Annotated in this window: 102 protein-coding genes (1 of these 102 running past the window's edge); 54 read left to right on the top strand and 48 right to left on the bottom strand. The window is 37.2% G+C overall.

All coding sequences use genetic code 11. The features are described 5' to 3' along the window. The 3 genes from bamG to ELS83_RS07115 form a co-directional block, all read left to right on the top strand. Positions 1-234: the end of a BamG family beta-barrel-assembly machinery protein gene (gene bamG, locus ELS83_RS07125; protein ID WP_171594846.1), read on the top strand. It extends 1,026 nt beyond the left edge of the window; only the last 234 of its 1,260 coding nucleotides appear in the window; its start codon lies off the left edge, out of view; its stop codon occupies positions 232-234. A gap of 231 nt (positions 235-465) precedes the next feature. Beyond that, positions 466-1,899 (top strand): [FeFe] hydrogenase H-cluster radical SAM maturase HydG, encoded by a 1,434-nt coding sequence (hydG, locus tag ELS83_RS07120; protein WP_171594845.1) that lies wholly within the window; start codon positions 466-468, stop codon positions 1,897-1,899. Between the two features lie 87 nt (positions 1,900-1,986). Further along, complete coding sequence (locus ELS83_RS07115; protein WP_171594844.1) at positions 1,987-2,250, top strand: hypothetical protein; 264 nt, start codon at positions 1,987-1,989, stop codon at positions 2,248-2,250. A gap of 35 nt (positions 2,251-2,285) precedes the next feature. On the opposite strand, the gene ELS83_RS07110 is transcribed toward ELS83_RS07115, so the two are convergent. Together ELS83_RS07110 and hydE are read right to left on the bottom strand one after the other, a co-directional pair. After that, entirely contained in the window at positions 2,286-6,083 is a 3,798-nt protein-coding gene (locus tag ELS83_RS07110) for a sensor histidine kinase (RefSeq protein ID WP_171594843.1), read from the bottom strand. A gap of 129 nt (positions 6,084-6,212) precedes the next feature. Further along, complete coding sequence (gene hydE / locus ELS83_RS07105; protein WP_171594842.1) at positions 6,213-7,301, bottom strand: [FeFe] hydrogenase H-cluster radical SAM maturase HydE; 1,089 nt, start codon at positions 7,299-7,301, stop codon at positions 6,213-6,215. A 272-nt stretch (positions 7,302-7,573) separates the two neighbouring features. On the opposite strand from hydE, the gene ELS83_RS07100 reads away from it, so the two are divergent. From ELS83_RS07100 to ELS83_RS07050, 11 genes are all read left to right on the top strand, one after another. After that, positions 7,574-9,634, top strand: a complete 2,061-nt coding sequence (locus tag ELS83_RS07100; protein ID WP_171594841.1) for an acetate--CoA ligase family protein — start codon at positions 7,574-7,576, stop codon at positions 9,632-9,634. 70 nt (positions 9,635-9,704) lie between these two features. Beyond that, the gene (locus ELS83_RS07095; protein ID WP_171594840.1) at positions 9,705-9,854 is read left to right on the top strand and encodes a hypothetical protein; all 150 of its coding nucleotides are present in this window, start codon (positions 9,705-9,707) and stop codon (positions 9,852-9,854) included. A gap of 63 nt (positions 9,855-9,917) precedes the next feature. Next, entirely contained in the window at positions 9,918-10,610 is a 693-nt protein-coding gene (locus ELS83_RS07090) for a hypothetical protein (protein ID WP_171594839.1), read from the top strand. A 53-nt stretch (positions 10,611-10,663) separates the two neighbouring features. Next, positions 10,664-11,185, top strand: a complete 522-nt coding sequence (locus tag ELS83_RS07085; RefSeq protein ID WP_171594838.1) for a flavodoxin — start codon at positions 10,664-10,666, stop codon at positions 11,183-11,185. Positions 11,186-11,476: 291 nt separating this feature from the next. After that, positions 11,477-12,808, top strand: a complete 1,332-nt coding sequence (locus ELS83_RS07080) for an aminotransferase class I/II-fold pyridoxal phosphate-dependent enzyme (protein WP_171594837.1) — start codon at positions 11,477-11,479, stop codon at positions 12,806-12,808. 191 nt (positions 12,809-12,999) lie between these two features. Beyond that, entirely contained in the window at positions 13,000-13,227 is a 228-nt protein-coding gene (locus tag ELS83_RS07075) for a 4Fe-4S dicluster domain-containing protein (RefSeq protein WP_054716272.1), read from the top strand. A gap of 51 nt (positions 13,228-13,278) precedes the next feature. Beyond that, positions 13,279-14,364, top strand: coding sequence for a 3-methyl-2-oxobutanoate dehydrogenase subunit VorB (locus ELS83_RS07070; RefSeq protein ID WP_171594836.1), 1,086 nt, complete (start codon positions 13,279-13,281; stop codon positions 14,362-14,364). 3 nt (positions 14,365-14,367) lie between these two features. After that, positions 14,368-15,141, top strand: a complete 774-nt coding sequence (locus ELS83_RS07065; protein ID WP_171594835.1) for a thiamine pyrophosphate-dependent enzyme — start codon at positions 14,368-14,370, stop codon at positions 15,139-15,141. Between the two features lie 34 nt (positions 15,142-15,175). Further along, complete coding sequence (locus ELS83_RS07060; RefSeq protein WP_171594834.1) at positions 15,176-15,727, top strand: 2-oxoacid:ferredoxin oxidoreductase subunit gamma family protein; 552 nt, start codon at positions 15,176-15,178, stop codon at positions 15,725-15,727. Positions 15,728-15,978: 251 nt separating this feature from the next. After that, complete coding sequence (locus ELS83_RS07055) at positions 15,979-17,298, top strand: M16 family metallopeptidase (RefSeq protein WP_171594833.1); 1,320 nt, start codon at positions 15,979-15,981, stop codon at positions 17,296-17,298. A 46-nt stretch (positions 17,299-17,344) separates the two neighbouring features. Beyond that, entirely contained in the window at positions 17,345-19,408 is a 2,064-nt protein-coding gene (locus ELS83_RS07050; protein WP_171594832.1) for an insulinase family protein, read from the top strand. Between the two features lie 312 nt (positions 19,409-19,720). Here the strand turns inward: ELS83_RS07050 and nadD are convergent, their stop codons facing one another. The 5 genes from nadD to ELS83_RS07025 form a co-directional block, all read right to left on the bottom strand. After that, the gene (gene nadD, locus ELS83_RS07045; protein WP_171594831.1) at positions 19,721-20,302 is read right to left on the bottom strand and encodes a nicotinate (nicotinamide) nucleotide adenylyltransferase; all 582 of its coding nucleotides are present in this window, start codon (positions 20,300-20,302) and stop codon (positions 19,721-19,723) included. 1 nt (position 20,303) lies between these two features. Next, positions 20,304-20,870 (bottom strand): guanylate kinase, encoded by a 567-nt coding sequence (gene gmk, locus ELS83_RS07040; protein ID WP_171594830.1) that lies wholly within the window; start codon positions 20,868-20,870, stop codon positions 20,304-20,306. A gap of 83 nt (positions 20,871-20,953) precedes the next feature. Then, complete coding sequence (locus ELS83_RS07035; RefSeq protein ID WP_171594829.1) at positions 20,954-21,832, bottom strand: YicC/YloC family endoribonuclease; 879 nt, start codon at positions 21,830-21,832, stop codon at positions 20,954-20,956. 69 nt (positions 21,833-21,901) lie between these two features. Then, the gene (locus ELS83_RS07030) at positions 21,902-23,242 is read right to left on the bottom strand and encodes an MATE family efflux transporter (protein ID WP_171594828.1); all 1,341 of its coding nucleotides are present in this window, start codon (positions 23,240-23,242) and stop codon (positions 21,902-21,904) included. 82 nt (positions 23,243-23,324) lie between these two features. After that, a complete protein-coding gene (locus ELS83_RS07025; protein WP_171594827.1) occupies positions 23,325-25,190 on the bottom strand; it encodes an ABC-F family ATP-binding cassette domain-containing protein in 1,866 nt (621 codons plus the stop codon). Positions 25,191-25,375: 185 nt separating this feature from the next. On the opposite strand from ELS83_RS07025, the gene ELS83_RS07020 reads away from it, so the two are divergent. Next, positions 25,376-25,750, top strand: a complete 375-nt coding sequence (locus ELS83_RS07020; RefSeq protein ID WP_171594826.1) for a GxxExxY protein — start codon at positions 25,376-25,378, stop codon at positions 25,748-25,750. Between the two features lie 211 nt (positions 25,751-25,961). Further along, positions 25,962-26,618, top strand: a complete 657-nt coding sequence (gene nth / locus ELS83_RS07015) for an endonuclease III (RefSeq protein WP_171594825.1) — start codon at positions 25,962-25,964, stop codon at positions 26,616-26,618. Positions 26,619-26,664: 46 nt separating this feature from the next. Here the strand turns inward: nth and zupT are convergent, their stop codons facing one another. Beyond that, positions 26,665-27,489: a zinc transporter ZupT gene (gene zupT, locus ELS83_RS07010; protein ID WP_171594824.1), complete on the bottom strand. Its 825-nt coding sequence runs from the start codon at positions 27,487-27,489 to the stop codon at positions 26,665-26,667. 174 nt (positions 27,490-27,663) lie between these two features. Between zupT and ELS83_RS07005 the strand changes: the two genes are divergently transcribed. From ELS83_RS07005 to ELS83_RS06995, 3 genes are all read left to right on the top strand, one after another. Continuing rightward, positions 27,664-27,834, top strand: coding sequence for a DUF362 domain-containing protein (locus ELS83_RS07005; protein ID WP_152734316.1), 171 nt, complete (start codon positions 27,664-27,666; stop codon positions 27,832-27,834). Positions 27,835-28,444: 610 nt separating this feature from the next. Beyond that, positions 28,445-31,459 carry a SusC/RagA family TonB-linked outer membrane protein gene (locus ELS83_RS07000; protein WP_171594823.1) on the top strand — a complete coding sequence of 1,005 codons (3,015 nt, stop codon included), beginning with the start codon at positions 28,445-28,447 and terminating at the stop codon, positions 31,457-31,459. Positions 31,460-31,494: 35 nt separating this feature from the next. Further along, entirely contained in the window at positions 31,495-32,955 is a 1,461-nt protein-coding gene (locus tag ELS83_RS06995; RefSeq protein ID WP_171594822.1) for a RagB/SusD family nutrient uptake outer membrane protein, read from the top strand. Between the two features lie 152 nt (positions 32,956-33,107). On the opposite strand, the gene ELS83_RS06990 is transcribed toward ELS83_RS06995, so the two are convergent. After that, the gene (locus ELS83_RS06990; protein ID WP_171594821.1) at positions 33,108-33,431 is read right to left on the bottom strand and encodes a hypothetical protein; all 324 of its coding nucleotides are present in this window, start codon (positions 33,429-33,431) and stop codon (positions 33,108-33,110) included. Between the two features lie 178 nt (positions 33,432-33,609). On the opposite strand from ELS83_RS06990, the gene ELS83_RS06985 reads away from it, so the two are divergent. Both ELS83_RS06985 and ELS83_RS06980 read left to right on the top strand, forming a co-directional pair. After that, positions 33,610-36,594, top strand: a complete 2,985-nt coding sequence (locus ELS83_RS06985) for a SusC/RagA family TonB-linked outer membrane protein (RefSeq protein WP_171594820.1) — start codon at positions 33,610-33,612, stop codon at positions 36,592-36,594. Positions 36,595-36,618: 24 nt separating this feature from the next. Further along, the gene (locus ELS83_RS06980) at positions 36,619-38,022 is read left to right on the top strand and encodes a RagB/SusD family nutrient uptake outer membrane protein (protein ID WP_171594819.1); all 1,404 of its coding nucleotides are present in this window, start codon (positions 36,619-36,621) and stop codon (positions 38,020-38,022) included. Between the two features lie 41 nt (positions 38,023-38,063). Here the strand turns inward: ELS83_RS06980 and ELS83_RS06975 are convergent, their stop codons facing one another. Then, on the bottom strand, positions 38,064-39,659 hold the full coding sequence (locus ELS83_RS06975; RefSeq protein ID WP_171594818.1) for a YfcC family protein: 1,596 nt from the start codon (positions 39,657-39,659) through the stop codon (positions 38,064-38,066). A gap of 319 nt (positions 39,660-39,978) precedes the next feature. Here ELS83_RS06975 and hutI point away from each other — a divergent pair, with 319 nt between their 5' ends. Together hutI and ELS83_RS06965 are read left to right on the top strand one after the other, a co-directional pair. Further along, on the top strand, positions 39,979-41,232 hold the full coding sequence (gene hutI / locus ELS83_RS06970) for an imidazolonepropionase (RefSeq protein WP_171594817.1): 1,254 nt from the start codon (positions 39,979-39,981) through the stop codon (positions 41,230-41,232). A 187-nt stretch (positions 41,233-41,419) separates the two neighbouring features. Then, positions 41,420-42,370: a M23 family metallopeptidase gene (locus ELS83_RS06965; protein ID WP_171594816.1), complete on the top strand. Its 951-nt coding sequence runs from the start codon at positions 41,420-41,422 to the stop codon at positions 42,368-42,370. 37 nt (positions 42,371-42,407) lie between these two features. Here the strand turns inward: ELS83_RS06965 and odhB are convergent, their stop codons facing one another. Both odhB and ELS83_RS06955 read right to left on the bottom strand, forming a co-directional pair. Continuing rightward, positions 42,408-43,649 carry a 2-oxoglutarate dehydrogenase complex dihydrolipoyllysine-residue succinyltransferase gene (gene odhB / locus ELS83_RS06960; protein WP_171594815.1) on the bottom strand — a complete coding sequence of 414 codons (1,242 nt, stop codon included), beginning with the start codon at positions 43,647-43,649 and terminating at the stop codon, positions 42,408-42,410. Positions 43,650-43,710: 61 nt separating this feature from the next. Then, positions 43,711-46,563 (bottom strand): 2-oxoglutarate dehydrogenase E1 component, encoded by a 2,853-nt coding sequence (locus ELS83_RS06955; RefSeq protein WP_171594814.1) that lies wholly within the window; start codon positions 46,561-46,563, stop codon positions 43,711-43,713. Between the two features lie 250 nt (positions 46,564-46,813). On the opposite strand from ELS83_RS06955, the gene ELS83_RS06950 reads away from it, so the two are divergent. The 4 genes from ELS83_RS06950 to ELS83_RS06935 are packed head-to-tail and all read left to right on the top strand — an operon-like array spanning position 46,814 to position 53,506. After that, positions 46,814-47,473, top strand: a complete 660-nt coding sequence (locus ELS83_RS06950; RefSeq protein WP_171594813.1) for a YiiX/YebB-like N1pC/P60 family cysteine hydrolase — start codon at positions 46,814-46,816, stop codon at positions 47,471-47,473. A 25-nt stretch (positions 47,474-47,498) separates the two neighbouring features. After that, positions 47,499-50,363 (top strand): PD-(D/E)XK nuclease family protein, encoded by a 2,865-nt coding sequence (locus ELS83_RS06945; RefSeq protein ID WP_171594812.1) that lies wholly within the window; start codon positions 47,499-47,501, stop codon positions 50,361-50,363. Positions 50,364-50,385: 22 nt separating this feature from the next. Next, positions 50,386-52,338 carry an OmpA family protein gene (locus ELS83_RS06940; protein ID WP_171594811.1) on the top strand — a complete coding sequence of 651 codons (1,953 nt, stop codon included), beginning with the start codon at positions 50,386-50,388 and terminating at the stop codon, positions 52,336-52,338. A gap of 28 nt (positions 52,339-52,366) precedes the next feature. Beyond that, entirely contained in the window at positions 52,367-53,506 is a 1,140-nt protein-coding gene (locus tag ELS83_RS06935) for a cysteine desulfurase family protein (protein WP_216616416.1), read from the top strand. Positions 53,507-53,512: 6 nt separating this feature from the next. Here the strand turns inward: ELS83_RS06935 and ELS83_RS06930 are convergent, their stop codons facing one another. Beyond that, entirely contained in the window at positions 53,513-54,046 is a 534-nt protein-coding gene (locus tag ELS83_RS06930; RefSeq protein WP_171594810.1) for a hypothetical protein, read from the bottom strand. A gap of 579 nt (positions 54,047-54,625) precedes the next feature. Between ELS83_RS06930 and ELS83_RS06925 the strand changes: the two genes are divergently transcribed. Next, positions 54,626-57,736, top strand: coding sequence for a serine hydrolase domain-containing protein (locus tag ELS83_RS06925; RefSeq protein ID WP_171594809.1), 3,111 nt, complete (start codon positions 54,626-54,628; stop codon positions 57,734-57,736). On the opposite strand, the gene ELS83_RS06920 is transcribed toward ELS83_RS06925, so the two are convergent. The 3 genes from ELS83_RS06920 to ELS83_RS06910 are packed head-to-tail and all read right to left on the bottom strand — an operon-like array spanning position 57,707 to position 59,932. Further along, complete coding sequence (locus tag ELS83_RS06920; protein ID WP_171594808.1) at positions 57,707-58,165, bottom strand: CYTH domain-containing protein; 459 nt, start codon at positions 58,163-58,165, stop codon at positions 57,707-57,709. The genes ELS83_RS06925 and ELS83_RS06920 overlap by 30 nt on opposite strands. Positions 58,166-58,179: 14 nt before the next feature. After that, entirely contained in the window at positions 58,180-58,947 is a 768-nt protein-coding gene (locus ELS83_RS06915) for a type III pantothenate kinase (protein WP_171594807.1), read from the bottom strand. 43 nt (positions 58,948-58,990) lie between these two features. Beyond that, the gene (locus ELS83_RS06910; RefSeq protein WP_171594806.1) at positions 58,991-59,932 is read right to left on the bottom strand and encodes an NAD(P)-dependent oxidoreductase; all 942 of its coding nucleotides are present in this window, start codon (positions 59,930-59,932) and stop codon (positions 58,991-58,993) included. A gap of 165 nt (positions 59,933-60,097) precedes the next feature. On the opposite strand from ELS83_RS06910, the gene ELS83_RS06905 reads away from it, so the two are divergent. From ELS83_RS06905 to ELS83_RS06885, 5 genes are all read left to right on the top strand, one after another. Then, positions 60,098-61,255 carry an ATP-grasp domain-containing protein gene (locus tag ELS83_RS06905; RefSeq protein ID WP_171594805.1) on the top strand — a complete coding sequence of 386 codons (1,158 nt, stop codon included), beginning with the start codon at positions 60,098-60,100 and terminating at the stop codon, positions 61,253-61,255. A 6-nt stretch (positions 61,256-61,261) separates the two neighbouring features. Beyond that, positions 61,262-61,786, top strand: a complete 525-nt coding sequence (locus tag ELS83_RS06900; RefSeq protein WP_171594804.1) for a GNAT family N-acetyltransferase — start codon at positions 61,262-61,264, stop codon at positions 61,784-61,786. A gap of 262 nt (positions 61,787-62,048) precedes the next feature. Then, the gene (locus ELS83_RS06895) at positions 62,049-62,822 is read left to right on the top strand and encodes a class I SAM-dependent methyltransferase (RefSeq protein ID WP_171594803.1); all 774 of its coding nucleotides are present in this window, start codon (positions 62,049-62,051) and stop codon (positions 62,820-62,822) included. Between the two features lie 146 nt (positions 62,823-62,968). Beyond that, positions 62,969-63,583 (top strand): class I SAM-dependent methyltransferase, encoded by a 615-nt coding sequence (locus ELS83_RS06890; RefSeq protein WP_171594802.1) that lies wholly within the window; start codon positions 62,969-62,971, stop codon positions 63,581-63,583. A gap of 22 nt (positions 63,584-63,605) precedes the next feature. After that, positions 63,606-64,475 (top strand): AraC family transcriptional regulator, encoded by an 870-nt coding sequence (locus ELS83_RS06885; protein WP_171594801.1) that lies wholly within the window; start codon positions 63,606-63,608, stop codon positions 64,473-64,475. A 36-nt stretch (positions 64,476-64,511) separates the two neighbouring features. On the opposite strand, the gene ELS83_RS06880 is transcribed toward ELS83_RS06885, so the two are convergent. The 4 genes from ELS83_RS06880 to ELS83_RS06865 all read right to left on the bottom strand — a co-directional run bounded on the left by ELS83_RS06880 (position 64,512) and on the right by ELS83_RS06865 (position 68,713). Next, positions 64,512-65,732: a multidrug effflux MFS transporter gene (locus ELS83_RS06880; RefSeq protein ID WP_171594800.1), complete on the bottom strand. Its 1,221-nt coding sequence runs from the start codon at positions 65,730-65,732 to the stop codon at positions 64,512-64,514. A 201-nt stretch (positions 65,733-65,933) separates the two neighbouring features. Next, a complete protein-coding gene (locus ELS83_RS06875; protein WP_171594799.1) occupies positions 65,934-66,938 on the bottom strand; it encodes a GH12 family glycosyl hydrolase domain-containing protein in 1,005 nt (334 codons plus the stop codon). A gap of 281 nt (positions 66,939-67,219) precedes the next feature. Next, positions 67,220-67,672: a DUF5362 family protein gene (locus ELS83_RS06870; protein ID WP_171594798.1), complete on the bottom strand. Its 453-nt coding sequence runs from the start codon at positions 67,670-67,672 to the stop codon at positions 67,220-67,222. A gap of 24 nt (positions 67,673-67,696) precedes the next feature. After that, the gene (locus ELS83_RS06865; RefSeq protein WP_171594797.1) at positions 67,697-68,713 is read right to left on the bottom strand and encodes a porin family protein; all 1,017 of its coding nucleotides are present in this window, start codon (positions 68,711-68,713) and stop codon (positions 67,697-67,699) included. 552 nt (positions 68,714-69,265) lie between these two features. Between ELS83_RS06865 and ELS83_RS06860 the strand changes: the two genes are divergently transcribed. Continuing rightward, positions 69,266-69,721 carry a cold-shock protein gene (locus ELS83_RS06860; RefSeq protein WP_171594796.1) on the top strand — a complete coding sequence of 152 codons (456 nt, stop codon included), beginning with the start codon at positions 69,266-69,268 and terminating at the stop codon, positions 69,719-69,721. Between the two features lie 73 nt (positions 69,722-69,794). Here the strand turns inward: ELS83_RS06860 and ELS83_RS06855 are convergent, their stop codons facing one another. The 3 genes from ELS83_RS06855 to ELS83_RS06845 all read right to left on the bottom strand — a co-directional run bounded on the left by ELS83_RS06855 (position 69,795) and on the right by ELS83_RS06845 (position 71,535). Further along, positions 69,795-69,986, bottom strand: a complete 192-nt coding sequence (locus ELS83_RS06855) for a cold-shock protein (RefSeq protein ID WP_110360282.1) — start codon at positions 69,984-69,986, stop codon at positions 69,795-69,797. A 239-nt stretch (positions 69,987-70,225) separates the two neighbouring features. Beyond that, a complete protein-coding gene (locus ELS83_RS06850; protein WP_171594795.1) occupies positions 70,226-70,777 on the bottom strand; it encodes a GNAT family N-acetyltransferase in 552 nt (183 codons plus the stop codon). Between the two features lie 2 nt (positions 70,778-70,779). After that, positions 70,780-71,535 (bottom strand): DUF4197 domain-containing protein, encoded by a 756-nt coding sequence (locus ELS83_RS06845; protein ID WP_171594794.1) that lies wholly within the window; start codon positions 71,533-71,535, stop codon positions 70,780-70,782. A 166-nt stretch (positions 71,536-71,701) separates the two neighbouring features. On the opposite strand from ELS83_RS06845, the gene trhA reads away from it, so the two are divergent. Then, positions 71,702-72,385 carry a PAQR family membrane homeostasis protein TrhA gene (gene trhA, locus ELS83_RS06840; protein ID WP_171594793.1) on the top strand — a complete coding sequence of 228 codons (684 nt, stop codon included), beginning with the start codon at positions 71,702-71,704 and terminating at the stop codon, positions 72,383-72,385. A gap of 73 nt (positions 72,386-72,458) precedes the next feature. On the opposite strand, the gene ELS83_RS06835 is transcribed toward trhA, so the two are convergent. Further along, on the bottom strand, positions 72,459-72,785 hold the full coding sequence (locus ELS83_RS06835) for a hypothetical protein (RefSeq protein ID WP_171594792.1): 327 nt from the start codon (positions 72,783-72,785) through the stop codon (positions 72,459-72,461). 212 nt (positions 72,786-72,997) lie between these two features. Next, entirely contained in the window at positions 72,998-74,377 is a 1,380-nt protein-coding gene (gene tnaA, locus ELS83_RS06830; protein ID WP_171594791.1) for a tryptophanase TnaA, read from the bottom strand. A gap of 590 nt (positions 74,378-74,967) precedes the next feature. Here tnaA and ELS83_RS06825 point away from each other — a divergent pair. From ELS83_RS06825 to ELS83_RS06815, 3 genes are all read left to right on the top strand, one after another. Continuing rightward, positions 74,968-76,599 (top strand): DUF3078 domain-containing protein, encoded by a 1,632-nt coding sequence (locus ELS83_RS06825; RefSeq protein ID WP_171594790.1) that lies wholly within the window; start codon positions 74,968-74,970, stop codon positions 76,597-76,599. 123 nt (positions 76,600-76,722) lie between these two features. Further along, positions 76,723-77,190, top strand: coding sequence for a hypothetical protein (locus ELS83_RS06820; RefSeq protein WP_171594789.1), 468 nt, complete (start codon positions 76,723-76,725; stop codon positions 77,188-77,190). Between the two features lie 113 nt (positions 77,191-77,303). Continuing rightward, positions 77,304-77,738, top strand: a complete 435-nt coding sequence (locus ELS83_RS06815; protein ID WP_171594788.1) for a rhodanese-like domain-containing protein — start codon at positions 77,304-77,306, stop codon at positions 77,736-77,738. Here the strand turns inward: ELS83_RS06815 and ELS83_RS06810 are convergent. Next, the gene (locus tag ELS83_RS06810) at positions 77,731-78,231 is read right to left on the bottom strand and encodes an O-acetyl-ADP-ribose deacetylase (RefSeq protein WP_171594787.1); all 501 of its coding nucleotides are present in this window, start codon (positions 78,229-78,231) and stop codon (positions 77,731-77,733) included. The genes ELS83_RS06815 and ELS83_RS06810 overlap by 8 nt on opposite strands. A gap of 295 nt (positions 78,232-78,526) precedes the next feature. On the opposite strand from ELS83_RS06810, the gene ELS83_RS06805 reads away from it, so the two are divergent. Next, a complete protein-coding gene (locus ELS83_RS06805; RefSeq protein ID WP_171594786.1) occupies positions 78,527-79,621 on the top strand; it encodes a 6-phosphofructokinase in 1,095 nt (364 codons plus the stop codon). Between the two features lie 142 nt (positions 79,622-79,763). Here ELS83_RS06805 and ELS83_RS06800 read toward each other — a convergent pair whose 3' ends face one another. The 8 genes from ELS83_RS06800 to ELS83_RS06765 all read right to left on the bottom strand — a co-directional run bounded on the left by ELS83_RS06800 (position 79,764) and on the right by ELS83_RS06765 (position 84,293). Continuing rightward, complete coding sequence (locus ELS83_RS06800; protein ID WP_171594785.1) at positions 79,764-80,189, bottom strand: thiol-disulfide oxidoreductase DCC family protein; 426 nt, start codon at positions 80,187-80,189, stop codon at positions 79,764-79,766. Between the two features lie 32 nt (positions 80,190-80,221). Then, entirely contained in the window at positions 80,222-81,259 is a 1,038-nt protein-coding gene (locus ELS83_RS06795; protein WP_171594784.1) for a permease, read from the bottom strand. Between the two features lie 25 nt (positions 81,260-81,284). After that, complete coding sequence (locus ELS83_RS06790) at positions 81,285-81,989, bottom strand: aromatic aminobenezylarsenical efflux permease ArsG family transporter (RefSeq protein ID WP_171594783.1); 705 nt, start codon at positions 81,987-81,989, stop codon at positions 81,285-81,287. Positions 81,990-81,996: 7 nt separating this feature from the next. Next, a complete protein-coding gene (locus ELS83_RS06785) occupies positions 81,997-82,464 on the bottom strand; it encodes a nitrophenyl compound nitroreductase subunit ArsF family protein (RefSeq protein WP_171594782.1) in 468 nt (155 codons plus the stop codon). Positions 82,465-82,496: 32 nt separating this feature from the next. Next, positions 82,497-82,733 (bottom strand): thioredoxin family protein, encoded by a 237-nt coding sequence (locus ELS83_RS06780; RefSeq protein ID WP_171594781.1) that lies wholly within the window; start codon positions 82,731-82,733, stop codon positions 82,497-82,499. Between the two features lie 88 nt (positions 82,734-82,821). Continuing rightward, positions 82,822-83,121, bottom strand: coding sequence for an ArsR/SmtB family transcription factor (locus ELS83_RS06775; RefSeq protein WP_171594780.1), 300 nt, complete (start codon positions 83,119-83,121; stop codon positions 82,822-82,824). Positions 83,122-83,359: 238 nt separating this feature from the next. Then, on the bottom strand, positions 83,360-83,746 hold the full coding sequence (locus tag ELS83_RS06770) for a hypothetical protein (protein ID WP_171594779.1): 387 nt from the start codon (positions 83,744-83,746) through the stop codon (positions 83,360-83,362). Between the two features lie 166 nt (positions 83,747-83,912). Beyond that, on the bottom strand, positions 83,913-84,293 hold the full coding sequence (locus tag ELS83_RS06765; protein WP_171594778.1) for a hypothetical protein: 381 nt from the start codon (positions 84,291-84,293) through the stop codon (positions 83,913-83,915). A gap of 320 nt (positions 84,294-84,613) precedes the next feature. On the opposite strand from ELS83_RS06765, the gene ELS83_RS06760 reads away from it, so the two are divergent. Both ELS83_RS06760 and ELS83_RS06755 read left to right on the top strand, forming a co-directional pair. After that, on the top strand, positions 84,614-85,378 hold the full coding sequence (locus ELS83_RS06760; RefSeq protein ID WP_171594777.1) for an energy transducer TonB: 765 nt from the start codon (positions 84,614-84,616) through the stop codon (positions 85,376-85,378). 583 nt (positions 85,379-85,961) lie between these two features. Further along, positions 85,962-86,828: a YihY/virulence factor BrkB family protein gene (locus ELS83_RS06755; protein ID WP_171594776.1), complete on the top strand. Its 867-nt coding sequence runs from the start codon at positions 85,962-85,964 to the stop codon at positions 86,826-86,828. Positions 86,829-86,859: 31 nt separating this feature from the next. Here ELS83_RS06755 and ELS83_RS06750 read toward each other — a convergent pair whose 3' ends face one another. Further along, positions 86,860-87,534 carry a PrsW family glutamic-type intramembrane protease gene (locus ELS83_RS06750; protein ID WP_171594775.1) on the bottom strand — a complete coding sequence of 225 codons (675 nt, stop codon included), beginning with the start codon at positions 87,532-87,534 and terminating at the stop codon, positions 86,860-86,862. Between the two features lie 96 nt (positions 87,535-87,630). On the opposite strand from ELS83_RS06750, the gene ELS83_RS06745 reads away from it, so the two are divergent. Next, positions 87,631-87,774 (top strand): hypothetical protein, encoded by a 144-nt coding sequence (locus ELS83_RS06745; protein ID WP_171594774.1) that lies wholly within the window; start codon positions 87,631-87,633, stop codon positions 87,772-87,774. 481 nt (positions 87,775-88,255) lie between these two features. Here ELS83_RS06745 and ELS83_RS06735 read toward each other — a convergent pair whose 3' ends face one another. From ELS83_RS06735 to pheT, 3 genes are all read right to left on the bottom strand, one after another. Continuing rightward, positions 88,256-89,671, bottom strand: coding sequence for a hypothetical protein (locus ELS83_RS06735; protein WP_171594773.1), 1,416 nt, complete (start codon positions 89,669-89,671; stop codon positions 88,256-88,258). Between the two features lie 61 nt (positions 89,672-89,732). Beyond that, positions 89,733-89,900 carry a hypothetical protein gene (locus ELS83_RS06730; RefSeq protein ID WP_171594772.1) on the bottom strand — a complete coding sequence of 56 codons (168 nt, stop codon included), beginning with the start codon at positions 89,898-89,900 and terminating at the stop codon, positions 89,733-89,735. Positions 89,901-90,126: 226 nt separating this feature from the next. Further along, positions 90,127-92,574 carry a phenylalanine--tRNA ligase subunit beta gene (pheT, locus tag ELS83_RS06725; protein WP_171594771.1) on the bottom strand — a complete coding sequence of 816 codons (2,448 nt, stop codon included), beginning with the start codon at positions 92,572-92,574 and terminating at the stop codon, positions 90,127-90,129. 219 nt (positions 92,575-92,793) lie between these two features. Here pheT and surE point away from each other — a divergent pair, with 219 nt between their 5' ends. Genes surE through lpxB form a run of 3 tightly spaced genes read left to right on the top strand, consistent with a single transcriptional unit; the run spans position 92,794 to position 95,029 of the window. Then, complete coding sequence (gene surE, locus ELS83_RS06720; protein ID WP_171594770.1) at positions 92,794-93,567, top strand: 5'/3'-nucleotidase SurE; 774 nt, start codon at positions 92,794-92,796, stop codon at positions 93,565-93,567. Then, positions 93,551-93,850, top strand: coding sequence for a hypothetical protein (locus tag ELS83_RS06715; protein ID WP_171594769.1), 300 nt, complete (start codon positions 93,551-93,553; stop codon positions 93,848-93,850). Before surE ends, ELS83_RS06715 begins: the two co-directional genes overlap by 17 nt. Positions 93,851-93,898: 48 nt before the next feature. After that, positions 93,899-95,029: a lipid-A-disaccharide synthase gene (lpxB, locus tag ELS83_RS06710; protein ID WP_171594768.1), complete on the top strand. Its 1,131-nt coding sequence runs from the start codon at positions 93,899-93,901 to the stop codon at positions 95,027-95,029. Between the two features lie 2 nt (positions 95,030-95,031). On the opposite strand, the gene ELS83_RS06705 is transcribed toward lpxB, so the two are convergent. The 4 genes from ELS83_RS06705 to ELS83_RS06690 all read right to left on the bottom strand — a co-directional run bounded on the left by ELS83_RS06705 (position 95,032) and on the right by ELS83_RS06690 (position 98,891). Further along, entirely contained in the window at positions 95,032-95,778 is a 747-nt protein-coding gene (locus ELS83_RS06705; RefSeq protein WP_171594767.1) for a head GIN domain-containing protein, read from the bottom strand. Continuing rightward, on the bottom strand, positions 95,775-96,875 hold the full coding sequence (locus ELS83_RS06700; RefSeq protein ID WP_171594766.1) for an acyloxyacyl hydrolase: 1,101 nt from the start codon (positions 96,873-96,875) through the stop codon (positions 95,775-95,777). The genes ELS83_RS06705 and ELS83_RS06700 overlap by 4 nt, the downstream gene beginning before the upstream one ends. 176 nt (positions 96,876-97,051) lie before the next feature. Further along, positions 97,052-97,795, bottom strand: a complete 744-nt coding sequence (locus ELS83_RS06695) for a head GIN domain-containing protein (protein ID WP_171594765.1) — start codon at positions 97,793-97,795, stop codon at positions 97,052-97,054. Beyond that, entirely contained in the window at positions 97,788-98,891 is a 1,104-nt protein-coding gene (locus ELS83_RS06690; protein WP_171594764.1) for an acyloxyacyl hydrolase, read from the bottom strand. The genes ELS83_RS06695 and ELS83_RS06690 overlap by 8 nt, the downstream gene beginning before the upstream one ends. 98 nt (positions 98,892-98,989) lie before the next feature. Here ELS83_RS06690 and gldF point away from each other — a divergent pair, with 98 nt between their 5' ends. The 6 genes from gldF (at position 98,990) to ELS83_RS06660 (ending at position 106,384) form a co-directional block, all read left to right on the top strand. Continuing rightward, entirely contained in the window at positions 98,990-99,721 is a 732-nt protein-coding gene (gene gldF / locus ELS83_RS06685; RefSeq protein ID WP_171594763.1) for a gliding motility-associated ABC transporter permease subunit GldF, read from the top strand. After that, on the top strand, positions 99,715-101,427 hold the full coding sequence (gene gldG / locus ELS83_RS06680) for a gliding motility-associated ABC transporter substrate-binding protein GldG (RefSeq protein WP_171594762.1): 1,713 nt from the start codon (positions 99,715-99,717) through the stop codon (positions 101,425-101,427). The genes gldF and gldG overlap by 7 nt, the downstream gene beginning before the upstream one ends. Before the next feature lie 247 nt (positions 101,428-101,674). Next, the gene (dnaN, locus tag ELS83_RS06675; protein ID WP_171594761.1) at positions 101,675-102,805 is read left to right on the top strand and encodes a DNA polymerase III subunit beta; all 1,131 of its coding nucleotides are present in this window, start codon (positions 101,675-101,677) and stop codon (positions 102,803-102,805) included. A gap of 108 nt (positions 102,806-102,913) precedes the next feature. After that, complete coding sequence (locus ELS83_RS06670) at positions 102,914-103,681, top strand: 3'-5' exonuclease (RefSeq protein WP_171594760.1); 768 nt, start codon at positions 102,914-102,916, stop codon at positions 103,679-103,681. 57 nt (positions 103,682-103,738) lie between these two features. Further along, complete coding sequence (locus tag ELS83_RS06665) at positions 103,739-104,350, top strand: fumarylacetoacetate hydrolase family protein (protein ID WP_171594759.1); 612 nt, start codon at positions 103,739-103,741, stop codon at positions 104,348-104,350. A 237-nt stretch (positions 104,351-104,587) separates the two neighbouring features. Continuing rightward, on the top strand, positions 104,588-106,384 hold the full coding sequence (locus ELS83_RS06660; RefSeq protein ID WP_171594758.1) for an AMP-dependent synthetase/ligase: 1,797 nt from the start codon (positions 104,588-104,590) through the stop codon (positions 106,382-106,384). Positions 106,385-106,458: 74 nt separating this feature from the next. On the opposite strand, the gene ELS83_RS06655 is transcribed toward ELS83_RS06660, so the two are convergent. The 5 genes from ELS83_RS06655 to ELS83_RS06635 form a co-directional block, all read right to left on the bottom strand. Continuing rightward, complete coding sequence (locus ELS83_RS06655; protein WP_171594757.1) at positions 106,459-107,328, bottom strand: class I SAM-dependent methyltransferase; 870 nt, start codon at positions 107,326-107,328, stop codon at positions 106,459-106,461. Positions 107,329-107,372: 44 nt separating this feature from the next. Then, a complete protein-coding gene (locus ELS83_RS06650; RefSeq protein ID WP_171594756.1) occupies positions 107,373-108,080 on the bottom strand; it encodes an MgtC/SapB family protein in 708 nt (235 codons plus the stop codon). An 8-nt stretch (positions 108,081-108,088) separates the two neighbouring features. Next, entirely contained in the window at positions 108,089-108,514 is a 426-nt protein-coding gene (locus ELS83_RS06645; RefSeq protein ID WP_171594755.1) for a GNAT family N-acetyltransferase, read from the bottom strand. Then, the gene (locus ELS83_RS06640; protein ID WP_171594754.1) at positions 108,507-109,934 is read right to left on the bottom strand and encodes an NfeD family protein; all 1,428 of its coding nucleotides are present in this window, start codon (positions 109,932-109,934) and stop codon (positions 108,507-108,509) included. Before ELS83_RS06640 ends, ELS83_RS06645 begins: the two co-directional genes overlap by 8 nt. 73 nt (positions 109,935-110,007) lie before the next feature. Continuing rightward, entirely contained in the window at positions 110,008-110,790 is a 783-nt protein-coding gene (locus ELS83_RS06635) for an EI24 domain-containing protein (RefSeq protein WP_171594753.1), read from the bottom strand. Between the two features lie 160 nt (positions 110,791-110,950). Here ELS83_RS06635 and purB point away from each other — a divergent pair, with 160 nt between their 5' ends. Both purB and ELS83_RS06625 read left to right on the top strand, forming a co-directional pair. Continuing rightward, on the top strand, positions 110,951-112,288 hold the full coding sequence (gene purB / locus ELS83_RS06630) for an adenylosuccinate lyase (RefSeq protein ID WP_171594752.1): 1,338 nt from the start codon (positions 110,951-110,953) through the stop codon (positions 112,286-112,288). A 123-nt stretch (positions 112,289-112,411) separates the two neighbouring features. Beyond that, the gene (locus tag ELS83_RS06625; RefSeq protein ID WP_171594751.1) at positions 112,412-114,241 is read left to right on the top strand and encodes an ABC transporter ATP-binding protein; all 1,830 of its coding nucleotides are present in this window, start codon (positions 112,412-112,414) and stop codon (positions 114,239-114,241) included. Positions 114,242-114,411: 170 nt separating this feature from the next. On the opposite strand, the gene ELS83_RS06620 is transcribed toward ELS83_RS06625, so the two are convergent. Beyond that, positions 114,412-114,714, bottom strand: a complete 303-nt coding sequence (locus ELS83_RS06620; RefSeq protein ID WP_171594750.1) for a GIY-YIG nuclease family protein — start codon at positions 114,712-114,714, stop codon at positions 114,412-114,414. 122 nt (positions 114,715-114,836) lie between these two features. Here ELS83_RS06620 and ELS83_RS06615 point away from each other — a divergent pair. Continuing rightward, positions 114,837-115,343: hypothetical protein (locus ELS83_RS06615; protein ID WP_171594749.1), on the top strand; the 507-nt coding region annotated here is incomplete at its 3' end.

The following is a 115,343-nucleotide window of genomic DNA, read 5'->3' as shown; positions in this document are numbered from 1 at the left end:
GGAGCTTTTTATGATACAGGTTATATAGAAGTTCGCAACGAGAGAATTAAAACAGCAGGATTAAGCTTTGGTATTGGTATGCCATTGGCTCGAGGAAACGGTATGATCAATTTGTCTTTTGAATTTGGTCAAATGGGATCGACTAAAAATAATCTTGTTCGAGAAGATTTTGGAAGAATTAACATTGAAATGAATCTTTTCGAAAACTGGTTCTTCAAGAGAAAATACCAATAAAAATATACGGTGTTATACTGAAGCCCTTAGTGATAAACTAAGGGTTTTTTTTGTGCCATTTTTATCCTTGGACTTTGAATTAAAATAGAATAAAGAAAAAATAGACCTTAAACTCCAATTGATGGTATTTACAAGCAAATAATGATTAATTTTGTACTGAAAACTAACAAAATACTATTAAGTTGTATTGTATAGCAAACACAATATAACTTGAGATATACAGCGTACAACATGAAAATGATTTACAAACCTCAAGAGTATCGGATTAAGGATGAGAGGATGAAACCTTTTATCGATGAAGATGAAATTTGGGAGATGCTGAACGAAGCAGATGCATCAAAGGAAAATGTTCGTCGAATTATTCAAAAGTCGTTAGATAAGAATAGACTGAGTTTACAGGAAACGGCTGTATTGTTGAAGACAGAAGATCCTGAACTGATTGAGGAAATTAAAGAAGGTGCTCGTACTCTAAAGGAGAAAGTGTATGGTGACAGAATTGTAATTTTTGCACCTCTATACATTGGAAACAAGTGTACCAATAATTGTACTTATTGTGGATTTAGAGCATCGAATAAGAAACAAATTCGTACCACCCTTACACATAAACAAATTATTAGTGATGTTAAGGCACTGGAAGATAATGGGCAGAAGAGATTGATTTTGGTGTATGGTGAACACCCAATGTACGATGCCGATTTTATTGCTGATTCTGTTCGAACCGTATATGAAGTGAAATCAGGCCATGGAGAAATTCGTCGCGTAAACATTAATGCCGCTCCACTGGATATCGAAGGATATAAAAAAGTAAAGGATGCCGGAATTGGTACCTATCAAATCTTTCAGGAAACCTACAATCGCGAAGCTTACGCCAAATATCACATTAGTGGTAAAAAATCGGATTTCGATTGGCGCTTAACCGGATTAGACAGGGCACAGGAAGCCTTAATCGATGATGTTGGAATTGGTGCCTTATTCGGATTGTATGACTGGAAATTTGATGTAATGGGTCTTGTGCGTCACGTAAACCATTTCGAAGCGTGTTATAATGTTGGACCGCATACCATTTCTTTCCCAAGAATTAAGGCTGCTTCCGATTCTACTATCGATCCTAAATATGAGGTGAACGATGAAGAATTTATCCGATTGGTTGCCATTTTAAGATTGGCAGTTCCGTATACCGGTATGATTTTAACCGCTCGCGAATCTCAGGAAATTAGAGAAGAGGTGATTCGCTTAGGTGTTTCCCAAATCGATGCAGGAACAAATATTCAATTGGGTGGATATACCGAAAAATCTCGCGAAGAACAGAAATTGGATCACGAGCAATTCGAAATTGGCGATACAAGAAGTCTTGGCGAAGTCATTGACGAGTTGTTGGACAAAGAATACTTACCATCGTTCTGTACGGCTTGTTACCGTAAGGGAAGAACTGGAGAGCATTTTATGGAATTTTCGGTTCCGGGCTTCATTAAAAGATATTGTACGCAGAATGCTATTTTAACACTGGCTGAATATCTTGAGGATTATGGTACGCCTGAAATGAAAGAGAAGGGCTATAAATTAATCGAGATTAAAAAGAAAGAATTAAAGGATGTTCAGAAAGTAGAACAGCTTGAAGAACGCCTTGAACTTGTAAAAAAAGGGGAGCGCGACCTATATTTCTAAAGAATTCGATGGGATTTTGAGTTCATAAAATAGTGCTTTTTTCGTAACTTATAAAAGCCCTATTCGCTAATTCAAAATTCTGTAACGATGATAAAATCAGCTATTCGAATTTTTGGGATTCTTATCCGTGACAAGGAGAAAGAAAATGGTTGTGTTCAAGAGATTCTGGCTCGATATGTAAACTCAATAAAAACCAGGTTAGGGATTTATGAGGTAGAGCATGCAGAAAGTCACCCTTATGGTCTGATGCTAATTCAGGTAATTGGCTCGGCAGAAGATATGGATCGGTTCGAAAAAGAGATCTATGCCATTGAAGGCGTTGAAATTCAACACATGTTTTTCGAACCATAGATGAAAAGAAAATGTCCGGTTTTGCCGGACATTTTTTAGATTGCTTTTTCCAGTTCAATGTAGAAGTTTGCCCCTTTTCCAGGTTCACTTTCGCACCAAACTTTTCCTTTCATTGCTTCCACATACTTTTTCACAATCGAGAGACCAAGGCCTGTCGATTTTTCGCCTCCGGTTGGTTTTGTGCTAAGTCTTTGGAATTTCCCAAACAATTTGCCCTGATCTTCTTTCGATATTCCTGGCCCTTCATCGCTCACCAGCGATCGTACTGTATTACCTTCCTCCCAAATCCTGATGTGAATGTTCTTATTTTTAGGCGAGAACTTAATGGCATTGGATACCAGATTTTCATATACCTGGGTCATGTAATTCGGATCAACAAGGGCATAAGTGTCGTTAGCATCAAGTTTTAATTGTAATTGCTTTTGTTCCAAATGATATTTAAAATGAATATTTACAATCTCGATTAACTTTTTTAGGTTGGTTTTTTCCAGGTGAAGATTAATCGATTTGGATTCGATGACACCAATATCCAGAATCTTTGAGATCATTTCATTCATTCTTTGCAAAGCTCGCAGCATAAATGATACATTCTCCAAATCTTCTTCTTTGTCTTCCTGCTTTAACTTGTCTTGTAAATATTCAGTAATCGATATGGTAGATGTTAAAGGATTTTTCAAATCATGAGCAATAATTCCTATCAAATGGTTCTTTTCGTGATTTAAATCGGTCAACTCAGTATTCTTGACTTGAATTTCTTCCTTTTGCTTTTTGATATCGCTATTGGCTTGTTGCAATCGCTTACTTTGCCGTTCTATTTGTCGGTACGATTGTGCATTTTCAACAGCAATACTTGCATATACGGCAATATTTTGCAATAAAGACAAATGGTAGTTTTGATACGCATTTTTCGCAAAACTTTGAACCGTAATTACACCGGTAACCTTATTTTTGATTTTTAATGGCAGGTAAATAACAGATTGAGGTGTGCCCGACTTTTCAACAGGAATAATTTTTGTGATGTACTTGTGGTATTCCTTCTGTAGGTCGGCAATAAATACATCTTTCTTCTCTTTAAAACAATAAACTGCCAACCTGCTATCATCTTCCAGGGCAAACTCAACTGCATCCAAATTGCTCCCATCTTCTTTTATTCTCGGAAAAACAAGGCTATTGCTTTCTCTCTGATGAATCCCAATTCCAAAAATAGAAGCATCCATCAATTCGTTTACCGATTCGTAAACTGCATCGATAATATTCTCGACAGATAAATTGGCAGTAATTACTTTCCCAATATCGTTCAAATGTATCAGGTTGATATAGGACTTTTGAAGATTTTGAGCCTGTTCTGTAATTTCATCTTTCTGACTTGCCAAAACTTTATTTTGAGCTTCAATTTCAAATTTTTGCTCACGAACCTCTTTTGTTTTCTCGTCTACCAGTTTTTCCAGTTCAATTCTTTTTTGCTGAATACTTCGAATTCGTGCTCGCATGATAAGATATATAACAAGAGCCAATATCAGTGCTGCCAAACTCATAGCCCACCATGTTTTAAACCATGGTGGTCTTATTTTAAAATGATATTCATAAGGATTGGGGGTCCAGAAGCCATCGCTGTTCGAAGCTTTTATTTTAAAAGTATATTCACCTGGAGGTATCCTGGAATAAATGGCTTCGCTTTTGTCGCTTACCGGCGACCAATCCTGATCCAGGCCTTCAAGTTTCCATTTGTATTTCACCTTCTCAGGAGCCTTGTAGCTTAAAGCCTCGAATTTAAAGGTGAGGTGGTGCATATCATGGGTCAGGTTCAAATCTTGTGGCAACGGAAACCATGGATTTACTCCACACATGCATTTGCTGTATTTTTCATCTCTCCAATTTACATTTTGGAAAAACAATTTGATATCAGTTAGCTGGATAATAGGAGGTTTTTCATTCACAATGTCCTTGGTTGGGCTAAACATCATTGCACCATTAATGGTGCCAAACCATAGGTTTCCCTTTTTGTCGATATAATTACATGATCCATTGTTTTCTACGCCAACAAATCCATCATATTTATTGTAATTTCTAATGGTTTCAATCTCACTTTTTTCGTTATAATTGATTCTATCCACACCATTTTGTGCTCCAACCCAAATTGTTCCATTTGCATCTGTCAGGATAGAATAGGCGATATCCGAACTTAGGCCTTCCATGGTGGTTAGATACCTCCATTCGTTGCCATCCCAAATGTTAATTCCACCACTGAAGGTTGCGGCCCAAATATTTCCGTTGGTGTCCTCGCTAACCTGCATTACCCATTTGTAATTCAGGCCATTGGTTTCATCGAAATTAATTACGCTATCTTTTTCGAACATGCTCAAACCCTGAAAGTGTGAAAACCATGCACGATTTTTTGAGTCGACATAAACATTTGTAATCAGGTTTGTCTTTAGCCCATGACTTTGGGTTGAAATTTGAGTTCGTTGGTTGTTTTTATCGTAATGAATCACGCCAAAACCTTGAGTGGTCATCCACAATTCACCATCTTTTTCCAAAATATCAATAACCCCTGTTCCTTGAGGTAAGCCATATCTTAAAGTAACATCTCGGAAAGTGTAGCCATTGAATTCAATCAAACCATTAAAGCCTGCCATAAGTATGTTTCCATTGGGCAGTTCGTAAAAATCTCGTATGTTTAGTAAGCCTGGGTGATCCTGAGGAGTGTATGCTTTTCTTTCATTTTTTTTGTATTGAACAATTCCTTTGCCCGATATGCTAAACCAATAATTGTTTTTTGAATCCTGCATAATGGCACGTACAATATTTCCGCCAACATCATTCGAGAAGTCAAGCGAAAGAAACTTATTGTTGCCATATTTTATCAATCCATTTCCACTGGTAGTCATCCAAATGTTACCTTCCCGATCTTCCAAAATATTGTTTATAAATGGATTGATTAAACCTTTGTTGGCATCAATTATTTTGGCATGTTTATCATCGATTAAATAAATTCCTGTACCAAAAATACTAATCCACAAACGTTTATCGGAATCAAGTGCCATAGAGCCAAAATTCTGTGGAGGTGTGTCAACAGGAAGATCAATTTTTACTGGTTGACCGTCTTGCATTTTGTAGAACACAAGGCCATAATTCATAATGAAATTCGAAAACCACATTTGATTTTGATCATCAACCAAAGCCGGAAAAATAATTTGCCCCTGGAATTCGGGTAGGTCGTTAAGGGGCGACCTGTATAAGCTGTCGTCTTTATATTCAAATAAGCCATCAAGGGTAGCGATATAGATCGTACCCAAATTGTCCATGAGAATATTTCTAACCTGGGTTCTGTTCAGGACATCTTTGTGTTCTTCGATAAAATCCTTGAATTGACCTTTTTCACGATATAGGATTTGCCTGTTGGCCTGGTCTACACCCATAGCCCATATTCTGCCTTTTTTATCTTCCAGGATATTAAAATATACTGCGTTCGGAACATTATCGGTATCATCGTAATTTTTAAAGGAAACGCCATTAAAACTGCTGATTCCAACACTTGTTCCTATCCAGAGATTTTCTTTAGAATCCTGGTGCAAAGCCCTGATGTTATTATCGGCTAAACCATGGCGCCTGTCATAAGAAATAAATTCTTTGCCATTAAAACGAGAAATACCACCACCATTGGTGCCAAGCCATAAATTTCCTTTTTTGTCTTGAATTAAACTAAAAACTTCCGATTGCGGTAAACCTTCTTCTAAAGAATAGTTTTGGAAGCTGTATTGTTGTGCTTTGGAATGATGATTGGGGAGTAAAATCAAACAAAGAACCATTAAAAACACCACAAAATATCTCATAATACTCCTTTAATTGTAACTGAATCTGCTAATGCATTTTAAGGTACAATTTTTTTGAAGGAATTGAAAGTCTTTGTGCTAGCTTTATAAGCTGTTTTTTGTTATCGACTTGTTAATATTATCAGGAACTTATTTTTTGGTTCTGTTGGCGTAATGTTTAGAATCTCCCCATTGTCCGTATCCAATTTCGCCATCAGCCATATTGATTCTTGCCTCCATGCAATTTGTGCAGTCATCCGCTCCTTCGTCGATACAAGGCTTGTTTTGATACAACAGGTAATTGGCACGCTCCTGTGTTGGAGTAATGTTTGGCATGATAATGTTGGCACCAATTCTTAAGGCCTTCTCTCTTCCTAATGGGTCAATTGCCTGTAAAGCTGTTGCCGAAGCAATATTGATATCTTTCATTAAAATTCGCAATACTGCAATCATTCTTAGAGTCAGCCTAAAGCGATCATTCAAACTCATTAATTTGTCGCGATGCTCATATAGCGGCGTTTCATCATGTTCAATAAAGGGGCCCATACCCACCATGTCGATATCGAATTCTTTCATAAACAACAGGTCGTTGGCCAAATCTTCATAGGTTTGAAATGGAATCCCAACCATAACACCAGTGCCGGTTTGGTAGCCTATATCCTGCAAGCTTTTTAGGCATGCAAGCCTTGTATCGTGAGCATGGTTTTCATTCTGTGGGTGAATTTTCTCATACAATTCACGATTGCTCGATTCAATGCGCAACAGGTAACGGTGAGCTCCAGCATCGTACCAACGCTGATAGGTTTCTTTTGTTTGCTCGCCCAGAGAAATGGTGATTCCCAATTCGTTATTGCTAAGCTTCTTAATTTCTTTTAAAAGATTCTCAATCCGATCAACAAATTGCTTATCAGATCTTTCTCCCGATTGAAGAACAACAGATCCATAATTGTTGTCGTAAGCAAATTTTGCCGCTTTTAGTATTTCTTCATCTGCAATGTCGTAACGGTCTACGTTTTTGTTGCCTGCCCTGATACCGCAGTATAAACAATCTTTTTTGCAGATGTTTGAGAATTCAACCAATCCACGGAAGTATACATTCTTTCCGATATATTTTAGCTTGATTTCCGATGATTTAGCAAATAAGGCCTTTTCATCGTCACCACTGGATTGTAAGAGTTGAATTATGTTTTCTTTTGTTAAAGAATCTTGCTCAAGAATTTGTTGAATACTTTTTGACATTGGATTTTATATCTGTTGTTTCACCGACAAAAATACTCATAAAATTCTAGCTTTTTGTACCATTCGATACATTTTGGAATAAAGCACTCTTTAATCTGAATATAATATTTTTCGAAATCGTTTGAGATAAAAGAAGATAGCTCAGTTTCTAAATAGCATTATTAATAAGTTAAAATTTAAATTTTACTTACGGATTGTTTGGTAAATCAGCATAATAGCAGCAGATTATTACTATATTTGTCGCAAAATCGCAAAATTATAAACAACGAAAAATGATAAACGAACAATTACTTAACCCCCAAAGTATAGTCGTAGTTGGAGGTTCCGATGATGTACAAAAGCCTGGCGGAAAGGTTTTAAAGAACCTGATTGATGGAGATTTTAAAGGCGAGCTTTTTGTGGCAAATCCAAAATTGGATGAAGTGCAAGGAATTAAGTCATTTAAAGATCCTAAAGATCTGCCTAATGTTGACCTGGCAATTTTGGCCATTGCAGCTAAATTTTGTCCATCAACTATTAAATTTTTAGCGGAAGAAAGAAATACTCGTGCCTTCATCATTTTGTCAGCTGGATTTAGTGAAGAAAACGAAGAAGGCGCAAAACTGGAGCAAGAAATTGTTGATACAGTAAACTCGGTAGGTGGATCATTAATTGGTCCTAACTGTGTTGGTGTATTGAATTCAAACTATAATGGTGTTTTCACGACTCCAATTCCAAGTCTTGATCCAAAAGGATGTGATTTCATTTCTGGATCTGGTGCTACAGCTGTATTTATTATGGAGTCGGGTGTACCTAAAGGATTATCGTTCTCTAGCGTATACTCTGTTGGGAATTCAGCACAAATGGGTGTTGAGGAAATTTTAAAATATTTAGATGAAAGTTTCGATCCTGAAACAAGCTCGAAGGTGAAACTTTTATATGTTGAAAATATCGATAAGCCTGAAATGCTATTGAAGCATGCATCATCTTTAATCCGTAAAGGATGTAAGATTGCAGCTGTAAAATCGGGTAGCTCGGAAGCTGGTAGCCGCGCGGCATCGTCGCACACAGGTGCTTTGGCCAGTTCAGATGTAGCTGTTGATGCTCTATTTAAAAAAGCTGGTATCGTTCGTTGTAGCGGTCGTGAAGAGTTGGCAACAGTTGCTTCCATTTTTATGCACCCTGAATTAGAAGGCAAAAACATTGCAGTAATCACTCATGCTGGTGGTCCGGCGGTAATGTTAACCGATGCTTTGTCAAACAATGGTTTGGATGTTCCTCATATCGAAGGCCCAAAAGCAGATGCATTGCTTGAGAAGCTTTACCCAGGTTCATCGGTATCGAATCCTATCGACTTTTTGGCAACAGGTACTGCTCAGCAACTGGGTGATATTATCGATGCTTGTGATAAAGATTTTGACAATATCGATGCCATGGCTGTAATTTTTGGTAGCCCTGGTCTGTTCCCGGTTTACGATGTTTACGATCTGCTTCACGAAAAAATGAAGGAGTGCAAGAAGCCAATTTACCCGATTCTTCCTTCGGTAATTAATGTGAAGGACGAGATTGAACACTTCCTTGCTAAGGGAAGAATCAATTTCCCAGATGAGGTTGTGTTTGGTAATGCATTGGCTAAAGTATTCAATACTCCAAAGCCACAGCCGGAAGAAATTGAAATGCCTGATGTTGATGTAGCTGGAATTCGCAAGATTGTTGATGAGGCTGAAAATGGATATTTAAGTCCGGAACAAATTCACGCTTTATTGGATGCAGCAGGAATTGCTCGTGCTAAAGAAGGAGTTGCTGATACCGAAGAAGAGGTTGTAGCTTTGGCTAAAGAAATTGGTTTCCCATTGGTAATGAAAGTTGTTGGACCAGTTCACAAATCGGATGTGGGAGGTGTAACCTTGAATGTGAAAGATGAGGAAACAGTTCGTTCTGAATTCAAAAGAATGATGCAGATCAAGGATACCTACGCAGTAATGCTGGCTCAGATGTTAAGCGGTACAGAGGTATTTATCGGATCGAAACGTGAAGAAAAATTCGGTCACATGGTATTGTGTGGTCTTGGAGGAATCTTTATCGAGGTACTAAAAGATGTGAAAGCTTCCCTGGCACCAATTTCTACCGAAGAGGCACACGAAATGATTCAAGGATTAAATTCTTACGGAATTATTAAAGGTGTAAGAGGTCAGGAACCAGTAAACGAAGATCGATTTGCCGAAGCAGTAACTCGTGTAGCTGCTTTAATGAAAATTGCTCCGGAAATCTTCGAAATGGATTTGAACCCATTGTTGGGTAACAAAGATGCTGTAACAGCTGTTGATGCGCGTATCAGAATCGAAAAAGAATAATTGATTGAATGTAAAAGCTGTTAGCAATAGGATTGCCAAATGCTGACAGCTGATTTTAAAAATATTTGCTATGAGAAAGTGGAAGGATCTGACGAAGAATGAAAAAATGATGATCAGTTTTGTGATCATTCTGTTAATTGGGATCGCCATAAAATGGAAAGATGTCAAAACAGGTTTCTTCAAAGGTCTCGAAAACTACACAGAGCAATCGGAAAAATAAAAACAATAGCATGGGATTAATTCTCATGCTATTTGTGTTCAAAACACATCTAACTATAAAACAATGAAAAAACAAGATGTCATTTTTTGGCTGGGATTCATCTTATTGTTCCTGCCATTTTTTGTGTCTCAAACTGTATTCGATTTTTATATCGATTTTAATAAAGAACATGGCATGATCACCAGCTTTATCAAGTTTGCCATACTGGCAACCATTGGTGAAGTAATCGGATTACGAATCAGAACAGGGAATTATTATCAGAAAGGTTTTGGAGTAATTCCTCGTGCAATTGTATGGGGATTTTTAGGGCTTACCATTAAGCTGGCCTTTGTTATTTTTGCAACCGGAACACCAATTTTCTTATCGTATTTGGGAGTTGAGGGAGCTGTAGAGGCAATGAAACAACCTTTTACGGGAACAAAACTATTGGTAGCTTTCTGCATTAGTGCATTTATGAACCTGATTTATGCCCCAGTAATGATGACCCTGCACAAGATCACCGATACACATATTGTGGATAATGGTGGAACAGTTGTGGGATTGCTACGTCCGATAAAATTTTCAAACATTTTTGTGAACCTGAACTGGGATGTTCAATGGAATTTTGTCTTCAAAAAAACAATTCCATTTTTCTGGATTCCTGCTCACACAATTACCTTCTTGCTTCCTCCTGATTTCCAGGTTTTATTTGCAGCCGTACTGGGTATTGTATTGGGCGTATTGCTTGCGATTGCTAGTTTGAAAAGTGCCAAATAGTTTTAACTTTGTAAGTAGAAACAAGAAACACACTAACATAAAAATATTGTCCTATGAGTAAGATTGGATTGTTTTACGGACCTGAAGGCGGAAATGTGGATAAGGTCGCTAAGATTGTAGCTGAAAAGATCACAACGAAAGAAGTTGAATTGCATTTGGTTAAGGAAACAGAAGCTGAAAAGTTAAATGAGTATTCAAATATCATTTTTGGAATTTCAACGCTTGGAAAGCATACCTGGTCATCAGATAATTCTGGAAATGATTGGGATAACTTTTTACCAAAGCTAAATACTTTAGATCTAAAAGGTAAAAAAGTTGCTCTTTTTGGCTTAGGTGATCATATCGCTTACGCTGATTTCTTTGTTGATTCGATGGGAGATTTGGCTGAAGCAATTCAACCAACCGGAGCCGAAATGATTGGCCAGGTTAGCGATGAAGGATATGAATTCAATGAATCAAGGGCTTTTGTAGATGGTAAATTTGTTGGTCTGCCATTGGATGAAGACTTTGAATCGGATCTTACCGAAGAAAGGGTAGAGAAATGGTTGGAAGCTATTCTTCCTGAGTTCGAATAATGAACTGTAAGAATTGAAAATATAAAAGGCTGACGGGGTACCGATCAGCCTTTTTCAATTTGTAAGTATTTCACTCGTTGTTGTAATGAATTGAAACATTTAAAACGATTACTTTGTTTAGATTGCAATCAAATAAGGGTTTGATGTTTTAATTTGTTATTAAATTTCGTAAAATTGCATAAAATTAGTAAGGTGAGTAATAGGAGATGCTTAAAATCTGAAAGGAGATCGGATATTTAATGGCAGAAAACTCACAAACTATTAACCTTAACCACAGAAAAATAAAGAGAAATGGAAAATACCCCTATAAATAAACAGATTGTTGATAAGCAATTAGAATATTGTGGAATCAAGAATATGGCGGATGCAACAATTCGCGACATCGTGCGTGTTGTAAATTTAATTCAGGAGGAAAGCGGAGAGAAGTTCATTAGAATGGAAATGGGCGTTCCTGGATTAAGACCTGCTAAAGTGGGTATTGAAGCAGAAAAGAAAGCTTTGGAAGAAGGAGCTGCTTCTGCTTATCCTATGTTGGAAGGTGTAAAGGCGCTTAAAGAAGAAGGATCTCGTTTCGTGAAGAATTTCATGAATATCGATATTAAACCTGAAGGCATTGTTCCAACCGTTGGTTCGATGCAAGGTGGGTATGCTGCTTTTATGGCAATCGGATCATGCGATCCTAAAAAAGATACAATTCTTTTTATAGATCCAGGTTTCCCGGTTCAGAAAACTCAGTTGGAAGTAATGGGACAGAAGTACGAATCGTTTGATGTGTACAATTACAGGGGAGAAAAACTGAGAGAAAAATTAGAAGAATTCTTAGCCAAAGGAAATATTGCGGGAATGATTTACTCAAATCCTAACAACCCGGCATGGATTTGTTTCAACGAAGAAGAATTGAGAATTATTGGTGAGTTAGCCAATAAATACGATACCATTGTAATGGAAGACCTTGCATACTTTGCAATGGATTTCCGTTCTGATCTTGGTAAGCCAGGAGTTGCTCCTTATCAGCCAAGTGTTGCCAATTATACCGACAACTATGTGTTGATGATTTCAAGCTCAAAAGCATTTAGTTATGCAGGACAAAGAATTGGTTTGCTTTGTATGTCGGACAAATTGTACAGCAGAAAATTCGATAATCTGGCCAAAAGATTTGGTGGTACAGGCGAGTTTGGATACACCATTATTTATAGAATCATTTACACACTTTCATCAGGAACAGCTCATTCGGCACAGTACGCACTTTGTGCAATGTTGAAAGCTGCCAACGAAGGAAGCTTCGATTTTATTAATGATGTGAAAGAATATGGGGAAAGAGCCCAAATCATGAAGAAGATGTTCCTTGAAAATGGTTTCGAACTGGTTTACGATACCGATGTAAATGTTCCTTTAGCAGATGGATTTTACTTTACAGTTTCATATCCAGGACTTACGGGAGCCGAATTAAATAAAGAATTGTTGTACTACGGCATTTCAGCAATTTGTTTGAATGAAACAGGTAGCTTAAAAGAAGGACTAAGAGCTTGTGTTTCTCAAATTTCTCGCGATCAATTCAAAGACCTTGAATTCAGATTGAAAGAGTTTGAAAAACACCATCAATTGGAAAGTAAATTAAGCTAAAAAAAGATATAATGTTTTAATCCTTAATGGATTATATTATTTAGATTGGATGTAAATTCCAGTGTTTAGGTGTAAGGAGTTGAAATTCAGTTAATTTAAGAGGATGATAAATTGAAAGCAGAATCGTTAAAATCGCTTTTAATTTGTTACCTTTAGAGAGTAAAAACATTTAATTTTTAATTATAAATGCTATGGCAAAATTTAAAGGTGCTATTGTAGTTGATACCGAAAAATGTAAAGGATGTGGCCTTTGTGTAGTGTCTTGTCCGACAGCGGTTATCGAACTGGCAAGAGGAGTAAATGGTAAAGGTTATCATTACGCTCATATGGCCAATCCAGATGCTTGTATTGGTTGTTCAAGCTGTGGCTTGGTTTGTCCTGATACTGTAATCACAGTTTACAGAGCCAAGGCTAGCTAGTACAATAAGTACTTATTACTCAAATCTGAAAAATTTATAAAAATATTCGTAATGGGAGACGTTCGTTTAATGAAAGGAAATGAGGTAATTGCAGAAGCAGCTATTCGCTGTGGTTGCGATGGATATTTCGGTTATCCAATTACTCCTCAATCCGAAATTATGGAGACCCTAATGATCCGCAGACCAGAAGAAGAAACTGGTATGGTGGTTCTGCAAGCTGAGAGTGAAGTTGCTGCTATTAACATGGTTTATGGTGGAGCTTCTTGCGGTAAAAAAGTAATGACTTCTTCATCAAGTCCTGGTATTAGTTTGAAAGCTGAAGGGATTACTTATTTGGCAGGTGCTGAGCTTCCTGCATTAATTGTAAATATTGTACGAGGAGGCCCAGGATTGGGTACAATCCAGCCAGCTCAGTCAGATTATTTTCAGGCAGTTAAAGGTGGTGGTCACGGCGATTACAAATTGATCGTTTTAGCACCAGCTTCTGTTCAGGAAATGAATGATTTTGTTGACCTAGGGTTCGAACTTTCATTTAAATACTTAAATCCAGCTATGATTCTATCTGATGGTGTAATTGGTCAGATGATGGAAAAAGTTGAATTGGCTGATTATAAGCCTCGTTGGACCGATGAAGAAATTGAAAAGATTTCTGGATCATGGGCAACCAATGGTAAAAAAGCTGGAAGCGAACGTAATATTTCTACTTCTCTTGATTTGGATTCTGCTAAACAAGAGGTGTTTAACCACAAACTTCAAGCGAAATATCGCGCTATGGAAGAGAACGATGTTCGTTACGAGAAGTTTGAGTGTGACGATGCTGAATATTTATTTGTTGCTTATGGTTCAAGTGCAAGAATTTGCCAGAAATCAGTAGAGCTTGCAAGAGAAAAAGGCATTAAAGTTGGATTGCTTCGTCCGATAACTCTATTCCCTTATCCAACAAAACAAATTCAGGAAATGTTGGGACAAGTTAAGGGTATCCTATCTGTAGAAATGAGTGCTGGTCAGATGGTAGAAGACGTAAGATTGGCAGTAAATGGTAAAGTTCCTGTAGAACACTTCGGACGCTATGGTGGAATCATTCCTACTCCAGAAGAAGTTGTGGAAGCATTGGAAGAAAAAATTTTAGGAAAATAAGTTATGACAGCAACAACTGAGATCAATAATATTATTAGCGAAGAGAACTTGGTTTACAAAAAAACCAGTGTTCTTTTAGATAACGAAATGCACTATTGCCCAGGTTGTACACATGGTGTAATTCACAAGGTAATTGCTGAAGTTATCGAAGAAATGGATATTCAGGATAAGACAATTGGTGTTTCGCCAGTAGGTTGTTCTGTATTAGCCTATAACTATTTGGATATTGACTGGCAACAAGCAGCTCACGGTCGTGCTCCTGCATTGGCTACTGCTACCGCTCGTTTAATGCCGGATAAATATGTATTTACTTACCAGGGTGATGGTGACTTGGCATCTATCGGATGTGCAGAAATTATTCACGCTTGTAACCGTGGTGAAAACATTGTTGTTGTTTTTGTGAACAACGCAATTTACGGTATGACTGGTGGTCAGATGGCTCCAACTACTTTGGATGGTCAGGTGACTGCAACATCTCCTTACGGACGTGACTGTGGTTCTACAGGTGCTCCAATGAAAATTAGCGAGATGGTAAGCTTGCTACCAGGTACACGTTTTGTAACTCGTCAGTCTGCAGAAACAGCAGGAGCAGTTAGAAAATTGAAAAAAGCAATCCGTAAAGGATTTGAAAATACAAGAGAGAAAAAAGGTCTTTCTTTCATCGAAATTGTAGGTACTTGTAGTTCTGGTTGGAAATTGTCTCCAACTCAATCTAACGAGTGGATGAAAGAAAATATGTTCCCTTACTATCCATTGGGTACATTAAAAGATGAATAGAACTCCATTTTAAATCAATAAAAACTGTAAAAAAATGACAGAAGAAATTATCATTGCAGGATTTGGTGGTCAAGGTGTACTTTCAATGGGTAAAATTTTAGCTTACTCAGGTATTATGCAAGATCAGGAAGTATCATGGATGCCATCATATGGTCCTGAGATGCGTGGAGGTACTGCTAACGTAACAGTAATCTTAAGTGATGACAGAATTAGTTCACCTGTTTTGAAGAAGTTTGATACAGCTATCATTCTAAATCAGCAGTCAATGGATAAATTCGAAAGCGATATTAAGCCAGGTGGAACATTGCTATATGATCCAAACGGTATCACTCGTCATCCGGAAAGAGATGACATTAACATTTATAAGATTCCTGGTGCTGCATTAGCTGCAGAAATGGGAAATCCTAAGACTTTTAACATGATTATTTTGGGTGGATTCTTAAATGTGAAGCCTATTGTTAAGATCGAAAATGTTAAGAAAGGTTTGGAAAAATCATTACCTGAACGTCACCACAAATTAATTCCATTAAATATTGAAGCAATTCAAAAAGGAATTGATAGTGTTGAGACAGTTGTAGCTCTGTAATCACAACAGACCTAACATATATTTCAATAGCGAAGAGGAGTTCTAAGGAGCTCCTCTTTTTTTTGTTTGTAATTAACAAATATTAACCCTTTTGTTTAGTAGAAATGATTTAACTGTAACAAAGCCACTTTTATCGAGTTAAATCAGGGTTCATCCAAAAAAATTGACATTCAATACAGAATCATCTAATATTGTTTACTGTTTTAAGATTAGAATAATCAATTTTTTAATGTAAATAATATCAAATGATGATGAAAAAGCTTCTACTGCTTTCATTGCTGGTAGTTACGGTACTGGCAAGTGGCTTTTCCCAAAGCGGAAAAATTGAGTTCGAAGAGTACGATTTGGACAATGGTCTGCATGTGATCTTGCAGCAGGACCACACCACTCCAAATATCGTAGTTTCGGTAATGTATCACGTAGGATCGAAAAATGAGAATCCAGAACTTACCGGATTTGCTCATTTTTTCGAGCACTTAATGTTCGAAGGAACCAAAAATATTCCTCGTCACCAGTACGACAAATATGTATCGAGAGCTGGTGGTGAATTGAATGCAAATACTTCGACGGACAGAACGTATTATTTTGAAATGTTACCATCCAACCAGTTGGCCTTAGGTTTATGGTTAGAGTCGGAAAGAATGCTTCATGCAAAAGTTGAAGAAATTGGTATCAAGACTCAAAAAGGCGTTGTAATTCAAGAGAAAAAACAACGTTACGACAATCCTCCTTATGGTACAATCCTTCCACAAACTATGGCACATGCTTACGAAAAGCACCCATACCGTTGGACTCCTATTGGAGATGAGAACCATATCCGTAATGCGAAAAACGAAGACTTTATCAACTTTTATAAAGAATTCTATGTACCAAACAATGCTGTTTTAACCATTTGTGGTGATTTTGATAAAGCAGAAGCTAAAAAATTGGTAAACGATTATTTTGCTGAAATTCCTAAAGGAACTAAGGAGATTTACAGACCAAATATTGTTGAGCCAAAGAAAACTGCTGAGGTAAGAGATACAGTATTCGATAATATCCAGCTTCCTGCTGTGATTCAGGCTTACCATATCCCAGCAGTTGGAACAAAAGATTTTTATGCAGTAGATATGCTATCGAAATTGATGACCGACGGTAAAAGTTCTCGTTTGTACAAAGAATTGGTTGACAAGCAGCAAAAAGCAATTCAGCTAATGGCTTTCCCAATGCCTTACGAAGATCCAGGTTTGACTTTGGCTTTTGGTATTCCAAACATGGGTGTAGATCCTAAAGCTTTAGAGGACGAAATGGATAAGCAATTTGCAGTGGTTAGGGACGAATTGATTTCTGATAGAGAATTTCAAAAGTTAAGAAACAAGATCGAGAATGAACTTGTTGGATCTAACGCAACCATTGCCGATAGAGCAGAGAACCTTGCTACAGCTTATACCTACTTTAAAGATACCGAGAGAGTAAATAAGGAATTGGACAAGTACTTCGCAGTAACAAAAGAAGATATCCGAAGTGTAGCGAAGAAATATTTTGTTCCAGAAAACAGGGTAGTTCTTTACTATTTGCCTAAGCAAAAATAATTTTGACTTGCTTTATTAATCGATTCAGAATTGAAAACAGATGAAAATGAAAAATTTATATAGATTATTTGCACTTGTAGTAGCGGTATGTTTTGTATTTACTGCCAGTGCACAAGTTGATCGTACCAAAGCTCCAGCAGCAGGTCCGGCTCCAAAAGTACAATTGGGAGACTATGATAGTTTTACCCTAAAAAATGGAATGAAAGTATTGGTTGTAGAAAATCATAAACTACCACAAGTAGGTTTTGCGATTTCTTTATTGAACGACCCAATTGCAGAAGGCGATAAAGCGGGCTATCTATCGATAATGGGACAATTGCTTGACCGCGGTACCACAAACAGAACTTCAAATGAAATTGCTGAGGAAATTGATTTTATTGGTGCAGAATTAGGAGCATCTTCTTCAGGAATTAATGCAGGTGGTTTGTCAAGATATAAGGAAAAGATTCTTGAACTTATGGCTGATGTTTTATTGAACCCAACTTTTCCACAGGAAGAGTTTGATAAAATTGTAAAGCAAACTTTATCAGGCCTGGAGGCGAACAAGACTGATCCTAAGTCTATGGCTGGTAATATGAGAAGCAGAGTTCTTTACCCAGCTGATCACCCATATGGTGATGTGCTAACAGAAGAGACAGTAAAGAGTATTACTGTTGCTGATTGTAAGAAGCATTATGAGACCTATTTTAAGCCAAATAAAGCCTTAATGGCAATCGTAGGTGATATCACTACAAAAGAGGCAAAAAAACTAGTTAAAAAGTATTTTGGAGAGTGGGAAGCTGCAGAGGTTCCATCTCACAAATATGAATTGCCTGCGAAAATGGAAGGTAAGCGTGTTGTTTTAGCAAACAAAGATGCTGCTCCTCAATCATTGGTTCGCATTTATAACTCATTCGAGTTGAAAAAAGGTAATCCTGATGAGATTCCTGCCAAGGTAATGAACTCGATGTTAGGCCGTGGTTTTTCTGGTTTGTTAATGAAAAACTTAAGAGAAGACAAAGCTTATACTTATGGAGCTGGTTCCAGAATTTACGCAGACAGACTTGTAGGTGGTTTCTACACAAGTTCGGAAGTAAAAGCTGAAGTAACTGATAGCGCCTTGATGGAAATGGTTGTTGAGTTGGATCGTATCAGAGATACAAAATTGACTCAGGATCACCTAAACATGACAAAAGCTACAATGGCTGGTGATTTTGCAAGATCACTTGAAGATCCAGGAACAATTGCACAATTTGCTATGTCGATTGAGCGTTACAATTTGCCTGCAGATTACTATGCAACTTATCTTGAAAAACTAGATAAGGTAACCTTGGAAGATGTACAGGCAATGGCGCAGAAATACATCGATCCTAACAATGCAGTATACCTTGTTGTGGGTGATAAGAAATACAAAACTCAATTGGCAAAGCTTGACTCTGATGGTGTTGTTGAAGAGTTCGACTACAAAGGTGATGTAGTTAAGGAAGATCCTAACGCAATTCCAGAAGGTTTAACTTGTGAATCGGTAATCGATAGCTACGTTGCTGCCATTGGTGGAAAAGAAAAGTGGGAAGCTGTAAAAGAAATTAGCATCAAAGGTCAGATGAAAATGGGCCCAATGAGTATCGATGTTGAAACAGCACAGAAGAACAATGAGAAGTTCTGTATGAAAATGACCATGAACGGACAAGTAATGCAAGCAATGTATTTCAACGGAACTACCGGTAGAGTTGAAGCTCAAGGTCAGCAAATGCCTGCCAATGAAACACAGTTAAAAGCCTTTAAAAAGCAAGCTATAGTGTGCCCTGAACTTACAATGGCAGAACAAGGATATGAGATGAAAATTGTTGGAGCAGAAAAAGTTGACGGAGAAAAAGCATACAAGCTTGAGGTTAAAGATGATGAAGGAAATACGAGATATGACTTCTTTAATGCAAATACAGGTTTAAAAGTAAAAACTGTAGCACAGCAGCAAGGAATGAGCATGATCATGTTATACAAAGACTACAAAGAGGTAGATGGAATCAAATATCCATTCCAAACCATTACTAAAATGGGACCTCAGGAAATGCCTTTAACCATTACCGAATTACAGGTAAACAAAGGTATCGATGATGCGATCTTTAACTAGAATGCATTAGCTCATAATCAGGAAAGGCTGCTTAGGCAGCCTTTTTTTATATGTGATGTGGTTGTTGTTGAGGGATTTAAAGATTTTCTTGCTTATTTAGAATCAAATATTCTTAAAATTACCCATTATTTCTTTGCGGATTAAAAATAATGTCTACCTTTGCACTCCGATTCGGGAGTGTAGTGGTTAGGCACGTTGAACGAATCGAAATTTCAATATGAATTGTATAAGGTTTTAGGGTTAAAAAAGTTTCGTATTGGAAATCATTTTGGGTTAGAAAAAGGCAGGTGGGGACCTGCCTTTTTGTTTTTATTACTTTTCGTAAAAATGCATCTCTTTTAGATAGTTATAGGCTGATTCAGGCATGAAAAATGGGATCTCCTTCTTCTCTTTTATTGCCTCACGAATAAAGCTTGATGATATCTCCATTAAAGGAGCTTTAATCAAATGAATTGTCCCATTTAAAGCCACTTCTTCATCCTTGAATCCTGGTCGGGGATACACATATAAATCGTGTTCTTTTAGAATCAATTCATAGTTTTTCCACTTTTCGAAGCTTTTTAGGTTGTCCGAACCCATAATCAAAGAAAAATCGTATTCCTGATGCTTTTCTTTTAAATAAGTTAAAGTGTCAATGGTGTAGGATGGTTTGGGTAATCCAAACTCAATATTCGAAGCTTTAAGTTTAGGGTATTTCTCGATTGAACGATTCACCAACTCCAAGCGGTGGTAATCGCTAAGCAAACTCCCTTTCTGCTTGAAAGGGTTCTGAGGACTTACCACAAACCAGATCTGATCTAAATCGGAGTATTCGGCCATATAGTTAGCAATGGCCAAATGTCCAATGTGAATGGGATTGAATGATCCGAAATATAATCCGATTTTTAACTTCATACTATTTGTTAATGAAATCACTTAAAGTATTCTCAGCCTCTTGTAAGGCATCCTCAAGCTTATCGTTTATAATTACCTTATCAAACTGATCGGCAAAGCTCAATTCAAATTTAAACTTTTTGATTCTTTCGGCAATTACCTCTTCTGTGTCTGTATTTCGTCCTCTTAATCGTTTCTCAAGTTCCTCTATCGAAGGTGGCTGAATAAATACTGCTAAAGCATCATCCTTATAATATTTCTTGATGTTTACACCACCAACAACATCAACATCAAACACAACATTATTGCCTTGATTTCTGATGCGGTCAATTTCACTTTTTAGCGTTCCATAATAGCATCCTTCATATACTTCTTCCCACTCCAGGAACTCATCATTTGCTATTTTTTGCTGAAACTCCTCGGTACTTAAAAAGTAGTAATCTTTGCCATGTACTTCCGATCCTCTGCTGGCACGACTTGTTGCCGAAACAGAAAACTCAAGATTAAAATCCTGTTCTAATAAATGGCGAACAATTGTGGTTTTACCAGAACCACTAGGGGCCGAAAAAATGAATAATTTACCCGACATATTTAGCTGTGTGTTGTTTTTTTAAATTTATAAAAAAGCGCAGAGTTTATTACCCTACGCTTCTGTTGATTTTCGTATATTTCTTATAAGACGTTCAGAAGTTGTTCTTTGATTTTTTCCAACTCGTCTTTCATTTGTATCACGATTTTCTGGATGTCAGAATCGTTGGCCTTTGAACCCAGAGTATTGATTTCCCGACCAATTTCCTGGGCGATAAAACCAAGTTTTTTACCGATAGAATTGCCGTTCTGAGCCGTTTCGATAAAGTATTTACAATGATTTGCCAAACGAACCTTTTCCTCGGTAATGTCTAATTTTTCAAGGTAATAGATAATTTCCTGTTCGAATCGATTCTTATCTACATTTTGCTTTTCAACAAAATCTTTTAAGTTGTCGTTGATTCTTGTCTTTACCGTCTCAATTCGATTTGTTTCGTATTGAGGCACCTCTTCCAATAGTTTTTCAATATTGGCAATTCGCTCAAAAATATCTTCCTGAAGCGCATCTCCTTCTTGTTTTCTGAATGAATTCAGATCGGCAACGGCAGATTTGAATCCTGCAAAAATCTGGTTCCATTCTTCTTCATCCAATTCCTGATGTTCAGTTTTTAGAGCATCAGGCAGTTTTACAATGGTTTGAAGAATAGGTTCCTTGTCCATTGGAATGCCAAGATCTGCAGAAAGTTCAGATAATTGCTGGTAGTAGGCTTCAACAATTGGCTTGTTGATTTTGGTTTCCTTATCGGTTCCAACACTTTCAATAAAAATAGAAAGCTCAACCTTACCACGTTCCAGTTGATTTTTGATTTCGTTCCTAAGAACCAAATCTTTTTCCTTGTAAAGGTTAGGGATTCTGGTATTTATATCCAGCTGCTTGCTGTTTAGAGACTTAATTTCGATGGAAACCTTTTTGTTTTCCAATTCTAGAGTGGCTTTACCAAAGCCGGTCATCGATATTAACATATTCGAAATATTTATTTCCGCAAAGGTAAAAGATTGCAGTGGATTTACAAACTAATTGGATAGTAGGAATCAAGCTTTGTTGGCAACAACCGATTTAGTTTTCCATTTTCCGGTTAAATAATACAAATAGGAGAGAAGTGCTCCCATAGACCAACCAATAGGAATAGACCACCAAATACCGGTTTCTCCTATTTCTGCAGAAAGAAAATAAGCTCCCGGAATTCTAATTATCCACAAAGAAAACAAAGTGATGAACATGGGAATTAAAGTATCGCCAGCACCTCGTAATACACCGTTGGTGGTAAATAGGGTAGAGAAAAGTAAATAAAATGAACTTACAATAATGAGGTATTTTTCACCAATGACTATTACATTCGGATCGGTGGTAAACATTTTCATGAGCTGACTACCAAATACCACAATAATAATGGTCATTAAAATGCAGAACAGGTTCGACATGAGAAATGTTGCCTTGAATCCTTTCCTTACCCGCTCGATTTTATTTGCACCCAAATTTTGTCCCACAAAAGCTGCAACGGCCTGCGAAAAATTCATGGCAGGCATCATGGCCAAAGAATCAATTCTTCCTGCAGCTGTATATGCAGCAATCACATCTGTTCCAAAAGTGTTCACAATTCCCAGCAAAGCCATCATTCCAAGGGCAACAAAGGTGTGTTGAACTCCCGATGGCAATCCAATTTTTAAGCTTTTGAGAAACAAATCTTTATCGAAACCCAGTTTAAACAATGAAAACTTCATGATTTTGTGGGTGCGATTCAAATAAATAATACCACTTACAAATGCTCCTCCCTGGGCGATAACCGTAGCCCAGGCTGCACCAGCAATTCCCCATTTAAATACCATTACAAAAAGAACGTCGAACAGGATATTAAACAAAGAAGCGATGATTAAAAAGTAGAGTGGTGTTTTTGAATCGCCAAGGCCTCGCAGTACAGAACTTGTTCCATTAAAACCAAAAAACAGAATCATACCTGCCATATAAACATTAAGGTAGGTAGTGGCTTGTGGAATCAGTTCTACTGGTAGCTGTAACAACATGAAAAGTTCTTCGCTATAGTAAATTCCAAAAATAGAAGCGAAGATTCCTGCTACAAAAAGGAAAATGTACATGGTGTCGATGGACCGCTTTACGCTCCCAATATCTTTTGCACCATAAAATTGTGAGATGACAATCGAAAATCCCGAGCCAATACCAATTAGCAAAGCAATTAAAGTAAAAATAATGGGAAAGGATGCGCCAACAGATGCCAGTGCCTCTTTGCCCAAAACTTTTCCAACAATAATGCTATCAACAACATTGTAAAGTTGTTGAAACACATTACCCAAAAGCATTGGCAAGGTAAAATTGAAAATAAGTTTGCTTACGTTTCCGCTTGTAAAATCTTTCATTCAGCTTTTTTGTAGAACTACAAAGCTCTCAATTTTATCTGCATTCTCAAAAAAAACGCGAATGTTTAACAGAAGTTTACCATTAAGCACGCTCGCTCAATTCAAGCCATCTTAATTCTTTTTCATCAATCAGATTGATAACCTCCTCAATGCGACTTGCTTTCTGCATCAAATCTTCGTTCGATAAAGATCCTGAACTCATGGCCGTTTCCAATTCTTCTTTCTCAGCGTTTAATGTTTCTAAATCTACCTCCAATTGCTCAAATTCTCTCTTTTCGTTAAAGGATAGTTTCTTGGCAGTATTGTTCGATTTTGGTTTTTCTTTTTTGACCTTGGCAGGCTTTTCAATTTTTTTCAGTTCCTTCTCTTCTTCGGCAATTGTATCCCTGTATATGGTATAGTTACCGGGGAAATTCCTGATTTTACCCATTCCTTCGAATGCAAACATTTGGTCTACAACCTTATCCATAAAGTAACGGTCGTGCGATACAATAATCAAACAACCTTTAAAATTCATCAGATACTCTTCCAGTACATTTAAGGTCATGATATCCAAATCGTTGGTAGGCTCATCTAAAATCAGGAAATTCGGATTTTTCATTAAAACCGTCATTAGATACAAACGACGCTTTTCGCCACCACTTAATTTGGATACATAGTTGTACTGCGTTTTAGGTGGAAACAGGAAGTATTCCAGGAATTGTGAGGCCGACATTACCTTACCATTGCCCAAATCAATAGATTCTGCAATATCTTTGATAACATCAATAATCCTTTCGTTTTCGTTAATGGTTATTCCATCTTGTTTGTAATACCCATAAACTACAGTTTCACCAATTTCTATGCTTCCGGCGTCTGGCTCCATGTTTCGGGTAATAATGTTTAGGAAGGTTGATTTTCCCGTACCATTCTTACCTACAATACCGATTTTTTCACCTCGCTGGAATTTGTAACTAAAATCTTCAAGAATTTTTAAGTCACCAAAGCTTTTGTACAAACCCTCCAGTTCTAAAATTTTCTTTCCCAGTCGAGCTGATTTAATATCCAGATCCATGCTATCTTCCTTAAAACCGGAAGCTGCCTTTTTCTTCAGTTCATAAAAAGCATCGATACGGTACTTTGCCTTCGTTCCTCTTGCCTGGGGCATTCTACGCATCCACTCCTGTTCAGTTTTTAGCAGTTTTTGTGCTTTACCAACTTCAGCATTCAGGTTTTCAATTCTCTCGGCTCTTTTATCCAGGTAGTACGAATAGTTTCCTTTATAGGTATAAATGGAATTGGCATCCATTTCAATAATTTCATTGCAAACACGATCGAGAAAGTAACGGTCGTGAGTCACCATCAGCAAAGTTCCCTTCGACTTGTTCAAATATTCTTCCAACCACTCAATCATTTCAAGGTCCAAATGGTTGGTAGGCTCATCAAGAATCAAAAAATCAGGATCAGTAATCAGGACCTTAGCCAACCCAACTCTCTTTTTCTGACCACCCGAAAGCTGACCAACAACCTGGTCGAAATTCGTAATTTTTAGCTTCGACAGAATTTGCTTTACCTTGTTTTCGTAATCCCAGGCTTTGTACTGATCCATTTTTTCAAGAATCTCTGTCATCTTTTCCTGATCGTCTTCGCTAATCGCCTTTTCGTATTCACGAATTACGGAAAGAATAGGATCATCCGAATTGAAAACTTCATTCAGTACAGTGTTGCTATTGTCCAGATCCGGGTTTTGTTGCAGGTAAGCCAATTTGATATCATTGCGAAAAATTACATCTCCGGTATCCTGCGAGTCGGTTCCGGCAATAATGTTTAGAAGGGAAGTTTTACCAGTACCATTTTTTGCAATTAGTGCAATTTTTTGCCCCTGTCCAACACCAAAGCCTATGCCTTCAAATAAAGTTAAATCTCCGTAACTTTTGCTAAGGTTCTCAACCTGTAAATATGATATCATTTTCTTCTTTGCTAAAATTGTGAATGCAAATTTAAGAATTCAGCTTAATAATTCATCTATTAAAAATAACACATGGAATTTTAACCACGAATTCACTAATGTTAGGTTTGCTTTCTTATTATATTTATGTTTATTTTAAGAGTGTTATTATATTCTCTAAATGAAAACATTATTCTCTTCTAAATATGTCATCAATATTCTTTAAAAATGAGAGCTATAAAATAATAGGAGCTTGTATGGAAGTTCACAATTATTTAGGATCTGGCTTCTTGGAAATAGTTTATAAGGATGCATTAGAGGTGGAGTTTGCGAAGCGGAAAATACCTTATGAACGCGAAAAAGAATACACTGTACAATATAAAGGCAAATTACTTCCTCGTAAATATATTGCAGATTTTGTAGTGTATGACAGAATAATACTTGAAATCAAAGCTGTATCCGCAATTCATGAGAATTACCTGGCTCAAGCTCTTAACTATCTTGCTGTATCTAAAGAAAGACTGGCTTTGGTAGTCAATTTTGGCGAATCACAGCTTAAATATCAACGAGTAATTAAATGAACACAAATTGTTTGCTTTGCAAACGATTCGTGAATTCGTGGTTAATTAATTTTTGGATTTTATCCTTATTGTGAATTGTTAGAAAAATTTATGTTTTAATTAATGTTCAATTATCATCCGATCTCAAAAACTTACTTTTCTCGATGTAAATAAGATTATTCATGATAGTTTATTAATTTCGTTGGTTCGCAATTGTAAAAACAGAAATAATATGCGCAAAAAAGAAAGGTTCGAAAAGGTGATTGCATGGTTTCAGGAAAATATGCCTATTGCCGAAACCGAATTGCATTATACAAATCCGTACGAGCTGTTGGTGGCTGTCATTTTATCAGCACAATGTACCGATAAAAGAGTCAATCAGATTACACCTCCATTGTTCGAGAAATATCCAACAGCCTTCGACTTGTCTCATGCAAGTCAGGATCAGATTTTCGACCTGATTCGATCCTGCTCTTATCCCAACAATAAGGCAAAACACCTATTGGGAATGGCAAAAATGTTGGTAGAAGATTTTAAAGAAGTGGTTCCCGATGATGTAAAGGAGCTACAAAAACTACCTGGTGTCGGAAGAAAAACAGCAAATGTAATTGCATCGGTTGTGTACGATAAGCCTGCTATGGCCGTAGATACTCATGTTTTTAGAGTATCGGAAAGACTGGGTTTAACTACCAAATCAAAATCTCCCTTAGAAACCGAAAAGGTTTTGGTAAGTTATTTTCCCGAAGAGTTAATTGCAACAGCTCATCATTGGTTAATTCTGCATGGCAGATATGTTTGCCTGGCCCGAAAACCCAAGTGCAAGCCATGCGGATTAAAAGATTACTGTCGATACTTCCAAAGAGAAGAAAAGAAGAAAGAAAAGAAATAAAAAAAAAGCCTCGTTTGAGGCTTTTTTTTTATAAATCTGAGTTCGATTATAAGAACATTAGAAGACTAACTGCCATTACTGCCATTCCAGCTATTAAACCGTAAATAGCATTGTGGTGTTCGCCATACTCCTCAGCCGTAGGCAAGAGTTCATCAAGCGATATAAATACCATAATACCGGCTACACCTCCAAACAAGACACCAAATATGGTGTTGTTTAGTCCAAGAACTGTATAAATCAGGATAAATCCAATTAAAGCACCAATTGGTTCGGCTAAGCCAGATAGAAATGAGTAAAAGAAGGCTTTCTTTTTACTACCAGTAGCATAATAAATTGGAACGGAGACTGCAATTCCTTCTGGTACATTGTGAATCGCAATGGCAACAGCAATTGGAATCGCAATGGTAGGATCTGATAGGGCAGCAGCAAAAGTTGCTAAACCTTCCGGAAAATTGTGTATGGCAATTGCTAAGGCGGAGAATACTCCCATTCGCATCAGCTTTTTGTTTTTGATTTTTGCCTCGTCCAGATCTTCAATCTTTTTTACCTCATGTGGGTTTTCAAAAGAAGGAATCAACTTATCGATGATGGCAATAAATAGTATCCCTCCAAAAAAAGAAATTACCGTGTACCAGGTTCCTGCTACTTCTCCATAATCGGTAATCAGGGCATCTTTGGCTTTTTGAAAAATCTCTACAAGAGATACATAAATCATTACACCAGCAGAAAAGCCTAACGATAAGGATAAAAATTTGGTGTTTGTGCGTTTCGCAAAGAATGCAATAGCACTACCAATACCTGTTGCCAGACCAGCAAATAAAGTCATTCCAAAGGCAATGGCAACAGTTGAAGTAGAATATTCAAATTCCATATAATTGATTTAAGTCTGTTTAATTGTTTTTTTGATTGAGTAAATATAATAATTAAATGGAATAATTCTAAATAAGAATTTAAGATGTTAACATCTTGATTTGATTGAAAGCAAATTGTAAATTTAATCTAGTTCATTATTAGTGTTTTATAAATTTTTAAAAAAAGGTTAATTATGGCTTATGTAATTTCAGACGATTGTACGGCTTGTGGCTCTTGTATCAATGAATGTCCGGTGGATGCAATCTCGGAAGGTGATATTTATGTTATCGATCCAGATACATGTATTGATTGTGCTGCTTGCGCCGAAGTATGCCCTGTTGAGGCAATCTCGGAAGGGGAGTAATTGATCTAATTGACTGAATATTTGAGAGGAATCTAAAAAGGTTTCTCTTTTTTTTTGCATTTTATGAAAAAAAAATGATAAATTTAGGTAGGGTAAATTAAAAGTTAATAATCTAATAATTATAAGGCACTATTTTTTAATGTTAAATCTAGCCAGAATCTGTAGGGGACATCTGGAGTGCCATAAACAATTCTACTAACCTATAAACTTTTATTATGCAGTTACTACACAATTCCGTTTAGCAAAAACTTACTATCGAAACATCGTGATTACATTTTTAATGTAGTCTTTGCCTCGTTATACCATTCATTTCCGGTCGACAGATGTGAATCATAACGATTGTTACCTAATCTCTTCAAGCTTTAAACCCAAAATCACCAAAAAAAAGTTCGAAAAATTTTAAACACGTACTTCTGATGTTGAATGCAAGAATGCATTAATATCAAGTACCCATTAAATCAGAAACTTACTATTTATATGTAGGAATGTTAGAACATACCTATAAGGATAGTTGTATGCCTTAAAATCAGGTATTAAAGCTTTATTATGTTGTCTTGAGAGGCAGAATCTCAAGAGTTTATAATGAAATACTAACTAAAAAAACAATTTCATGAAAAGACTGATATTCACTGTTTGTCTATTTATTATGTCGTTGCAACTGATAAATGCACAAACAAAACAAATTTCAGGTACTGTAAAAAGTTCAGACGATGGCATGGGAATGCCAGGAGTATCTGTAGTGATTAAAGGCACTACTTCAGGTACAAGTACCACTATAGATGGAGAGTACACAATTTCCGCAGAACCAACAGATTATATCGTATTTAGTTTTGTGGGAATGGTTACACAAGAGATTCTTGTTGGCGACCAAACTGTTATAGATGTAACATTAAACCCAGAAAGCATAGGGATGGACGAAGTCGTGGTTGTTGGATATGGTAAGCAAATTAAGTCAGAAATGACAGGTGCAGTTACAAAGGTAAGTGCAGAAAAAATGCAAGATGTACCAGTACCAAGTTTCGAATCTGCACTTCATGGTAAAACAGCAGGTGTTTTTATCGAGAAGGCCAGTGGTAAGCTTGGAGAAGCCATTAAAATGAGAGTTCGTGGGTCATCATCTATTTCAGCTGATAACCAACCATTATATGTACTTGACGGAATTCCAATTATCTCACAGGATCAGGGGATCGGAAATAACTCACCAACAAACCCATTGAATACGATCAACTTTAACGAGATTGAATCGATTCAAATCTTGAAGGATGCATCTGCAGCGGCAATTTATGGTTCCAGAGCGGCAAATGGGGTTGTAATCTTAACAAGTAAAAAAGGGAAAGAAGGAAAAACAAAAATTAACCTTAATTACTCAAAAGGTTTTAGCGAAGCAGCTAACAAAGTTGACTTTTTGAATGCAGCAGAATATCGCGAGTTATATGGTGAAGCAGCTGTAAATGCTGGTTATTTTGCTTCAATCGAAGATGCTTTTGCTGATGGATCATGGTTCCCAGGATGGTTACGTGACGGAGGCGAAGGTGTTGATGTTGACTGGCAAGATGAGGTTTTCAGAACAGGTAGTGTTGAAAATATTGATTTATCAGCTTCAGGTGGTAGCAAGAATACTCAGTTCTATGCTTCCTTCTCAAGAAACTACAACAAAGGGATTATTATCGAGAATGATTTTACCCGTACTGGTGGTAGATTGAATTTAGATCATACTGTAAATGAGAAATTGAAAATTGGTGTTAGCGGTAGTCTTGTTAAAACCGAGTTGGATCGTGTAGCAAATGATAACGCTTTCTCAACACCAATGCAGATGGTAGCTTTGGCTCCAGTGAACCCTACTCACGATCCTGAAACAGGAGAGTTGAACACACGTACCATTTATTACAATGGCTTGATTTCGGCAAGAGATAATTTTGTGAAACAAGAGGTTACAAGAACAATTGGAAACATGTATGCCCAGTATCAAATTCTACCTGAATTGAATTTCAGAACAGAATATGGTTTGGATAACTACAGTCAGTTAGAAACAAGTTTCCAGGGTAGAGAAACCAACGATGGTGCTCCTTCAGGAAATGCAAGTGTAAGAAATGTTAGATCTGTAAACCAGGTGTTCAATAACTATTTTACATTTAGTAAGGAGTTAAATCAAGATCATACCATTGAAACAACTTTAGGTATGACTTATGAAGAAACCAAAGATGACAACAGTACAGTTACGGCTATTGGTTTCCCTTCTGATGATTTCCAAACTTTAAATAGTGGAGCTGAGACTAGTTCATTTGGTGGTGTTAAGACAGAGTTTAGTTTCCTTTCATACTTTGTAAGAGCAAATTATAAATTCAAAGATAAGTACCTGGCTAATGGTAGTTTCCGTCGCGATGGTTCTTCTCGATTTGGTGAAGACAAGCGCTTTGGTAATTTCTATGCAGGTTCATTAGGTTGGATTATTTCCAGAGAAGAATTCCTTGCCAATCAAGATTGGTTAAGCTTCTTAAAACTAAGAGGTAGTTATGGTGTTGTTGGTAATGCAGGTATTTCAAACTTCGCTTCTCGTGGTTTGTATCAAGGTTCTTACTATACAACTTATACAGGTATCAGACCAACCCAGTTGCCAAATCCAGATTTGAAATGGGAAACCACTTCACAATTAGATATTGGATTGGATTTCGGTTTGTTTAATAATAGAATCAATGGTGAATTTGATGTTTATTACAAAAAAACCAAAGATTTATTATTGAATCAGCGATTGCCAGCAACTTCAGGTTTTACATCTATTACAAAGAATGTTGGAGAGCTTGAGAACAAAGGGATTGAATTCTCGATCAATACCAATAACCTAATTGGTGCATTCAAGTGGAATACTTCATTCAATATTTCTTTCAACAAGAATGAAATTACCAAATTACCTGGTGGTGATATCGTAGCTGGTGTAAACCGAGTAATGCAAGGTGAGTCAATTGGTGTTTTCTATACTCGTAAGTATGCAGGTGTAAACCCTGATAATGGTCGTGCACTGTATTACCTGGAAGAAGGAAGCAACGAAACAACTGATGACTATAATGCTGCAGCCAATATGGTGGTAGGTGATCCAAATCCTGACTTCGTTGGAGGTATTACAAATAGCTTCTCATACAAAGGTTTCGATTTAGATATCGTTATGGCATTTGTTTATGGCAATGATGTATACAATGGTGGTGGTCAATACCAGTCGAACCAGGCTTCTAGTTGGAAAGATAACCAAACCAGAGACCAGTTGAACAGATGGCAAAAACCAGGTGATATTACAGACGTACCACAAGCTTGGTTAGGTGGAAATCAGTATTCAGGTACCGACCCATCATCAAGATACTTGTCTGATGCTTCTTACCTACGTATTAAGAATGTAACTTTAGGATACAATTTCCCACAAAGCGTTCTAAATACTTTAAAACTTTCTAATCTTCGAGTTTATGTAACAGCTGTTAACCTTCATACATTTACTGATTACAAAGGTTGGGACCCTGAGGTGAACTTTGCTGGTGTTGGATTAGATCAAACCAACACGAACGTAATTCAAGGTAGAGATTTCTATACAGCACCACAGGCCAGAACAATCAGTTTTGGTGTAAATATAGGATTATAATTAGCTGAAGTTAAGTTTATATAAATAGAAAAATTATGAGAAAATATAAATTGATATATGTAATTGCATTTATGACTTTTCTAGGCTTATCCGCATGTGAGGATAAATTAGAATTAGATCCATATCAAAGCATAGATGCAGAAGAAACAAATACATCGGAGAAAGTACTGTTAACTGCAAATTCTGTTTATGAACGTATGCAGAATGCCGACCTTTTTGGTGCAAACATGAATTACTTCAGTGAGCTTTTAGGAAGATCATCAGACGTAAGTTGGGTAGGTACCTTTAATACCAAAAGAGAAATGGGGCGTAAGCTTCTTCTAATTAACAATGCTGATGTTCGTGATGTTTGGAGCGAAGCTTACTATACCATCAATATCTGTAATATTGTTTTAAGCAAATTAGATATCATCGAAGATGCAGACGATCGAAACAGGGTGGAAGCAGAAATGTTGGCAACTCGTGGATGGATCTATTTCGAATTGACCAGATTCTGGGGAAAACAATACGATACATCCGGAAGTAATTCACAATTAGCTGTGCCAATCCTGTTAGAGCCTGTAGAGGGTGAGGATGATGTTACCTATCCTGCCAGAAATACTGTTGGTGAAGTTTATACCAGGGTATTGTCTGACTTAACTGGTGCCGAAGCATTATTTGCTTCTTACCATACTGCTACTGGTGACAATCGCATGACTTTCTTAAATGTAAATGTTGTAAAAGCAGTATTGGCGAGAGTTTATCTTCAAATGGGCGACTATGCAAATGCTACCATCAAGGCGAACGATGTTATCGAAAGTGGTATGTATAACTTGGTTGATGCACCATTAAAAGCTTTCAATAATTCAAGTTATACTCCTGAAGACATTTTTGCATTGCAGCAAACTGCTTTGAGTAATGCAGGTGAATCAAATGCTGGTTTAACTACTCACTATGCTAGTTTATCTGGTAACGGTCGTGGTGATATGGAAATGACATCTGATTTTCTTGATTTATTTGAGATTGGTGACTTAAGAGGAGAGATAACAACTGACCTTGCTTCTTCAGCCTTAATTACTGATGTAAGTACCATGTATTATATTGGTGTTGGTCAATCTTCAAACAATGGTGGTATTAACACTGCCAAATATGGCGATGGTAAAAAGAATACTCCATTGATCCGTTTCGCAGAAATGTACCTAATTAGAGCAGAAGGTAACTTCGAAGAAGGAACTTCTCTGGGTGATACACCACTAAACGATATTAACAGAGTAAGAGCACGTTCCAATGCATCTGCTTATACCACTGTTAATCAAGATAATATTAGACAGGAAAGATATTTTGAATTGTGTTGGGAAGGATTCCGTTTACACGATTTAAGACGTTGGAATGTTAATATTTACAATCCAGATGATGATACTGAATCAATTGCTTACGATGCAGATCGTTTGGTTTTACCTGTACCAGAAAGAGAGTTAGAGGTTAACGACAACCTTGTGCAGAACTCTGGTTATTAATATACATCTATAAAATGAATTGGCTGTCTCATGATTGGGACAGCCTTTTTTTTTATTTTCTCAAAAAAGTTCATGAAAAAATGAAGTGTGATGAATTGAAGATCGAATTAAAGCGCTGAAATATAATAATATGAGCTTTCTAAAAGTGTAATTTATTTTTTATTTTGTCTAAATAATAAAAAAGCATTAAATTGAGTTTGGAAATCGATTTTTATAAGCTGATTTCCAATAGGGGCTTTACTTAAAAGAGAAAAGATTGAATCAAAAATTGACAAAGCGTTCAATTTTAAATTAGTGCTAACCATTACTAAAGTTCCTAAATCTTTAAAATCCACAAAACTATATTGGCCTTGGTAAATTGCCCTTAGGTAATTTAATTTCTGTGTTTTCGACATTACAGATTTTAAATTATTGTGCCCGGGTTCTATTCTCTTTAACGCCTTAGGCATTAATCCACCACCATTTTTAATATGCATCGATATTTTCATTGATATCGAGAACCATGTGCATAGATCAGATACAAGCATGTTGACGATAGTTTTTCTGCTATCCGATACCTTGCTTAGACCTGCTGTAATGGTTGGTGTTTAAGGATTACTTCTATTCAGGCAATGCCTGATTGTTACTAATGTAATTCTACAAAAAGTAAAATTTATGAAAAGACTGATATTTATTGTTTGTGCTGTTCTGATATCAATTCAATTGATAAATGCGCAAACAAAGCAGATTTCAGGTACTGTTACAAGTGCCGACGACGGCATGGGAATGCCAGGTGTATCGGTAGTAATAAAGGGAACAACTTCGGGAACCAGTACTGATATTGATGGAAAATATGCACTGGAAGCTCAGTCGACGGATGTATTGGTTTTTAGTTTTGTCGGTATGATTAGCCAGGAAATCCTGGTTGGTGAGCAAACTGTAATCAATGTATCCCTGGAAACAGAATCCATTGGCATGGATGAGGTAGTTGTTGTTGGTTACGGAACAGTAGATGAGAAACGACTGGTTCAGAATGTTGCGGTAATCGATGAGGAAACTCTGGAAAATTTAACAGCAACTTCTTCCCAGGAGTTACTGCAGGGTAGGGCCTCGGGAGTGCAAATGACGCAGTCTTCGGGAGTACTTGGAGCCTTTTCGGTGGTTCGTGTTCGTGGTGTGGGTTCCTTAACAGCCGGATCATCACCTCTGATTGTTGTAGATGGAGTTCCAATGAACGATGGAGCCGATTTTAACTACACCAATACACAAGGTGGTAACACTGGTTTGAATACCCTAATTGATATCAATCCGAATGATATTGAGTCGATGAATGTCTTAAAGGATGCATCTGCAACTGCAATTTACGGATCGAGAGGTGCCAATGGTGTAATTATCATTAAAACCAAAAGTGGATCGTACAACAAAGATGCTACCGTTACCGTAGATTTTTATACACAATGGACCGAATCGACCGACGAAATTAGCATGGCCAATGCCGATGAATATAGACAATATTTGGTTGATATTGGAGATGCAGCTAGCGTAGATGAACTACCACAGGGATCTTTCGATTGGCCTTCGGCAGTTACACAAACAGGTTTTTCTTATAATGCTGATGTTTCGGTTCGAGGTGGATCCGAACGCATTAAATATTATTTGGGTGTAACCTATTCCGATCAGGAAGGATTTGTGGTTGGCAATGAAATGCAACGAATCGGTGGACGTTTAAATTTTGAAGTGAAAGCCAAGGAGTATTTAAATGTTGGGGCGAATTTGAATATAAGTCAGAATAAAATCGACCGTGTAGGGCTTGAAAATTCAACCTTTGCACCAATGACATCGGCCTATCTTCAATATCCTTGGGTTGAGCCATACGATGAAAATGGTAATTATGTGAATACAGGATTTATTGCAAATGTAATTGCCATTGAAGATTTGGACCTCGATGATGTAACCTCGAAAAGAAGCTATGGTAACTTCTATGCAGAGTTGGATGTGATTGATGGTCTAAAATTGAAGACCGATTTTGGATTTGATCAGCTCTCGGTTGAGGAAACAGAACGTTCCTATGACATTAACTCATCAGGTGGTTACGGGTCGAACCGAATAGTGGAAGATTCAAAATGGTTGACAACTACAACAGCCAGTTTTGATAAACTGTTCGATGGTACACATCGAATTACAGCTTTGGGTGGGATTTCTTATGAAGAATCGACCCTGGGTAGAACATGGGTAGAAGGAACGAATTTTCCTTCTGATGACCTAAGAAATGTTGAGTCGGCTGCAGAGAAAACAACCACTTCTCATATTCGAAACAAGTGGTCGCTTTTCTCATTGTTCTCTAGAGTAGGATACAGTTATGCGGGTAAATATACATTCGAAGGTTCGTTAAGACGCGATGGTTCTTCACGTTTCGGACCTGACAACAAATATGGTACCTTTTGGTCGGTGGCCGGAGGATACACCATTACAGAGGAAGAGTTTATGCAAGACCTGGTACCGGGATTGGATTTCCTGAAACTGACCGCCAGTTATGGGGTATCTGGTAATGATAAAATTGGATACTATCCATCATTTTTCCTTTATACAGGTGGTAACGATGGAAATTATAATGGTACACCAGGATTGGTTCCCAGTCAGGCAGGTAATGCCGGCTTAAAATGGGAGGAAAACAAATCTTTGGATATCGGATTGCGTTCTCGATGGTTGAATGGTAAGATTCAATTTGATTTAACCTATTACCGAAAGGACATTTCAGATCTCTTAATCAATCAACCATTGACATACATTACCGGTTACGATGCCGTTGCTAAAAATGTAGGAGAGATGGAGAATAGTGGTATCGAGATCGATATCAATGCAACCATAATTAAAACTCCTGATTTGGAATGGAACGCCAATTTTAACATGACAACCGTTAATAATGAAATTACAGCTCTTCCGAATACGGGTACCGATGTGAACGATGATAATTTTATTGCCGGAACAAGCGCACAGCGTGCTGTAGTTGGAAGATCGGCCAACGAGTTTTACCTAATCAGGTATGCAGGCATCAACCCACAAACAGGTGATGCTGAATGGTTAACTGCCGATGGTCAGATTACAACCAATCCAACAAGTGACGACCGTGTATATGTTGGTAGTGCCCAACCAGATTTCTTTGGTGGATTTAGCACAACATTAAAATACAAAGGTTTTGATTTAAGTGGATTTTTCAATTACAGCTCGGGGAACAAGATTATGGTTGATGGATTTAGATTTACAGATCGCGCCACAGCTACATTTAATGTTCGAAAGAAAGTCTTGAACTATTGGCAGCAGCCTGGCGATAATGCATATGCTCCGTCTCCTTCTAGTTCTACAGCCGGAATATTTGCACAAAGATCGGATCTGTTCTTATTCAACGCATCCTATCTAAGAATGAAGAATTTGACATTAGGTTATACCATTCCTGAGTCTACTCTTAATTCTTTGGGAGGCTTTATTAAATCTGCCCGTTTCTATGTAACCATGAACAATGTGTTTACAATTAAGAGTGATGATCTGGAAGGTATCGATCCTGAAGTTACAGACGATACCAATCCTCTGGCACAAGGAGAAACATTCTTTACTCCTCCTCAATCGAAGTCCTATATTTTTGGATTAAGAGTAAGTTTTTAAATGTTGAACCTAATTCTTTGTAAAATGATGAAAAATGTAAAATATATATTACCAATACTCCTTGCAGTTATTTTTGTATTCCCTGCTTGCGACAATGAATTGGATTTGGTTCCGGAAGATGATGTTTCTCAGAATGTTATTTTCACCACAAGTCAGGGGGCTCAATTGGCTGTATTGGGATTGTACAGCAAATGTCAGGACGATGACGTTTTAAACGGCACACCGCAATCAATGGGAGAGTGGCATGCAGACAATGTAAGATTTGTAGGATCCTTTCCAACCTTCTTACAGGTTAGAGATTACACAATACTTGCTAACAATACTTCCATTCAGGAAGTGTGGCGAGACTGCTTTGAAGTTGTTATGGCAGCAAACTTTGTAATCGATGGTGTTCCCGCACTCGAAGAGGCAGGATTCGAAGAGGCTGATAAAAACTCTCTGATTGCTGAAGCTCGATTCATGCGGGCACTGATCTACTTTAATATGGCCAACTGGTTTTCGGCTCCAATTCAGCAAGATAACGGATCAAATGATTGTCTTCCAATTGTAGACTTCATTTTTACGGGAAGTACAACAGAATTCGAAATTCCAAGGTCTAGTTTGAGCGAGGTTCACGCCTTTATTGCAGCAGATTTGGATTTTGCGATCGCTAATTTGAGCGGAACCGATAGAACCATGGCTACCAGGGGGGCGGCCCAGGCTCTTAAAGCACGATTACACCTGTACAGGGGAGAGTGGTCTGATGCTGCTACACTGGCAAATACAGTAATTGGAGATTCTAATTTTGAATTGGCAGGAGACTATTCCTTCTTCCAAAACGAAGGCTCTAAGGAGCATATTTTTACTTTGGTAAATACTGCTGCCGATGGTCAAAATAGTGGAGAAGGTTTTTCTGGTTTGTTCAATCCTTCTCCTGAAGGACGTGGAGATGCACCATTTTCTGATTATCTGATCAATGCATTTGATACGGATAATGATTTGCGTTTTACGACACTTACCGAGCAAGGACCCGATGCACAGAATACCAATTCGTTCTTTACTACAAAGTATGTTGATGGAATTACAAATGCCGATAATGCTCCTGTGATTCGAATTACCGAAATGTACCTGACAAGAGCAGAGGCGAACTTTAGAGCTGGATCATCTACTGGAGCTGCTCCTCTGGATGATATCAATTTGCTACGGTCACGAGCTGGTTTGGCCGATTTGTCTGCCTTATCTCTCGATGACATACTCGATGAAAGAAGAAAAGAACTTTGTTTCGAAGGTCATCGAAGAATGGATTTATTAAGAAATGAGTTAGGATTAAGACCATCTGGTGATCCGAATTTTGCAGACGCAGCATTTGGAGCCAATAAAACCATATGGCCAATTCCTACCAGGGAAAGAGATTTAAATCCTCTTTTCACTCAAAATCCAGGATATTAATCAAAATAAAAAGGGACTCGTTAGAGTCCCTTTTTTATATTTTAGAATCCATTCAGTTCCATGGTTACTGTTGGAATTAGCAGTAATAATCCTAAAAGCAAGAGGATTACCATAAAACCACCAATCCATTTTACCCACTTATCGTAAGGGATTTTTGCAACACCTAACACTCCAATCAATACACCTGAAGTTGGGGTAATCATATTGGTAAAACCATCACCAAACTGGAAAGCCATAACCGTTGCCTGGCGCGATACTCCAATTAAATCGGAGAATTGCGACATCATTGGCATTGTTAATGCAGCTTTCGCTGATCCCGATGGGATAATCACATTGATGATATTTTGAATCAGATACATGATGGAAACAGATGCCATCTTACCAAAATCATTCATCGATTGTGAGATGTAGTAAAGGATGGAATCAATAATGTTTCCTTCTTCAAGAACAATTAAAATACCACCTGCCAAACCAACGATCATAGCAGCCGAAAGGATATCTCTCGATCCTTCAAGAAACAACTTGGTAATTTCATTGGCAGTATTGTTAAAGGCAATTCCCGAGAAAATACCCATTGCAAAGAATAAAGTAGCAATTTCCATGATGTACCAGCCATATCCCATAACACCAACAATCAGGTAAATTATGGTGAAAAGCAATAAATTCAGGATATAGAAGTGTACCGATTTCAGAAGAGAAAGCAAGCCTAGCAAAGCAAAGAGGATGGTCACAAATGGCAGAACGTAAGTTGTCATTTCAGAGTTACCCACCTTAAGAGTACTTTGTGGGTAATGGTAAGAGAATACCACCATTGTAATCAGCAGAATAAAATAAGTTACCCACGCCGACTTAGGTGTGTAAAACTCCAATTCTTCCATATCCGTATCGTTATGCTTTCTCCAGTATTCATCATCGGTATATACCAATGAAGCCTGTGGGTTTTTTCTGATTTTAGCGGCATATCTAAGAATAAATGCAAAACCTATTACATTAATAACTACCCAGCAAAATAGTCGGTATTCAATCCCCGAGAACAATGGCAGGTTCGATAATCCTTGTGCAATACCAATGGTGAACGGGTTTAGCAATGCTCCCGCAAACCCCAGGCCGGCAGCTACAAAACAGATGCACACACCAACGATAGAATCATATCCCATTTTAATGGACATCGGAACAAAGATGATAACAAAAGCGATGGTTTCTTCACTCATTCCAAATGTGGCACCAAAGGCACTAAACACCAGCATAATTAGCGTTAGAATGATATTGTTGACCCCAATTTTCCGAATGGTTTTATTCTTTTCCAGCTTTTGGGTAAATTTTAAGAAAGAGTAAATTCCAACATCAATGGATTTACTTGCGTTCATAATCCAGAATGCACCTCCAATTACCAGGATAAACATGATAATATCAGCTTTGTCAACAAATCCCTTAAAGAAAGATGAGAAAATTTCCCAACTTTGGCCCTGGCTTTCAATTTGTTGATAGGACCCCTGAACAATAACCTCACGGTCGGTTCCATTTACATTAACGGTTGTTCGCTCGAATTCACCTCCCGGAATAATCCAGGTTAATATTGCAGATAATACAACTATTGCAAAAACAATTACATAGGTGTGTGGTATCTTTTTAAACATATAGGTTGATTTAGTTTGTGTTTTGGTTTTTACCCCTTAAAATTGAATGCGTAAAAATAGGAAAATATGTACACAAATGGCGTTCTAAAATAATTTTAAAGAGCAGTCCGAAAAGGTTTGCAAATTGATCATTTTTACCTAATATTTGCATCGTAAAGTGAAAGAGTATGTGTGTGAATTAATGAATGAGTAAATGTGCTGATTTCAAGGAGGTAAACTAAAGTTTTAATCCTTTTTTTATCTGTATATTATAATCATTCTTAACTTTTTGCTACCTAATTGCTCATTATATCATTGCTAATTATTAATTGAAATACATATGAAGCTGTTAATAAGTAATATAAAAACTCTGGTTCAGGTTGAAGAAACGCCTAGGAAATGGGTTGCCGGAACCGATATGGCAAACTTGAATTGTATTGATGATGCCTATTTGCTGATTGAAGACGAGAAGATTTCTGATTTTGGTAAGATGGAAGATATGCCAAATTATGACGAAATGGATGGCTTCGATCATGTAGAAGAAATCGATGCTACAGGAAGAATGGTATTCCCATCTTTCTGCGATTCGCATACTCATTTGGTATATGCTGGAAGTCGCGAGATCGAATACACCGATAAGATTAAAGGCCTTTCGTATGAAGAGATTGCAAAACGTGGTGGTGGAATTCTAAATTCGGCCAAACGCATGCACGATGCTACTGAAGATGAATTGTACGAAGCAGCAATGGAACGTATCCATGAAATTATCAGCATGGGAACCGGAGCTGTTGAAATTAAAAGTGGCTATGGTTTGACAGTTGAAGATGAATTAAAAATGCTTCGCGTCATTAAGCGTATCAAAGAAACAACGCCTTTAACCATTAAGTCGAGCTTTTTGGGTGCTCACGCTGTTCCTGCCGAATACAGAGGTCGCCAGGGAGAATATGTTGATTTGGTGATTAATGAAATGATTCCACAGGTTGCAGCAGAAGATTTAGCAGATTATATCGATGTATTCTGTGATGAAGGATTCTTTACCGTTGAGGAAACCGATCGCATCCTAAATGCAGGAATGAAGCATGGTATGCGTCCTAAAATCCATGCCAATGAATTGGATTACTCCGGAGGAATTCAGGTAGGTGTAAAATACAATGCACTTTCGGTTGATCACCTTGAGTTTGTTGGAGAGGAAGAAATCAAGTGTTTGAAAGATTCTGAAACCATGCCAACAGTATTACCTGGTGCAGCTTTCTTCCTGAACATGGTTTGTTCGCCTGTTCGCGATATGATGAATGCAGGTTTACCAGTAGCTTTGGCATCGGATTTTAACCCGGGTTCATCTCCTTCAGGAAACATGAAGTTCATTATGTCATTGGCGTGTATCAACTACAAAATGTTGCCACAGGAAGCTGTTAATGCAACCACAATAAACTCTGCATATGCAATGGGTGTACAGGAAGAATTGGGAAGTATTGCTCGTGGTAAAATTGCCAATGTTTTCATCACCAAAGAAATTCCATCGGTAGAGTTTATGCCATATGCATATGGTAGCAATTTAATCGATGCTGTAATTTTGAGAGGTCAGAGATTGTAAAAACAACATAGAATATTTTATTGAAGACCTGATAGGATTTATTTCTGTCAGGTTTTTTATTTTGTACACAATTCAAAATGTGGGAGCAAAATTAGATTGATTTTATTTAACAAACTTGATAGATGTTCTAGGCGATAAATAATTATATTGTCAATCAGTTTAGAAACGATATATTAACTATTGTAAAATGAAAAAAATACAATTGGCTTGCCTGTTTGTTTTATTACTTCTTATTAGCCCTAAGGTTCTAAAATCGCAAATTTCCGATGTTGAAATTACCTACCAGGTTAACACCGATAATAGTGTGGATGTAAACTTTAAGAAACAATTGGTGGGAACTTATTTGATAAACATTGAGTTTGATCAATTATCGAATTGCGAAAATTATTCATCTGCGAAGTATACATATTCTGGTACCATCAGGGGCAGAGTGGGTAAGGTGTTAACCTTAAAACCCAAGGATCCAAATATGGGTATTGGTTTTTCTTTTTCGTACCAATACCACAGAGGTAAGCCATTTCCAAAAATAAAAGAGAATTTCGTGTATTTACTGCCCTTTTCGAAAGGAACAAAAGTAAAAGTAAATCACATGAATTATTTGGGGAAAAGATTCGGAAAGGGTGCTCCCGATAGCTGGAAAGCTTTCCAGTTTATCACAGAAAAATCGGAGCCTGTTGTAGCCATGAGAAAGGGAGTAGTTGTAGAGGTTAAAGACCAATTTGTTGCCGATACGACAAAGGATTTTCATTATAATGATAATGTGAATGAAGTTCTCATCGAGCATAGAGATGGAACCCTGGCACGTTATTCCTGTTTCAAATCAGGAAGTATTTGTGTAAAAGAAGGGCAGACAGTACATCCTAATACTAAATTAGGATTAACAGGCTGGTATAGCGCCTCCAAAAAACGTGAGTTGCACGTTTTTATCTATTATTTAAAAATAAGAATGCTCGAAAAGCTGGAAGATGAAGAAAACAAACAAAATGCTTATGCCTATATCGACCCCTTATTCTATCACAAGGGTGATAAAGTCAACCTCTTATCAGGTAATCTCTATGTGTCTGACAGCAATGATGAGTTAATTACCCAGGAGTTTACCCGAAGAGAAAAAAAGAAGTATTCGAGCAGCATCCAATAAAAAAAAAAGCGATGAAATTTCATCGCTTTTTTTATTTCTATAATCCCAGCAACATGCTATCCGGATCTTTTCCATCGAACAACATTTTATGTGGATTTTCAATCATCTCCTTAATTTTTACAAGGAAACCAACCGAATCCTTACCATCAATCACTCGGTGATCGTAAGATAGGGCAATGTACATCATTGGTCGGATTTCAACCTTTCCATTTACGGCAACAGGGCGTTCTACAATATTGTGCATTCCTAAAATTCCCGATTGTGGAGGGTTGATAATCGGCGTACTCAATAAAGAACCAAATACACCACCATTGGTAATTGTAAATGTACCTCCCGTCATTTCATCAAGGCTAATCTTACCCGATCGGGCTTTGTTAGCCAGCTCCATCAATTTCTTTTCAATTTCTGCTAAACCTAGCGATTCTGCATTTCTAATTACAGGAACCATTAATCCTTTAGGTGTTTGAACCGCAATGGCAACATCCGCAAAATCAGGAGTTACAATTTCTTCTCCATCAATCATAGAATTTACCATAGGGTGAGCTTTTAAAGCTTCGGTAACCGCTTTGGTAAAGAAAGACATAAAACCAAGTTTGATATCATGAGTATCAATGAATTTCTTCTGATATTTCTTTCTCAATTCCATTACTGCACTCATGTCAACCTCGTTAAAAGTTGTTAGCATGGCAGTTTCGTTTTTAACCGATACCAGGCGAGCGCTTAACTTCTTGCGCAGATTTGTCATTTTCGTGCGTTTCTCTTCACGAGAAATGGCCTTTGGCTCGGCAGATACGGCAGCTGGTTGGTTGTTCTGATTTTCCACAACGGCTTGAATATCCTTTTTGGATAACCTTTGTAAACCTGCTATTACATCATCAACCGAAAGCTGATTTTCTTCCATCAGCTTTTTAGCCACTGGAGAAATTTTTACCTCTTTGTAATTTTCCGATTCAACACTTTTGGCTGGAGTAGAACCGATGGATTCTTTGGCTTCCACAATTTCCTCTTTTGCCGGTTCTGCCTTAGGACTTGGGGCTTTGCCAGCAAAACTGGTGTCAATTTTACAAGCTACCGAACCAACCTCAACGGTATCGCCCTCTTGTGCAAGAATTTCAATTTTACCTCCTTCATCAGCAACCAGTGTTAGTGTTGCTTTGTCCGATTCAATTTCGGCAATGTCTTGATCTTTTTCCACAATATCGCCATCGGCAACAAACCAATTGGCAATTTCAACTTCCGATATGGATTCTCCAGGACTTGGTATTTTTATTTCAATCATTTGTGTTATATCGTTATGGATTTTGTTCTCGAATGTTTGAATTTCAAATCTTCAATCATCATTACATTAATAGCTTGCTTTTTTTCTCTTCAAAATATTCATGTGTCTGAAGAATTTCCTCATGCGAACTTCCCTCGACACACTGTAGACCACAATATTTCAATTTCCTGTCGCAGTCACATTTTCTAAACACTTTGTTGATAATTTCGTTCTGACCAAGCATATGGATTTTTGCCAATCCGGTTGCCGGGCTTCCACTGGCCTGACGCGCTACAGGAACCAATTTTACTTCTTTATTTTTGAAGTTGTAATTTACAAACTGCCATGCGCCCATATTTTCAGGTTCTTCCTGTACCCATAGGTGAAGAATCGCATTCGGATATCTTTCCAATACTTTATCAACCTGTGCATGTGGGAATGGATACAATTGCTCCAAACGAACCAGGGCAATATCCTGAGCATTTAGCTTTTCTTTCTGTGCCAGTAAATCGTAATACACCTTACCTGTACAGAAAACAACTCTTCTTACTTCTTCCGAAATTACGTTCTTGTCATCAATTACCTCCTGGAAATTGCCTTTAGCCATTTCATCCATACTTGAAACACAAGCTGGGTGACGAAGCAAACTCTTAGGAGAGAAACAAATTAAAGGAACCCTGATATCTCTCTTTACCTGTCGACGAAGCATGTGGAACAAGTTGGCTGGGGTGGTCGGATTTGTAATTTGCATATTATTGTGTGCACAAAGCGTCAGGAATCGTTCCATTCTTGCACTCGAATGTTCTGCACCTTGTCCTTCATATCCATGTGGCAAATACATTACCAAACCATTTTTAATTCCCCATTTGTCTTCGGCCGCACTAATGTATTGGTCAATAACCGCCTGTGCTACATTATGGAAATCTCCAAACTGCGCCTCCCAAATGGTTAAACCTGATGGATGAGCCAGAGCATATCCATACTCATAGCCAAGTACACCATATTCACTTAATGATGAGTTGTAAACATGGAATGGAGCCTGATCTTCAGACAGATTTTTAAGTGGGAAATATTTTTTATCAGTATCCTCGATAACAAGGGCAGCATGTCGGTGCGAGAAAGTTCCACGTTCCGAATCCTGGCCACTAATTCTAACCGAATTTCCTTCTGTCAACAAACTCGAATAGGCCAGCATTTCACCCATTGCCCAGTCAAGCTGATCATTTTCTACCATTTTCTTCCTATCGGTCATCAACTTGCCAATTTTCTTGAAAAATTTCAGGTCTTCAGGAAGCGATGTAAAGTTATCGGCCAAAGCAAGGAGTGTTTTTTTGTTCACTCCAGTTTCAGGTGAAGCTTCAAAATCCGATTCAACGGAATATCTAATTCCTTTATAATAATCATCGAGGAATGGTTGAATAATTACCTTATCAAATGATTTAGATAGCTCAAATTTATCATCCAGGAGTTTATTGTAATCAGAATTTATAGTTTTGATTTCGCTTGTAGAATAGACGCCTTTTTCAATCAAATAATCTGCATACAGATCTCTTGGATTTTTGTGCTTTGCAATCTCCTTATACAAAATTGGTTGGGTAAAACGAGGCTCATCACCTTCGTTATGTCCATACTTTCTGTACGATAAAATATCAATGAACACATCGGTGTTAAACTCCTGGCGGTATTCCATTGCCATTTTAATGGTAAAAATTAATGCCTCTACATCATCACCATTTACATGAAAAACAGGACAGCGTGTTACCTTTGCCACATCGGTACAATAGGTGCTCGATCTTGCATCCAGGTAATTGGTTGTAAATCCTACCTGGTTGTTAATTACCAAATGGATTGTACCCCCGGTTTTGTATCCTTTTAGTTGAGACATTTGAATGGTTTCATACACAATTCCCTGTCCGGCAATTGCAGCATCGCCATGTATTACAACAGGAACCAGTTTATCCTGATCGCCCGAATAGTCATTATCAATTTTAGATCGAGAAATTCCTTGTACAACGGCTCCTACGGTTTCAAGGTGAGATGGATTTGGTGCCAAATGTAATTTTACTTCGCTGCCATCATCTGTTTTAACCGAGTTGCCATAACCAAGGTGATATTTCACATCGCCTAAAGCGATATCTTCTTCATATTCTTCTCCAACAAATTCTTTGAAGATATTTTCGTAAGGTTTTTCAAGAATATTCGCAAGAACATTCAACCTGCCTCGATGGGCCATTCCAAAAATGAACTCTTCAACCCCAAGTTCAGCACCTCGTTCAATCATGGCATCCAAAGCTGGGATAAGGGTTTCTGCTCCTTCTAATGAGAATCTTTTCTGCCCAACAAATTTCTTGTGAATGTAGTTTTCGAAGCCAACTGCCATTCTTAAATGGTAGTAGATGTGCTTGCGCTGCTCATCGGAAAATTGTGGTGTGTTTTTCGAACTCTCCATTTTCTTTTGAAGCCATCTTAGCATCTGCGGGTGTCGAACAAAAACATATTCGGCACCAACCGATTTACAGTAAGTTTCCTGCAAATGAGCTACTATGTCTTTCAATTTAGCAACTCCAATGCCAATTTCTTTTCCGGCATGAAAAGGAGTTTCCAAATCCGACTCTGCCAAATCGAAATTTTCAATGTCCAGGGTTGGAAAATATTTTCTTCGTGTTCTTACCGGATTGGTTTTGGTAAACAAATGCCCTCTCTGACGATAAGCCTGAATCAAATTCATTACATTGAATTCTTTGCTCATCGATTCGCTGGCTGGCTCGTTATTGGAACTTTGTTGTTTTACTGGAAAATTAGCCGATGCAAAATCGAATCCCTGGAAAAAAGCTCTCCATTTTTCTTCGACCGAATCGGGATTTTGCTTATAGGATTGGTAAAGCTCATCAATATATTCGATTTCACTATTACCCAAAAAACTGAATTTATCCATAGAATTGTTTGTTGTACTTGTCTGATTTTTTGTTGTCGCTTAAACAAATGTATTAATTTTGAAACTTTACTGGTCATGATCAACCAGAATAAAAGACCAAAAGGTCATTTTTTTTACTAATGAGCTTATAGACATTTTCTATAAGCTGATATTGTTTAACATTTGCAGAAAAAATACCTGTCTATTTTTTCGATTGTAGCAATTTCCAATTAATTTAGATTTGCATTCAAAATCATCAATAATTCAAAGCATGATATTTCTTCGTACCATAATTATTGTGCTGGTAGCTTCGTACTTTTCAAGCTGTCATAATTTACAAAAAAAAACGCAGTTTGAATTCCGCAAAGGCGATATAATTTTTCAGGATTTGAATTCCGATTCCATCTCTGAGGCCATTGAATCGGTTACCGGGGGCGAACAGGAATTGAATTTTTCGCACGTAGGAATAGTCGATATTCATGCCAATGGGAAGATATTTATACTCGAAGCAGTATCGAAAGGTGTAATACAGACCAATTTGGAAGACTTTCTGGAGCGTAGCAATAAAATTGCTGTTGGAAGACTAAAGGAAAAATACACCCAAAGGATAGAGGCGGCCCTTGTTTATGGAAATAGCTTGCTTCACTTGCCATACGACCATATTTATCTAATGGGAGATTCGAGCTATTACTGTTCCGAACTGATTTATGAAATGTTTGTGAATAGTGGCGATTCTTCGGCGGTGTTTCAATTAGAACCAATGACATTTAAAGATTCGAAAACAGGTGAATATTTGCCTTTCTGGATAGAGTATTACAAGAATTTGGGAGTCGATATCCCGGAAGGAAAACCCGGATTGAACCCCAATGGCATGTTTCAGTCAGGGAATATTGAAATTGTACTTTCGTACGGGCACTTTGAGAGCAATTAAATTAGACTTATATCCTACATTATATATGAATTCATTCTTACAACAAATTACCAAAGAGTTATACTCAAAATATAAAAACGAATTATCGGACTGTATCCTTGTTTTTCCGAACCGAAGAGCAGGATTGTTCTTTTCGAAATACCTGAACGAATTGGTCACAAAACCAATTTGGGCACCAAGAGTGTTTACCATTAGCGAGTTTTTTAAATCTCTTTCCAAACTGCAAATCGAAGACAACCTGGGCTTGTTGTTTCGCCTTTATAAAATCTATGTGAAAAGAATGAAGGTGAGCGAAAGTTTCGATGAATTCTATCATTGGGGAGAGATGTTGCTTGGCGATTTTGATGATTTAGACAAGTACAGGGTACATGCGGAACATCTATTCAAAAACCTGGCCGACGAGAAGGAAATAGAGAACCTTTTTGATTATTTAACCGATGAGCAAGTGGAAGCCATACAGGCTTTTTGGAGTTCTTTTAAACCTGAAAAATATTCTGAGCATCAAAAAGAGTTCGTGAATTTATGGGAGAATTTATTCGCGATTTATGCAGATCTAAGAGAGGAACTGAAATCTGAAAATCTGGCTTATGAAGGAATGGCTTCCCGTGCCCTGCTGGATGGATTGGAATCGGGAGAGATTCAGCTTCAGGCAAAGAAGGTAATATTTGTAGGATTTAATGCCTTGAATCGATGTGAAATTGACCTGTTCGAATTCCTGAAGAGAAAGGATTTGGCTGAATTCTATTGGGATTACGATGAGTCTTACCTGCAGAATCCGTATCACGAGGCAGGTTTGTTTTTAAGGGATAACATCAAGCGATTCCCGACTCCTAAAACCGAAGTAAGTTTCTCTAATATAAAGCAGAATAATGCTAAGGTGGAGTTTGTGTCCTTGTCGTCGGAGGTAGGACAGGCAAAATATGCCCACTCTGTAGTACAGGAATTCTGTAAGGATAGCGAAGTGGCACCCGAAGAAACGGCCATTGTTTTGGCCGACGAGGAACTTCTGCTTCCAGTTTTACATTCCATTCCGGAAGTTATTGATAATGTAAATGTTACCATGGGATATCCGGCCAAGAACACTCCTGTGGCAAGTCTCTTGCGCCTGGTTATCGATTTGCAAAAAAGTGCTCGTAAGAATGGAAACGAGATTGAGTTTCATCACAAAGAAGTTCTGGCTTTGTTGAATCACCAGTATTTGAATTCGGTGAATCCTGATTTGGCCCATGAATTAACCCAGGATATTCTGACGACGAATAAGATAAAAGTTCCAAGATCATTATTGCTTGGTGATGAGGTGATTGAAAAACTATTTTCGCCCGTTAAAGATGTAAATCAGTTCGCACTGTATTTGTTAAATCTATTGCAAAATGTATATCAGCGTCTGGAGACAAAAGATGAAGACAAGTCGCTGGTAGATAAGATTGAGCAAGAATACATCTATCATTTGTTTTTGGCCATTAAGAGATTGAAATCTTTGCTCGATCAGCATCAAATTGAAGTAAAGCAAGACACCTTTTTCAAGATTTTGGAAAAGATGATTCAATCTTTGAGCATCCCATTTGAAGGGGAGCCGTTGGCCGGATTGCAGGTGATGGGGATTTTGGAAACCCGTTTGCTGGATTTTAAAAAGCTGGTGGTGTTATCGATGAACGAAGGAAAGCTGCCAAAAACCGGAACTGCAAATTCATTTATTCCATATCATTTGAGAAAAGGATTTGGAATGCCAACCATCGATCATCAGGATGCAATTTTTGCCTACTATTTTTATCGTCTCATTCAGCGTGCCGATGATATTAAACTTTTGTATAGCACACAAAGCGATGGGATAAGAACAGGAGAAATGAGTCGTTTCCTGTATCAATTAAAATATGAATCGGAATTTAGCATTACTGAATCTAGTCCGGGATATGATATCTCCTTGAAAGAGGCAAAGCCCATTAGCATTGAAAAAAATGATCGCATTTTAAATCGTTTGGCAGAATATTGCGGCGATCAGTTCAGAAGCTTTTCTCCATCGGCTCTGAACACCTACCTGACTTGTTCGCTTAGCTTTTACTTTAAGTACATTGCCGGCTTAAAAGAGCCCGATCAGGTATTGGAAGAAATTGACCCTCCAACTTTTGGAAATTTGTTCCACAACACGCTCGAAGATTTGTATAAGCCATATGTAGGCAAGGTTTTGGAGAAAGAAGATTTGGAACACATTCGAAAGAATAAACCCCTCATTGAAGAAAAGTTGACTACGGCTTTTCGTGAGACATATTTCCAGCTGCCAAAAGGTAAAGAGGTACAAATATCAGGAAGAAATCTGTTGATTTTTGATATCCTGAAAAAGTATATCGATCGAATTTTGGTTCTGGATCAGGAATATGCACCTTTTAAAATTCTATCACTTGAGGATAAATACAAAATTCAGGTTCCAATATCAGGAAATAGAATGGTAAATGTGAGTGGATTGATAGACCGTGTAGATCAGGTTAATGGAACAATTAGGATATTGGATTACAAGACAGGGAAAGCTGACTTGTTTTTTAAGGATATAGAATCTTTATTTGAGAAGGAGGGAAAAAGCCGAAATAAAGCAGCTTTTCAAACCTTTTTGTACTGTTTGTTTTACGAGGACAAATGGAAAACGGCCGAAGCAATTTCGCCTGGCGTATACAGCTTAAAGGAGTTTTTTAGTAAGAAGTTTGCTTGTATGCTGGCAAAAAAAGAAGGACGTTCGAAACCTGAGCCAGTAAACGATTACCGAGTATATAAGAAAGAGTTTTTAGACGCTTTAACCCTAATGTTTGAGGAAATTTTCAACCCGGAAATTCCATTCGAACAAGTCGAAAACGAGGATGCCTGCAGAACCTGCTTGTATGCTGAAATTTGTCATAGGTAATAAGCTAAGTTCGAAACAAAAAATGAGGAAATATACTGTCATATTAATCTTCCTGTTATCGGTAACATATAGTGCTGTTGCCCAGAAAAAATACAGTGTAAAATCACGTAAGGCAATTCATTATTACGAAATGGCTGCCCAGCATTATCGAAATCGTGATAATCAGCAAGCACTAGACAAGCTAACGAAGGCTTTAGAAGTTAAATCGAATTTTATTGAGGCATACCTGTTTCAGGCTGATGTGTATCATTCAATGAAAAATACCGAATTGGAAATTCATGCTTACCTAAAAGCAATAGAAATTGACAATGACTATTTTCCCAGGGTACATTTTAATTTGGGGAATGCCTATCTGAAGCTTGGGAAATATGAGATGGCCAAAGGCAAATTTGAAGAGTTTCTTTCCTTTTCTAAAATATCATCGCGCAATAAAGCAAAGGCGATGAAGCAAATTATGAATTGTGATGTTGCTTTGCGAATGATTGCAAATCCGGTAGAATTTAACCCGGTTAATATAGGAAAGGCCATCAATACCGAAAATGATGAATACTGGCCGAGTCTGACTGCAGATGAGGAAGTATTGATATTTACCCGCCTGAGTGCAAGAATGAATGATACAGAAGTGAAATTAGAACCCCAGGAGGATTTTTGGCTTGCCCTGAAGGATGAAGACAGCTGGCGACCAGCACAAAGTTTATCTGAAAGCATAAATACTGCCAGTAACGAAGGAGCTCAATCCATTACAGCTGATGGTCGTTACATGTATTTTACTGCCTGTGGAAGAAAAGATGGTTTAGGGAGATGTGACATTTACTATTCACTGCGTGAAGGTGATCAATGGTCGAAGCCAATGAATTTAGGACCAGTGATCAATTCGGCAGCATGGGAAGCTCAGCCAAGCATTTCGGCTGATGGTAGAATTCTCTACTTCGTGAGTAACAGGAAATCAGGCAAGGGAAAAATGGACATCTGGAAGTCGGAATTGCTGGAGATACTGCCAGGAGGAAAGCAAAGATGGTCCAAGCCAGTAAACCTGGATTTTAACACATCGAATAATGAAATGTCACCCTTTATACACGCCAGTAATCAGTATCTGGTAATCGCCTCTGATGGATTGCCAGGAATGGGGGGATACGACTTGTATAAACTTACTCGCAAGGATGATCAGAAATGGTCGGAACCAGTGAATTTGGGTTATCCGATTAATACTTTTGCTGATGAATTAGGACTTGTGATTAATGCAAGTGGCGATAAAGCATACTTTTCGTCGGATAGGTTGGAAGGAAAGGGAAAAGACATTTTTACCTTCGATTTACCCCTGGAACATCAACCTCCTATGGTTTCGTGGTTGAAGGGAAAGGTTTACGATGTGGAAACAAAGGATAACTTATATGCTTCTTTACAATTGATCGATTTGAATTCGAACGATACTGTTGCAAAGATCAATTCGGATAAGGTAAATGGAGAATACCTGATTTGTTTGCCGGCAGGAAAAGAATATATGTTTAGCGCCGAAAGTGAAGGATATTTGTATTATTCCGATCATTTTTCGCTTATGGAAAACAAGGAACAAAACAAGGCCCAGGAGTTGAATATTGGCCTGCAAAAAATGAAATTGGGAAGTGAAATTGTACTACGAAATGTATTTTTTGATACCGACTCCTGGGAAATTCTACCAAAGTCGGAATCTGAATTGTATGTATTGTATCAATTGTTGATTCAAAATCAGGGTTTCGTTGTGGAAATATCCGGACATACCGATCATACAGGATCGGAAGAGCACAATTTGAAATTGTCGGAAAATCGGGCGAAATCGGTATGTGATTACCTAATAGACAAAGGCATACACAAAGATAGATTGCTTTTTAAAGGATATGGTTCGTCTAAGGCAATTGCCGATAATCGAACCAAAGAAGGAAAAGCCTTAAACAGGCGCACAGAATTTAGAATCGTAAATATTAAAGAAGATCAGTAGCCTAGTGTTTAGATCTCCTACACGTAACATGATAATTACAAATATGATTTACCTGGACTATAACGCCACAACACCTGTTGCAAAAGAAGTGGCAGAAGCCATGCAACCCTATTTGTTTGAATATTTTGGCAATCCATCGAGTTCGCATTGGTATGGACAACAAACGAAAAATGCGATAGAAAAAGCTCGTAAAAGTTTGGCAGACATGCTAAATTGTGATACCAGTGAAATTGTTTTTACCAGTGGTGGCAGCGAATCGAACAATTATGCCTTGAAAGGATTTGCTTTTCAACATCAGGAAAAGGGAAAGCATATCATTACCAGTAAAATTGAACACCCGGCAATCATTGAAGTTTGTAAGTTTCTGGAACAGGAGGGCTTCGAAATCTCTTACTTGCCAGTTGATGAAAGTGGGCGCGTAAGGATTTCTGATCTGGAAAATGCCATTCGTCCCGATACAATTTTAATATCCATCATGTATGCCAATAATGAAGTTGGAAGCTTGCAACCTTTAAAAGAAATATCGGCTTTAGCCAGGAAACACAATATTGCTGTACATACCGATTGTGCACAGGCAATTGGAAAAGTGCCTGTTGATGTGGAAGATTTGGGTGTTGATTTGCTTACGGTAGCCGGACATAAATTTTATGGACCAAAAGGGATTGGAGCGCTGTACATTCGGAAAGGCATTCAGCTTCGGAAATTAATTCATGGGGCCGATCATGAATCGAACCGAAGAGCTGGTACTGAAAACATCCTGGAAATTGTTGGATTGGGCAAAGCCGCCGAACTGGCAATGTATGAACCAGAAAAAAGAATGCAGCGCGAACAAAAGTTGGTTGAAATGCTAAAATCGGGATTGCTACCGCTTGGCGAACTTCAGTTTAATGGAAACCAAGCCTATAAATTGCCCAATACTTTAAGTGTATCGTTTAAAAATCTTCGAGCAGTTGATATTCTTTCGCAAATGCCGAATATTGCTGCATCAGCAGGAGCCGCCTGTCATTCCGATGCAGTGAAGATATCGGCTACCCTTGATGCAATGAATGTGCCTTTTGAGTTTGCAATGGGCACCCTTCGTTTATCGGTAGGCAAATACACCACCGAAGAAGAAATAAAAACCGCGATTACTGAGATAAGCGCGGCCATAAAATTATTAAGAAAATAAGTTCATTTAGTTCAAATATACCAAGGCTGAATTCATCACCTCCTTCATTTTTGCGATTGTATTTTTCTTTACAATGGCATTAAGGTATCTTTCTTTGCCCGATTTCTTGTGAAGTTTTTCATTCGAAAACCAATCGGAAGGATACGAAATTACTGACGGAGTTCCTTGTTTACCGTATACAGGTAGCGACATGTAGTATACATCTTTAATTTCGATAAGAAGCTGATTGTTGACTTCTTTCAGGCGTAAGGTGTAGTGCATTTGAGTCTGGAAGCTTGATTGCTTTTCGCTCAGGTAAATCAAGTTACAACCTTTAATATTGGCCTCTCCGGTATTGCTATTTAGCATTTCAAGTTCGAGTGCTTCGCTCGATAAAACCCAGTTTCTAATCTCAGCAAAATGATGAGTTGATATTTGAATACTACTCGTCATTTTTATGGCTGTGTTATCGTCGATGCTAAGCTTTGTATCGGCCTGGTTTTGCCCAATTGCAATTATCACTATGGAGAGTACAATGAAGGTACAGAATATCTTTTTCATGGGACTTGGGTTTAGAGGTTAACATTTTGGTTGGCTATGTCTTAAAATAGCCATTTTAACAGACAATTCAAAATGATAGAGATCTTGAATGTTGTATTGTTGAGTGTTGTGACTGATTTATAGAAAGGTAGGTTTTTGAGAGAGAAAATAATATTATGCTCAATTTATTGAACTTGGCAAACTTGACACTTGTTTTTTAGGATAGAGTCAAATAAATTTACTTTTGAATTAGAGGAGGAAACTCCTTATCTGGTTTTGCATATTTCACTTGGTTCGATCCTGGAAACAAGTTTTTAATATGATTTTAGTTGTAAGTAATTGAGAGGGGCTATGCCCCTTTTCTTCTTTTTGGCTTCCTTTTTGTAAGTAAAAAATTTACAAATTCGTTTTTTTTAGTGATCAATCATTCTCTTTATTCATGGGGGTTTTATAATTTTGTTATATCCCCGAGGTGAATCTATTATTTCCATTATCATTGAATCCCGAAAACCATTTGGAGATCGAGAGATGATTGATTTTTAATTGAATTGGAGAATAACACCTTTACGATTTGAAGTTTCATAGCCTAAGTAGCATTTTATGCAATATATATTGACTCCTAAAAGGATTATTTTATTTGTAATCATCTGTTTGGTTAACACATTTGGTTTTTCTCAAAACTATGTGAACGACCAGTATTTGTTGGTCGACCAGCTAAATAAGTCGAACCAGTGGGTAGACTCTGTTTTTAACAGCATGAGTGAAGACGAGAGAATTAGCCAGCTATTTATGATTGCAGCCTACTCGAATAAGAACAAGAAGGAGAGCGAGCGAATCGCCAATTTAGTGACTCAGCATCAAGTAGGAGGAATTATATTCTTTCATGGTGAGCCTGGAAAGCAGGCAGAACTAAGCAATTGGTACCAGAGTTTGTCAAAAGTACCCATGTGGATTGGAATGGATGCTGAAAATGGCCTCGGAATGAGATTGAAACAAACCATTAGCTATCCACGACAATTGATGTTGGGTGCAGTTCAGGACAATGAACTGGTATATCGCCTGGGAAGGCAAATTGGAATTGAGTGCAGACGCTTGGGGGTTCATGTTAATTTTGCGCCTGTAATGGATGTGAATAACAATCCGAAAAACCCGGTGATTAATAGTCGTTCGTTTGGTGAGGATCGATTGAATGTTAGCAACAAATCCTATGCTTTTGTAAATGGAATGCAAAGTGCAGGCGTTATTGCAGTAGGAAAACATTTTCCTGGACATGGCGATACGGATATAGATTCTCATGTCGATCTGCCCATTGTTGATCATCCCAGATCCAGATTGGATTCGGTTGAGCTGTATCCTTTTAGAAAAGTAATTCAGCAAGGTCTGGGTGGTGTAATGGTTTCGCACTTAAATGTTCCTGCTCTTGATGAGGAAGAAAAAATTGCAACGCTATCCTCGAAAATTGTGACCGATTTGTTAAAGAATGAAATGGAATTTAAGGGTTTGGTGTTTACCGATGCTTTAAACATGCAAGGCATTCGGAAATATCACGCCAAGGGAGTTGTAGATGCAAAATCGCTACAAGCAGGAAACGATGTACTGCTGTTTACCGAAGATGTTGAAATCGCACGAGGAGAGATTCGTAAATCCATTGAAAATGGAGACTTGACCTGGGAAAATATCAACGAAAAATGTAAAAAAATACTTCGCGCCAAGTATTGGTTGGGTTTGCACGAATACCAAAAGGTTGATATGAACAGACTTTGGTCGGGTTTGAATACGCAGGAAGGCTTTATTTTAAGGCGCCAGCTGACCGAGCAAGCCATTACATTGGTGAAAAACGACAAAAACTTACTTCCTTTAAAAAGATTGGATACCTTAAAAGTAGCCTCTATTGCGATGGGAGCTTCGATTCGAAACAGGTTCCAGGAATATTTGGGAAGGTATACCGATATCGACTTTTACCAGATCGAAAAGGATGCTTCAAAAGAAAATATGGAGATCCTGAAGGAAAAATTGGACAAGTACAATTTGTTGATTGTGAGTATGCACAATACCGATCAGAGGGCGTCTAAAAATTTTGGAATCACAAAACCAACCATAGATTTACTTTCTGAAATTTCGAAGGAGAAAAAGGTAATTTTCGATTTGTTTGGCAATCCTTATGCCTTGGATATGTATCAGAACCTGGAGGATTTGGATGCAATATTAATTTCTTACCAGGATAGTAGGGAAGCGCAAATGGCTTCTGCCCAAATTGTATTTGGAGGCCTGGCTGCCAAAGGAAAACTTCCGGTGAGCATTAATGGGGAATTTCCGGTTGGAACCGGATTTGAAACCAATCACAATCGCCTGGGCTATTCATTACCAGAACAGGTGGGCCTAAGCACATTAAAATTAAATGTAATTGATTCGATTGCTGAAAATGCCATTCAGGAAAAAGCAACTCCCGGATGTCAGATTTTAGTTGCACGAGCGGGGAAAGTGGTGTTCAACAAATCTTATGGACATCATACTTATGGCAAGAAAAGACCAGTTAGAAATCCTGATATCTACGACTTGGCATCGCTTACCAAAGTAACAGCTACATTGCCTGCCATTATGCAAATGACCGATGAGGGTTGGATTGATATCGATTCTAAGCTTGGAGAATACCTGTCAAAAGCCAAGGATTCGAACAAAGACAGTTTGGTGCTGAGAAAGATTCTGGCCCACGAAGCTCGTTTGCTGAGTTGGAAACCCTTTCACTGGGAGGCGGTTGATTCTGCTAGCTTTCAGGATCAACTTTTTAGCAGAAGATACTCCAGGCGACATAGCATTAAGTTGGGAAAAAGGCTTTATATCGATAGAAATTACAAATTTAAAAAAGGGATTTTTTCGAAAGTGAAATCAGAAAATTATCCTGTGGAAATTGCCAGGAATCTATACATCAACAAGCACTATAAAGATACCATTTTGCAAGGAATACTCAATTCGGAATACAGAAAAGAGAATGGCTATAAGTATAGCGATTTGGGCTTTATTTTAATGGGAGAAATGATTGGTGAAAGATCAGGAGAATCGGTAGATCGATATATGGATCGCCATTTCTACCGAATGCTTGGAGCCGGAAGCCTTGGTTATCATCCTAAAAAGAGGTTTAGTTTAGAGAAAATTATACCTACACAGAACGATAAATTCTTCAGAAAGCAGTGGGTAAAAGGATATGTTCACGATCCAACATCGGCCATGCTTGGTGGTGTATCGGGCCATGCCGGACTGTTTGGGAATGCCAGCGATTTGGCAAAATTGGCCCAGATGTACCTGCAAAAAGGGGAGTATGGAAACGAAGTTTATATTGGCGCAGAAACCATCGAAAAATTTACTGCACGTGCATATCCCAATGGAGAAAACCGAAGGGGAATAGGTTTCGACAAACCCTTTTTAGATCCAAACGATGAGAACGGACCAACAAGTAATTTGGCTTCCTTATCGAGTTATGGGCATACGGGTTTTACTGGAACAATGGTATGGATCGATCCGGAATATGACCTGGTTTATATCTTTTTATCTAATAGAATTTGTCCTGACGAATCGAATGCAAAACTGATGGAGATGGATGTGCGCACCAAAATACAGGAGTGCATCTACAAAGCAGTAAGGCCAGAAGTTACGCCGGCCCGACATTTTACCGACCTATTGGTATCACCACTCGACGAAAGGATTTTTAATTAAGGATACATTCAAATACTTTGGATCTTTGCTTACCTCTTCAGCAATCCAATCTGGCAAAACCAACTTGTCATTGGCTGAGTTGAGTTCCACTTCGGCAACGATAAGACCATTGTTTAAATCATGAAAAACATCTACTTCCCAGGTGTGATCACCAAAAGGAATAAAATATCTGGTTTTTTCAATTTTAGCATCGCAAAGTGCCAACAATTCTCTGGCATCGGAAAGAGGGATTTCATATTCAAATTCGGCTCTTTCCAGGATGTCAACACCTGCCTTTATGGTTAGAAAGGCTTGCTCACCGCTAATCCTAATTCGCAGACTTTTTTCGGGATCGCTCCAAATGTAGGCTTGTATCAGTTTTTTTCCTTTTTCAGGAAGTACCAAGCGATCTTTGTGTACCAAAAATTTTCTTTCGATTTCTACTGCCATTTCTTAATTTCTAGCTATTGATAAAATTGGTTGCCAATAATTTTTAGACCATCAAGGGTTAAACTTGGTTCATGATGATCGAAACTTTCAATGATTGGAAGCATTAGTTTGGAAAGTCCACCTGTGGCAATCACGGTTGTTTTACCAACTAATTCCGATTTGATTTCTTTCAATAAATACTCCACCAATCCTTTATAACCCATTACAATACCGGCTTGCAAAGCATGAGTCGTGTTTTTACCAATACAGGATGGTGGAATGGCAATATCCACATTTGGTAGTTTTGCAGTTTTTTGCGATAAGGATGACATTGCAGTTTTTAAACCTGGAGCAATGCTCACGCCAAGCAGGTTTCCATCAGCTTTTATGGCTGTAAAAGTCAGGGCAGTACCAAAATCAACAACAATACAGTTGCCCTGGTACTTGTTGTGGGCAGCAACAGCATTTGCAACCAAATCGGTACCAATTTCATACGGATTTAAAATGCCAATATTTAACTTGTCGTAGATTTCTGGGCCAACCACCAAAGGCTCTTTTCCAAAAAGCTTTTTAATCATTTCGCGAATTGGCAAAATGAGAGAAGGCACCACGCTGCTCACCACAATTCGATCTACCTGGTCGAGATCGACATTTCTACTGGCAAACAAAGTTCTGTAAATCACCTCGTACTCATCCGAAGTTTTGTTGGCAACGGTATGAATTCTAAATTCTTCCGTCCAATGGTTGTTGTCCGATAAACCACAAACTACATTTGTGTTTCCAATGTCAATAGCGAGTAGCATAAATATCTAGGTAATTTCGATTTTTGGTATAAATGTATGTGATTCAATTCACACGATTTTTTTCTGTTTTGTTTTTTAGATAGGAAATGATGTTCTCACTTGCCTCTTTTCCCATTTCAATCCTGGTTTCGATGGTCGCTGTGCCAATATGCGGTACCACCACAACATTGTCGAGTTGTAACAAGTCGGGATGGATTTTAGGTTCGTGCTCAAATACATCTAAAGCTGCACCTGCAATTTTGCCCGATTTCAAAGCGTCAACAAGCTCCTCTTCATTTACCACTGGTCCTCTGGCGGTGTTAATCAACAAGGCCGAATTTTTCATCAGTTCCAGTTCCTGTGCACCAATTAAGTGATGTGTTTCATCGCTTAAAGGACAATTTAAGGAAAGAATATCGCTTTGCTTTAATAATTCTGAAAAATTGAGGTATTGGTAGGGCGAACCAGCAATCTCTTTGCGATTGTGATAGATTACTCTCAAGCCAAATGCTTCGGCTTTTTTAGCAATGGATTTTCCAATTTTACCCATTCCGATAATACCAAGAGTTTTGCCATGCAATCCAGTTCCCAGGTTTTTCATCACTCCCCATTCAAAATCTGGATCGGTTTTCAAACCGTAATGGCATAGGGCAATTCCTCTCGATAAGGAGAGTATTAAAGCCAAACAAAGTTCTGCGGTAGGTTCGCAAACCGCCTCGGGTGTGTTGCTCACCACAATTCCTTGTTTGGTGGCAGTTTCAATATCAATATTATTAAATCCAACACCGTAATTACTAATAATTTTTAACTTTTTACCTGCTTCAATAACCGATTTTGGAACTTCTTTATTAAAAATGGAAAGCAATGCTACACAATCAGGAATCCGTTCAATTAATTCTTCCGTAGAGAAAAATTCCTTTTCGGGATAGATCAAATCAAACTCTTTCTCAAGTTCCGAAAGTCCTTGGTGTGGAATAGAATAGGCAATTAGGATTTTATCTTTCACAATCTAAATTCTGTAATGATTTCAATTCTGAAATTTAATGAATCATTACATATAAACATTGTTGTGATTGAAAAAACTGCAATTTCTGATTTTCGCATGAATATTAAAGCTTTCTTCGTAGCTTTGCGATAAATAACACATCAGCGAACAAACACTACAGATTACATGATTTTATTGGATAAACCTTACGTTTCTAAGTTCTTAAAAGAGACCATTGTAAAGTACGATTTTCCTGCCTTAGATACTGGTAATATTACCGAACACGGCGAGTTAAGCCTGATTAGCACAGAAGAAATTATTGAAAACTTTAAAAATGATTCGAATAGCAGGCTTTATACCAATTCGGAAAATTCTATCAATTGGGTGGTGAAAAATCTGGGTTTTACAAAGTTACCTGAGTATATCAATGTTTTTAAAAACAAAGTGGAGTTCCGAAAATTGGTTCAAAGCATGTATCCAAGTTTCTTTTTTCGTGAAGTTGGTTTAAAAGAACTGGATGAAGTAAAATTGGAAGAATTACCAATGCCTTTTATTATTAAACCTGCAGTTGGTTTTTTAAGTTTAGGAGTACACAAGGTCTTGAATGCAAAAGATTGGGCTCATGTAAAAGAACTGATTAAAGAAGAGTTTACCGAAGCACAATCGTTATTTCCAATTGAGGTGGTAAATGCTTCCAGTTTTCTGATTGAAGAGATTATTGAAGGAGAAGAATTTGCTTTCGATGCTTTTTTCGATGAGGATGGAGAAGCAACGGTACTTGGTGTGTCGAAGCATTTGTTTTCTTCTGATACCGATGTGAGCGACAGGGTATATTTTACTTCGAAAGAAACCATAACAAATTACCTGGAACCATTCACCAATTTTGTACAGGAGTTGGGTAATAAAGCCAAACTGAAAAACTTTCCGGTACATGTAGAAGTTCGAGTTGATAAGAACGGGATAATGATTCCAATTGAGGTAAACCCAATGCGATTTGGAGGTTGGTGTACAACAGCAGACCTTACCTATTTTGCAACAGGACTAAATCCCTATTATTGTTTCCTTAAAAACATCAAGCCCAATTGGAATCAGGTTTTAGAGGAGATGGACGATGAGATATACTCATTGATTATTCTGGACAATTCAACCGGAATTCCATCGAAAGAAATTAGCAATTTCGATTACGATGCTTTGCTGAATAAGTTTATGCAGCCACTGGAATTGAGAAAGGTGGATTATAAAATGTATTCTATCTTTGGAATGTTATATACAAAAACTCCGAAAGAACAGTTTGCCGAAATCGAAGAGATCTTAGTTTCGGATTTGAAGGAGTTTGTTCAATAAAAATTGATGATTGACAATATTACAATACGTGAGGCCAAATTTGAAGATGCATGTAAAATTACCATGTTAAAGCTTCAGGTTTGGCTTCATACTTATGCTCCCGATGGTATTGAAGATGAGTATGCCGATTACCTGGATGCGGAAATCACAAGCGAGAAAACACGAATACTTCTTGAAAATCCTGAAAAGAAACTTTTTTTGGCCGAAAAAGAGGGGAGAATCATTGCTTGCTACCAATTGGATTTCGACACCCAATGCCCTGTTCAGGAAATTGATGCTCCTGAGCTATCAGTTTTATACCTCTCGCAACATTTTCATGGCAAAGGTGTTGGAAAGTCTTTACTTCTGCACGCCGAACAAGAAGTTGTAAACCTTGGGCACAAATCCATATGGCTTACTGCTTATTGTGAAAACCATCAGGCCATTCATTTTTACAAAAGACAAAACTACCAGTTAAAGGGCAAATGCTATTTTGAAATGGGCGATAGTAAATATGAGAATTTGGTGTTTTGGAAGGAACTAAACAATTAATGGATAGATAATACTTGTATTTCAGTATCAGGTATTTAAAAATATCTTACCTTTGAGGTGAACTAAAACCCGTTGATGTTTAAATTTAAGAAGGATCTGGTCATGTAAATAAGCCCTGATGTATAGTCAGGCTTATCCCGTAGTACAACTCAGACATATTCATGTCGGGGTTATTTTCATGTCTATACATTATTATTTTTCGATGATCTGGCAAAGTAGTAAATTGTTTTGCGCCTGATCATTACATTTAAATTTAAACATTATGAGTGAAGATATTAAATCAATTCACGAGTTTGATTTATCATTACTTGCCGAATATTTTTCAAACCTGGAACGTCAAGGTCCCGGAAGTCCTGAGATTACTTTAAAAGCCTTAAGCTTTGTCGAAAACCTAAACAAAGATTCAAAAATTGCTGATATTGGCTGTGGTTCTGGTGGACAAACTATGGTATTGTCGCAGCATGTAGAAGGGCAGGTAACAGGTGTGGACCTGTTTCCCATATTTATCGATTTATTCAATAAAAATGCGGCCAAACTTAAACTCGATCACAGAGTAAAAGGTCTTGTAGGGTCGATGGATAATCTTTCTTTTCGCGATGAGGAGTTGGATGTAATCTGGTCGGAAGGTGCCATTTACAATATCGGATTTGAAAGAGGCCTGAAAGAGTGGAAAAGGTTTTTAAAAAAAGGTGGATATATTGCTGTTTCAGAGGCAACATGGTTCACCGATGAACGCCCTGCAGAGATAGAGGAATTTTGGCAGGATGCCTACCCGGGAATAGATACCATTGCCAATAAGCTAGGACAAATGCAAAAGGCAGGTTATGTTCCTGTAGCCTGTTTTATTCTACCCGAAAACTGTTGGATCGAGCATTTTTATGCCCCACAGGTAGAACTAGATAAAAGATTTTTGAAAGAGAATAAAGGCAATAAGGCAGTTGAAGAATTTATTGCCAATCAACGCCACGAAGCTCAATTGTATCACAAATACAAAGAGTATTACGGTTATGTGTTCTTTATCGGAAAGAAAATGTAAATTGTTAATAGGATTGTCCTGATAAAGGGCAATCCTTCTTTTAGCTTGTGCGAAGCTTCCATTTGTGCACCTCAAACTTCCATTTGTAAACCAAAATCAATTCGAATAGCATGTAGATTTGCCATTATATTTTTAAATTAACAAGCATGAAAGAATTTTGGGACGAAAGATACAGTCAGGATCAATTTGCCTATGGTGAAGAACCTAACCTTTTTGTAAAAGAAAAACTGCCACAGTTTAAAACAGGGAAGATACTATTCCCGGCTGAAGGAGAAGGGCGAAATTCGGTTTTCGCAGCCCAGTTGGGGTGGGATGTATCGGCTTTTGATTTTAGTTCGAAAGGAAAAGAAAGAGCAGATGAATTGGCTCGTTCAAAAAATGTAAGGATCGATTATAAGCTAGCAAGTTTCCTGGAGGAAGCTTACCAGGAGGAAGAATTTGATGCCATTTGCATGACCTTTGTGCATTTTGATCCAAAGATTAAAAGCAGCATGCATAAAAGACTCGATTCTTACTTGAAACCTGGTGGGCATATTATTTTCGAGGCTTTTAGTAAGGAGCATCGGGAGATTAATAAATTGCACCCCGAAGCTGGTGGACCTTCGGATGAAAAATACATGTATTCGATAGAGGAAATTGAGCGTGATTTTGACAATTATGAAATTATCGAGCTTAAAAAGGAATTGGTTCACCTAAACGAAGGATTCGGACACGTAGGTGAAAGTTCACTGATTCGATTTATCGGTAGGAAAAAAGATTAATGCAAGCGGAAACAAAAAGGATATGAATCAATTACCGGTGCGTACTTTAGGCAATTCAAGAGACGGAAAACCAATGTCGCGTTTTGAGATGGAGCTACTATCCTCCAACAAGGATGGTGTGAAGGTAGAGGCGCATCGTCACGATTATTATCATATCCTTTTTGTAAAAAATGGAACAGGAAGGCACAATATCGACTTTAAAACTTATGACATTCGTCCGAACTCCATTTTCTTTATTTCTCCCGGACAGGTTCATTCCATTCAGTTAAACCATAGTGCAGAGGCTTATGTGCTCACTTTTACTTCAGATTTCATCTTGCTCGACAGCAATATTCAGAGACTTCTCGATTACCCATTTTTCCATTCTATTAGTAATCGGCCCTATGTTTATGTAGAGGGGAGCAATCATAAAATTCAGCAAACGCTAGACGAAATGTATGTTGAAAGTAAGATGGAAAAAAAGGGAAGAGATAAAATACTACGAGCTTTGCTGGAGGTATTGCTGATTCGTGTAAGAAGGATTTATGAGCCGGCATTAAAGCTTGAAGCGCCAAATCATTTAAGCTATCAGTTAAGAAAATTGGAAGCATTAATCGATAAGCATTATAAAGAATATAAGCAATTGACTGAGTATGCCGATTTAATGCACATTTCGGCAAAACATCTGAATAGCTTGTGTAAGAAAGGATTGAATAAAACGGTTCTTAATCTGATTCACGAAAGAACCCTTATAGAGGCCAAACGCTTGCTTTTGTTCACCAACAATACCATCTCCGAAATTGCTTACGAATTAGGTTTTGCCGATAAATCCTATTTTATGAGATTTTTTAAGAAGCATACCTCTCTAACTGCCGATGCTTTTCGAAAGAAAAATAATGCGAAACAGCTTTAGAGAAATATCAGTCTAAGCAATTTTTTTTGAAATAAATTAGGAGGTTGACTGTTTTAAGCTCGCTTTTTTAAGCACTAATTTATAGTAATAAATTAATAGCAAGGAAGTGCCACTGCAAATTGCAAAACCCGCAAAAAGGGGCAAGGCCGTTGTATCGATAAATCGACCAATAAAGGTGGCAATTGGCACAGCCAAAACTGTACCTATAAAACCAAATAATGCCGCTCCAATGCCTGCAATATGGCCCATTGGTTGCATGGCTAGGGCATTAATATTTCCAAAAATAAACCCGATGCAAAAAAGCATTAACACAAAAAACAGCAAAAGGATTCCAAAATTTGGATTGGGTTCTCCAAAAAATAGAATGACATAAGTTAAGGAAATGCAACAAAGCAAAATAGTAAAATTTGTGGCTAGTTTTAACATTCCAAACTTAACCACCAGGCTTCCATTTAAAAAGGTTGATAATCCGATAACTATGGCTATGCCAGAGAAAATGAATGGAAATTCCTCTACCAGTCCGTATTGTTCCTGAAAAATTTGCTGACTCGAACTTAAATAGACCATGAAGGCCGATAGAATGAGACCTGACATGAATGTAAAGGTCAGGGATTGAGGATGTTTTGCAAATTCTTTTATTCCATTGGTGAATAAGGATAGGCTCATTTGTTTTCTCTTGTCAGGAGAAAGCGTTTCGGGCTGACGCTGCCACAGCCAAATAATTACAAAAAGCCCGAACAGCAACTGACTTGAAAATATGGATTCCCAACCAAAGTTTGAAAGCATCAGTTTTCCAAATGATGGTGCAATAATTGGTGCTAAAATAAAGATAACCGTAACAAAGGACATGATTTTAGCCATATAATCACCAACAAATCGATCTCGAACCATTGCTGTGGCTACAGTTCTGGGCGCCGATAAACCAATTCCTTGTATGAATCGACCTATAATCATCATTTCCATGCTGGTGGAATAGATGCAAAGCAGACTTGAAAAAGTAAAAAGCGAAAAGCCCAGGTAAATTGTATTCTTGCGCCCAATGCTATCCGATAAAGGTCCCGAGATTAGTTGTCCAAAGCCCATTCCCAAAAATATGATTGTAACCAAAAGCTGGTTGTTTTTAGGGTCGCTTATGCCTATTGTTTTGGCAATTTCGGGCAAGCCTGGCAGCAAAGCATCAATAGATAAAGAAGCCAATGACATTAAAGATGCCATAATGATGATGAACTCGATATCTGATTTTTTTTGGATTTGCATGTTGCGATTTTAATCTGTTCTTGCTTTCAATGTACTTCTTAAAAAATAAAAAGTGCGTAAAGCTACAGAATATGATTTAAGCTGACAAATGGGGTTAATTTGAAGAACACCACTGATGGTGTCGGTTCTCTATCAGGATTTATAAATAAGATTCAAGGCTTGAGAAAGGGAATATAATGTTGAGAGGCAAGGGTATAAGCTTTAATTTAAATCAAGCTCAAACTTTTTAATGATGCTTTCACCTTTTGAGTTTCCTACTTCATTTCCGAATTCGATAGAAGCCAGGTAGCTGTCTTGAGATATGATTTCTTTTTCAACTAAATATTGAAGCAATTCATCAATATCAACGGTTCCACTTTGCCTGTGGTTTGTTCGTTGAAAAGCCAGGTAAGTCCAGTTCGATCCTTCGGGTTCCCAATCTGGTTCGCCCATGTAAAACTTATATGTGCCATTGCTTGTGTTTACATCTTCAATATAGTCACCAAAGGGAACAAGATTGTTAGCATCTTCCCAAATCATAAATTCAAATAAGATATTTTCAGGAGCAATGTTTGCAGATGAATTGATCCAATTATCGAAGCTCAAATTATAATCGCCACTGTTTCGTTCTACAGTTATTTCATAGCTGGCTTTCAAACTATTGATTTCACTAATTTTTATAGGCAATTTTTCTGTGCTTGAATTGGGTTGCCAGGGTTTCCAGCCGTAAATAATCTGAGGGAAAGCATTCACTCCATAGGCATTATCTGGATATGACCATTGCCAGCCAAGTAGTAGTAAATCATTCTCATCATATTTATAAATGCATTGCGAGTAGCTGTTTGATGGAAGATTACTGGCATTCCAGGCATTGTTTTCGAGCCTGAACTCATCGGCATTTATTACTGAAAACAGGTCGCAATTGCTTTCGGTCGACTCTTCAAAAAGCAATTTTCTGAAGTCTTGATTTTCTTCCATATTCAATCTAAGTTGATATGTTCTAATGCTGTTTCCATCCTCAGCCCTAACTTCCATGGCAATAGGACTATTGCTGGTTTGCAGTATTTCACCAACAAATCGGTTTATGCTGGCTTTTGGCGAAATTTCGATATTTTTGATTTCTACATGCTGAGTACCATAAGGCAAAAGATTTGTTGGAATAACAATGTTTTCATTTATAGAAGTCTGGTAACTGATGCCTTCGGCTTCTAAAACTAAATTTAGCAAGTTTGCATCATTCGATAAGGGATCGTTCGATTCTTTTTTACTACAAGAGAAAAACAAGACCAAAAGAAACAGGCATGGTATAATAGAAGTTGTTTTGATTGTTCTTTGATTTCAAGTTCGACTAGCTGTAACAAATGCAATATCGCATTTATTTTATGGATTTCAATTTTTCTTCCATACTGGTTTCGAATATCTCATGAAAATGCAATGGAAGAGATGAAACAAAAACAACCTCCCAAAATATTCTGGAAGGTTGTTCAAACTATTAGAATTGTTTCTTTCTACATTAAGGCACCAAATCCGCCCACTATTGCAGCAATTAAGAATATCAGGACATATAAGGACAGGATAACTATGCTTAATATGCCCAGGAACTTATAGTGTAGCTTAAGATATCTAAATGCCATGCTCAACTGTGAGCTATCCTCATTATAAATCGCATCTTTCGAAAGTTTAGAGAATTTGTAGAGGTATAAAATGGGAAAAAAGTACAATACCGCGAGGAACAAATAAAATGCACCAATGGCAATTCCACTTCCCAGGAATGGTAAGGAGCCACCACTAACAGCCCCAAACATACTTGCCATAAATATTCCGCCAATAAGGAGTAAGGCTATCATTATAAATCCCAGAATGGAAAAAAACATGGTCCATTTTCGAGTGTCGTTTAAATAAATTACCGATTGTGGATTTAGTTCAATTGGTTTTGCTTCTCTTCCTTCGTGTTCTTGCATTGTTTTAGGTTTTTTTTGGGGTTTTTAAAATTGGTATCCAAACAGCAGGTATAATCTTTTTACCTTTGAATCTTGCATTATCAGGTCTACCATTCCATTTGTTTTCTCATATCTGCATTCAATATGGAACTTATTTATTTTGAAACCAAGCCCAATTGCAATTCCTTGTTCAAGTTTTCTATCGCTAAAAGCATCGCCATAAGTTACTTTATCAGTGGAGTATTGCTTTTGGGTACTTGTGGCCGAGTTTGTTTTTTCAAATGCAATTGCATTTGAAATACCAGCATTCACAAAAAGAGCATTTTTCTGAAATGGAATTTTATATCTCAGCATATTGGTGAGCTTAATATAATTGTAGGTAAGTTTTGTGTCGTAATACCTGTAATAGTGTTCCGAATTTGCGGTATAATATTGCCCTTCATAATTCATTTTAATAAAAAGCAAATCGTTGTAAATAGACCACCGTTTGCTGCCTTTGGGTAAAATGATGTTGGCATACAATCCTAAGGATAGATTATAGGAATCATCTAAATCAAGATTACTTACATAGGGTACAATTTCGGGGTTGCCGAAACGCAATTCGCTAATGCTAACACCAGCCAAAACTCCAAATTCGAAGGCTAACTTTTCTCTTTGCTTTGGGGCTTTAAACGATTTATTAAGAGCAGAATAGTACTTTTTAAAAAGCCTGATTAAATCTTCCCTTTTGTAGCTTGTATTTTGAATGTAGGAACTGATGTTTTTGGCATCCTTAAGGTACAGTGTAAGTTGCCCGACGTATTTTTTGAATTCCAATGCATTGCCATTCTTTAAATACTTTTTGTAGACAAGAAGTTCGTATTTATTGTCTGTTTTAATGTAAAATTGCTTTTTATTTTCAGAACTGGTATAGTAATACAGACTTTTATCACCAGATATAATTTCTTCCAAAAAAGTAGTGTCTTGCTTCAATAGAATTGCAGAGTGATCATCCAGATCTGATATTTTTAATGGACTAATTTCTTTCTCAACAATAGCACCAAAATAATTCGTATTCCCCATTGTAAATGCTTTAATCTGTATGGGTGAATATTGAATAATTTTGGATTCGTGATTCTTTCGAAATAATACATTTTGTGCGGTGGTGTAGGCTGAAGGGAAATGGATTTCTCCTGCAATAGTATCTCCTTGTAAATTAACAAGTTTTCCTTGTGTGAAGTGTTGCTGAGCGGAGATGTTTTGAAAGCCGAATAGAACAAGAAATAAAAAAACAATTGCCTTTTTTAGTGAAAATTTTAATATTCGTTCAAAATTAATAGGTTTTAAAAAGTAGTTTTCGCACATAAGGTTCATAGAATGATAGGATTCAGGGCATAGATTTGATTGATTAAATTAACAAAAAAAAGGTTTTTCTCTACTTTTAGAAGCGTATTATTCGGTTAGTATCAAATATTTCTGCTCTTTTTGTCAAAGCAATCGAATAAAATAACAGACTACTGCAAATAAATGCTTACCTTGCAACACCTTTCTGTCTTGAGCCAAGTAGACCACACTATTTTCTGAATCGATTCATTAAGGTTGTTTTTATCATTTAATGTATCATTTAAAATATTTATGGGAAGATCGCAAGAGACGTATAACAAAAAGGAAAAAGAGAAAAGAAAACTTCAGAAGAGAAAAGAAAAAGAAGCTCGTAAAGAGGCTCGTAAAGAAGCAGGTGGAAAAAGTAGTCTGGATGACATGATTGCTTATGTTGATGAATTCGGAAACATTACCTCAACACCTCCGGATCCAGATAAGAAGAAGGAAGAAGTTAAAGCCGAAGATATTGTATTAGGAGCCAGAAATAGTGGTGACTTTGCAGAGGAAGAGGGCAAAAGACAAGGAATTGTCAGCTTTTTTAATGAGAGTAAAGGATATGGTTTTATCAAAGATCTTGAAACCAAAGAAAGTATTTTTGTTCACGTAAACGGATTGGTTGATACCATTAAAGAAAACGATAAAGTGGAATTTGATACCGAACGTGGTCCTAAAGGAATGAATGCCGTTAATGTTACTTTAAAAAAGTAGCTTTCAAATAAAATTTAGACAATAAAAAAGCACCCTTATGGGTGCTTTTCTGTTTCTTATAAAGGTGTAGCGATTATTCAATCACTCTTACATTTACTGCATTTAAACCTTTTCTTCCGTTTTCAACATCGTATTCAACTTTGTCGTTTTCTCTGATCTCGTCTACAAGACCTGATACGTGTACGAAAACATCATCACCTTGATCAGCTGGTTTGATAAAACCAAAACCTTTTGATTCGTTAAAGAATTTTACTGTTCCTTCCATTGTAATTAAATTAAAATAATAATTTGAAATAAGTCTTAGTTCTTAATAACTCCCGTATACTCCTGTTAATTTAATTCCGGGAATGGAATGAATAGTAAAGAATAATATTGAAATTAAAAGAGTCGATTATTTTTCGACCTATGACTTTATATCGAGCCAAAGGTAGGTAAAAAAATCAGACTAAAAACAAAAAATCTTGAAATTGCTATTTTTATAATGTTTAGATAATGAGTTGATTACTAATTTTCATGCTGACTAGTGATCCATTCGCTGCCCAAAATGGCATAAATTACATCGTCAACCCACACACCATTCATTAAAATACTTTGCTTAAAATGAGCTTCTTTTCTAAATCCAAGTTTCTCCATTAGTTTAATCGAAGCGGTATTATCAGGATCCACCGAAGCAGTAATTCGATGCTTTTTTAATTTCGTAAATAAATAATCGATCACAGCTTTTGTGGCTTCACTTGCATAGCCTTTACAATGATATTGTTTGTTTAGAGTGCATCCAATTTCTACCTGTTGCATGTCGCCATCAATAAAATGGACCCCCAAATCACCTATCATTGCATTTGTATCTTGCGAGAGAATAGCAAATTGAAACCAAGTTCCCATTTCGTTAAATTCTTTGGCAATGCGATTCTTGATAAAATGTTTGCAATCTTCCATTGCATATGGAATCCAGCCCTGGTATTTATTGGTTTCAGCATCCGACCGATATTGATAGAATGACTCTGCATGTTTCATTTCCAACTTTTCGAGTCGTAATCGTTCTGTATGTAGTATCATTTTTATTTATCTAATTCACCAAATACCCTTTTCAGGATATTGCTAACACGTTTTAATGGATCTTTCCTGATTTGTTTTTCCTCAGCAGCAACTTTTAAGAATAGTGCATCTAATGCTTTTTGAGTTACATAATCGTCTAATTGGGTATTAACAGGTTCTAAATTAGCTAGTTTTCCTGCGAAAGTACCCGCAACTTTATTGTAATTGCTGGTAAGTAAATTCCACGATTCATTGGTAGAAAGGTTGGCAAGTAATTTCTTATCAAGCGAAGCCTTTACTTTTGGCATGAACAAATCTTTTAACTTGTCCGAAGTTTTTGTTTTAAGATATTGTGTTGCTGCGTCATCATTGCCTTTCAGAATGCCAAAGGCATCGGCAATGGTCATTTCTGTTATGGCCGAAGCAAATATAGGAGCTGCTTCTTTCACTGCATCTTCGGCAGCTCGGTTCAACCTGATTTCCACCTTTTCTACCAGCTCGTTTCCTCCCGGAATCAGGCTGATATTTTTGGTAATTTGCTGTGCTTCAGGAGGGAGTAAAATCTTAACCAATTCATCTTTGTAAAAGCCATCTTCAACCGAAAGAATGCCGGCTGCATTTACACTTCCAACTCTTAAGGCTTCCTTCAAGCCATTGGAAACTTCACTATCGGTTAAGGGCTTGTATTGTTCCAGATTGTATTGCTCTAAAACGGTTTGCATTTCGGCGCAAGACCAAAGCATTGTACACAAAAGGATGAGACTAAGTATTTTTTTCATTCCTGGAAAAATTTTGGTTTATTTTAAATTAGAAATTCCAAGGTATCAAAAAATGTAGAGTCAAACAATAAATTCATTAGAAGGGAATTTTTGTACTTCTAAATTGCTTTGTGCCTTCATCATTTTTTCGGAAATTTAATTTCTGCGAACCTAAAAATGTGAATGAATGAAATGGTTGCTCATAATTACAAGCAAAATAAAAGAGGATAAGAAGAGATTTTTAGCCAATCGCGAATCTCTGCATGAGCTATGGAACTGGATCTCCCATTTGGCAGGGGTTGTATTTGTGATTCCTGCAGGCATATGGCTTTTGTTTCAAACCTGGGAAACACAATCGTGGCAGGGAGTTCTGGCAGTGCTAATTTTTCTGTTGGGATTTTTATTGCTTTATGCATCTTCAGCGCTGTATCATTATATGATCGATCATCCCAAACGGATTTTATTTCGAAAGATGGATCATATCAGCATTTTCGTAATGATTGCAGGAACCTATACCCCATTCCTGGTGATCTATCTAAACAACAGCATGGGGCAGATTTATCTCACAATTTTGTGGCTTTTGGTGGTGTTTGGTATTGTTTATAAGCTTTTCCTGTTGGGCAAGTACAAATGGATCTCTTTACTGATGTATCTTTTTATGGGATATATTCTGGTTTTCAATTATAATGTATTTAGTGCAGTATTGCCACCTCTGAGTTTGCAATGGATACTTATAGGTGGTGTTTTCTATACACTTGGCGTGATATTTTATGTGTGGAAAAGATTGGCTTTTAACCATTTTATTTGGCATTTGTTTGTCTTTGGTGGGAGTTTGTCGCACTTTATTGCGGTATATTATGCGGTGATTTAAGGAATTATATATGAAAAAAAGGCTTCCTATTAATAGAAAGCCTTTTTTTCATTTGTTAGTTTTAGGGCAATAATTAGCAGATTCTACAATTTTCAACATACCACGATACGGGATGCTCTCTATTTTCAACCAATTCCTGGATAATTTTTCGGTTATCCCATACCGCACAACACGAAGTGGTTTGGTTTAAAGCTTTAATCAATCTTGACCATTTATCCATGATTTCCATCGTTAGTAAGCTCTCATACTCTTTGAAAACCTTAATTGCAGAAGATCCACAGAAGTGTAACTTTTCTTCAATAGATTGTAATTTGTCATTTTTGGTAAAAATGTGATCACCAACTTTAAAATAATCCTCTTCGTTGAGTTGTAGTGTAACTTTAAGATCAATTGTAGTCATAGTTTGTTAATTTAGGTTAGAGTTTGCTTCTTTTTTTCTTTATTAATTTTGTTTGTTAGTTTTCTATTTTGCTGATATATTGATCTTTCTTAAAAATAAGGAATTTTACAGTTCTGAAAAAATAAAAATTATTAAAGATTGATTTCTTTATTTAAAAGCACAAAAAAAGCCCCCCGAAGGGAGCCTTGAAAGTATGTAGTTGTGATTTTGTACTAGTCAATCTTCTCCAACTGCACGGTAAAGTGTCTCATAATTGGAGCTTCGTCTACAATCTTAAATCCATGTTTGATTTCATGTCTGCGATCGTATACATTCTTAAGAGCTGCAGCAATTACATCCATGTGGTTGTTGGTATAAGTTCTTCTCGGAATAGCCAAACGCAACAATTCTAAATCAGGATAACGGTTCTCTCTGGTTTCCGGATCTCTGTCAGCCAGAATTGTTCCGATTTCAACACCACGAATACCTGCTTCAAGGTACAATTCGCATCCTAATGTTTGAGCCTGGTATTCTTCTTTCGGAATGTGTGCTAAAATTTTCTTTGCATCAACAAAGATTGCATGACCACCAATTGGCTTTTGAAATGGGATACCATACTCTTCCAGTTTACCGCCCAGGTATTCAACCTGCTTGATACGAGTTTCAAGGTAATCAAACTCGGTTCCTTCATCCAAACCTTGAGCCAATGCATTCATATCGCGACCCGACATACCACCATAGGTTACATATCCTTCGAACATGATATTATAGGTAGATGCTTTTTTCCAAAGCTCTTCACTTTTCATACCAATGAAACCACCCATGTTTACAATTGCATCTTTCTTCGAACTCATGGTTGCCATATCAGCATACGAGTACATTTCCAATACAATTTCCTTGATTGTTTTATCGGCATATCCTTCTTCACGGGTCTTAATGAAGTATGCATTTTCGGCAAAACGTGCAGAATCGAAACATACAGGAATTTCATATTTATCAGCCAATTCTTTAACTGCCTTCATGTTTGCCATTGAAACCGGCTGACCACCAGAAGTGTTACAGGTAACGGTTACAATAATCATTGGAATTTGCTCTTTAGGATAGGTTGAAAGAACAGATTCTAATTTTATAAGATCAAGATTTCCTTTAAATGGGTGATCAATTTCTGTATCAAATGCTTCATCAATGGTACAATCAACAGCCTTTGCTTTTCTAAATTCGATATGACCTTTTGTTGTGTCGAAATGTGAGTTACCCGGCACAATGTCACCATCTTTAACCAAAACAGAGAACAACACGTTTTCTGCTGCACGTCCCTGGTGGGTTGGCAAGAAATGATCGAAGCCTAAAATGTTTTTCAATGCAGCCTTCATGTTGTAGTATGAGCGAGCACCAGCATAGCTTTCATCACCCAACATCATTGCCGACCACTGCTTATCACTCATTGCACCTGTTCCCGAATCGGTTAACAAATCGATAAAAACCTGGTCGCTTTTAAGGTTAAATAGGTTGTAATTGGCATCTTTTAACCATTGTTCTCTTTCTTCACGAGTACTTCTTCTGATGGTTTCAACCATCTTAATTTTGTATGATTCTGCAAATGGAATTTCCATAATGTCTTTTATTTAATTGCTTAATATTTTGTTTGTTATCTGTGTAGGCTGTTTCACGATTTGTGGTACTCAATTTCAATTAAGGGTCCAACAAATCAATCAATCTAAATGATATTGAATGAGCCAAAGAGTGAAATACAAATATGCGATAAGAAATGGCCTGGTAATTTTACCTGATCAACAGTTCATAATTCAATATTGTATTCGAAAATAATGGGACAGGAATGTCCGGAGACGGTTTAGAAGTGGAACTCGTCTCTGTTTTTAATGTTAAGGTAGACTTTGTGTGTCAGTTTTGGAAGTTGATATTTAATTTCCATGCTTTCTGATTTTCTACTGAGGCAAAATTAAAACTTTTTAATATGAAACAAAAATTAAGAGCAAAAAAGATGCAAACGTTTGAGAGGAAAAGCATTTATAATAAAACTCGTTTTGGTCCGCTTTTTGAATAGATTGCCCGCATAAAAGCTTTTAAGAACGAAATAAATTCGACATTTTTGCAAGCACCAGGTGCGGTATTATTCTATCGCATCGGGTAATTGCAAGTTCCAAAAGCCAATTAATAATTAACCCGAACAGAGCAACGCCCCATGATTCGATTATTTTTTGTATTGCTGATTGTTATTCAGCCTTTTATTTTGCGATCTCAAACCAAGGTGCAAAAGGACTCTCTACTTTTGGATACGATTAGATTTGAGGATTCTGTCTATAAGATTAAGCAAAATAAAGCAGATTCGCTTCGTCATTTTACCCACGATTCGGTTTTAAATCCAGTAAAAGATCCATTGCATCACATCGATAATGTTGGGTTTAGATTTATCGTACGTGAACTTGCCATTGATTATGCACCAAAGCAACATCAGACCGATTCGGTTCGCGAGGCTGTAAATAGGCTACTAGAGTATGTGGGAAACGATAGTATTCGCAATATGGTTTTCTATTTAAAGGAGTATATCGAAGAGCGTAAAACTGAAGAAGCTTTACGGGAAGTAAAAAAGCAGATAGAGCTTGAAAAAGTTTTGAGCTATCAGCCAGATTTGGAAGTGACAGAAGAAGCAAACAACCAGCAGTCATGGAAAACAGAAGCCCTGGATGAACTGTACAATTACGTTGAGCATGATCCGGTTCATCAATGGATCAGAGAAATTAGCAGAGACTCGGTATTTCTGGGGGTTCGTAATTTTATGAATGATTCGATAAAATTTTGGATCAATAATGGAAAGCAAGATTACAAACGATTTTGGCTGAAAAAGAATAAGCGCGATTCTATTGGAATCTGGATTCAGAATACATCAGATCGATCGGTTCGAATCCTGGTAGACGACGATGTGTATCAACAATCGGTGCAGCGCTCAAAGGTAAGAGGAACACGAGTGCTTTTAGAGAAAAAAGAACGTACCGACCAGTATAAACTGGCCAAGTTGGGAAAATACAAACGCTATGCTCAAATCTGGAAAGTTGGAGCAACAGTAGGAGTTGCATTTAACCAGGGGCACGTGAGCGATAGTTGGTCGAGAGGAGGCGAAAGTTCCATGGCTACAACATCTACTCTTGATGCATATGCAAATTATAAGAATGGAAACCATACCTGGGATAACAGTCTTAAAGTAAAATACGGATTGTTAAAGTCGGGTGAGGATGGTTTTAGAAAGAATGAGGATAGAATAGAGTTTAATACAAAATATGGACAAAAGGCGGTGAAGAATTGGTACTACTCGGCTCAGTTCAATTTAAAAACTCAAATGGTAAAAGGTTACAGCTATCCAAGCGAAGGACCAAGAGAGTTAAAGTCAGACTTTTTTGCTCCTGCTTATATTATTGCTTCTGTCGGTATGGATTACAAACCAAACAAAAATTTGTCTATCCTGCTTTCACCCTTATCAGCAAAATATACCATTGTTAAGGATACTGCCTTAATCGATCAAACAGCCTATGGTATCGACGAGGATAAGAAAGTGAAAAAAGAGGTTGGTTCGTATATAAACCTTTCCCATAAATTGAAATTTTGGGAAGATATGGAGTTAACAAACAAACTTACCTTGTATTCGAATTATAGCGAAAAACCTAAAAATATCGATGTGGATTGGGAGTTAAGTTTAACAATGCCGATTAACCAATATTTATCGTCGAAATTTTCAACCCATTTAATTTCTGATGATGATACAGGATCGAAAGTTCAGTTTAAAGAGAACTTTTCGATTGGAGTTAGTTATCGATTTTAATTTGGTTTTACAAGGGTGTAAATACCCATTTTAATGAATAAGAGAAGGTATTAAGTGTGTTTTTAAACCTGTTTTAATTGTTTAAAAACCATTATTTTGTGACTGAAATTAAAACATTAACCTATGAGTTTAGATTATGCGGTTCCAGGTGTAGGAACGATTACAATCGATACCCTGGTGGTAGATTCGAATGGAACATTAACCGTGAAAGGTGAAATGGTTCCTGGAGTGGTGGAAAGAATTCATCGTTTACAAATGTTAGGAGTTAACGTGGTGATGATTTCATCAGACCAACGAGGAAATGCACGAGATTTAGCCTTGTCGAGTGGTATTGCATACTACGAAGCAAACAACTCCAGAGAGAAAGAAGATGTTTTGCTTTCGTTGGGGAGTAAAAATGTTGCGGCAATTGGAAATGCCCGTATTGATATTGGATTATTTGTGCAGTCTTTGGTTTCTGTAGCAACTTTACAGGCTGAAGGAATTCATAAAGATATTATCGACCATGTGGATGTGATCTTGCCATCGATCAACGATGCGCTTGACTTTTTCCTGGATAGCGATACCTTTATTGCAACAATGAAAAGATAGTCGTAAGACGAGAAATCTTATTAAACAGAATAAATTAAAAATCTCCTTATGGGAGATTTTTTTTTGCAAATCAATTCAGAACCGATTATTTTTTCGGTGATAAATTACTGCCTATGGATTTGATATTGCTTATAATTTCGATTGTTGCTGTTGCTTTTGGAGTATATTGGTATTTTATACACGTACCCAATTATTACGGATACATTTCTTCGGGAGGAGAACATTTAAAAACTTTTCTTCAAGTGGATAAGATGTTGGAGCTTTCCCAAGATCAGTCGGATGATATTTGGATTTTGGATGTGAGAGAAGAAGAGTATTTTTTAATGGGACACATCCCCAATGCCAGAAATTTTCCACATCATGAAATTGAAAAACACTACCACCAAATCCCCAAAGACAAAGCCTTGATTTTGTATTGTGATTTAACCATTAAAACACAAAACGTGATTATCTTTTTGGAAGAAAAAGGATATACAAAAATGTTAAATTGGGGCAAGTACAAACGCTGGAAATATGAAGAAACGGTGGAAGAAAGTATTTCTATTTAAGCAATTTGTTGTACAGTTGTAAGTTTTCATCGTCGAACACACAAAACACAACTTCTTGCAAGAATTTACATTTGCTCAATTGCTTGCGAACCGTTTTTATGGCAATCTTGGCCGCTTCTTCCTTTGGATATCGATAAACACCCGTGCTTATATTGGGGAAGGCAATGCTTTTCAATTGATATTTTTCAGCAAGTTTAATGCTCTCTTTATAACAACTTTTTAGCAATTGGTCTTCATCGTATTTTCCACCGCTCCAAACAGGTCCAACAGTATGAATTACATGCTTGCAAGCTAAATTGTAGGCCTTGGTGATTTTAGCCTCTCCGGTTGAACAACCATTTAGCAAACGGCACTCTTCCAATAATTCCGGTCCGGCAGCCTTGTGAATGGCACCATCAACTCCACCACCTCCCAATAAACTTCGATTTGCCGCATTCACAATGGCATCGGTCTCTAATTTTGTAATATCTCCCTTAAAAATTTTAATTTTCATGATTTCCAGTTTAATTTTACTTTTCTATCCCTTCGAATTATCCTAAATTGTAAATTGATCTTTTCCCTCAAATTCAAAGGATTATTTCAGAATAATCCAATCTCAATTATTTAATTTATACTAAATATTAAACTTGTGTTTTTTAAAAATAATAATTCAAATTCATTATAAAAAACAATCTCGAAATCGATTGCAATTCGCTGACAGTGAAATTGTTTGTTTCGGTTTGGAAAAATATTTTTATTTTAGCCGCGCTAGCCAAGCAAATTGATTGAAATATATTAAATTGACAATTATGAAAAGAGTATTAGTTGCAACCGGTGGTGGTGATTGCCCTGGTTTGAATGCTGTGATTCGCGCCGTTGTGAAACGTGCAGCTCAAGAAAAAGATTGGGAAGTTGTAGGAAGTATCCAGTCGTTCGACGGAATTTTGAAAGAGCCGACTGAGATTAAGATATTAGATGATGCTGCGGTTAAAGGTATCCACTACCAGGGGGGTACAATTATCGGAACAACTACAAAAGGTGGTCCTTTTGCTTGGCCAGTAAAAAACAAAGATGGTTCTTGGGGATCAGCTGACCGTTCCGATGAAATGATCCGTAAGTTACAATACTTGGGAATCGACGCTGTAATCAGCATTGGTGGTGATGGTTCTCAGAAAATTTCACAAGCACTTTACGAAAAAGGATTAAACATTATTGGTGTACCAAAAACAATCGATAATGACCTTTCGGCTACCGACTTTACTTTCGGTTACCAAACAGCTGTTCAAATTTGTACCGAAGCGGTTGATAAGTTGAAAACAACTGCTGCATCTCACAACCGTGTTTTTATTTTGGAAGCAATGGGACGTGATGCGGGATGGATTGCTTTAAGTGCTGCAATTGCTGGTGGTGCAGAAGCTTGTTTGATTCCTGAAATTCCTTACGATATCAAGAAAGTAAAAGAAAAATTAGATACTCGTTTCTTAAAAGGTAAAGGATTTGGGATTATCGTTGTTGCTGAGGGTGCTATGCCAAAAGGAGGTTCGGCTTTAGCTGAGGAAAGTACTGAAGTTGGAAACCCTAACCTAAAATTGAGTGGTGCTGCTGATCGTTTGGCTGCTGAATTAAAAGAAGCAGGTATCGAAGCAGATATTCGTACTACTGTTCTTGGTCACTTACAGCGTGGAGGTATTCCAGTAGCTTACGACCGTGTTTTGGCAACACAATTTGGAGTTAAGGCATTCGAAATGGTGTTGGAAGGTAAATTTGGTCAGATGGTAGCTTACCGTCACCCAGAAGTAGTTGGCGTACCTCTTCCGGAGGCTATTGGTCAGCAAAATCTGGTTGATCCAAAATCGAACCTTGTTGCCACAGCAAAAGGTGTTGGTATTGCTTTTGGAGACTAATTCGAAGCAAGAAAATATGCTCAACCGGGATCGAAAGATTCCGGTTTTTTTTTGTCTTTTTTAGACGCAGAGATTTATGATGTGAATGATTAACGCAGATTTTAGTAGCGCAAATATTGGCATTCTTTATTCTATTAAAGCTTCATTCATGAAACCTCTCCATCCATTCAGGCTTAGGAACCATGCATCGATCCTTCTTTCCAAACCATGAATACCTGTTCCTTGCGATTAGATTGTAAATCCAATCAGTTATGTTCTTCGGAATGAACCTGAAGTAATGGATGGCTTTCCACGGGTTGCTTAGGTGTTTTGCAATCTGAAAGGCCGCAGAACTCCTGGTGTAAGCCATATTGTTTTCTACAAATACAACTGTATCCATATCTTCGGCAGATAAGTGATGCTCAGCAAGCAATTGCTTTGCAAAATCAGACTGAAGAGGAGAGAAGTGTATGTTTTCATTTTTATTATAGGCAAGCACAAAGCGAACAGAAGTGTTACAAAAATTACAAACCCCATCGAACAATACGATAGGGTTGGTAACTTTTATATCTGAAGCATTTTTATGCATTCTGTTCTTACTTTATTTTTACATATTACACTTTAGTAGATAAAGTTAAAAATAAATCCGACGCAAAGAATACCAGCGGCAACAATTCCAACAAATGCTAATATCAAAGGCATTTTTAATACTTTCTTCAGAATAATCACCTCTGGCAATGATAAGCCAATTACCGACATCATGAATGCCAAAGCAGTTCCTAAAGAGGCTCCTTTTTCGATTAGCACACTTACAATTGGAATAATTCCTGCGGCATTTGAATACATTGGAATTCCAATTACAATTGATAAAGGAACCGAATACCAGGCCGATTTACCCATAAGATTTGCCATGAAATCTTCAGGAACATAACCATGAGCACCAGCTCCGATGGCAACACCAATAACAATGTAAAGCCATATTTTTACTACGATTTCTTTTACCGAATCAATTCCTGATTTGATTCTTTCCGAAAACGAAATTTTGGTAACATCCTCTTCACTTTGACCTGTTTTTACCTGGAAAACCCATTCTTGTACGTATTTTTCAAGTTTTAAAACGCCGATTAGCCAACCAGAAACAATGGCAATTAACAAACCGGTAAGTGTATAAATAATAGCTGTTTTCCAACCAAATAAACCAACCAGCATGATAAGTGCAATTTCATTTACCATTGGAGCAGCAATCAGGAAACTAAATGTTACACCCAATGGTACGCCAGCCTCTACAAATCCTAAAAACAAAGGAATTGCCGAGCATGAACAGAAGGGAGTTAATACACCCAGCAAAGCCGCCATTACATTCCCGAAGAATGTTGATTTTCCGGCAAGTGCTTTCCTGGTTTTTTCAGGAGAGAAATAGCTCCTGATGATTCCAACTCCAAAAATGATTAAAACCAGCAGTAGAAGAACTTTAGGAACTTCGAAAATAAAGAAACGAATGGTTTCTGCAAGGTGAGTTCCTGCTTTCATTCCAAAAACAGTATCGATTAAAAAATCTGAAATGTTTTGAAGATTTACATATAGAATGTACCAAACTGGTAGTGAAAGTAAAACCAGAATCAGCTGCTTTCTATTTGTAATTTGTATTGATTTGATCATGATAATCTAAAAATCTAATATCGCTTTATTGAATAAAGAAAATGTAGGTGAAATAAATCCCTGCTATGATAAAGATTACAGCAGCCACTTTTCTAAACCAATATTCGAAACTTTTAATTTTGTTGTAAAAACTACCTACGCCCGATAAAGTAAAGGCCAGTAAATAAGCAATAATGATAACAGGCAATCCGGTTGCAATTGCGAAAACAATTGGAAGAAATAAGCCATCGGCTTGCGAAACGGTTAAGGGAATCAGCATGCCAAAATATAAAACCCCACTGTACGGACAGAAAGCCAGGGCGAATATCATACCCATAAGTAAAGCTCCCCAATATTTTCCTTTCATTTTTTCGCCATTCAGCTTGTCGGTAATCGAGCTAACCCCAGGAAAGTTAAAAGAGATAATATCGAGCATAAATATGCCGATAACAATTAACAAAGGTCCTAATAGTCTTTCTCCGTAGGTGTTGAAAAAGCTCGAAATATCGAATTTGCTGGCACCAAAAAACAAGATAACACCCAGTGCAGTATAGCTTATTGCTCTGCCTAATGTGTAAACCAATCCGTTTAAAAAGATTCTCTTTTTGTCGCTTAAGTTTTTACTGATATATGCAGTGGCAGTAATGTTTGTTGCCAGTGGACAGGGACTAATCGCTGTCATAATACCCAGTAAAAAGGCAGTTAAGATTGGAAAACTACTTTGCGATAGTAATTGATCTAAATATTCCATCGCAATCTTATTGTAACTCTGCTTTGATTACTGTTTCCAGTTTTTCGATATAAGCAGGAGTATCGTTAATGGTATTGCGAAAGGCAAAAGTTGTTAAATCCTGAATTTTCCCTGATTTAGCACTTTTAATGTATAAGCCAGAGCTACTTGCCTGGAAAGTTTTTGCCAACTCTTTGTTTTCTTCCTGGTCAAAATTGATATCGAAGAAATTAGCATTCAAATTAGTAGCTACTTCTTTAGCCTTTGCACCAACGGCTTTACAGGTTTTACATTTTCTGTCGCCATGGAAATAATATACTCCAGCTTCAGCTGTTGTAGCTGATACCTTATGTTCTGCCGATTTTTCACATTTGGTGCAATCGCCCTTGCATGCAGTTTCTTGTTCGGCTTTAGCGGTTTCTTTTTGAGTTTTCGATTGGCAAGCACCTAAACTTAGTGCTAATGCTAAAAAGCCGAATGTTATAATTTGTTTCATTGTTTTAAGTTTTAGTATTGTGTGAAACTCTCTTATGCTTTCTCTATAAATTCCTTGATTTCTGAAACAGAAGGAAATTTGCCGCTTACTACGACTTTTTCGTTGATAACCAAAGCAGGTGTTGACATTACACCGTATGATAAAATTTTAACCATATCATCGATTTTCTCAACATTCGCATCCATCGATAATTCGTTTAGAGCTTTGTTTGTTGCTTCGGCAAGCGTGTTACATTTCTTGCATCCTGGTCCTAATACTTTAATGTCCATCTTAATTTTTTTTGTTGTTAATAGCTTTAATATCTGATCCTGATATGAAAACACCTTTGTTTAGGTTTTGACGTTTACAAATCGGAAATTATTTGAAAAATTCCTTGAATAACTGCTGAGCCTCGGCCCAGTTTTCTTTGTTTAAGCAGTATTTAATTTTTGGAGGATTAATTTCTCCTTGAACCAAACCTGAGTTTTTTAATTCTTTCAAATGTTGCGACAAGGTTGATCGGGCAATGGGTACTTCTTCGGCCAGATCGCCACTGTAGCAACAAGCTTGTTTCGATAAAATATCGCAGATGTAAACACGCACAGGATGCGACAAGGCCTTGGCATACCTGGCTAGTTTTTTCTCTTCAACGGAATAAAATTCTTTTACTTCTTCCATGCGTTTCGTATTTCGTAAAATTACGAAACGAAGGTGCGGACTATTTTTTAATTCTCCAAACGATTGATGGAATAATTGTATTATCTGCTAAGGTGGAAATTGATAAAAGCCCTTTTTTATAAGGATTGTAGAGGGATAAAAAAGCCGAATCAAAAAAAATGATTCAGCTTTGCCTTTATATAAATGATATGAGAAGTTTTATGCTTAGGATGCTAATGCCTTTGTATTCGTTCAAATTTTACAATGCGTATTTTTTCAATTCAAGGCGCTTTGGATAGCTTCTTATAATTGCAAAATTGAATAGGAATAGGAAGGGACCAATGTATAATGTTTGACCTTCGTAGCTGGAATTGATGTATTGGAAAATAGAATAAACCTCAAAAGTGATGGCGAATGCTGAAATGCTAAAAAAAATGAGTAAGGCCGATAATAAAATTCTATCGGTTTTTAATTTAAAAAAAAGAATAAAGCTGCTTAGCAGATAGATTGAATAACCAATCATTTTTGTGTCGGGATAAACTTCGTCTGAAATGCCTGAAATATCAATAATTGGTAGTGGAATCAGTTTAAACCAATAATCGACAAATTCGAAATGAGATGCTAGACTAAATTTAATGCCTAACATACTAGAAAAGAATAATCCCAAAAATGAGATTGCGAGAAGCGCTTTTTGTTGTGAATTCAATGGTTTAGTATTTTATAAGTTTTGTCTTAAAAATGGAATTAAAAAACACCTGCTATTAGCCGATAGGCAGCACAGGTGTTTTCAATCTATGGAGTAAAAGAAAGTTTTAATATTCAATATCGATGCTGGAACTACTAACAATAATAGTTGTAGTTTGACCTCCGGTAACCTGAAAGGCAACAGACCTGCCATTATAGCTATCTTTTCGATAAATTACCAAATAATAGGTGCCGTGATTTAAATCATCTACAAATGCTTCTGCGCTAAGATAGCCTTCCCGAACAGGTATGGGATATGAGACCGTAGAGCTTGATCCATCAGCAAGGGCCGATACTTCAGTATAGATATCAAATGATCCTCCGGAATAAGATTCGCCATAGGTTTGGATGATTACGTCACCTGTTAGATCTGTATCTTCATTGTCGCAGGAACTTAATGTTACTGTAGCCAATAACATCATCATTAGAATTGTTTTAAATGTTTTCATTTTAAGTGTGTTTGCTTAGGTGTAGGTTTTGTAATTACGAATTTAAAAATATTTTAGTTAAATAAAAATATTACAATATAAATGATATTGTAATATCATATAGCGTACAAACATTGGGCCAAAATCGATTTGTTGTCGAGTGTAATCTTTTTTTATTAAAAGCCTGAAAATAAGACTTTATAGTCTTTTGTTTTGTTAGGGTGTAAGTATTCTTAAAAATTTTATCATTGCTTTGCCTGGGAACAATAGTTTTGTATTTTCATAGCTTATATGGAATAAAAACATAAACGATTATTCTGTTTAACCCATTAAAAAACCTTATGAAAAAAATTGTGATTCTAAGCCTTATCATACTGATATCGAATACGGGATTTACCCAAGACAAAACAGTAAAATATTACAAGTCGAACTGGAAAGAAATCTCTAAAAACAAAGGCAAATATTACCGGGAAATAGAAACTGTTAACGATTCAACTTTTTTAATTGAAGATTATCTTCGAAAGGGGAAAAAACTTATTTCCAGGGGGTATTATCGATTGTCGGATTCTTTGATTGAACATGGGGCAATGCAATATTTTGATGATGCTGGTAATGAAATCATGAAAGGACATTACGATGGAGGTGAACAGGTGGGAACCTGGATCGTTAAGAATTACCACCAGGTAGAATATGCAGAATTGGATTACAACTTCAAGCTACAGTACGCTACCGATACTGTTGCAAGTCATTTAAATTCTGAAATAAATGAGAGTGAGAGCGAACTTACTACAGAAAAACTGCCTGAATTTCCTGGTGGTCAAATTGCCTTAAGGAATTACCTTATCGATTATACAATATTTCCATACAAATGCTATTTAAGGGGATTAAAGCTAGAGGCAGTAATTCAATTTACCATTACTAAAAATGGCGTGGTAACAAATCCTGTTATAGCCAAGTCGAGCGGATTGGTAGAATTTGACAAAGAATTAATCAGGATGGTAAAAGGAATGCCCCAATGGCAAGCAGGAACGCAAAATGGAAAAGCTGTCGATGTTCAATATTACATTCCAATGAGTTTTAGTATGCAGTATGGAAATGTTTATTAGTTTTATTTGAATATGTCAGGTGACGAATTGCAGTTGCTTGCCGTTATATCACCACTAATTCTGAATTATATTCTTCTGTACAATAGAAAGACGAGATGGGCCAAAAGCGAATATAGGTGGTACATTGTATTTGGAGTTTTTTGCTATTATATCTTGTAAATGGCAGAGCGAATTTTCCCTTAATTGTGTGTTGGGGATTGATGATCCCCTTGATTTTTTCATTGGTTGATAATGGCTTTAAAATCTACAGTTTAGTTATTCATGGCAGGGACATGTATTTATGGTTGAGAGGATCTTTTGAAATTGACGAATCGAAGCTGAGTGGAGGAAAACATGTAAGGGTAGCGACCGTATCTTTTTTATGGACATGATTCTTTAATGATGTTTTTGCCATTTATAGGGGTATTTATTTTGTAATTATGCTGAATATTAATAGAATGGAGTTTTGTGAGTAAGTCATTTTGGATTGAGATCAGACCGCAGTTTGGTAAAAAGCAATCCATAAATATAGTATCCTCCCAAAAAAGAGTTTAATTTGTCCGACAATTTCAATTTGTCACATCATGTTTAACTCAATTGGTTTATGATAAGATTTATAAAGGAAGTTTTTAACCATTTTCTGGAAAGCAATACATTTCAAAAAGGAGCAGCTTTAGCTTATTATGCGGTATTTTCCTTGTTACCTATGATCGTGATTTTGATTTCGGTATTGGGATTGTTTTTTGGAGAGCAGGCCGTTTCGGGTGAAATTTATGCCCAGTTAAAAGATGTATTGGGAAAAGATGCCTCTATTCAAATACAGAATCTCATTAAAAATCAGCATGTTAATCATAACAACATTCTAACAACCTGCATAGGGTTTGCTACCTTGGCATTAAGTGCTTCGGGAATGTTTACTCAAGTTCATAATGCTTTTAATGATATTTGGAATCTCAAGTCAAAACCAAAGAGTAGCATCCTGAATTATATTAGAATGCATTTTGCATCTTTTACAATCTTAATCGGACTCTTTTTTCTGATTTTAATCAGCCTTAGCATAAATGGATTTTTAGTGAATCATGCCAGCAATTTGCAGCAATCGTATCGGTTTTTATACCTGTACGAACACCTGGTTTCAGTTGTGGTATTTAGTATTGTTTTTGCCATCATGTTTCAATTTCTGGGCGATTCAAAAATACACTGGAAAGCAGTTGCGCTTGGAGGTTTGTTTACTTCACTGTTGTTTACTTTCGGAAAGGCAGGAATCGGACTTTATATCAGTCACAGCCATATTTCCACCACTTTTGGTTCGGCCAGTGCAATTGCAATATTAATGCTTTGGGTGTATTATACATCTCAAATCCTTTTTCTTGGTGCCTCGTTTGTTTCAGTTGTCAGTAGTCGATTGGGCTACGAAATTAAGGCCAACAGCAATGCAATAAGCATTAAGCATGTTGAACTCGAAGATTAAAGTTTTTCTTTCAAGTTCAACACATTTTTACCTATCTGAATCTAAAAATGGATTTTTTATTCAACTCTGTCATTTTTCCATTGGTTTTATACATCAGGAAAATCAGGAATGGGAAGAAAAAGATGAGTACCCAGTTGATTTGTACCATGAGGATAAAATCGTAGATTCCATGAAACAGGAATGGAATAAAGAAGGCCATAATGAAAAGCGAACTACTGTTTTGTTTTGAAAATTTTGCCAATCCGAGGTAATAACCCATCATGATTCCGAACATGGCATGTGCCGGAACAGCGGTGAATGCTCTTGCAATTCCTGTACTCATTCCGTTGGAAAATACATAAAGGATATTTTCTACCAGCGCAAAACCCAGCGATACAAAAACGGCATACACGATGCCATCGAAACGCTCGTTAAAATTCGGATTTTTCCACACTAAAATATATACAGCCAATAGTTTAAACGCTTCTTCGCACATGGCTGCTACCAAAAAAGCATTGCCAAATGCATGCCCTATTTTCCCGGTAAAAATGTAGGGAAGTGCAGATGCTACGGCTTGCTCGGCAAATATCACAGGAATGGTGATAATCATACCTGCAAATAGTCCTTTCGCCAATAAGGAAATGGGCTCTTTTTCGTATTTATCGCGATAGTAAACGTAGAATAAGATAATTACGATTGGAGCTACAGAAATAAGTAGAAGATTCATGTTTTGTGTATTGTTCTGGTGAAGAAATCAAATTTAGAAAAACCTTTTGGTAAACAAAATGTGAAAATGTGATTTGTAATAGAATTTATTGTAGAAATGACAATAAAAAAAGCCAACTCATTAAATAAGCTGGCTTTTGGGTATATGAATTTCTTTGTTTATGCTTCGCAGGAATTGCCCATACAATTGGGTTTTACTTCTGGTTTTTTCATCAAACCTAAGCGAACTGACAGGAAATAAATCTGACAGATAATCTGAATGCTTCAGCTAGCATTAAGGCCTTAAATATGGCTTTGAAAAACAGAAAATACAAAGACAAACAGTTGATTCATCATTCTGACAGAGGAATACAATATTGTTGTCATGATTATCAAAAGAGACTCCAAAAATCTCGGGTTCTTTGTTCGATGACTGAAAGTTATGACCAATATACAAATGCGGTTGCTGAAAGAGTCAATGGAATATTCTAACAAGAATTCTTGTTAGAATAATATAATTTAAACCTAAAGATGATGGCCAAGCTGGTTAAGCAGAGTGTTGACAAATACAATGAGATCAGACCTCATTATTCTTGTGATATGCTAACTCTAAACCAAATGCATAATCAAGATAAAGTGGAAATAAAGATCTATAAAAAATTGGATTCCAACCGATCGGTTGGAATCCAATGAATAAAGTTATTTTTGTAATTAATCCTGTAACGGTTTTTTAGGACTAGTCATTATTGATTGTTTTCAATATTTGCAGAATAGTGAACTTCCAGGAATAAAAAGAACCAGAAAGCTTTGTCGTTTACGTTGTATCCCTTACTATCTTTTGTGGCAAAGTAGAAATCCGTCCAACCGTTTTTAGTACTTCTAGAAACACCGTAGCCTACCTTCCAGTTTATACCCAAATCAGATAAAATAATGATAGGGCTATGTTCTACTTGGACATGGTAGTATGCACTTTTTCGTCCAAAGCTAAACCAAGGCATTACAACAATATCCCAATTTGACACCTCTCCCATTGATGTAAACATTTCCCAAGGGAACATAATGTGCGAATCCCCAAAAGGTGAAGCGAAATCTAAAAAGTAGTCGTAATTGCCATCTTTATTATTTTCTTTATCCTCCTCTAGTTTGGTGTAGTAAATCCAAGCCATGGCATACGGACCGGGGCATTTAGAGTCGGTTATTAGAGAAACCTCTTGTGTTTCTTTATATTCGGGTAAAAACACCATCGGGTCTTCTTCCGTTTCAGCAGCAAAAATTTCTCCGAGAACCTGAGGAACTTCAGAATCAGGGGTAGCAAGCAACAATTGACTGTTTGCTTCAACAGCTGCCCAATAGACATCTCTTTGCTGATGTTCGGCTTGCATACTCATTTCCAATTCCAAAATTTGATTTTCGACATTGGCAGGATGCACTTCGGCTACTCTCTCCAAAATTGTGGGATCGGTAATAGAATTTATTGCGCTAAGGGCTTCCTGCGCTCTAGCTCTTAAATTAACAGAAAGGTCAGCCAATATCTGCTCATCACTTAATTCAACCATTTCGGGTTGGAGCTTTCCGCTTTTTAGATTGGTTATGCGAGTAGGTGATTCGTCTGATTTACCTACAAAGCCACCATACAGGTTACCGGCATAATCGGCAATTAATTTTGTTCCGATTCCTGATTTTGTTCTTAGTTTTTGATATTCAGGTATATTTTCTCTTACCTGATGAAGCACCCCACCGGTTTTGCGCCTTGCATCAGTTCTAACTGCACCTATTGCATTTCCGTCTAAATCCAATACCATAAATTCATAGAATTTAGGTTTTGAGTCAAATCCATACAGTATTACCGGAAATTCAGATAGTGTACAATCTTCCCAATTCATCTCACTGTTAAATTCATCTAGTGAGAGTTCCAATATGGCTAACTTTCTGGTAAGGTTATAATCTACAATGTCTAAGTCTTCTCTAAAATTGGTCAATTCTGTAATCGTAGCATAAGGAATTGGATCCGAAGACATTTCATTAATATTATCATTGCTACTATCTTGTTTGGGATTTAGTTCAAGTTCTCCTTTTTGGCATGATAAAACTGCAAAAAGTAGAAAAAGGGATGTGAAAATCCGTTTCAAGAATAAATAAGAAATAACTTGATTTTTCATGATTGTAGGATTTTGATAATAATTTACTATTGATAAAAAATATGTATAACCAGAAATGTGGCTATAATGAGAAGAATGCATTATTGGCTTTTACCAAAGGATGCTTAAATAGTTCAACAATAACAATATTGTAAATAATAAATATGTTTACAAGCGATATCGACAAACGCATGGTCACAATCGACAAACGCATGGTCACAATCGACAAACGGTTATTTCTAGTCGACATTTTTTGTCTAGGGTTTGTAATTCATTCCTTAAGAGCTGATCAATTGGATGGAATTTGTATTCATGTGGTACTGAGATAGGTAAAAAAGATTTGTGAATCAACCAGGAACAGAATATCTTTTTAATCAATGGTATTTTGTGAACCGCAAGTACGAAATGGAGAAAGATTTTTTGTGTAAAAAAACCGATTCGGAGTGGAATCGGTTTTTTCTGATATGTGAGTTGAATTACCTGATTTGAGCTCCCAATTGTTTTTCGTAGCTCTTAATCAACTTCTGCATGATTTTATCAATCTGCTTGTCGTTTAGTGTTTTTTCAGTATCCTGAAGGATGAAACTTACGGCATACGATTTTTTATTCGCACCTAATTTTTCCCCTTCGTACACATCGAATAAAGAAACAGATTTCAATAATTTCTTCTCACAGTTAAAAGCAATTGTCTTCACCTCAGCAAAGCTTACCGACTTGTCGATTAACAATGCAAGGTCTCGCTTCACAGCAGGGTATTTAGGCAATTCTGTGTAAGAAACTTTGTTTTTCATGGCTTCTTTAATAATGGTAGCCCAATCGAAATCAGCATAGTAAACTTGTGTGTCAATATCCATTGCTTTTAGGATTTTTCCACTAACCATACCCATTTCAACCAAAACAGTTTTCTTAACACCATAGCTCAATCCTTCAGTGAACTGATCGTTTTCAGTTTCTCTGATACGAAGCTTTTCAAGATTGAAACCCAAACGTTTCAAAATATTCTCAACGTAAGCTTTCATGTGGAAGAAGCTTGTTGGTTCTTCTTTCAGGTTCCAACTTGTAGCAGTTTTGTTACCACACATGAACACACCCAAACGCTCTTTCTCGAAGTAGTTGTCTACCGGATTTTCATTTTCAGGATTTACAATGTGTTGATATGATTTACCAAACTCATAAAACTTCAAATTAGAATTTCTACGATTGATATTGTAAGCTACACACTCTAAACCTCCGAACAACAATCCTTGACGCATTGCGTTCAAGTCTGAACTTAGCGGATTAAAAATACGAACGGTTTGCTCTTGTTTAAAGCTTTCCAATCCTTCGTAGTATGATGCTTTTGTTAAGGAGTTGTTCATGATTTCGTTGAAACCAGCAGCTGTCAACATATCAGCAATGATATTTCTTAGCTTGTGCTCGTCAATTTTTGGAGCATAGCTTAGCGAAGCGTTTACTTTTGCAGGAACTTCAACATTGTTGAAACCATAAATACGCAATACCTCTTCAACGATATCAGCTTCACGCTTCACATCAACACGATATGGAGGAACCAATAAGTTTAATGTATCACCATCTTCCTTTTCAATTTTGATTTCAAGAGCCTCAAGGATGTTTTTAATGGTTTCTTTGCCAATCTCTTTACCGATTAGGTTCTCGATTCGCTCAACGCTTACCTCAACCTTGAAATCTTCAACAGGATTTGGATAGATATCCACTACATCAGATGCAATTTCGCCTCCGGCAATCTCTTTAATTAAAAGAGCTGCACGTTTCATTGCATAAATTGTATTGTTAGGATCAGTTCCACGTTCGAAACGGAATGAAGCATCGGTATTTAAACCGTGGCGACGAGCCGTTTTACGTACAAATACTGAGTCGAAATACGCACTTTCAAGGAAGATATCAGTAGTTGATTCGCTAACACCCGATTCAATTCCACCAAATACACCGGCAATACACATGGCTTCCTTATCGTTGCAGATCATCAAATCTTTCTCGTTCAATTCTCTCTCAACTTCATCTAATGTTTTGAATAAGGTTCCGTCGGCAAGTGTTTTAACTACCACTTTGCCGTTGGTTGTTGCATAATCGAATGCATGCAATGGCTGACCGGTTTCGAATAATACGTAGTTGGTAATATCAACAACATTATTAATTGGGCTTAAACCAATTGCCTTAAGGCGATTTTGCAACCACTCTGGCGACTCAGCAACTTTTACACCGCTGATACAAACACCTGAGTAACGGTGGCATGCCTCGTTATTTTCAACCTTAACATCGATAGGCAGTTTGTTGCTTTCAACTTTAAAGTCTTCAATCGATGGAAGTTTATAATCGATCTCTTTTTGTTGCTTTAGATAAGCTGCCATATCACGAGCTACACCAATATGCGAAGCACCATCAATACGGTTAGGTGTTAAATCAATCTCGATGGTTAGGTCATCTTCAATATTGAAATACTCTTTAGCAGGAGTACCCACTTTGGCATCTTCAGGAAGAACCATAATGCCATCATGACCATTTCCAAGTCCGATTTCATCCTCGGCACAAATCATACCCATCGAAAGCTCACCTCTGATTTTTGATTTCTTAATGGTAAAACTATCATCTCCGTCGTACAAAACAGTTCCAACTGTAGCAACTACCACTTTTTGTCCGGCAGCAACATTAGGTGCTCCACAAACAATAGGTAAAAGTTCGTCGCCATTAACATCAACGCTTGTAATGCTTAAATGATCTGAGTTGGTATGAGGTGCACAAGTTTTTACTTCACCAATTACCAATCCTTCTAAACCTCCTTTAATTGACTGAAATTTCTCAATTCCGCCAACTTCTAAACCGATTTGAGTTAGAATCTCATCCATTTCTGCTGGTGAAAAATTAATGTCGATATAATCTTTCAGCCATTTGTACGATACCTTCATTTGTATGTATATTTTATCAGATAATTATCAAATTATACTTGTAAACAGAAGTAGTTTGTCTCTTGTTTACAAGCTTACAAAAGTAGAAATTTTAGGCTCAAGTACCAAAGAACATCTAAGGATAAAGTGGTTAAGTTTTTGTTTGGTTTAAATCTCTTGTAATGGAATTGCTTATTGCCCCAAATTCGGATATATTTGTACAATTATCAAAACAATAATATGAGCGATAAACCAATTATACTTGTCACTAACGATGATGGATTAAACGCCAAAGGAATCAAGGCTTTGGTAGCTATGGTAAAAGGTTTTGGCGATATCTACGTGGTTGCCCCAAACCGTTCTAATTCAGGAAAATCAAACTCCATAACAGTTGAAGTCCCAATCCGAATTAAAAAAGTTCGAGATGAAGAAAATTTACACATTTATTCATGTAAAGGAACTCCTGTTGATTGTGTGAAATTGGCCTTGAATAAGATTTTACCACGCACACCAGATTTTTTGGTTTCAGGAATTAACCATGGTGCCAACACATCGGTTAGTGTGCTTTATTCGGGTACAATGGGAGCTACTATAGAAGGTTGTCTGAATGGAATTCCATCAATAGGATACTCATTAAACGATTTTAGCGCCGATGCCGATTTCTCGCAAAGTGTAAAATATGGACGTAAAATATTTGCGAACCTTATCGAGAAAGGGTTGGAGAGAAGTGTTTGTTTGAACGTTAACTTCCCGAAAGGAGATATCAAAGGCATTCGTGTTTGTCGCCAGGCTGATGGTCGTTGGAAAGAAGAATTCGACCACCGACAAGATCCTTTTGGCGGTGACTATTATTGGTTGACCGGCTATTTTAAAAATGCAGAGCCAAATGCCGAAGAGACAGATGAGTGGGCCATTAACAATGGTTTTGCCTCTGTTGTTCCAACCAAGATCGACATGACTGCTCATCAACTGGTCGAAGATCTTAAAACATGGAATTATGAAATCGAAGATTAATTCTACCATTCTGGGACTTGTTATTGGAATTATTGTGCCGATTCTGTCCATTTGGCTGGCCTTTATCTTTCGATTTCAGGATGAGTTAAGTCTGGAGCAGTTTGTTGATAGTCTATTAATTCACCGGATATACACGAAAGTGATGGCTTTGGGCGTGTACTTTGGAAACATAGTATTTTTCTTTCTGTTTATTAAAACCGATTTGCTGAAAGCTGCTAGGGGAATCCTTTTAGCTACGATATTATATTCTTTTGCCATTATGGTTTTCCGTTTCGGATTTTAAGTATAATAACCAGTTACATCGGGTCATTCAATCAAAATTTATAACTCTATGAGATATTACATCATAGCTGGTGAAGCATCAGGAGATCTTCATGCATCGAATTTAATGAAGGAACTTAAAGTGGAAGATGCTGGAGCAGAATTCCGCTTTTGGGGTGGCGACCTTATGCAGGCACAGGGAGGAGAGCTTGTGAAGCATTATCGGGAAACCGCTTTTATGGGATTTGTGACAGTCCTAAAAAACCTGGGAAAGATTCGTGCAAATTTTGCATTGTGCGAAAAAGATTTGATTGAATACAAACCAGATGTGTTGATATTGGTAGATTACCCTGGATTTAATTTGCGAATGGCAAAGTTTGCCAAAGAGCATGGCATACGTGTTCATTACTATATTTCACCCAAAATTTGGGCCTGGAAAGAGGGGAGAGTGAAAAAAATAAAAGCTTATGTGGATCGCATGTTTACCATTTTTCCCTTCGAAACTGATTTCTATAAAAAACACAATTACGAAGTAAGTTTTGGTGGAAATCCACTGTTGGATGCGATTGAGAACAGACCCAATAAAGGTGAATCTTTCGAGGATTTTACAGCAAAGAATCAACTATCGGGGAAACCAATTGTTGCCCTATTGGCCGGTAGCCGTAAACAGGAAATCGAGAGAATTCTGCCTGTCATGTTAGAAGTTGTAAATGATTTTCAGGATTATCAGTTTGTGGTTGCTGCTGCACCTTCCATCACAAAAGAATTCTATGCCCAGGTAGTTGGAAATCGGGATGTGAAATTTGTTTACGGACAAACTTATGATCTTCTGCAACAATCGAGAGCTGCTTTGGTAACATCTGGTACAGCGACTCTGGAAACGGCACTGCTTAAAATTCCCCAGGTGGTTTGCTACATTACCGGCGGAGGAAGAATTCTTTTTTCTATTGGCAAGAGATTACTCAAAGTAAAGTACATTTCATTGGTTAACCTGGTGATGGATCAATTGATTGTAAAAGAATTAATTCAGCACTACTGCAATAAAAAGAGCATATCTGATGAATTAAAACAGATTGTTGAGGAAGGCAATTATCGATCAGAAATGCTTCACAATTATCAGTTGTTACATGAGAAATTAGGCGGAGCTGGAGCCTCTTCACGTTTTGCCAAAATGATTGTTGAGGATTTGAAAGCCCAATAAGATTATTGCGGCAATACCTGTCCGCTAGCCTTCTGGTTGTTTATTTGCACTCGATTTACTTTGATGTGCGGATTTCCCTTGTAGTATACATTCCCCGAATTGTAGAATGTAACCTCTAAACTATCGGTGGCCCAAATGTGTGCATCGGAAAGACTATTTTGGCCAATTCGACTGTTTTGACTTTCTAATTCTGAAGCATAAATATTTGTACTGCCATTTAATGTGTATTCGGCCAAATCGCTTTTTCCTTGAAGTGTAATTTTGCAGCCTGGTGTACCCTTGGAATGAAAACGAAGTTCAGAACAATCAATGCTAAGATTGATTTCGGCAACATGAGTTTCTTCTGAAATGAGAATGTTGAATTTGTTTCCTTTCAGTGTTCCCCGATTACTAATATTGCAAGATGTTAGTGTGTGAATACTAAAAATTTCGGGAGCGTAAATTTCAATTGTAGGAATATCTAAATTGTGGAACCAGTTGCTATAGTCATGTTCGAGCTGTAGTATAAGATTATTATTGGAATAGCTAAAAGCAGCATAAACATTATCGCCACCTTTAAATGTGATAAAATGCGTTGAATTATTAATAAGTACAACATGAAAGATTCCATTCAACTCAATCGCATTGAATGGCTGTAGCTCAATGGTTTTTTCCATGTATTCTCCCGAATCTTCAGTAGGGTTAAGAAACGAACAGGAAAGCATGTTGGTGTACAACAAGATGATTATAAAAAATCTGAAATGTCTCATATGCGTTTCTTTTTATTGAAGTAATAACCCAGGCCAAAGGCAATATATTCCGATTGATCGAAATAGGTTTTTAGGCTAATATTGACTAATAAAAGATTGCTAAACTTATAATGCAGTCCTATCCGATTGTATATCAGGTTAGAGGATGGTTTAGATTTATAGTAAGTGTAAGTTCCTACCTGTGTTGTAAAGCTAAACTTGTTGAAAATCAGGTCGTGAGACAGGCAAACTCCCTGGTAAAAGCGATGATCAATATCAGTTTGTGGATCTAAATTCCAATTGCCACGATTGATGGATTCATCGTAAAACAGATCCAAGCCTAAACCAATTCTTTGTTTGGAATTAATTCCCCACGCATACTTTAATGTGATTTCGGAAATGTAGTATTTGTGAGGATCGTTGATGCTTTTTTCTCGAAATGCATGATTCCAAATAAGGTTGAACTCATTATCCAATTTGGGGTAATCAGCCTTTAGTTTGAAGTATTCCTTCTTTTTTCCGAAATGATACGATATGCCTAAAGTTGAATTGATGGAATTATAGCCATCGTTTGGATGTTGGGTAGATCCATTGGAAACATGACTATAATACAATCCACCCGACACTTTAAAATTGGAAATGAAGTAGCTAAGGTTCAATGACAAATTGATATGTGCATTGTACTTTGAGCCAATTAAGCTGTTGGCATAATTATCGATAGGGTGATAATGTTCGGATACACGCGCAAACCCAAGACCAACGCTGGTATGAATTTGTACATTCTTCCATTCTTTTAGCCCAAAATCGATATAAGGATAAACTGAAGTAATCCTGCCAAGGACCTTGTCATTTCCAAGCGAACCACTGTAATAGGCAAGGCCAATTTCCGTAACGGAATATTGATCTATCCAGTTTTTGTTCGGATTTGGGTGAATCCCCAATCGAATTTCGTAAGCCGACACAGGATCTTGTATCAGGTAATTAAGCTGTGGGTTTTTAGGAAGAATTAGGCCGTAATGATATATGAAACTTGCGCCAAGAGCACGCTGTCCCATTTTTTCTTGCGTAAAGCCAGCAGTTACAATACAAATTAGTCCTACAAGTAGAATCCCCCTCATGCCATCCCCTCACATCATTACATACCTCAACCATATTGTAAGATATCTATAAAAATTACCTTATTTATTTAATCCGAAAAGAAGACGATTTGTTCTTGATTTATTTTGCGGATTAAATTCGCGGGCGGGTTAGTGACTCTATTTAAGTTACTTCAAATTAGTGGGATAGAAAAATATTATTTTTCGGGCATTACCTTTCCTGTTGCATTTTGGTTGTTCACCTGAATGTATTCTACACGAATTTCCGGACTACCTTTGTAATAAATATCGCCCGAATTGTAAATGGTAACATCCAAAGATTGTTCCGACCACACATGAGCATCGCCAATTCCGTTTTGTGCAATACTTACCTCCTGGCATTGAAGATCTGTGGCCAGGATATTTGTAATGCCATTCATGGTATAAGTGGCCTTATTGCAAGTGCCTGACAAACGAAAACCACCACTTACACTACCATGAGCATGAAAACGCATCGATTCCAGTTTCAATTTCAGGTTTAATTCAACAAGTTCGGCATTGCTTGTTACATCGATATACAAACTCTCTTTTTCCAAAGTGCCTTCAGAACTTATTTCAGCTGGGGCATTAATGGTAATGGTATTTAAATTGCTCGAATGTACTTCGGCTACAATTAAATCGTAATTTCTCAACTTGTTTTTATAGCTGTGATTGATGCTAAGTACGCCATCTTCATTGCGAACTTCGCATGTTTTGATTTTATTCTCGCCAGCCTTTAAAATCAAATAATCAGAATCATCTTCAACAAAAACGATCCTGAAATAATTATCATTCTTCACATTAAGGATTTTGCCTGTTTCATATACCTTCTCTGTATATTCTCCTTCATTTTCGAAAGGATTTAATCCATCGCAGGAAAGTAAACAGGAGCAAAAAAGGACAAGTATTATTCGATTAATCATTTTTCTTCATATTAAATCTGTAACCAATTCCCCACTCAATAAAATCTGCTTTGCCTAAATGGGCTTTCAAACTTAAATTTGCAACAATTTTATTACTCACATTGTATCTTAAACCAACTCTCGAATAAATGGGCTTTTCAGGATCTGTTTTGTACAAAGCGTATACACCAATATGAGTAATGAGGCTAAACTTTTGAATCACCAAATCGTGACTCACATATAATGCCTGACTGAGTCGATCCTGAAAGGAAGTTGCCGGAGAAAAATTCCAATCTCCACGGTTTGCGCCTTCGTCGTAGAAAATATCTATTCCAAAACCAATTCTCTGTTTCGAATTAATTCCAAACGCATAGTTAGAAGAAAGGCTGCTTGCAAAATATTTATTTTCATCTATTTCGGTGGTTTGTTTTAGGCCTCCACTAAAAATAATTGTAAGCTCATTATCCAGTTTAGAATATGTGGCAGGACTTTTAACTTGCCGTTCTATTTCATTAAAATGATATTGAATTCCAATATTTGCTGTTGCCATATTAAGTCCTTTGTTGGGAACATTAATCGATCCATTGGAAAGGTGCTGAAAACCAATCCCTACATTGGCCGACCATTGCTTCCCAATTTGGTAAGAGCTACTGAGCAAAAGTTTGAAAAAAGCATTCAATTTCGAACCAATCGCCACATTGGTATAGTTCTCGCTTGGGTGAAAGTGTTTTTTGGTATGAGCTACACCAAACCCGGTTTGTAAGCGCAAATTTCCTTTCCTGTAATCTTTTAAATTAAAATTGATATATGGAAAAAGTGCATTGGTGTTGCCCAATACTTTATCATTTCCCAGGCTTCCACGATAAAAACCAATTCCTATTTCGGGTTGATTGTACATTTTAGACCATGACCTATTGATAGAAGGAAGAATGCCAAAATTGAGTTCAAGAGCCGCAATCTGATCATTCACCAAATAGTGAATTGATTTATGGTGGGGGAGAACAGCTCCGTAATGATATCTGATTGTCGTATGGAAAACATCTTTTTTTTCACTTTCTTGCGCATAGCTGTTCAAGAAAGTGAAGGCAGAGAATAAAAGTAGCAAGCAATTTTTCATGTTCAAATTTATGTAAGTTAAATGAATTGGCAAACAGGTTTTTTCTACTAAAATAATTTTGCAAATTTGTAATAGTAAAGATTTATAATTCACACTTTATGCTAGCACTGCTCACGAAGGAGTTCCGATCGTTTTTCAGTTCTCTGACAGGATACCTCATTTTATCTGTTTTTTTAATTGCTACCGGTTTGTTTGTCTGGGTATTTCCTGGTTCAAATAATCCTTTAGATTCCGGATATGCCAACCTAAATGTTCTGTTCGAAATGTCGCCATGGATTTACTTGTTTTTAATACCGGCAGTTTGCATGAGATTGTTTGCCGACGAAAAGAAACAGGGAACCATAGAACTGGTTTACACTCGCCCAATAAAAGAAGGCGAAATTGTATTGGCAAAATATTTTGCAGCTCTACTGGTAATTGCAGTTTCCTTACTATTCTGTCTGGTATATTATTTTTCTGTGTACTACCTTGGAAGTCCTGCCGGAAGTATCGACTCGGGAGCATTTTGGGGATCAATTATTGGTTTGTTTTTATTGGCTGCTGTTTATGTTGCCATAGGAGTTTTTTCAAGTTCTGTTACCGATAACCAAATTGTGGCTTTTCTTTTGGCAGTAGTACTTTGTTTCCTTATCTATATTGGATTTGATTATCTGGCTGAACTAAACTTATTCCAAAATATGCAATCAGATATTTATAACCTGGGCATACAGGAGCATTACAAATCGATTTCACGAGGAGTTCTCGACTCAAGGGATTTAATCTATTTTATTGGGGTTATTGTAGCTTTCTTATTGATCACAAGAACAGTTTTAAAAAGTAGAAAATGGTAAAAGAGAAAGCGATGATAAAGAACAGAAGAAGAAAGGATATTTTTAATCTGCTATTTTCCCTAATTGCTTTGAGTATTGTGATACTTGTATTGCAATCCTATTTTTTTCGAATAGATTTTACTGCGGAAAAAAGATATACCCTATCGGAAAATACAAAGAAACTGGTGAGCTCTCTCGACAAGGATTTGTACTTTGAAATATACCTGGCTGGCGATTTGCCGCATGGTTTTAAAAAACTACAAAAAGCAAGTATCGAAATGCTTGATGAGCTGGAAGCATATTCCAATGTAAATATCAGCTATGCTTTAATTAATACAAGCGATATTCCCAATCCAAAACAGAGGAGTGAAATGTATGACCAGCTGGCAGCACGGGGATTAAAGCCAACCAGTTTGCAAGAGAGAACTACCGATGGAAGCTTAAAACAGAAGATCATAGTACCCGGTATAATTGTGCATAACAGGGAGCAGGAAACTTCGGTTCACCTGCTGAAAAATGTTGCTGGTTTATCTGCCGAAGAAAATTTGAATCATTCCATTGAAACCATAGAATTTGAGCTTACAAAAGCGATTCGACTGCTACAGAATAAACAAGTGAAAAATATTGCATTTTTAATTGGAAATGGAGAATTAAATGAGTTCGAAGTTGCCGATTTTACTGCATCATTGCTACAAAAGTATGAGGTTGATCGTGTTCCTGCCAAACAACTTTTGAGAGCTGATAAAAAATACGATGCCCTGGTTATTGCTCAGCCAAGAAATGAATTTTCAAGAGAAGATAAGTACAAGATTGATCAGTATTTGATGAATGGAGGCCGAATTCTTTGGTTGGTAGATGAAGTTGTGGCCAGTATGGACAGTTTGCAGGTAAAAGAGAGTACCTTGGCCTATTATAAACCTTTGAATATCGAAGACCAGTTGTTTACTTATGGCGTTCGTATTAATCCTGATTTGATCATGGATATTCAAGGGCAACTGATTCCTGTTCAGACAGCATTGCCAGGTGAAAAGCCAAAATTCACACCGGCTCCCTGGTATTATTCGCCATTGTTACATGCACCGGAAAATCATCCAATAACAAGAAAACTAAATGTTGTAAAAGCAGAATTTGCAAATTCTATCGATTGGGTGGGCGAAAACCAGAATGTTAAAAAAACAACTTTGCTTAGCAGTTCGGATTACACACGTTTGGAAAAAGTACCTAGCCTGGTGAGTCTTGAAATTGTTAATCAGAAACCAAAGCCTGAAGATTTTGCAGCAGGGAGAAAAAAAATTGCTGTTTTACTCGAAGGGAAATTTAAATCGGCATTTGCAAACCGAGCCTGGAAAGGAATTGACAGAAGCACTTTTAAATCGGAAAGCGATGAAAGTAAAATGATTGTAATTTCGGATGGCGACATCATTAAAAACAGGGTTCGTGGAGTAGGGAATAATCGCCAGATTGAAGCTCTTGGTTACGATCGCTACTCGAGAAAAACCTATGGGAATCGTAATTTTCTATTGAATTGTGTCGATTACTTATGCGACAACGAAGGTTGGATGGAGCTGAGAGCACGTGAAGTGAAACTGCGTATGCTCGACAAAACCAAAATCCGATCGGAAAGACTATTCTGGCAGATTATCAATGTGGTATTGCCTTTATTCTTTTTGTTCGTTTTTGGAGTATTAAGATATTTTATGAGAAAAAGAAAATTTGCAAAATCTTAAGCCTCGAAAAAAAATTTATGATTTTTAATTTCATGCGGATCTTTATATTATTGGTAATATTCTCGTTTGAAATAAAATCGGAATTTTATTTCGTAAATCGACAAATCTTTTTTGGCTTTAGAATATCGTCAATCCTTAATAAATTTGTATATTCACCACTTAATATCAAGCTAAAATAAGTTTTAATTTTGAACTTGTTTAAGCGCTGAAAAATAGAATTTTAGGTTAACTTTTAAATATTATGCAAATGAAATTTGTAGTATCAAGTACAGAATTGTTAAGTCATTTACAGGCCATCAGTAGGGTTATCAGTAGTAAAAACACTTTACCGATCCTGGATAACTTCCTTTTTGAGCTTAAAGATGGCGAGTTGGTAGCAACTGCATCTGATTTGGAATCGACTTTAATTACTACTATTCCTCTAGAAACTTCGGAAGGAGATGGAGTAATTGCTTTTCCAGCTAAAATTTTGACTGATACTTTAAAAGAATTTCCAGAACAACCACTTACTTTCGATATTGACAGTTCTTCTTTGGCTGTAAAAATTACATCAGAAAATGGTGTGTTCAGTATTGTTGGACAAAATGGTGAAGATTTTCCAAAACTTCCTGAAAAAGAGGAAAACAGTTTGGTAAACATTACCGTTGAAAGCGATGTTCTTTTAACAGGTGTAAACAAAACCTTATTTGCTACCGCTGATGATGAACTTCGTCCGGTAATGAATGGTATTTTTGTAGAATTGGGTAATAACGACCTAACATTTGTAGCTTCTGATGCACATAAATTGGTTCGTTATAAACGTTTGGATGGAAGATCTGATGTTGAATCATCATTTATTCTACCTAAAAAACCTGCTTCTTTATTACGCAATATCCTGCCAAAGGAAGAAAATCCTGTAAAAGTGGAATTCGATGATAAGAATGCCTTCTTTACACTATCGAACTACAAATTAATTTGTCGTTTGGTTGAAGGAAATTACCCAAGCTATAACTCGGTAATTCCTAAGAATAACCCTAATGTTCTTACCATTGACAGAGTTGAATTGTACAATACACTAAAGCGTGTTTCTGTATTTTCGAACCCAGCAAGCAACCTGATTAAGTTTGAGCTAAAAGCAAACGAATTGGTTGTATCTGCACAGGATATCGACTTCTCAATCTCGGCAAGAGAAAGATTGCTTTGTCAGTACGAAGGACAAGAATTGGAAATCGGATTTAAATCAGTATTCCTATTGGAGATCCTTTCAAACATTTCTTCGTCGAATGTGATGGTTGAATTATCGGACCCAACAAGAGCGGGTATTTTCTTACCATACGACAACGAAAACGCCGATGAAGATGTATTGATGCTGTTAATGCCAATGATGATTAATGCATAGACAGATTTTAAAAAATCAATAAATAATGATATTAAAAACCTAACAGAGAGTATATTTCTGTTAGGTTTTATATTTTTATACCGTTTAAAAAACTACAATAAATAATAGATGAATCTTAATTTAAAGAATCCAATAGCCTTTATCGATTTAGAAACAACAGGAATTAATGTTGCCAAAGATCGTATCGTAGAAATTTGCATTGTAAAAGTAAGTCCCAATGGCGAAGAGGAGGTTAAAACCTATCGGGTTAATCCAGAAATGCCTATTCCTGCTCATGCTTCGGCAGTTCATGGAATTAAAGATGAGGATGTAAAGGACGAACCAACTTTTAAAGAGCTGGGTAAAAGCATAGCTAAATATTTAGAAGGTTGCGATTTGGCTGGATACAATTCGAACCGTTTCGATTTCCCGCTATTGGCCGAGGAGTTTTTGCGTGCCGATATCGATTTTGATATGCGCAAACGAAAGTTTGTTGATGTACAGACCATTTTCCACAAAATGGAACAACGCACATTAACCGCTGCTTACCGATTTTATTGTAATAAAGAGTTGGAAGGAGCTCATGGTGCCGAAGCAGATACTTTGGCAACTTACGAAGTGCTTAAATCACAATTGGATAAATACGATTCTTTGGAGAATGACATCGACTTTTTAGCCAAATTCTCATCGCAAAATAAGAATGCCGATTTTGCCGGATTTATTATCATCGATGAAAAAGGAGTAGAGCGATTTAACTTTGGTAAAAACAAAGGAAAAACAGTTGAGGAAGTATTGGAAAAACAGCCAGGTTATTATGGTTGGGTGATGAATAGCGATTTTCCACTGTATACAAAGAAAATTTTAACCGAAATTAAACTTCGCGGATTCAACAAATAATCCAATTGTAGCACAGAAATGTTATTGAGAGTTGATCTCATATCTAAAATCTAAATTATGAAGATATTAGCTATAGGAAGAAATTACGTAAATCATGCAAAGGAGCTGAATAACCCGGTACCAAAAGAACCTGTTGTATTCTCCATGCCCGATTCAGCTTTACTAAAAAATAATAACGATTTCTATTATCCCGATTTCTCTAAAGATATTCATCATGAATTGGAAGTGGTGGTAAAAATCAACAGAGTTGGTAAGAATATTCCGATTGAGTTTGCTCATCGTTACTACGAAGAAATTGGACTGGGAATTGACTTTACAGCTCGCGACATTCAGGCCGAATGCAAGAAAAAAGGCTTACCATGGGAAAAGGCAAAAGCATTCGATGGAGCTGCGCCAATCAGTAAATTTATTCCTAAAAATAAATTCAAATCGGTTGATAATCTGAATTTTAATTTAGATATCAACGGCGAAAGGGTACAGTCGGGAAATACAGCAAATATGATTTTCTCTATTGATTACCTGATTTCTTACCTGTCCCAGTTTTTTACCTTAAAAATTGGCGATATGATTTATACAGGAACACCAGAAGGTGTTGGACCAGTAAAGATTGGAGATCATCTTGTTGCAGATTTGGAAGGCGAGAAACTTTTGGATTTTCATGTAAAATAAGACACAATACAGGATAAATTCTGTATTTAAGATATTAGAAGCGACCATTAACTTATGTTGATGGTCGTTTCTTTTATAAATGATTGAATGGTAGTTGATTTAGATTTAGATAAGATTTCTATTATGTTGCAAAATAATGATATTTAACAGATTGAGTGGGGGGCTCTATCCGGTGAAAACCTTTTAAATCAGGGAAACATGATTATATTTGTATCGATTTACAACTAAAATACTTTTATGGAGTATCAACATTGGGGCAAATTGATTCGTGATAGAATTGAAAAATTCGGAGATCGAATTGCAATGCGCTATAAAGATGAAGAGAGCAATAAGTGGATAGGTGTAAGCTGGAACGAATTTGGTTTACAAATTCGACAAGTATCTAAAGCTCTTATGAAATTGGGTGTAAAAGAGAAGCAATCTGTTGCTATTTTCTCTCAAAACATGCCCGAATGGATTACCGCCGACCTGGCTATTATGAGTGTTCGCGGTGTTTCCGTTCCAATATATCCTACAAACTCAACAAGCGAAGCAAAATACATCGTTCAAGATGCAGAAGTTCAGGTAATTTTTGTTGGTGAACAAGAACAGTACGATCGTGCAATGGAATTAATTCAAGATGTTCCGCATGTGAAAATGGTTGTTGTTTTCGATAAAAAAACAGAGCTGAGCGATCACGACCGATCCATGTATTGGGATGAGTTCATCATTAGTGGACAAAATTCAGGCTTGGGTAAAGCATTCGACGAACGCTTTTACAGCGGACAGTTTGACGACCTTGCAACCTTGATTTATACATCGGGAACAACAGGTGAGCCAAAAGGAGTGATGATTGATCACAAGAACATATCAAGTGTATTGGTCTCTCATGATAAAGAGCTAAACGTATCCGAAAATGATACATCTCTTAGCTTTCTACCTTTGAGTCATGTTTATGAACGAGGATGGTGTTTCTTCTGTTTCCACCGTGGAATTGAGGTGTACTTCAATCGTGATCCGAAGCAAATTGCAGAGATCATGAAAGAAGTAAAACCAACACTAATGTGTACGGTGCCGCGATTGTACGAAAAAATCTATTCAGGAATCAAAGATAAATCTCAGGAAGCCTCGCCAACAAAACGAGCACTATTGAATTGGTCGATAAAAGTTGGCGAAAAGTATTACAACCAATACCTGAGATTTGAGAAAAACGTTCCGCTAGGTTTAAAATTAAAGCATCGAATTGCCGATAAGTTGGTATTGAGTAAACTTCGCGGAATTTTAGGAGGAAGAATCAATTTTACCCCTTGTGGTGGAGCTCCTCTTTCCAGAGAAATATTAGAGTTTTTCCATGCTGTAGGAATTAATGTGAAAGTGGGGTACGGGCTTACCGAAACCATGGCAACAGTTAGCCTTTACGGCGATAAGCATATCGATTTTGGAACTGCCGGACATACCATTATTGGAACCCAAATTAAAATTGGTGAAAATGATGAGATCATGGTGAAAGGTCCGGGTGTAATGCGTGGTTATTACAAAAAGCCGGAAGCTACAGCCGAAGTTATGAAAGATGGTTGGTTCTGTACAGGAGATGCTGGTAAAATGGACGAGAAAGGAAACCTGATTATCACTGATCGAATTAAGGATTTGATGAAAACTTCGGGTGGAAAATATGTGGCGCCTCAGAAAATTGAAACCACACTGGTTAACGATCAGTTTATCGAACAAATTGCAGTAATAGGCGATTGCCGTAATTACGTTACCGCATTGGCGGTACCTGCTTTTGGTCCGTTACAAGCATATGCAATTCAGCAAAATATTGTGTTCAATTCAATTGAAGAACTCTTAACAAACTCACAGATTATTGAGTTTTTCGAAAAGAGATTTGAAGAATTGCAGAAAGAGCTTTCAAGATTCGAGAAAGTGAAGAAATTTACCTTGCTTCCTACAGAATTTACCATCGAAGCAGGAGAAATTACCTCTACTCTTAAATTGAAAAGAAAAGTAATTCAGGAAAAATACAAACATCTTATCGAGAAGATGTACAAGGAATAATATCACCATTTTGGTGATCAAAAAGCCCGAAGGATATGTTATCTTTCGGGCTTTGTTTTATGCTGTATCCAGACTTATTGTTTCTGGGCAATCATTCCAATCCACGGACTGCCATCTTCATAAGGCTTTCCTCTTAAATTGGCCCAATAATCTTTGGCCGTAAAGCCATGTTCTTCTACCATAGCGATGGCTCGTTTTACAGAGAAATAGTGTTTCCAGATGTGGTGCGTTCTCATTTCTCCATTCTTAAAAATTAAGGTGTATTTATCAAGGCGAACTTTCTCCTTTTTGTATTTGTAGTGCGATTGCAAAAGCAGGTGTTCCTGATCGCTCCAAAATCCATCTTCTTCGCTAATGTACCACGATTGATCTGGTTCCCGGGTTTCGAAATAGTACTTGGTAAACACATCAAAAATGAGATATCCTCCGGGTTTTAATGCTTTGTATACTTTCTTTAGCAATTTATCACGATCCTGATGCGAAAGCACACATAAATCTCCGTAAATCAGACTCACCACATCAAATTCATTTTCGTAATCAATTTCGAGGTAATCTTTGCAAAGGTAATTAATGGGATAGCCAAATTCTGCAGCCTGTTCCTTTGCATACTGAATGGAGTTTTCCGAAAAATCGATACCGGTTACTTCAAAGCCCTGTCCAAAGAAATTTTCGCTGTACAATCCCGGACCGCAGCCTAAGTCAAGGTATTTGCTATCTTCGGGAAGCTTCATATAGGCGCAAAGCCAATTTACTGCTTGTATGATATTTTCATATTTTCTGGATCCCTGATCAGAATCATCGTCAAGATGAGCATACAAAAGGTGCTCAGAAATGTATGGATCCTGCCAAAAATTCCCGTCATCCTTGGCAAATAGCTTGGGTTTCTTTGTTATTTTTTCAAGATCGCTAAAATTAAGAAGTCCCTGGCCAGTTATTAGCTTCATAAAACAAGTGGTTTGAATGTATGATTAGTCGTGTCAACCGATGATTATAAAATTTGCTGCAATTTTACTCTTTTTATTCCTGGTATGCTACCCAAATCGTTGGTTAATTCATTTAGTTTAACCCTTTCAGAAATTTGAACGGTTAGGTAATAGCTGATCTTATTTTCATCGTAGTGTTTTTCTATATCAATGGTATGTATTGCTACTTTATGATTTTGTAAAATGGCTTTAAATTGATCGGGCGATACCGCTTCGTTTTTCACATGAATATGAAGGCGCTTGATGAATTTTCCGGAGAATAACTTTTTTCCCATCATATCTAATGCGATTAAAGAAACCAACAATATTGCAGTTCCAATAATTGCACCCATATACATACCGGCACCTATGGTAAGGCCCAGGGCAGCAATCACCCAAATCGAAGCAGCAGTCGTTAATCCTTTTACATTTACACCAAACTTCATAATGGCGCCAGCACCTAAAAAACCAATTCCAGATACAACCTGTGCTGCAATTCGTCCTGGATCTCCATTTTGGAAATTTTGAAATGTTTGAGGAACAAAGATGGATAGAAGCATAATTAAGGTAGCACCCATACAGATCAGAATATGAGTTCTCAGTCCAGCCGGTTGCCTGTGTGTTTCGCGTTCGAGCCCAATTATAGCACCTATAAAAAAGCTAAATAGCAATCTCCAGAAAATGGTTTCTGTTGTAATTTCGGTTGAGGATATGAACTGGTTAAAATAATCCATTGGCTACATTAATGTTTGCGTTTAATCATTACATCGTACCTGTCGAGGTATTGAAAGCCTAAATTTTTGTAGAGTTTAATGGCATGCCTGTTTGTCTCGTGAACCTCCAGTTTAATTTGCATGTTTGCCTTTTTTGCATGCCGCAAGGCGGTTTCGCTTAATAGTCTTCCGTATCCTTTCTGCTGATAGTTCGGATGTACTCCCAAGTGATGTAAATACAGCCTTCGAGAGTCGTTTGTAAGCCAAATGGTACCAATGCATTCATCACTGGTCAGGTCTTCAAGAATCCAGAATTTACCACCAAACTGAAGACTTTTTTCAATGGTAAGGGCAGAATCGGCACGCTTTTCATCGGCTAAGCCTGTCAATTCCCACAAACCAAGCACTGCCATAAAATCATGAGCTTCATATTCCCTAATCTTGATTTTACTCATCGTCCTCTTTCTTAATTACATAAACCTGGCCTGTTTCAAATCGAATCACCTCAACTTCAGTTTCTTTATCGATAAAACCATCTTCCGATTTGGCATCATAAATCTGATTGTCGATAATCACTTTACCCGAAGGACGAAGTACACTCATTGCAATCCCTGTTTTTCCCACCATGCTTTTGGCGCTCATGTCAACACCAACATATCCTTCTTCGGCATTTTCAACTGTACTTAATGCCAAATGCCCCAGCAGTGAGCTGGATGTAAACAGCTTTTTACTCATGTATATGGATCCTACAATAGATACCAACATTGAAAAAATCACCAATAGTAAAGAGGCTACGATGGCTTTGATATGTCGAGGTTCAAATTCAAATGCTACATTATCAACCAAGCTTAAGGTAAGGCCCGTAATAATAAAAATGATTCCTGAAACTCCCGCAACTCCAAAACCTGGAATCACGAAAATTTCGACGGCGAGCAGAATCACTCCAACCCCAAAAAGAATAATCTCCCAATTTTCTGCCATTCCTTCCAAATAAAGAGGAGAGAAGTAAAGCACTGCGGCAATTGCCGAGGCTAAAATAGGAAAACCAATTCCCGGTGTTTGCAGCTCAAAGTATATCCCACCAATAATAATCATGATTAGAATACCCTGAAGAACTGGATTGATCATGAAATCGACCACCTTTTCGATGCCCGATGGTTCGTAAGCTCTAATCGTATATTCTTTTACACCGGCTTTTTTCAGTACTTCATCCACATTGTTGGCAATCCCTTCGCAATAACCATTTTTTATCGCTTCATCAGGTGTAAAGGTTAATACTTTGCCCGTATCGATTACATTTTCGATATAGGTTCTCGGATCTACCATTGCTTCGGCAATCAGTGGGTCGCGTTTCCATTGGTAAATGGTATCGCCAGCCTGCACAATTGTATCCTTACCGTGCGATTCGGCAGTAGCTCTCATGGTTGATCTCATGTACGACTGATATTTATCGGGCATAGCCTGACCGGTTTGATTTACCACAGTGGCTGCTCCAATATTTGCACCTGGACGCATGTAAATGCTATCGCAGGCAATGGAAATTAAGGCTCCTGCCGATGCTGCATTATTGTCTATGAATACATAAACCGGTTTTTCCTGGTTTAAAATTGCGGTACGAATCGAATCGGCATGTATTACCATTCCTCCGTAGGTATTCATGTGAATCAGAATCAGATCTGCATTTAAGTTTTCAGCTTCTTCGAAAGCATCTTTGGTTTGGCGCCAGGCAGCCGGACCAATTTCTCTTTTAATATCGAGTTTATAAACTAGCTTTTCTGTTGATACCGATGTGGAATCAGAAGTGATACTGGCTTGCACCGAGAAAGTGCATAACAAAATCAGGAAAGAGAGAATGATTTTACTGAAACGATTCATAAATATACTTTTTGATGTTTATTGTATATAAGATAACAATTAAGTTGCAATATTTCTTTTGAGAATAGAAGATTTAACGCTTTTCCTTTTCCCAGATTTCATTCACAGCCAAAGTACCGGCCACTACAGATATAATTGCGGCAAAACTAGAAAAGGAAACCCCACAGAAAGGGACAATCAGACAAAGCGAAAAAACAAAACCATTGGCAATTACAATTCCCTTATTTTCTCGCATGAACTGAACACTTTCCTTAATGCTTAATCTTTTTCGTTCAATGGCATAATCCATGAAGGAAAATCCATAGAAATAGGCCGATATAAAGAAGAGTATAATTGCCGAAGCCCAACCAATAATAGGCACAAAACTAAGGATAAACATTAGTACGGTTAAAACCAATTCGATACAGAGGTTACGTACGGCGATAAATACACCACGGAGAATGTCTCGCATTAACTGTCTGAATTCAAAGGGATAATCGTTACCGGTTTTAATTTTCTCGGTTCGTTCCGATAGATAAGAGAATACCGGCGACATGATAATGATGATGATATACCCACCAAAATAGGCGAAAATCAGGAAGAATAATACTTTAAAAACAACCCAGATAAATCCGCCAATGGTTGCCTTTAAAAACCCTGAACCCCAGAAATCGGCATTTTCCAGGTCTAACCAGTTTTGCAAATAGGTCTGCGCTTGTTCCGATAAGCCTCCAATGTAATCCCAACCTATCCAAAATAGTAGAATGTTCAACAAAAGAGGGAAGATAAAAAACCAGGCAAGTCTCTTTCTAAATATGTAATTCAAGGCTTCTGTATAGGTGCGTAAGCCAAAGCTAAAATCTTTAATAAATTTCATGTTTTACCAGATGTGAAATAACAATTGTGTGCTTTAACAAAAATAAGATTAAATGTGAAATACTAAGAAACTTAATCTAAAATCTTAGGTCACATATTTCACATCTTTTGCTTACCTTTGTGGCTCTAAATAACCATTATTGACATTTAATATTTTAGAAATGCAAAGTTTGACAGCAATTTCGCCGGTTGACGGGCGTTACCGTGACAAAGTAGACGTATTGGGTGAGTATTTTTCAGAGTACGCATTGGTACGTTACAGAGTGTTGGTTGAAGTAGAATATTTTATTGCTCTTTGCGAGGTTCCTCTTCCGCAGTTGAAAGATTTTAACAAAGATTTATATACCGATTTGCGTAGCATTTACCTTGATTTTACTGTTGAGGATGCGCAAAAAGTGAAAGATATCGAGAGTGTAACGAATCACGATGTTAAAGCGGTTGAGTATTTCATCAAAGAAAAGTTTGATGCTTTACAGCTTGAGAAATACAAGGAATTCATCCACTTCGGATTAACTTCTCAGGATATCAACAACACAGCAACTCCATACTCTTTAAAAGATGCTGTACACGATGTTTATTATCCACTACTGGATCAGCTAATTGTAAAACTGGAAAGTCTTGCTGAAGATTGGAAAGAAATTTCGATGTTGGCACGTACTCACGGTCAGCCTGCTTCTCCAACTCGTTTGGGGAAAGAAATTCAGGTATATGTATACCGATTGAAAAAGCAATTAGATTTGTTAAAGAGCGTGCCATGTTCTGCTAAATTTGGTGGTGCAACGGGTAACTTTAATGCGCACCATGTAGCATATCCTGAAGTAGATTGGAGAGAATTCGGAAATCACTTTGTGAATAATATTCTGAAATTAGAGAGAGAAGAGTTAACAACTCAGATTTCGAACTACGATAATATGGGTGCTATTTTCGATAACCTGAAACGTATCAATACCATTTTGGTTGACCTGAACCGTGATTTCTGGACCTACATTTCCATGAATTACTTCAAGCAGAAGATCAAGAAAGGTGAAGTTGGATCGTCGGCAATGCCTCATAAAGTAAATCCTATCGATTTTGAAAATTCGGAAGGTAACTTAGGTTTGGCAAATGCCACTTTCGAGCATTTGGCTACAAAATTGCCAGTTTCTCGTTTGCAGCGCGATTTAACAGATTCTACTGTACTAAGAAACATTGGAGTGCCTTTCGCTCATACCATTATTGCATTTAAATCATTACTAAAAGGTTTAGATAAACTATTGATTGCAAAAGAAGCATTCGAAGCAGATTTAGAAGCAAACTGGGCAGTAGTTGCCGAGGCTGTTCAAACCATTTTGCGTCGCGAAGGTTATCCAAACCCTTACGAAGCATTAAAAGCTTTAACAAGAACCAATACTCACGTTACCCAGGAAAGTATCGCAGAATTTATCGATACCCTTGAAATTAGCGATGGTTTAAAAGCTCAATTGAAAACAATTAGTCCTGATAATTACACAGGAATCTAGAAAACATTAATATTTGTTAATACTTTGTTTTTAGGCTGTAAGAGTTGTACTTTTACAGCCTATTTTTATTGGGAAACGCCTATAAACCTTCCCAATAATGATGTTTAACTATTTATACTTTTAATGAAAGATTTTATTAAAGTTCTTAAGCGCTTCCTTCCTCCGTACAAAGGAGATACAATTATGATGTTTGTGTACAATCTATTGGGAGCCATTTTCGGTGTTTTTTCATTGGGTGCAGTTATACCGGTATTAGATACTTTTTTTAATAAAAGTGTTGATGTTGCAGTGTATGAAAAATTGCCATGGGAACTAAATACCAAAGCAATAATGCACAATTTCAATTACTACATTACTTTTATTAAGGATGAGTATAGTGCTGAATATGCCTTGTTTTTTATTGCTGCCATTGTATTAATTCTGGTGTTTTTGAAAGTTCTTTTTGCTTTTCTGGCATCATACCATAGTGTTAACATTAGAAATGGCGTGGTAAGAGATATGCGCCAAATCATATATAATAAAATGATTTCATTGCCTCTTCCTTTTTTCTCAGCAGAGAAGAAAGGAGATATTATTGCTCGTTCAACGGGAGATGTTCAGGAGGTAGAGAACTCTGTAATGAGTTCTATAGATATGATATTCAAGAATCCAATTCTGATATTGGTTTACCTAATCGGTTTATTGGTAATTAGTCCTCAGCTAACATTATTTGTTTTTATCATGTTGCCAATTGCAGGGTATATTATTGGATTAACGGGTAAAAAACTGAAAAAATCTTCGCGTGAGGGTCAGAACAAAATGGGAGATATTTTATCAACCATTGAAGAGAGTTTGTCTGGTTTAAGAATTATCAAAGCTTTTAATGCAGAAGAAAAAATGAATATTCGTTTTGCATCTGAGAGTAATTCTTACAGAAGAATCATGAATAGCATGATGCGTAGATATGTTTTGGCTCATCCTGTTAGTGAGTTTATGGGTACATTGGTGATGCTTATAATCATGTGCTATGGAGGTATGCTAATTCTTAATGGAACAGGAAACCTGGATGGTTCAACCTTCGTTGTATACCTTGGTATGTTCTTCTCAATAATCGCTCCTGCAAAGGCTTTTTCGAAAGCAGCATATACCATTCAGAAAGGTTTAGCTGCAATGGATCGAATCGATCAGTTGTTGGATGCTAAATCAACTATTACAGATAAGGAAAATGCAAAAGAGGTGAAAGAGTTTGAAAACTCCATTGCATACCACAACATCACCTTCTCCTACAATGGAGAAAAGAAAGTATTAAGGAATGTTGACCTGGAAATCCCGAAAGGGAAAACTGTAGCACTGGTTGGACAATCGGGATCGGGTAAAACCACTTTCGTGGATTTGTTACCAAGATTTTACGATGTAAACGAGGGTAGTATTCAGGTAGATGGTTTAGACATTCGCGATTACAAAATGAAAGATTTGCGTAACCTGATGGGGAACGTAAACCAGGAATCCATCCTGTTTAACGATACCATTTTCAATAACATTGCTTTTGGTGTTGAAGATGCAACAATGGAAGATGTTGTGGCCGCAGCAAAAATTGCCAATGCACACGACTTTATCAGCGCAAGCGAAAATGGGTACCAAACCAATATTGGTGATAGGGGAAGTAAGCTATCGGGTGGACAACGACAGCGTTTAAGCATTGCCCGTGCGGTGCTTAAAAATCCTCCAATAATGATTTTGGATGAGGCTACTTCGGCCTTGGATACCGAATCGGAAAGATTGGTACAGGATGCTTTGGACAAGCTGATGGAAAACAGAACTTCACTGGTGATTGCACACCGTCTTTCAACCGTAAAAAATGCCGATTTAATTTGTGTGTTCCACGAAGGTGAAATTGTTGAACGAGGCAAACACGATGAGTTGATCGAAAAAGATGGAGCCTACAAAAAACTATATGATATGCAGTTGCTGTAGATTGGACTCTACTGAATTAGCAGATCCTTCGACTCCGCTCAGGAACCTTTGGAGCTGCAATTTAAAATAAGGTATGCTGTTGACTCCACTCAGGAATCTTTGGRACTGCAAATMATWTAAGGACGCAGGTCCCTGAGCGAAGTCGAAGGGCCGATAAAATAAATAACGCACTACAATTTTTTGTGGTGCGTTTTGTTTTTACATGCTGCTAATATTTTCAATTCCTCCTTATGATTATTTATTAAGGCTTCTTTCTTTTTTCTGGACCAACCTTTTATTTGTTTTTCTCTGTAGAATGCATCATCAATTCTGTCAAATTCTTCGAAATAAACCAACTTTAGGGGTAAATGTTTTTTGGTAAATTTGGCACCTATACCATTCATATGTTCTTCCAGGCGTTTATCTAAATCTTTCGTGCTACYTGTGTAATAAGAGCCGTCCTTGCATTGTAATATGTAAGTGTAACAAACCATAATAAAAGAGTTTTATTGTTAAAGATAATGGTTTTGTTAATTTACGGTCCTTCGACTCCGCTCAGGAACCTTTGGARCTGCAATTTAAAATAARGTATGCTGTTGACTYCRCTCAGGAACCTTTGGAACTGCAATTTAAAATAAGGTATGCTGTTGACTCCGCTCAGGAACCTTTGGAACTGCAATTTAAAATAAGGTATGCTGTTGACTCCACTCAGGAACCTTTGGAGCTGCAATTTAAAATAAGGTATGCTGTTGACTCCACTCAGGAACCTTTGGAACTKCAATTTAAAATAAAGTATGCTGTTGACTTCGCTCAGGAACCTTTGGAGCTGCAATTTAAAATAAGGTATGCTGTTGACTCCACTCAGGAACCTTTGGAGCTGCAATTTAAAATAAGGTATGCTGTTGACTCCACTCAGGAACCTTTGGAACTKCAATTTAAAATAARGTATGCTGTTGACTCCGCTCAGGAACCTTTGGAGCTGCAATTTAAAATAAGGTATGCTGTTGACTCCACTCAGGAACCTTTGGAACTGCAATTTAAAATAAGGTATGCTGTTGACTCCGCTCAGGAACCTTTGGAACTGCAATTTAAAATAAGGTATGCTGTTGACTCCACTCAGGAA

The sequence above is a fragment of the Marinifilum caeruleilacunae genome, assembly GCF_013141825.1.
In the GTDB taxonomy this organism is placed as follows: domain Bacteria; phylum Bacteroidota; class Bacteroidia; order Bacteroidales; family Marinifilaceae; genus Marinifilum; species Marinifilum caeruleilacunae.
This window is presented reverse-complemented; position numbering and strand designations above follow the sequence as displayed.

Bases quoted from the DNA above. Each gene is read 5' to 3' on its own strand.
- ELS83_RS06765 (WP_171594778.1), bottom strand. From the start codon at position 84,293: ATGAAAACATTTAAAACAATTCTAATGATGATGTTATTGGCTACAGTA.
- odhB (WP_171594815.1), bottom strand. From the start codon at position 43,649: ATGATTGAAATAAAAATACCAAGTCCTGGAGAATCCATATCGGAAGTT.
- ELS83_RS06930 (WP_171594810.1), bottom strand. From the start codon at position 54,046: ATGAAAAAGATATTCTGTACCTTCATTGTACTCTCCATAGTGATAATT.
- ELS83_RS06805 (WP_171594786.1), top strand. From the start codon at position 78,527: ATGAAAAGAGTATTAGTTGCAACCGGTGGTGGTGATTGCCCTGGTTTG.
- gldG (WP_171594762.1), top strand. From the start codon at position 99,715: ATGGTAAAAGAGAAAGCGATGATAAAGAACAGAAGAAGAAAGGATATT.
- ELS83_RS06870 (WP_171594798.1), bottom strand. From the start codon at position 67,672: ATGCAAGAACACGAAGGAAGAGAAGCAAAACCAATTGAACTAAATCCA.
- ELS83_RS06715 (WP_171594769.1), top strand. From the start codon at position 93,551: ATGAAATCGAAGATTAATTCTACCATTCTGGGACTTGTTATTGGAATT.
- ELS83_RS06995 (WP_171594822.1), top strand. From the start codon at position 31,495: ATGAGAAAATATAAATTGATATATGTAATTGCATTTATGACTTTTCTA.
- ELS83_RS06835 (WP_171594792.1), bottom strand. From the start codon at position 72,785: ATGACTACAATTGATCTTAAAGTTACACTACAACTCAACGAAGAGGAT.
- ELS83_RS06660 (WP_171594758.1), top strand. From the start codon at position 104,588: ATGGAGTATCAACATTGGGGCAAATTGATTCGTGATAGAATTGAAAAA.
- nth (WP_171594825.1), top strand. From the start codon at position 25,962: ATGCGCAAAAAAGAAAGGTTCGAAAAGGTGATTGCATGGTTTCAGGAA.
- ELS83_RS06775 (WP_171594780.1), bottom strand. From the start codon at position 83,121: ATGGAAGAAGTAAAAGAATTTTATTCCGTTGAAGAGAAAAAACTAGCC.
- ELS83_RS06815 (WP_171594788.1), top strand. From the start codon at position 77,304: ATGGATTTGATATTGCTTATAATTTCGATTGTTGCTGTTGCTTTTGGA.
- ELS83_RS06760 (WP_171594777.1), top strand. From the start codon at position 84,614: ATGAAAAAAATTGTGATTCTAAGCCTTATCATACTGATATCGAATACG.
- ELS83_RS07070 (WP_171594836.1), top strand. From the start codon at position 13,279: ATGGGAGACGTTCGTTTAATGAAAGGAAATGAGGTAATTGCAGAAGCA.
- ELS83_RS06690 (WP_171594764.1), bottom strand. From the start codon at position 98,891: ATGAAAAATTGCTTGCTACTTTTATTCTCTGCCTTCACTTTCTTGAAC.
- ELS83_RS06950 (WP_171594813.1), top strand. From the start codon at position 46,814: ATGATATTTCTTCGTACCATAATTATTGTGCTGGTAGCTTCGTACTTT.
- ELS83_RS06905 (WP_171594805.1), top strand. From the start codon at position 60,098: ATGATTTTATTGGATAAACCTTACGTTTCTAAGTTCTTAAAAGAGACC.
- hydG (WP_171594845.1), top strand. From the start codon at position 466: ATGAAAATGATTTACAAACCTCAAGAGTATCGGATTAAGGATGAGAGG.
- ELS83_RS06695 (WP_171594765.1), bottom strand. From the start codon at position 97,795: ATGATTAATCGAATAATACTTGTCCTTTTTTGCTCCTGTTTACTTTCC.
- ELS83_RS07100 (WP_171594841.1), top strand. From the start codon at position 7,574: ATGATAAACGAACAATTACTTAACCCCCAAAGTATAGTCGTAGTTGGA.
- ELS83_RS07030 (WP_171594828.1), bottom strand. From the start codon at position 23,242: ATGAAAGATTTTACAAGCGGAAACGTAAGCAAACTTATTTTCAATTTT.
- ELS83_RS07065 (WP_171594835.1), top strand. From the start codon at position 14,368: ATGACAGCAACAACTGAGATCAATAATATTATTAGCGAAGAGAACTTG.
- ELS83_RS06635 (WP_171594753.1), bottom strand. From the start codon at position 110,790: ATGAAATTTATTAAAGATTTTAGCTTTGGCTTACGCACCTATACAGAA.
- ELS83_RS06915 (WP_171594807.1), bottom strand. From the start codon at position 58,947: ATGCTACTCGCTATTGACATTGGAAACACAAATGTAGTTTGTGGTTTA.
- ELS83_RS06750 (WP_171594775.1), bottom strand. From the start codon at position 87,534: ATGAATCTTCTACTTATTTCTGTAGCTCCAATCGTAATTATCTTATTC.
- gldF (WP_171594763.1), top strand. From the start codon at position 98,990: ATGCTAGCACTGCTCACGAAGGAGTTCCGATCGTTTTTCAGTTCTCTG.
- ELS83_RS06800 (WP_171594785.1), bottom strand. From the start codon at position 80,189: ATGCATAAAAATGCTTCAGATATAAAAGTTACCAACCCTATCGTATTG.
- ELS83_RS06640 (WP_171594754.1), bottom strand. From the start codon at position 109,934: ATGAATCGTTTCAGTAAAATCATTCTCTCTTTCCTGATTTTGTTATGC.
- ELS83_RS06735 (WP_171594773.1), bottom strand. From the start codon at position 89,671: ATGAAAAATCAAGTTATTTCTTATTTATTCTTGAAACGGATTTTCACA.
- ELS83_RS06730 (WP_171594772.1), bottom strand. From the start codon at position 89,900: ATGTCGACTAGAAATAACCGTTTGTCGATTGTGACCATGCGTTTGTCG.
- ELS83_RS06745 (WP_171594774.1), top strand. From the start codon at position 87,631: ATGACAATAAAAAAAGCCAACTCATTAAATAAGCTGGCTTTTGGGTAT.
- ELS83_RS06945 (WP_171594812.1), top strand. From the start codon at position 47,499: ATGAATTCATTCTTACAACAAATTACCAAAGAGTTATACTCAAAATAT.
- ELS83_RS06825 (WP_171594790.1), top strand. From the start codon at position 74,968: ATGATTCGATTATTTTTTGTATTGCTGATTGTTATTCAGCCTTTTATT.
- ELS83_RS07080 (WP_171594837.1), top strand. From the start codon at position 11,477: ATGGAAAATACCCCTATAAATAAACAGATTGTTGATAAGCAATTAGAA.
- ELS83_RS06855 (WP_110360282.1), bottom strand. From the start codon at position 69,986: ATGGAAGGAACAGTAAAATTCTTTAACGAATCAAAAGGTTTTGGTTTT.
- ELS83_RS06885 (WP_171594801.1), top strand. From the start codon at position 63,606: ATGAATCAATTACCGGTGCGTACTTTAGGCAATTCAAGAGACGGAAAA.
- ELS83_RS06935 (WP_216616416.1), top strand. From the start codon at position 52,367: ATGATAATTACAAATATGATTTACCTGGACTATAACGCCACAACACCT.
- ELS83_RS06980 (WP_171594819.1), top strand. From the start codon at position 36,619: ATGATGAAAAATGTAAAATATATATTACCAATACTCCTTGCAGTTATT.
- ELS83_RS07035 (WP_171594829.1), bottom strand. From the start codon at position 21,832: ATGTTAATATCGATGACCGGCTTTGGTAAAGCCACTCTAGAATTGGAA.
- ELS83_RS06650 (WP_171594756.1), bottom strand. From the start codon at position 108,080: ATGGATTATTTTAACCAGTTCATATCCTCAACCGAAATTACAACAGAA.
- ELS83_RS06655 (WP_171594757.1), bottom strand. From the start codon at position 107,328: ATGAAGCTAATAACTGGCCAGGGACTTCTTAATTTTAGCGATCTTGAA.
- ELS83_RS06985 (WP_171594820.1), top strand. From the start codon at position 33,610: ATGAAAAGACTGATATTTATTGTTTGTGCTGTTCTGATATCAATTCAA.
- ELS83_RS06895 (WP_171594803.1), top strand. From the start codon at position 62,049: ATGAGTGAAGATATTAAATCAATTCACGAGTTTGATTTATCATTACTT.
- ELS83_RS07005 (WP_152734316.1), top strand. From the start codon at position 27,664: ATGGCTTATGTAATTTCAGACGATTGTACGGCTTGTGGCTCTTGTATC.
- ELS83_RS06625 (WP_171594751.1), top strand. From the start codon at position 112,412: ATGAAAGATTTTATTAAAGTTCTTAAGCGCTTCCTTCCTCCGTACAAA.
- ELS83_RS06780 (WP_171594781.1), bottom strand. From the start codon at position 82,733: ATGGACATTAAAGTATTAGGACCAGGATGCAAGAAATGTAACACGCTT.
- lpxB (WP_171594768.1), top strand. From the start codon at position 93,899: ATGAGATATTACATCATAGCTGGTGAAGCATCAGGAGATCTTCATGCA.
- ELS83_RS07115 (WP_171594844.1), top strand. From the start codon at position 1,987: ATGATAAAATCAGCTATTCGAATTTTTGGGATTCTTATCCGTGACAAG.
- ELS83_RS06920 (WP_171594808.1), bottom strand. From the start codon at position 58,165: ATGGCAGTAGAAATCGAAAGAAAATTTTTGGTACACAAAGATCGCTTG.
- ELS83_RS06755 (WP_171594776.1), top strand. From the start codon at position 85,962: ATGATAAGATTTATAAAGGAAGTTTTTAACCATTTTCTGGAAAGCAAT.
- ELS83_RS06860 (WP_171594796.1), top strand. From the start codon at position 69,266: ATGGGAAGATCGCAAGAGACGTATAACAAAAAGGAAAAAGAGAAAAGA.
- ELS83_RS06705 (WP_171594767.1), bottom strand. From the start codon at position 95,778: ATGAGACATTTCAGATTTTTTATAATCATCTTGTTGTACACCAACATG.
- ELS83_RS06955 (WP_171594814.1), bottom strand. From the start codon at position 46,563: ATGGATAAATTCAGTTTTTTGGGTAATAGTGAAATCGAATATATTGAT.
- gmk (WP_171594830.1), bottom strand. From the start codon at position 20,870: ATGTCGGGTAAATTATTCATTTTTTCGGCCCCTAGTGGTTCTGGTAAA.
- zupT (WP_171594824.1), bottom strand. From the start codon at position 27,489: ATGGAATTTGAATATTCTACTTCAACTGTTGCCATTGCCTTTGGAATG.
- ELS83_RS06795 (WP_171594784.1), bottom strand. From the start codon at position 81,259: ATGATCAAATCAATACAAATTACAAATAGAAAGCAGCTGATTCTGGTT.
- ELS83_RS07025 (WP_171594827.1), bottom strand. From the start codon at position 25,190: ATGATATCATATTTACAGGTTGAGAACCTTAGCAAAAGTTACGGAGAT.
- ELS83_RS07085 (WP_171594838.1), top strand. From the start codon at position 10,664: ATGAGTAAGATTGGATTGTTTTACGGACCTGAAGGCGGAAATGTGGAT.
- ELS83_RS06845 (WP_171594794.1), bottom strand. From the start codon at position 71,535: ATGAAAAAAATACTTAGTCTCATCCTTTTGTGTACAATGCTTTGGTCT.
- ELS83_RS06990 (WP_171594821.1), bottom strand. From the start codon at position 33,431: ATGCATATTAAAAATGGTGGTGGATTAATGCCTAAGGCGTTAAAGAGA.
- ELS83_RS07060 (WP_171594834.1), top strand. From the start codon at position 15,176: ATGACAGAAGAAATTATCATTGCAGGATTTGGTGGTCAAGGTGTACTT.
- surE (WP_171594770.1), top strand. From the start codon at position 92,794: ATGAGCGATAAACCAATTATACTTGTCACTAACGATGATGGATTAAAC.
- ELS83_RS06665 (WP_171594759.1), top strand. From the start codon at position 103,739: ATGAAGATATTAGCTATAGGAAGAAATTACGTAAATCATGCAAAGGAG.
- ELS83_RS06925 (WP_171594809.1), top strand. From the start codon at position 54,626: ATGCAATATATATTGACTCCTAAAAGGATTATTTTATTTGTAATCATC.
- ELS83_RS06865 (WP_171594797.1), bottom strand. From the start codon at position 68,713: ATGGGGAATACGAATTATTTTGGTGCTATTGTTGAGAAAGAAATTAGT.
- ELS83_RS06940 (WP_171594811.1), top strand. From the start codon at position 50,386: ATGAGGAAATATACTGTCATATTAATCTTCCTGTTATCGGTAACATAT.
- tnaA (WP_171594791.1), bottom strand. From the start codon at position 74,377: ATGGAAATTCCATTTGCAGAATCATACAAAATTAAGATGGTTGAAACC.
- ELS83_RS06790 (WP_171594783.1), bottom strand. From the start codon at position 81,989: ATGGAATATTTAGATCAATTACTATCGCAAAGTAGTTTTCCAATCTTA.
- ELS83_RS07090 (WP_171594839.1), top strand. From the start codon at position 9,918: ATGAAAAAACAAGATGTCATTTTTTGGCTGGGATTCATCTTATTGTTC.
- ELS83_RS06820 (WP_171594789.1), top strand. From the start codon at position 76,723: ATGAGTTTAGATTATGCGGTTCCAGGTGTAGGAACGATTACAATCGAT.
- ELS83_RS07020 (WP_171594826.1), top strand. From the start codon at position 25,376: ATGTCATCAATATTCTTTAAAAATGAGAGCTATAAAATAATAGGAGCT.
- ELS83_RS07000 (WP_171594823.1), top strand. From the start codon at position 28,445: ATGAAAAGACTGATATTCACTGTTTGTCTATTTATTATGTCGTTGCAA.
- purB (WP_171594752.1), top strand. From the start codon at position 110,951: ATGCAAAGTTTGACAGCAATTTCGCCGGTTGACGGGCGTTACCGTGAC.
- ELS83_RS06965 (WP_171594816.1), top strand. From the start codon at position 41,420: ATGAAAAAAATACAATTGGCTTGCCTGTTTGTTTTATTACTTCTTATT.
- ELS83_RS06810 (WP_171594787.1), bottom strand. From the start codon at position 78,231: ATGAAAATTAAAATTTTTAAGGGAGATATTACAAAATTAGAGACCGAT.
- ELS83_RS07110 (WP_171594843.1), bottom strand. From the start codon at position 6,083: ATGAGATATTTTGTGGTGTTTTTAATGGTTCTTTGTTTGATTTTACTC.
- trhA (WP_171594793.1), top strand. From the start codon at position 71,702: ATGAAATGGTTGCTCATAATTACAAGCAAAATAAAAGAGGATAAGAAG.
- ELS83_RS06785 (WP_171594782.1), bottom strand. From the start codon at position 82,464: ATGAAACAAATTATAACATTCGGCTTTTTAGCATTAGCACTAAGTTTA.
- pheT (WP_171594771.1), bottom strand. From the start codon at position 92,574: ATGAAGGTATCGTACAAATGGCTGAAAGATTATATCGACATTAATTTT.
- ELS83_RS06850 (WP_171594795.1), bottom strand. From the start codon at position 70,777: ATGATACTACATACAGAACGATTACGACTCGAAAAGTTGGAAATGAAA.
- ELS83_RS06880 (WP_171594800.1), bottom strand. From the start codon at position 65,732: ATGCAAATCCAAAAAAAATCAGATATCGAGTTCATCATCATTATGGCA.
- ELS83_RS07055 (WP_171594833.1), top strand. From the start codon at position 15,979: ATGAAAAAGCTTCTACTGCTTTCATTGCTGGTAGTTACGGTACTGGCA.
- ELS83_RS06890 (WP_171594802.1), top strand. From the start codon at position 62,969: ATGAAAGAATTTTGGGACGAAAGATACAGTCAGGATCAATTTGCCTAT.
- dnaN (WP_171594761.1), top strand. From the start codon at position 101,675: ATGAAATTTGTAGTATCAAGTACAGAATTGTTAAGTCATTTACAGGCC.
- hutI (WP_171594817.1), top strand. From the start codon at position 39,979: ATGAAGCTGTTAATAAGTAATATAAAAACTCTGGTTCAGGTTGAAGAA.
- ELS83_RS06975 (WP_171594818.1), bottom strand. From the start codon at position 39,659: ATGTTTAAAAAGATACCACACACCTATGTAATTGTTTTTGCAATAGTT.
- ELS83_RS06900 (WP_171594804.1), top strand. From the start codon at position 61,262: ATGATTGACAATATTACAATACGTGAGGCCAAATTTGAAGATGCATGT.
- ELS83_RS06645 (WP_171594755.1), bottom strand. From the start codon at position 108,514: ATGAGTAAAATCAAGATTAGGGAATATGAAGCTCATGATTTTATGGCA.
- ELS83_RS06700 (WP_171594766.1), bottom strand. From the start codon at position 96,875: ATGAGGGGGATTCTACTTGTAGGACTAATTTGTATTGTAACTGCTGGC.
- ELS83_RS07075 (WP_054716272.1), top strand. From the start codon at position 13,000: ATGGCAAAATTTAAAGGTGCTATTGTAGTTGATACCGAAAAATGTAAA.
- ELS83_RS06770 (WP_171594779.1), bottom strand. From the start codon at position 83,746: ATGTTAGGCATTAAATTTAGTCTAGCATCTCATTTCGAATTTGTCGAT.
- ELS83_RS07050 (WP_171594832.1), top strand. From the start codon at position 17,345: ATGAAAAATTTATATAGATTATTTGCACTTGTAGTAGCGGTATGTTTT.
- nadD (WP_171594831.1), bottom strand. From the start codon at position 20,302: ATGAAGTTAAAAATCGGATTATATTTCGGATCATTCAATCCCATTCAC.
- ELS83_RS07095 (WP_171594840.1), top strand. From the start codon at position 9,705: ATGAGAAAGTGGAAGGATCTGACGAAGAATGAAAAAATGATGATCAGT.
- hydE (WP_171594842.1), bottom strand. From the start codon at position 7,301: ATGTCAAAAAGTATTCAACAAATTCTTGAGCAAGATTCTTTAACAAAA.
- ELS83_RS06670 (WP_171594760.1), top strand. From the start codon at position 102,914: ATGAATCTTAATTTAAAGAATCCAATAGCCTTTATCGATTTAGAAACA.